This is a genomic window from Acidovorax sp. SUPP1855 (assembly GCF_030158955.1).
GTDB lineage: Bacteria > Pseudomonadota > Gammaproteobacteria > Burkholderiales > Burkholderiaceae_C > Paracidovorax.
On sequence record NZ_BQXI01000008.1, the window covers coordinates 56,718 to 170,991 of the forward strand.

Genomic DNA, 114,274 nt, shown 5'->3' on the forward strand with positions numbered 1-114,274 from the left:
GAACCGGATGGTGTTGTAGCCGACGCCGATGGTGCCGGGCAGCGCCAGCTCGGCCTCGATGCGCGCCGCGAACGCATGCTCCGGCAGGCCACGCTCCAATGCGACCTGCGGCGTGATGCCCGTGATCAGGCACGACACCGGGTCAGGCAGGTAATCGGGCGCGGGCTGGCAATAGACCATCAGCGGTTCGCCGATTTCGTTCAGGTCCGCATCGGTGCGGATGCCCGCGAACTGCGCGGGGCGGTCACGGCGCGTGTTGGCGCCAAAGGTTTCGTAGTCGTGCCAGAAAAAGGTATGCATGAAATCGTGCAGCCGGTAACACCGAAGCCCGCAAGTATGCCGGGGCGCGGGACAATAAGGCATGCAACGACGCCTTGCCCCCCCATCGCCCCTCCGCCCTTCCACCAGAACCCGCGCAGCCCACTGGCTGGTTCCCCTGGCCGCTGCGGCGACCCTCGCAGGCTGTGCATCGGCGCCGCGCGCCCAGCCTCCGGAAGCGGCCCCGGCCCACGCCGCTCCCGCCGTGCCGCCTCCGCAGCCCGCAGTGCCCCCACCGGCTGCGATCTCCTCTGCCCCGCCTCCTCCCCTGGTCCAGGACACCGCGGCGCCCGCGGTCAGCCCGGAAGAAGCCGCTGCGGCCGAACAAGCCGGTTTCACGGCCTGGATCGCGGCATTCACCCAGGACGCATTGGAGGCGGGCATCCGGCCCGACACCGTGCAGACGGCCCTGGCCGGCGCGCAGTTGCAACAGCGGGTGATCGAGCTGGACCGCGCGCAGCCCGAGTTCACGCGCACCCCATGGGCCTACCTGGACAGTGCTGTTTCTGCCCAGCGCATCGCCCAGGGCCAGGCCAAGCGGGCCGAATACGCGGTGCCCCTGGAAGCCGCCGCCGCGCGGTACGGCGTGCCGGCCTCGATCGTCACCGCCATCTGGGGCATGGAGAGCAACTACGGCGGCAATTTCGGCACCTTCCGTGCCGTCGATGCGCTGGCCACGCTGGGGTTCGAGGGCCGCCGCGCCCAATGGGCCCGCAACGAACTGCTGGCGGCACTGCGCATCCTGGACCAGGGCGACATCGCGGCCGACCGCATGATCGGATCGTGGGCCGGGGCCATGGGCCACACGCAGTTCCTGCCGTCCGTGTTCCTCGCCTACGCGGTCGACGCCGACGGAGACGGCCGCCGCGACATCTGGGGCAGCATCCCCGATGTGGCGTCGTCCACCGCCAACTACCTGGCCAGCTCCGGCTGGCGCAACGGGCAGCCCTGGGGCGTCGAGGTGCAGCTGCCACCGGGCTTCGATCACGCCCGCGCCGAGAACACCGTGCGCCAGTCGTCCGCCCAGTGGGCCGCGGAAGGGGTGGTGGCCATCGACCGGCAACCCCTGCCCGACCTGGGTGCGGCGTATGTCATCGCCCCCGCGGGTGCGCGCGGACCAGCCTTCCTGGTGGGCGACAACTTCCGCAGCATCCTGCGCTACAACAACTCGGTGAACTACGCCCTGGCGGTGGGCCTGCTGGCGCGGCAGATCGAGGGCGGCACAGGCGTCGTGGCCCCCTGGCCGCGGGACCTGCAGCCCCTGTCGCGCAGCCAGGTGAAAGACCTGCAGACAGCACTGAACCAGCGGGGGTTTTCCGCCGGCACGGCGGACGGCGTGATGGGCCCCGCCACGCGCGCCGGCCTGCGCCAGTTCCAGCAGAGCATCGGCGTGGTGGCCGACGGCTATCCCACCTTGGAGTTGCTGCAGCGGCTGATGGCGCCGTGATGCGGGCCGGCGCCGCCTGACCACGTCCTGAGCGACCTGCAAGCCAGCCAGGTCACGACTTGAAATGAAAAAGCCCGCGGCGAACGCGGGCTTTTTCACATCAGACGGCCACCATGGGCGGCCGGGCGATCTATCCGCCGATCAGTCTGCCGTGGCCTCTTCCGGCTCGGCCGGCTCGGATTTCGCCGAGCGCTCCCGCTTGGGCAGCGGCTGGATGTCCAGCAGCACCTCGGGCGTCTCGACGCCTTTTTCGTCCGTCTTCACTTCGATGTCCACCGTGAGGCGGCCACCTTCGGTCAGGCGGCCGAAGAGCAGTTCGTCGGCCAGGGCACGGCGGATGGTGTCCTGGATCAGGCGCTGCATCGGGCGGGCGCCCATCAGCGGATCGAAGCCCTTCTTGGCCAGGTGCTTGCGCAGCGTGTCGGTGAAGGTCACCTCCACCTTCTTCTCGCTCAGCTGGGTTTCGAGTTGCAGCAGGAACTTGTCCACCACGCGCAGGATGATCTGCTCGTCCAGCGCCTTGAAGTTCACGATGGCATCCAGCCGGTTGCGGAACTCGGGCGTGAACAGGCGCTTGATGTCGCCCATTTCGTCGCCCGCCTGCCGCGGGTTCGTGAACCCGATGGTGGCCTTGTTCATGGTCTCGGCACCCGCGTTCGTCGTCATGATGATGATGACGTTGCGGAAGTCGGCCTTGCGCCCGTTGTTGTCGGTCAGCGTGCCGTGGTCCATCACCTGCAGCAGCACGTTGAAGATGTCCGGATGCGCCTTTTCGATCTCGTCGAGCAGCAGCACGGAGTGCGGCTTCTTCGTGACCGCCTCGGTCAGCAACCCGCCCTGGTCGAACCCGACATAGCCCGGAGGCGCACCGATCAGGCGGCTCACCGCATGGCGCTCCATGTACTCGGACATGTCGAAGCGGATCAGCTCGATGCCCATGATGTAGGCGAGCTGCTTGGCCGCTTCGGTCTTGCCGACGCCGGTGGGGCCGCTGAACAGGAACGAGCCGATCGGCTTGTCGCCCTTGCCCAGGCCCGAACGCGCCATCTTCACAGCGGAAGCGAGCACCTCCAGCGCCTTGTCCTGGCCGAACACCACGCTCTTGAGGTCGCGCTCGATGGTCTGCAGCTTGCTGCGGTCGTCGTTGGACACGTTCGCGGGCGGAATGCGCGCGATCTTCGCCACGATTTCCTCGATCTCGGCCTTGCCGATGGTCTTCTTGCGCTTGCTGGCGACCTGGATGCGTTGCGCCGCACCGGCTTCGTCGATCACGTCGATCGCCTTGTCGGGCAGGTGACGGTCGTTGATGTACTTGGCCGACAGCTCGGCCGCCGCTTGCAGTGCCGCCGCAGCGTACTTCACGCTGTGGTGCTCTTCGAAACGCGACTTGAGGCCCTTGAGGATGTCCACCGTCTCCTGCACGGTCGGCTCCACCACATCGACCTTCTGGAAACGGCGCGACAGGGCCGCGTCTTTTTCGAAGATGCCGCGGTATTCGGTGAACGTGGTCGCGCCAATGCATTTGAGCTGGCCGCTGGAGAGCGCCGGCTTGAGCAGGTTGGACGCGTCCAGCGTGCCGCCCGAGGCCGCACCGGCGCCGATCAGCGTGTGGATTTCGTCGATGAACAGCACCGCGTTGGGCTTGTCCTTGAGCGACTTGAGCACACCCTTCAGGCGCTGCTCGAAATCACCACGGTACTTGGTGCCCGCCAGCAAGGCGCCCATGTCGAGCGAATAAACGACCGCCTCGGCCAGGATTTCCGGCACGTCGTTCTGCGTGATGCGCCAAGCCAGGCCCTCGGCGATGGCCGTCTTGCCCACGCCGGCTTCGCCCACCAGCAGCGGGTTGTTCTTGCGGCGCCGGCACAGGATCTGGATCGTGCGCTCGACTTCGTAGTGGCGGCCGATCAGCGGGTCGATCTTGCCGTCCTTGGCCGCCTGGTTGAGGTTCTGGGTGTACTGCTCGAGCGGCGAGGCTTTCTCGTTGCGCTCGCCACCGCCACCGCCCTCTTCGCCTTCGGCCTGGTTCTCAGGCTTGGCGGGTTCCGGCGGCTCGCCTTTCTTGATGCCGTGGGCAATGAAATTGACCACGTCCAGGCGCGTGACGCCCTGCTGGTGCAGGTAGTACACGGCGTGCGAATCCTTCTCGCCGAAGATGGCCACGAGCACGTTGGCGCCCGTGACTTCCTTCTTGCCGTTGCCCGTGGACTGCACGTGCATGATGGCGCGCTGGATCACGCGCTGGAAACCCAGCGTGGGCTGCGTGTCCACCTCGTCGGTGCCGGCGACCTGGGGGGTGTTGTCTTTGATGAAATTGGCCAGCGATGAACGCAGATCATCGATATTGGCCGAACATGCGCGCAGCACCTCGGCTGCGCTGGGGTTATCTAGCAGTGCAAGCAGCAGATGCTCCACGGTAATGAACTCGTGGCGCTGCTGGCGGGCCTCGACAAAGGCCATGTGCAAGCTGACTTCCAGTTCCTGGGCAATCATGTGAACTCCTTTGTGCTTGCGTGGAAGGGATTACTGTAGATCGGGACCAAAGGCCGTTTATTCAACAGGCTCGCTGAGGCATTGCAGCGGATGCCCCGCCTTGTGGGCCGCCTCGCGGACCTGCTCCACTTTGGTGGCGGCGACGTCGCGGGAATACACCCCACATACGCCTTTGCCGTCCAAATGGATTTTCAGCATGATCTGCGTGGCGGCTTCCCGGTCTTTGCTGAAGAATTCCTGCAGCACGACGATGACGAATTCCATCGGCGTGAAGTCATCATTGAGCATGACCACCTGAAACATTTGCGGCGGCTGGGTCTTTTGCGTGCGACGTTCGAGCACGACCGAACCGCCATCGTCCCGCGCTGGCGTCCTGGTGGGCGGAGCGGGGGTGGGGGAAGGTGGTTTAGTTGCCATGGATTTCATTCTAGCGAGCCACGGCGGTCGACGCAGCCTCTCCCATGTAGTGATCACCCAACGGTGTTTCAAGCCTCACTCCGCGCTCCGTCTAGCCCGCGTCGTACACCACATTGACCGAACCGGTGCCGGCCTGGGCGCTCCACGCCGCCAAAGCGGCATCGGAAGGGAAGAAACGGCTGCCCTCGCCCAGTTGCAACTCCGCCACGGCCTGGCCCTGGCCGGCCTTGCAGCGGATGCCCATGCGCACCCGAAGGCCGTGCACCAGCACCTCGCCCTGCTCTGTTTCCTGCCGGCGGGGTGGGAATTCACGCACCAGGCGCTGCACGTCCGGCGCGGTATCGCCGATGGCAACCTGAAGGTAGCGCCCGAACTTGGCCCGCGCCGCCGCCAGGTCCCACACCTGCTGCACCTTCACCCGCAGCCCGCCGCTGAAATGGTCGAGCTGCAGGCGGCCGCTCATGACCACGAATTCGTCGTCCTTCAGCATGTCCCGGTGGGCATTGACCACGTTCTCGTCGGCCGAGGCTTCGATGGTGGCGGACTTGTCGTCCAGCTTGAACAGGGCCAGCCGGCCCCGCTGCCCGTTGATGACCCGGAAATCGCTGATGATGCCGGCCAGGATCTGGGGTTCTCGGCTGTCGAGCAGTTCCTCGATCTGCGTGCGCACGAAACGGCGCACCTCGCTGGCCACCTCGTCGAACAGGTGGCCCGACAGGTAGAAGCCCACGGCCGTCTTTTCCTGGGTGAGGCGTTCCTTCACGCCCCAGGGCAACATCTCGACGAGTTCGGGCTCTTGCGTGCTGGAGCCGTGGGCATCCTCGCCCATCATGTCGAACAGGCCGCCCTGGTTGGCGTTGGCCAGCGTCGCGTTCGCGAAGTCGAACGCCCGGTCGATCGAGGCAACGAGCGAGGCCCGGTTCATGTTCATGGCATCGAAGGCGCCCGCCTTGATGAGCGCCTCCAACGTGCGCTTGTTCAGGCGCGTGCGGTCCACGCGCACGCAGAAGTCGAACAGGCTGGTGAAAGGGCCTTTGGTATCGCCGCGCGGTCCCGCCCCGCGCCCGTCCCGGGCAGCGATGATGGCCTCGATCGCCTGCTGTCCGGTGCCCTTGATGGCGCCCAGGCCGTAGCGAATGACCTTGTCCGTGACCGGCTCGAACCGGTACATGCCCCGGTTCACGTCCGGCGGCTCGAACGTCAGCCCGAACTTCTTCATGGCGTCTTCGAACAGCACCTTGAGCTTGTCGGTGTCGTCCATTTCCACCGTCATGTTGGCGCAGAAGAATTCGGCCGTGTAGTGCACCTTGAGCCAGCCGGTCTGGTAGGCCAGCAGCGAGTAAGCGGCCGCGTGCGACTTGTTGAAGCCGTACCCCGCGAACTTCTCCATCAGGTCGAACACCTCGTCGGCCTTTTCCTGGCTGATGTTCTGCTTGGCCGCACCCGCGCGGAAGATCTCGCGGTGCTCAGCCATCTCCTCGGCCTTCTTCTTGCCCATCGCCCGGCGCAGCATGTCGGCGCCGCCGAGCGAGTAGCCGCCCAGCACCTGGGCGGTCTGCATCACCTGCTCCTGATACACCATGATCCCGTAGGTTTCCGACAGCACCTTCTCGACCAGCGGATGGGGGTACTCCACCACCTCCTTGCCGTGCTTGCGGTTCACGAAACTGGGGATCAGGTCCATCGGGCCCGGCCGGTACAGCGCGTTCAGGGCGATCAGGTCTTCCAGCCGGCTGGGACGTGCTTCCTTGAGCATGCCCTGCATGCCGCGGCTTTCAAACTGGAACACGGCTTCGGTCTTGCCATCGGAGAACAGCTGGTAGGTGCGCGCATCGTCCAGCGGAATGTTCTCGAACGTGAAGTTCTCCTGGCCCTTGTGGCGCTTGACGATGAACTCCTTGGCGATCTCCAGGATGGTCAGCGTGGCCAGGCCCAAGAAGTCGAACTTCACCAGGCCGATGGCTTCCACATCGTCCTTGTCGTACTGGCTCACGGCGGAATCGCTGCCCGGCTGCTGGTAGAGCGGGCAAAAATCGGTGAGCTTGCCCGGGGCGATGAGCACGCCCCCGGCGTGCATGCCGATGTTGCGGGTCATGCCCTCGAGCTTTTGCGCCATCTCGATGATGGTCTTGACGTCTTCTTCCTTCTGCACGCGCTCGGCCAGCAGCGGCTCCAGTTCGAGTGCGTAGTTGTTCTTGTCGCCTTCCTTCTTGGGGTTGGGCGGGTACTGCAGCGTGTACGACATGCCGGGCTTGCCCGGCACGAGCTTGGAAATGCCGTCGCAGAAGGTGTAGCTCATGTCCATGACCCGGCCCACGTCGCGGATGGCGGCCTTGGCGGCCATGGTGCCGAACGTGGCGATCTGGCTCACGGCATCCTTGCCGTACTTGTCCTTCACGTAGTCGATCACGCGGTCGCGGTTGGACTGGCAGAAATCGATGTCGAAGTCGGGCATCGACACCCGCTCGGGGTTCAGGAACCGCTCGAACAGCAGGTTGTACTGCAGCGGGTCCAGGTCGGTGATCTTGAGCGCATAGGCCACCAGCGAGCCCGCGCCTGAGCCCCGGCCCGGCCCCACCGGGCAGCCGTTGTTCTTGGCCCACTGGATGAAATCCCCCACGATCAGGAAGTAGCCCGGGAACCCCATCTTCAGGATGGTGTTGATCTCGAACTCCAGCCGCTCCAGGTAGCGCGGGCGCTCCTTGTCGCGCTCGGCCTCCTTCGGGTACAGGTGCGCCAGGCGCTCTTCCAGCCCCGCCAGCGAAGCCACCCGGAAATACTCGTCGATGGGCATGCCACCCGGGGTGGGAAAGTCCGGCAGCTGCGGCTTGCCCAGCACCAGGGTCAGGTTGCAGCGCTTGGCGATCTCCAGCGTGTTGGCGATCGCGGACGGCACGTCGGCGAACAGCGCCTCCATCTGCGCGCTCGATTTGAAGTATTGCTCGCGCGTGAACTTGCGCACGCGCCGCTGGTTGCCCAGGATTTCGCCTTCGGAGATGCACACACGCGCTTCATGGGCCTCGTAATCGTCGGCCGTGGCGAACTGCACTGGATGGGTCGCGACGACGGGCAGGTTCAGCCGGGCGGCCAGTTGCACGGCCGACACCACGTGGGCCTCGTCGTCGGGCCGGCCGGCACGCTGGATCTCCAGGTAGAAGCGATGCGGGAACAACCCGGCCAACCGCAGTGCCAGGCGCGCGGCCCCCGCGTCGTCGCCCTTCACGATCGCCTGTCCCACGGGTCCGGCCTGGGCACCCGCCAGTGCGATGAGGCCCTCGCCCAATTCCTCCAGCCAGGCCCAGGTGCAAAGGGGCTGGTTCTTCACCACGTTGCGCGTCCAGGCGCGCGCGAGCAGTTCCGACAGGTTCAGGTACCCCTGCTTGCCCTGTACCAGCAGGATCATGCGGGAAGGTGGATTGCCCGGCTCCTCGGGCTCGACGAACACTTCGGCGCCCAGCACGGGCTTGACGCCCTTGCCCCTCGCTTCCTTGTAGAACTTGATGGCGCCGAAAAGATTGCCGAGGTCGGTGATCGCCAGGGCGGGCTGGCCGTCCTTGGCGGCCGCCTTGGCCACTTCATCGATGCGGTTGGTGCCGTCGACGACGGAAAATTCGGTGTGCAGGCGCAAATGGACAAACATGGCGGGTATTGTAGGAACGCCGCTTCCCTACCTCCCACCAGAGCCCCAGCGTTTCGTTCAGGCCGCCGGCTGGCACGCCGGTACAATCCGGCTCCTGCCCGATCGCCGCGGCCAGCCCCCTGTGGCCGTCCCGGCCCCTGATCGGAAGCGGGAACCGATGCCCTTCTTTTGCCTGAAAGCTGCCTCCATGCCGCGTTTTCCCCTGCCCCTGTTGTCCGCCCTGCTGGCCGCCGGCCTGATGGCGGGCTGCTCCAGCACCCCCGAAGACAAGACCGCCGGCTGGAGCCCCAATCGCATCTACTCCGAAGCCCGCGACGAACTCAACAGCGGTGGCTACGACAAGGCCGTGCCCCTGCTGGAGAAGCTCGAAGGCCGCGCAGCCGGCACGCCGCTGGCACAGCAGGCCCAACTGGAAAAGGCCTACGCCCAGTACAAGGCCGGCGAAAAAGCCCAGGCCATCGCCACGCTGGACCGCTTCATGAAGCTGCACCCCGCCAGCCCCGCCTACGACTACGCGCTGTACCTGAAGGGCCTCGTCAACTTCAACGACAACCTGGGGCTGTTCTCCTGGCTGTCGCGGCAGGACCTGTCCGAGCGCGACCAGAAGGCGGCCAAGGATTCGTTCGAGTCCTTCCGCGAGCTGACCACGCGGTTCCCGGAATCGCGCTATGCCCAGGACTCACGCCAGCGCATGACCTACATCGTCAATTCCCTGGCGCAGTACGAAGTGCACGTGGCCCGCTACTACTACGAGCGCGGCGCCTATGTGGCAGCCATCAGCCGGGCCCAGATCGCCCTGGCCGACTACAAGGAAGTGCCTGCGCTGGAAGAGGCCCTGTACATCCTGGTGAAGTCCTACGATGCGCTGGGCATGACCCAGTTGCGCGACGATGCGCAACGTGTGATGGCGAGTTCCTACCCGCAGAGCGAATTGAACCGCGATGGCCTCAAGGCCAAGTCGGAGCCGTGGTGGAAGGTGTGGTGAGCGCGCGCAGCGCCGCATCGAATTCCTGCGCCGTGTGAAGGCGCCGCATGGGTGGCAAGGCTGACAGCAGGCGCTTGCCGTAGCCCATCTCGACCAGGCGGGTGTCGGCCACCACCAGCACGCCCCGGTCGCTCTCACTGCGAATCAACCGCCCCGCACCCTGCTTGAGGGCGATCGCGGCCTCCGGCAGCGAAAAGTACCGGAAGGCACTGCGTTTGGCCTGTTCCAGCCGCTGGGAGCGCGCCTCTACCAACGGATCGCCCGGTGGCGGAAATGGCAGCTTGTCGATCACCACCAGTTGCAAGGCCTCACCCGGCACGTCGAACCCTTCCCAGAACGTGGCGGACGCGACCAGCACGCACCCTGCCCGCCCCTCGGACGCGCCTTCGCGGAACCGCTCCATCAAACGCCGTTTCGGCCACTGGCCCTGCATCAGCACCTCGATGCCGGAATCCGCGGCGAACCGGGCCTGCAGCGCATCGCCGATGGTCCGCAGGGCCTTGAGCGTGGTGGTGAGCACCAGGGTGCGCCCTCCGAGCACCACCACCGCGCCGCCCACCCAGGCTGCCAATGCCGCGCTGTGGGCGGGGTCGGAAGGCTTGGGCAGTTCCAGGGGCACATGGAAGGCCGCCTGCGATGCATAGTCGAACGGGCTCTCCACCCGCAGGATGCGCGCGTCCTGTAAACCGCAAGGCTCGGTGAACCAGCGCAGGCTCGCATCGTCCCCCAGGGTGGCCGAGGTGAAGATCCATGCACGGGGCTTGCCCTGCGACAGCACTGCGGACGCTTCCGGCTCGTCCCAGGCCGATGCCTCGGTTTCGGGCTCACCGGCAGGCAGCTGCCACAGGGACCGCATCGGGCCCGCGATGTCGAGCGGCGCTTCCACGAGCCGCAATGCGCCCGCCACATCCACCCATCGGACCGCATCCGCGCCGCAGGGCTGGGAAAAGCCGTCCATGCGCTCCATGAGCTGGACCGCACGGCCATGCAGGCGCACGAAGTCCGGGGCGATCTCGCTCACGGTGTCCAGGGCCGCCAGAGCGGCGCGGCAGGCACCCACCACCTGGTGCATGGCCGCATGCCATTCGCCGGGATCCACCCCGTCGGGCACCTCGCCGGTCCAGCGCAACCGCGAACCCGCCGGGGCACGACCTGCGGCCAGGCGCAGGTCGCGGCCGGCGCGGTCCAGCGCGGCGGCCACCCCCAACCAATCGGCCAGCCCGCGGGCGAACTGCAGGCCCGCCGCCATCACGTCGCGCGAAAAGTCCAGCAACTGCGCGGTGGAGGCTTGCCGGCCCATGAATTGCACGCCGGTTTCGTTCAGTTGGTGCGCCTCGTCGAAGACGACGACGCGCACGGAAGGCAGTAGTTCAGCCATGCCGGAATCGCGAACAGCCTGGTCCGCAAAAAAGAGGTGGTGGTTGATCACCACCACATCGGCGGCCAGCGCCTCGCGCCGGGCACGGTGAACATGGCACGCCCGAAAGCGCGGGCACGGCGAACCCAGGCAGTTCTCGCGGGTGGACGTGACCAGCGGAATCACCGGGGACCGCTCATCCAGCCCCGGCAGCTCGGCCAGGTCGCCGCTCACCGTGCCCTGCGACCAGGTTTCCACCCGGGCCAGCACCCGCGCCACGGCCGCATCGTGCGCGGCGCCGTCCTGGCGCGCCAACTCCATGCGGTGCAGGCAAAGGTAGCTGGCCCGCCCCTTGAGCAGCGCGGTGCGCACCGGCAAAGCCAGCGCCTGAACGAGGCGGGGCAGGTCGCGTGCGAACAGCTGGTCCTGCAGCGCCTTGGTGGCGGTGGACACCAGCACCCGCTCGCCGCTGAGCAGCGCCGGCACCAGATAGGAAAACGTCTTGCCGACGCCCGTGCCCGCCTCCACCACCAGGGCGCCGCCCTGCTCGATGGTCTCGGCCACCGCCAGCGCCATCTCGGTCTGGCCGGCGCGGGGCGAGAAATGCGCCTGGGCCAGCGACAGCACGCCGCCCTCTTCGAACGCGGCCCGCACGCCATGGACGAGCGATTCGATGCGAGGCAGTTCCATGCCGCTCATCCCCGCCTGCGTTCGCGGGCGACCGGACCGGACCGCATGGTGGGACCGGGAGCAGACGGACAGGAAAAAAGGCGGTGCAAGGAAAGAAGGAAGGAGAGGCGTCGCATGGCAAAACCGCCAAAGGGCGCCCGATAATACGTGCTTCGCCCGGCCCTTCGGCCGGCCCGCGCCTTCCACCATTTCTGCCATGACCAAACCGTTTCGCCTCACTGCGTCAACCGGCATCCACAAAGGCGATCGTGAATACCAGCAGGACCAGGTCGCGTTGATCGCCCACCCCCGCTACAACGGCTGCGTGCTCGGGGTCGTGGCAGACGGCATGGGGGGGCGCAGCGGAGGGCGCAAGGCGTCCGACCAGGTGATGCTCACGGCCCGGCAATGGTTCGAGCGGTATTCGCCGGACACCGACGACACCGCGACGATGCTCAAGCACATGGTGGAAGAGGCGCACATCGTGATCCGCCTCACCGCCATCTCGGCCGAGCAGGAGCCCCACAGCACGGTGGCGGCCTTCATCATCAATCCCCGGGGCGACTGCCACTGGGCGCATGCCGGCGATTCGCGCATCTACCACTTCCAGGGCGCGCGGCTGGCCCATCGCACCAGCGACCACTCGTATGTGCAGGCCTTGGTCGACCGCGGCGAAATCACCGAGGCCGAGGCCAACACCCATCCGCACTCCAATATCCTGGTGGGCTGCCTTGGCACCGAGAGCGATCCGCCGGTGGCCCAGCACATGATTCCGCAACTGCTGCCGGGCGACGTGCTCCTGGCGTGCAGCGACGGCGTGTGGCACTATTTTTCGCCGACGGAACTGGCCTCGGTGGTGGACTCGCTGTCGCCGCGCGAGGCCACGGAATTCCTCATTGAGAAAGCGCGGTCACGGGCCCGTGGCGGCGGAGACAACCTCTCGCTCGCCATCGTGAAGATCGAGGCGCTGGCCGAAGAGAAGAAGCCGGCCCGGCTCGTCCGCTGAGCCGAGCGCCCGGAGCCACCCGCTCCAAGGGCCGGGCCAACCATGGCGGGGCAACGTGCCTGGTGCGAGACGCGGTTCGCCGCCGCCCTCAGGGGGCAGCGCTGGCCGATGGAACCGGCGGTGGCGGTGGCAGCGCCGCTGCCGGCTTGCGGCCCTGGGCTTCGGCATCGGCCCGCGCCTTCTCGTGCTTTTCGCGCCGCTCCTGGGCGGCCTTTTGCTTGGCCTCGTAGCGGGCGCGCGCCTCGGAAATCTGGCCGGGTTGCGCCGCCGCGCGCTCGGCCTTGGCGGCGTCGTGCGACTGCTCCCGCGAATGCTGCTGTGCGGCGCGCTGCTGCGCGTCGTGCTCGCGCTCCGCACGGCCCTGCGCTTGCGCCTGGGCGCGGGATGCGGCCTGCATGGGCGCCGGGCGTTCGCCGGCTTCGAGCTTCTCGCGCTGCTCCTGCTGCTTTTGCTCGATCGACTGCACGCGCAAGGCCGCCTTTTCGCGGCGATCGGCGTCGTTCAAGGCCACTTCGCGCTGCCGCAGGGCGCTTTCCTGGTCCCGCACCTGCGCCCGCACGCCGATCAGGCAGTCTTCGACGGAAAAGCGCTGATAGCAGACAGCCTCTTCCTTGATGCGCCGCGCCTCCAGCGCGCGGCGGTCGCGCTGGATCTGGTCCCGCTCGGCGCGGCGCTCGGCCTGCGCGGCATCGGCAGCGGCGCGCGATGCAGCCAGCGGTGACTGGGCCACCGCCAGCGTCGAGGCGAGCGCCAGTGCGGTGGCAAAGAAAAAGCGTTGGAAGGATGGCATGGTGAGAAAAGAGGTTACGTCAGTCCGGTGTCCACCACGCGCCGCTCGAGGTCCAGGAACTCCTTGGACTGCATTTCATTGAGCCGGGAGACGGTGCGCGGAAATTCATGGGCCAGAGGGCCCTCGGTGTACAGCGCTTCGGGCGGCACGGCGGCGGACAGGATGAGTTTGACGCGCCGGTCGTACAGCACGTCCACCAGCCACGTGAAGCGCCGGGCCGGCGACGCCATCGACACGGGCATGTGGGGCACGTCCGACAGCAGCACGGTGTGGAACTGCGCGGCGATTTCCAGGTAGTCGTTCTGCGAGCGGGGCCCGCCGCACAGCACGCTGAAATCGAACCAGACGACACCGCCGGCCTTGCGGCGCGCACGGATCTCGCGTGCCTCGATGTGCAGCACCGGGTCTTCGTCGCGCACTTCGGCCAGCTGGTCGAACGCCTCGGACATCTCCGCATCGGCCTGGGGCCCGAGCGGCGTGTGGTACAGCCGCACCATCTCCAGCGTGCGGCGGCGGTAGTCGGTGCCGTTGTCCACATTGACCACTTCCATCCGCTGGTTCAGCAGCTCGATGGCCGGCAGGATGCGGTCGCGGTGCAGCCCGCCGGGGTACAGCCCGTCGGGCTCGAAATTGGAGGTGGTGACGAAACCCACGCCGTTGTCGAACAGCGCCGCCAGCAGGCGGTGCAGGATCATCGCGTCGGTGATGTCCGCCACATGGAACTCGTCGAAGCAGATGAGCTTGTAGCGCTTGGAGATGCGCTCGCCCAGCACATCCAGCGGATTGACGGTGCCCTGCAGGCCCGCCAGTTCGCGGTGCACTTCGCGCATGAACTCGTGGAAATGCAGCCGCACCTTGCGGCGGATGGGCACGGCGTTGAAAAAGCAGTCCATGAGAAAGCTCTTGCCCCGCCCCACGCCGCCGTACATGTACACGCCACGCGGCACCTCGGGCCGGTTGATGAGCTTCTTCAAGGCGTTGGAGCGGCGCTCCTTGTACAGCGCCCAATCGTCGGCACACCGCTGCAACGCCTCGACGGCGCGCAGCTGGGCCGGATCGCTTTGATAGCCCTTGCTGGCCAGCTCCGCCTCATACGCCTGCTTCACATTCACACGCACACTCCAAACGCTATAAAAAATATAGCTGCCTGCGCTAGTGTTTCAAGCGCAGGCAGCCATTTTTACCCAAAGTCCCGGGATCAGAAGTTCAGCGTGCGCTTGTCCACGGCCAGGGCCGCTTCCTTGGTGGCTTCGCTCAAGCTCGGATGGGCGTGGCAGATGCGCGCGATGTCTTCGGCGCTGGCCTTGAACTCCATGGCGACCACGGCTTCGGCGATCAGTTCGCTGGCCATGGGGCCGACGATGTGCACGCCCAGGATCTCATCCGTGGCCGCGTCGGCCAGGAACTTGACCATGCCGGTCGTGTCGCCCAGCGCGCGGGCGCGGCCGTTGGCCAGGAATGGGAACGTGCCGGCCTTGTACTTCACGCCGTCCGCCTTGAGCTGCTGCTCGGTGCGGCCCACCCATGCGATCTCGGGGTTGGTGTAGATCACCCAGGGGATGGTGTTGAAGTTCACATGGCCATGCTGGCCCGCGATGCGTTCGGCGACGGCCACGCCCTCTTCCTCGGCCTTGTGCGCCAGCATCGGGCCACGCACCACGTCGCCCACCGCCCACACGCCCGGCAGGTTGGTCTTGCAATCGGCATCGACCACAATCGCGCCGCGCTCGTCCAGTTGCAGGCCCACGGCTTCGCCGTTGAGACCGATGGTGTTGGGCACGCGGCCGATGGACACGATGAGCTTGTCCACTTCCAGCGTCTGGGCTTCGCCCTTGGCGTTGGTGTAGGCCACGCTCACGCTCTTCTTGCCGGTCTTGATCTCGCCGATCTTCACGCCCAGCTCGATCTTGAGGTTCTGCTTGTCGAATGCCTTCTTGGCTTCCTTGGCGATCTGCTCGTCCACCGCGCCCAGGAACGTGGGCAGTCCTTCCAGCACCGTCACTTCGGCACCCAGGCGGCGCCAGACCGAGCCCATTTCAAGGCCGATCACGCCGGCGCCGATCAGGCCCAGCTTCTTGGGTGTCTCTCCAATGCGCAGGGCACCGTCGTTGGAGAGGATGTGCTCTTCGTCGAACGGCACGCCAGGCAGCGCGCGGGCGTTGGAGCCCGTGGCCAGGATGATCTGCTTGCCGGTGATGGACTCTTCGGCATCGCCGGCCACGCGGATTTCATAGCCACCGTCGGCGGCTTTCACGAACGAGCCACGGCCGTGGAAGAACGTGATCTTGTTCTTCTTGAACAGGTACAGGATGCCGTCGTTGTTCTGCTTCACCACGCTGTCCTTGCGGGCGATCATCTTGGCCACGTCCATGCGCACGTCCTTGACCTCGATGCCATGGTCGGCGAAGTGGTGGTTGGCCTGGTCGAAATGCTCGGACGACTGCAGCAGCGCCTTGGAGGGAATGCAGCCCACGTTGGTGCAGGTGCCGCCCGGTGCGGGGCCGCCCTTGCCGTTCTTCCACTCGTCGATGCAGGCCACGTTGAAGCCCAGTTGCGCGGCTCGGATGGCAGCGATATAGCCGCCGGGGCCGCCGCCGATCACGATCACGTCGAATTGTTTGCTCATGTCAATCTCACTCAATCAGTTGAAGAAAGACCCACCGGCGGGCGCGGCCAACGGCCGGGCCACGCGGGCGGGTCCATCCAGGGGGATCAGATGTCGAACAGCAGGCGCGAGGGGTCTTCCAGCGCTTCCTTCATGGCCACCAAGCCCAGCACGGCTTCACGGCCGTCGATGATGCGGTGGTCGTACGACATGGCCAGGTAGTTCATCGGGCGGATGACGATCTGGCCGTTTTCCACCACGGCACGGTCCTTGGTGGCGTGCACGCCCAGGATGGCCGACTGCGGCGGGTTGATGATGGGGGTGGACAGCATGGAGCCGAACGTGCCGCCATTGGAGATCGAGAACGTGCCACCGGTCATCTCTTCGATGCCCAGCTTGCCGTCCTTGGCCTTCTGGCCGAACTCGGCGATCTTCTTTTCGATGTCGGCGAACGTCATCTGGTCGGCATTGCGCAGGATGGGCACCACCAGCCCGCGGGGCGAGCCCACGGCGATGCCGATGTCGAAGTAGCCGTGGTAGACGATGTCGTTGCCGTCGACCGAGGCGTTGAGCACCGGGTACTTCTTCAGGGCATGCACGGCCGCCTTCACGAAGAAGCTCATGAAGCCGATCTTCACGCCGTGTTCCTTGGTGAAAGCGTCCTGGAACTTCTTGCGCATGTCCATCACCGGGGCCATGTTCACTTCGTTGAACGTGGTCAGGATGGCGTTGGTCGATTGCGACTGCAGCAGGCGCTCGGCCACGCGGGCGCGCAGGCGGCTCATGGGCACGCGCTGCTCGGGGCGGCCGCTCAGGTCTTCCTTGGCGGTGGGCGCAGCCACCTGCGGCAGCGCCTTGGTGGGCACACCGGTGGGGATCGCGCTCGGTGCGGCCGCAGCGGCCTTGCCCGTGCCCGATGCCACGGCACCCAGCACGTCACCCTTGGTCACGCGGCCATCCTTGCCCGTGCCGGCCACGGCCGAAACGGACAGGTTGTTGTCGGCCAGCAGCTTGGCGGCGGCGGGCATGGCCACATCGCCCTTGGAGCCGCCTGCGGCAGCGGGGGCTGCAGCGGCTGGTGCGGGCGCCGCAGCTGCGGGCGCGGCGGCAGGGGCAGCTGCAGCGGCAGGGGCGGCTGCGCCGGCCTTGCCTTCGGTGTCGATCTTGGCGATCAGCTGGTCGGCCACCACGGTGGCGCCGTCGCCTTGCACGATTTCCGCCAGCACGCCGGCCGAGGGAGCAGGCACTTCGAGCACGACCTTGTCGGTCTCGATTTCGATCAGGATCTCATCGACGGCGACAGCCTCGCCGGCCTTCTTCTTCCACGTGAGCATCGTGGCTTCCGCCACGGATTCGGACAGTTGGGGGACTTTGACTTCAACGATAGCCATGGGAATTCTTTCGGGGTTTGTTTCTGCTTTTTGTGTGTTCGGGTTTCCGGCCTTACTTGGTCAGGACAAACCCCTTGAGCTTGGCGAACGCGCCGTCCACCAGGGCCTTTTGCTGCTCCTGGTGCAGGTGCGAATAGCCCACCGCGGGCGATGCCGAGGCGGCACGGCCGGAGTAACCCAGCTTCTGGCCTTCGAGCATGTTCTCGTGGATGTAGTGCTGCACGAAGAACCAGGCGCCCTGGTTCTGCGGCTCGTCCTGGCACCACACGATGTCGGTGGCGTTCGGGTACTTCTTCAGCTCGGCGGCGAAGGCCTTGTGCGGGAAAGGATAGAGCTGTTCCACGCGCAGGATGACGACGTCGTCGGCTTCCTTCTCTTCGCGCTTCTTGACCAGGTCGTAGTAGACCTTGCCCGAGCAGGCGATCACGCGCTTGACCTTCTCGGCCTTCTTCTCGATGGCTTCGTTCTGCTCCGGGATCACCGTCTGGAAGCTGCCCTTGGTGAACTCGGACAGCGGCGAGGTCGCGTCCTTGTTACGCAGCAGCGACTTCGGCGTCATGATGATCAGCGGCTTGCGCAGGTGGCGGACCATCTGGCGGCGCAGCACGTGGAAGATCTGGCTGGCGGTGGTGGGCTGCACCACCTGCATGTTGGCGTCGGCCGACAACTGCATGAAGCGCTCCAGGCGGGCCGAGCTGTGCTCGGGACCCTGGCCTTCGTAGCCGTGCGGCAGCATCAGCGTGATGCCGTTCACGCGGCCCCACTTCACTTCGCCGGAGGCGATGAACTGGTCGATCACGACCTGCGCACCGTTGGCGAAGTCGCCGAACTGCGCTTCCCAGATCACGAGCGTGTTGGGGTCGTTGGAGGCATAGCCGTATTCGAAGCCCAGCACCGCCTCTTCGGACAGGATGGAGTCGATCACGACGAACGGAGCCTGGTTCTCGCTCACGTTCTGCAGCGGCACGTAGGTGCCCGTGTCCCACTTCTCGCGCTTTTGGTCATGGATGACCGAATGGCGGTGGGTGAACGTGCCGCGGCCGCAGTCTTCGCCGGACAGGCGCACGGGGAAGCCGCTGGCCACCAGCGAGGCGAAGGCCATGTGCTCGCCCATGCCCCAGTCCACCGGAATGTCGCCACGGCCCATGGCGGCGCGGTCGTCGTACACCTTCTTGACCAGTTGGTGCGGCGTCACGCCTTCAGGGATGGTGGTGATCTTTTCGGACAGGCGCTTCCACTCGGCCAGCGGGATGGCGGTGTCGCCGGCATCGGTCCACTTCTTGCCCAGGAAGGGGCTCCAGTCCACCGCGTACTTGCTCTTGAAGTTGGTCAGCACCGGATCGACGGTGTGCTTGCCCGCATCCATGGCGGCGCGGTAGGCCTTGGACATGTCGTCGCCCAGGGTCTCGCCCAGGCCCTGCGTGGCCAGCTTGTCGGCGTACAGCTTGCGGGTGCCGGGGTGCGCGCCGATCTTCTTGTACATCAGCGGCTGGGTGAGCGCGGGCGTGTCCTGCTCGTTGTGGCCCAGCTTGCGGAAGCAGATGATGTCCACCACCACGTCCTTCTGGAACTCCATGCGGAATTCGAGGGCGAGCTGCGTGGCGAACACGACCGCTTCGGGATCGTCGCCGTTCACGTGCAGCACGGGCGACTCGATCATCTTGACCACGTCCGTGCAATACAGCGTGGAGCGGCTATCGCGCGGATCGGAGGTGGTGAAGCCGATCTGGTTGTTGATCACGATGTGCACCGTGCCGCCCGTGGAGTAGCCACGGGTCTGGGCCAGCGCCAGCGTTTCCTGGATGACGCCCTGGCCGGCGAAGGCCGCGTCGCCGTGCACCAGCACGGGCAGCACCTGCTTGCCATGCGGGTCGGCGCGGCGGTCCATGCGGGCGCGCACCGAACCTTCCACGACGGGGTTCACGATTTCCAGGTGGGAGGGGTTGAAGGCCAGCGACAGGTGCACCGGGCCGCCAGGGGTGCTGACGTCGGAACTGAAGCCCTGGTGGTACTTCACGTCGCCTGCCGGCAGGTCTTCCGGAGCGGTGTGGTCGAACTCGGCGAACAGGTCCTTGGGCATCTTGCCCAGCGTGTTCACCAAAACGTTCAGGCGGCCGCGGTGGGCCATGCCGATCACGATTTCCTGCACGCCCTTGGTGCCGGCGGCCTGGATGAGTTCATCCATGGCGGCGATGAAGCTTTCGCCGCCTTCGAGCGAGAAGCGCTTTTGGCCGACGTACTTGGTGTGCAGGAAGCGCTCCAGGCCTTCAGCGGCCGTGAGGCGGTCCAGGATGTGCTTTTTCTTGTCGGGACCGAAGCTGGGCTTGCTGCGGATGGTCTCGAGCTTTTCCTGCCACCAGCGCTTCTGGTTCTGGTCGGTGGCATACATGTATTCGACCCCGATCGAGCCGCAGTACGTTTCGCGCAGCGCGTTGATCAGCTCGCGCAGCGGCATGGCTTCCTTGCCGAAGAAGGTGTTGCTCGTGTTGAACACCGTTTCCTGATCGGCGTCGCTGAAGCCGTAGAAGGAGGCTTCGAGTTCCGGAATCTCAGGGCGCTCGGTGCGCTTCAGGGGGTCCAGATCGGCCCAGCGCTGGCCGACATTGCGGTAGGCCGAGATCAGTTGCTGGACGGCGGTGCGCTTGCGGCCCATTTCGGAGTCGGCGCCGGTGGCACCGACGACCTTCGTGCCGCCTTGCTTGGCGCGCTCGGCGAAGGCATTGACCACGGGCAGGTGGGGCACGTCCTTGGCGTTCGAGCCATCGACGGCAGGCACGTGCTGCAGGGCATCGAAGTATTCGCGCCACGTTTCGGGCACGCTGCCGGGGTTGACGAGATAGTTCTCGTACATCTCTTCGACATAGGGCGCATTGCCGCCGAAAAGATAGGTGTTGCCTTGGTAGGCTTGGTATACGGATGTCGTATCGCTCATATTCCGCTGACCTCCGCTTCCCTGAGGGAAGCATTAGCTGGTGGGTGAAACCTTCCGCGACACGGCTGAACCGATTGGCGGATGCGACTGTGGCTGGGGAAGGGCCGGGGGTGCGGGCGCCATTGTGCCACCGAACGCCCAGGAGCGAGCCCTACACGGCGTAAGCGCGTGTTCCTTCGCCGCCGTGTCATGGCGGTCGCTTACATTTCGTCATTATCCGTACCCCGCCTCTATGAACTCACCCACCCTTCAGAGCCGCACGCTGTTGCTTCTTCTCATCGCGGTCACTGTCGCGTTCTTCGCCATCCTGTGGCCGTTCCACGGAGCGGTTTTCTGGGGCGTCATCCTGGCGATCCTGTTCACGCCGCTGCACCGGCGGCTGCTGCGGCGCATGCGCGGGCGGCGCAACCTGGCGGCCCTGTGCACCCTGGGACTGTGTCTCGTGATCGTGATCCTGCCCATGACCTTCATCAGCATTTCGCTGGTCCAGGAGGCCGGGCTCATCTACGAACGCATGAAATCGGGACAGCTCAACTTCGGCGCCTACGTGCAGCAGGTGCTGAGTGCCCTGCCCTCCTGGCTGCTGGGCTTGCTGGACCGCTTCAACCTCACCTCGGCCGCCGAGGTGGAGGCCAAGCTCTCGTCCGTGTCCGTGCAGGCCGGCCAGTTCCTGGCCACCAAGGCGCTGGACGTGGGCCAGAACACGCTGCAGTTCATCGTGAGCTTCGGCATCATGCTGTACCTGCTGTTCTTTCTGGTGCGTGACGGCAGTTCGCTGGTCAACCGCATCCGCCAGGCGGTGCCCCTCGACGAAGAGCACAAGCGCCAACTGGCCAGCAAGTTCACCACGGTGATCCGCGCCACCGTCAAGGGCAACATCGTGGTGGCCGCCGTGCAGGGTGCGCTGGGCGGGGGGATCTTCTGGATCCTGGGCATCCAGGGCCCCATCCTCTGGGGCGTGCTGATGGCCTTCCTGTCGCTGCTGCCGGCCATCGGTGCCGGCCTGATCTGGGGCCCGGTGGCCATCTATTTCTTCGCGACCGGCGCCATCTGGCAGGGATCGGTGCTGGTGGCTTTTTGCGTCTGCGTCATCGGACTGGTGGACAACGCCCTGCGCCCGGTGCTGGTGGGCAAGGACACGAAGATGCCAGACTACATCGTCCTCATCTCCACCCTGGGCGGCATGGCCCTGTTCGGGCTGACCGGTTTCGTGATCGGCCCGGTGATCGCAGCGCTCTTCATCGCCACCTGGGACTTGTTCTCGCAACCCGCCGATTCCCCGATAAAGTAACAGCGCAGCACCCGCCGGCCTCCGTGCCGGCCGCCATGCGCCATGCCCCAGATTTCGCCCCGTCGCCTCGTCCTGCTGGCCCTCGTGCTGTCGGCAGGCATCGGTGCGCTCTTCGTGCGGGCGATCCTCACGATCCGCGACGACGCCTGGTCGTACGCGCTGCACACCAACAGCAGCCTGGCACGCACCATCGAGCAGAACATCCAGCGCACCCTGAACGGCTTCGACTACTCGCTGGTCGGGGTGGCCAAGAGCCTGTCGGACCCCGGCCTGCCGAGCCTGAGCCTGCAGATGCGCAACACCTTCCTGTTCGACCATTCCCTGCACACGCCCGGCCTGGGTGCGGTCGCGGTGCTGGACGACAAGGGCAACGTGGTGATGCGGTCCACCAGCCTGGAGCCTCTGAAGCTCAACCTGGCCGACCGGGATTATTTCCAGGTGCACCAGACCAGCCAGCGCGAGGGGCTGTACATCGGCAACCCCATCCGGGGCCGGGTGTCGGGCTCGTACAGCCTGCCCATCAGCCGCGCGTATTTCCGCGACGACGGCAGCTTCGGCGGCGTCGTGGTGGGCACCGTGCGAATCGATTATTTCAAGGAGCTGTTCGCCTCCATCGATGTCGGGCCGATGAGCCGGGTCGAGCTGTGGAGCACCCGCGACGGCACCACCGTCGCGCGCTTTCCCTATGCCGAAAAGGATGTCGGGCAGCCCATGGACGACGCCAGCTTGCTCACGCGGCTGCAGACGGTCGACAGCGGCAGCTACACGGCGCAGGACCCGCAGGACCGCACCGAGCGGCTGCACACCTTCCGCCGCATCGGCAACTACCCGCTGGCGGTGAGCGTCGGGCAGTCGGCGGACACCATCCTGGCCAAGTGGCGCGCCAGCGCCAAGGTGCTGGGCGCTTTCGCCGTGCTGCTGATGGCCGCCTGCCTGGGCCTGTCCGCCCTCTTCGCGCGGGAGTTGCAGCGCCGCCAGGCCATCGCGGCGCAGCTCAAACAGGCCGAGCACGACACGCGCACCATCCTGGACAACCTGCCTTCGATGGTGAGCTACTGGGACAAGGACCAGCACAACCGCTTCGCCAATCAGGCGTACATGGACTGGCTGGGCGTCTCGCGCGACCGCATGCCCAACGTGAAGCTGCTGGACGTGCTCGACCGGGGAACCTACGAACACGCGTTGACGCACATCCGGCAGGCGCTCAAGGGCCACAAGCAGGTCTTCGAGCGGACGATGCCGCTGCCCTCCGGCGAGGTGCGCCACACGCTGGTGTCGTACATCCCGGACAAGGAAGGCGACGAGGTGCAGGGCATCTTCGTGCAGATCGACGACCTGACCGACCGCAAGCGCATGGAAGACCTGCTGTTCGAGGAAAAGGAGCTGATCCGGCTGACGCTGCAGTCCATCGGCGATGCGGTCATCTGCACCGATGCCGAGGGCTGCGTCACCTACATCAACCCGGTGGCCGAGAAGATGACCGGCTGGCAGGCCTTTCATGCCGCCGGATCGGACATTGACGACGTCGTACCGCTGCAGGAAGCCGGCAGCGACAGCGGCTTGAGCCCCACCCGCCAGGCGCTGGCCGAGGGCCGGGCCCAGCCCTCGAAACGCGGCGTGGTGCTCCAGTGCCGCGACGGACGGCGCATCGACATCGAGAAATCGGTCAGCCCCATCACCGACCGGCACGGGCACGTCACCGGTACGGTGATGGTGCTGCGCGACGTGACCGAGGCCATGGAGATGTCGCGCCGCATGGCCCACCTCGCGCAGTACGACGTGCTGACCGACCTGCCCAACCGCGTGCTGCTGCAGGACCGCGCCCAGCAGGCCATCGCGCACGCGCTGCGGGACGACCGCAGCCTGGCGCTGATTTACATCGACCTGGACGGGTTCAAGCAGGTGAACGACACCCTCGGCCACGATGCCGGCGACCTGCTGCTCGTGCAGGTCGCCCGCCGCTTCAAGGGCGCGGTGCGGCATTCCGACACGGTGTGCCGCCAGGGGGCGACGAGTTCGTCGTGCTGCTGCCCAAGCTGGACAACGCCGACCAGGCCTGCCTGGTGTCGCAAAAGATCATGGCCGCGTGCGAACCGCCGTTCGATCTGCAGGGCGAGGTCCGGCAAATCGGCCTGAGCGGCGGCATCGCGCTGTTTCCGCAGCATGGCCGCAATTTCGAGGAGCTGTCGCGCAGCGCCGACATGGCGATGTACGCGGCCAAGCGCGCGGGGCGGGGGCATTTCCGGCTGTATGCCGGGCCCGACCAGGAGCCCACCATCGTGCCGGCGGACAAGAAATGACGGAATAAACGCCGGCAAGGCCTACAGTTCCATCCCCAATCAGCCGATACCTCCTTCATGTCCCTTTCCATCTCCTCCGCCTCCAGCACTTCCTCCACCAGCGTTTCGGGGAGCCGCTCTTCGGGCCAATCGAGCGGCGACATCGCGGCGCTTCAAAAGCAGCTCAAGGACCTCACGGCCGATCTCAAGCAGGCGTCGGCAGAAGCCAGCCAGGCGTCCGACCCCAACGACGCCAAAGCCAAGCAGCAGAAGCTGCAGGCGCTGCAGAACCAGATCCAGCTCGTGCAGCAGCAGATCGCAGCCATCCAGCAGGCCCAGCAACAGGAGCAGCAGCAAAAGGCCATGGAAAAGGCCATGGAGCAGCAGCAGTCGGCCGACCAGAAGAAGACCCCGCCCGCCGCCTCCACCACGCTGGGCACGCAGGTCGATACCTTCGCCTGATCGCAGTGCACGGCGCCCAGCAGACCGCACGAACGCGCGGCGCGCCCCAACGCCTCAAACCGGTGTTTTGCTACTTAATTGATAGCAATCAGGACAATCAATACCCCGGCATGGGGCCGAAAACACCCCAAATCCGGCTCAATCCACCCCATCCAGCCCGGCCGCGGACACCAGCCGCTGGGTATAGGGATGCCGGGGTACATCCAGCACCGTCTGCACCGGGCCCGACTCCAGCACCTCGCCGTCCTTCATCACGATCACGTCGTGCGCCATCGCACGGATGACCGCCACGTCGTGCGTGATGAGCAGGTAACTCAGCGAGCGCTCCTTCTGCAGGCGCTGCAGCAACGCCAGCACCTGCTGCTGGATGGTGACGTCGAGCGCGCTGGTGGGCTCGTCCAGCACCAGCAGCCGGGGGCTCAGGATGAGCGCACGGGCAATCGCCAGCCGCTGGCGCTGCCCTCCGGAAAACTCGTGCGGATAGCGCGCCAGCAGGCCCGGGAACTGCGCGTCGGTCAGTCCCACGTCCTGCAGCGCCGAATCCACGCGCGCGCGGCGGTCGGCGGGCGACAGGCCGGGCTCGTGCACCTGCAGTCCCTCGCCCACGATCTCCTCGACCGTCAGGCGCGGCGACAGCGACGAAAACGGGTCCTGGAACACCACCTGCACCTGCCGGCGCAAGGCCTGATTGGCCGGGGTGTTGCGCTGGGCCGGCAACTGCCAGCCCTGCCCTGCGATCCGCAGGTCGCCCTGGTACGGCAGCAGCCCCAGCAGCGCCTGCGCCAGCGTGGACTTGCCCGAACCCGATTCGCCCACCACCCCGAGCGTGCGGGCCGGCGCGATGGAAAAGTCGGCCCCGTTCACCGCCACGAACTCCCCGCGGCGGAACCAGCCGCGGATGCCGGGCAGCGGCGTGGCATAGGCCACGCGCAGCGCGTGCGCCTGCGCGGCGGGCACCGCGGTGGCCGAGGCCTCCGGCTCCAGCACGTCGCGGCGCGGCACGCTGCCGATGAGACGCTGCGTGTACGCATGCTGCGGCGCGCGGAACACGTCCGACACCGCGCCGGCCTCCACCAGCACGCCGTGCTCCATGACCGCCACGCGGTCGGCGAACTTGCGCACCAGGTGCAGGTCGTGGGTGATGAGCAGCACGGCCATGCCGGTCTGGCGCTGCAGGTCGGACAGCAGGTCGAGGATCTGGCCGCGCAGCGTCACGTCCAGCGCGGTGGTGGGCTCGTCGGCCAGCAGCAGGCGCGGGCGGCTGGCCAGGGCCATGGCGATCATCGCGCGCTGGCGCTGCCCGCCCGACAGCTGGTGCGGGAACGCGTCCGCACGCCGGGCCGGCTCGGGAATGCCGGTGCTGGCCAGCAGTTCGACGGCCGCCTGGCGGGCCTGGGCGCGCGAGAGCGCCTGTTTGAGCTGCAGCACCTCGGCCACCTGGTCCCCCACCGCCATGAGCGGGTTGAGCGCCGTCATGGGCTCCTGGAACACCATGGCGATGTCGCCGCCGCGCACACCGCGCATCTCGCGCTCGGACAGGGCCAGCAGGTCCTGCCCGTCCATCAGCGCCCGGCCGGTGATGTGTGCATCGCCTGCCAGCCGCAGGATTGACAGCGCGGTGATGGTCTTGCCCGAGCCCGATTCGCCCACCAGCGCAAGCTTCTCGCCCGCCGCGATGTCGAAGCCGACCCCGCGCACCACTTCTTTGTCGCCAAAGCGCACGTGCAGGTCCTGCACCTGCAGCAGCGGCGCCGACGAGGCGGCAGGCGATGTGCCGGCCGAAGACGATGAAGCAGAAGAGTCTGGAATCGGCGCGGTGCCGCGCATGCGTGCGTCGCTCATGAATGGTCTGCCTTGCGGGGGTCGAGCGCATCGCGCAGCGCGTCGCCCATGAAGGTGAGCAGCAGCAGCGTGACCACCAGCGCCGCGAACGTGAACAGCGAAATCCACCAGGCGTCGATGTTGTTCTTGCCCTGGTTGAGCAGCTCGCCCAGCGACGGGGTGCCGGGCGGCACGCCCAGGCCCAGGAAATCGAGCGAGGCGAGCGCCAGGATGGCCGCGCTCATGCGAAACGGCAGAAAGGTCACCACCGGCGTCATGCTGTTGGGCAGGATGTGGCGCCAGATGATCTGCCCGTTGGGCACGCCCAGTGCGCGGGCGGCCTTCACGTAGTCGAGCTGCCGGTTGCGCAGGAACTCCGCACGCACGTAGTCCGACAGGCCCATCCAGCCGAACAGCGACAGCAGCACCAGCAGCAGCCCCACGCTGGGGGCGAACACGGCGCTGAAGATGATGAGCAGGTACAGCTCGGGCATCGAACCCCAGATCTCGATGAAGCGCTGGAACGCCAGGTCGGTCTTGCCGCCGAAAAAGCCCTGGATCGCCCCGGTGATGACGCCCAGCAGCACGCCCACCACCGTGAGCGCGATGCCGAACAGCACGCTCACGCGAAAGCCGTAGATCAGTTGCGCGAGCAGGTCGCGGCCCCGGTCGTCCGTGCCCAGCCAGTTCTGCGCCGTGGGGCCCGACGGGTTGGCCGACTTCGCGAAATAGTTCAGCGTGTCCGGACCGTAGGGGTTCAGCGTGTACAGCGCCCAGTTGCTGCCTTGCTGCAGCCGCTCGCGGATGAACGGGTCCAGGTAGTCGGTGGGGGTGTCGAAATCGCCGCCGAAAGTCTTCTCGGGGTAGTCGTGCAGCATGGGCAGGTAGGTCTGCCCTTCGTAGCGCACGATCAGGGGGCGGTCGTTGCTGATCAGTTCCGCCACCAGGCTCAGGGCCACCAGCGCGCTGAACAGGATCAGGCTCCAGTAGCCCAGCCGATTGCGCTTGAAGCGGCGCCACGCACGGCGGCCAGGCGAGAGCGACGGGGCCACGGGCGCCGCGCCGCTCAGGGGACGGCCACCGGCCGGCTCGGGGGGGTTAGTCAAACTTGACACGCGGGTCCACCCATACGTAGCAAAGATCGCTCACCAGCTTGGTCACCAGTCCGATCAGCGTGAAGAGATACAGCGTGCCCAGCACCACGGGGTAGTCGCGCCGGATCACGCTTTCGTAGCTCAGCAGGCCCAGGCCGTCGAGCGAGAACAGCGTCTCGATCAGCAACGAGCCGGCGAAGAAGGCGCCGATGAACGCCGCCGGAAACCCCGTGATGATGGGAATGAGGGCATTGCGGAACACGTGCTTCCACAGCACCTGCCGCTCCGACAACCCCTTGGCGCGGGCCGTGAGCACGTATTGCTTGCGGATCTCTTCGAGGAAGGCGTTCTTGGTCAGCATGGCCGTCACCGCGAAGCTGCCCAGCACCATGGCCGTGACCGGCAGCGTGATGTGCCACAGGTAGTCCACGATGCGCGCCCCCCAGGTCATCTCGTCCCAGTTCGCCGAGGTAAGCCCCCGCAGCGGGAACCACTGCAGCTGCCCGCCGAAGATCACCAGCAGCGCCACACCCAGCACGAACCCCGGGATGGCGTAGCCTACCAACACGATGAGCGTGGTGACGAAGTCGAAGCGCGAGCCCGCTCGCACCGCCTTGGCCACGCCGAGCGGCACGGCCACGAGATAACTGATGAAGAAGGTCCACAGGCCCAGGCTGATCGACACGGGCAGCTTTTCCTTCACGAGCTGCCACACGTCCTTGTTCTGAAAGAAGCTGCGGCCCAGGTCGAATCGCGCGAACTGCCCGAGCATCTGGAAGAAGCGCTCGTGCGCCGGCTTGTCGAAGCCGTAGAGCGCCTTGATCTGCTCCAGCCGCTTCGGGTCCACGCCCTGCGCCCCCCGGTAGGCCAGGCCGCCGCCTTCGGCCCCGCCGCCACCGCGTCCCATCCCGGCCTTGGACTCGGCCAGGTACTGCTCGACGGGGCCGCCCGGTACGAACTGGATCACCACGAAGGTCAGCAGCAGCACGCCCAGCAGGGTGGGCAGCATCAGCAGCACGCGCTTGAGGATGTAGGCGAACATGGCGGCGGTGGTGGGTCGGAAAATTGGGCGGGTCTGGACGGTGCTGGGGGTGCGAGGCGGATCAGCGCCGCGCGGGGTCCGGCGCCGTCTGGGGCGGCATGCGCGCCCACCAGGTGTCGATGGCCCAGGCCTCGCCCGTGGAATACGGCGGCAGCGTGGCCGGCCGCTCCAGGCGCCAGGCGTTGTAGACCATGCGGTGCGAAGGCGCGGTGTACTGGGGAATCAGGTAGTGCCCGTGCGCGATGACGCGTTCCAGGGCATGGCAGGCGGGCAGCAGCTCGTCCAGCGTCTTGGCCGACACGATGCTGCGGATCATCGCGTCCACGGCCTTGCTCTTCACGCCGGGGAAATTGCCTGAGTCTTCCGTGTCCGCCGCCTGCGAGCCGAACATGTCGGCCAGTTCCTGCCCCGGGTTGTTGGTGCCCTGGTACGCGATGGTGGTGATGTCGAAGTCGAACTTGCTCAGGCGCTGCTGGTAGAGCGCGAAATCCACCGCCCGGAAGTTCAGCGTGATGCCGAGCTTTTGCAGGTTGCGGATCCACGACGACAGCGACCGCACGCCGCCCTCGCTGCTGTCCAGGTACTCCAGCACCATGGCCTGGCCCTGCGCGTTGCGCAGCGCGCCGTCCTTCACCTCCCAGCCCGCCTCTCTCAAAAGGGCCTGGGCACGGCGCAGGTTGTCGCGCAGCGTGGTGCCGCCCTCGGTGCGCGGCGGCGTGGTCATGGGGCCGAAGGCGCTGGCGGGAAGGCTCTGGCGCCAGGGCTCCATCAGCGCCAGCTCCCCGGGCGTGGGTGTGCCGCGGGTCTCGCACAGGGTGTTGCCGAACAGGCCGTTGATGCGCTGGTAGGCGCCGTAGAAGAGCTGGCGGCTCATCCACTCGAAGTCGTAGGCCAGCCCCAGCGCCTCGCGCACGCGGGCATCCTGCAGCAGCGGCCGGCGCGTGTTGAGCACGTAGCTCTGGAAGCCCGAAGGCAGCTTGTGCTCGAAGTTGCCCTTGACCAGCTCGCCGGTATCGAACTTGCGCCCCGTGACGCGGCGTGCCCAGTCACCCGCGCTGAAAAAGCGCATGAGGTCGAACTCGCCCGCCTTGAGCGCCTCCAGCCGCGCGGTGTTGTCGCGGTAGATCTTCACCAGGATGCGGTCGAAATTGGCGGTGCCCTTGCGCACGTTGAGATCGCGCGCCCAGTAGCCGGGGTCACGCACGTAGGTGATGTCCTTGCCGAAGCGCACCGGACCGATCTTGTAGGGGCCGCTGCCGATCGGGATGTCCATCACCACCTGATCGAAGCGCTTGGCCTTGCCGTTCTCCACACCCCAGTCGCGGCTGAAGACCGGCAGCCCGCCCACGGTGAGCGGCAGTTCGCGGTTGGGGTGCTTGAAGCGGTAGCGCACCGTGCGGTCGTCGATCACGTCGATGCCCGCCACGTCGAACAGCGCCGTCTTGTAGGCCGGCGAGGTGTAGGGGCCCATCAGCGTGTCGTAGCTGAACTTCACGTCCTGCGCCAGCACCGGCTTGCCGTTGTGAAAGCGCGCTTCGGGCCGCAGGCGGAACACCACCGAAAGGCCATCGGCGGCCACCTCCACGTCATGCGCCAGCAGGCCGTAGCCCGTGGCGGTCTCGTCCAGCGAGCCGGTGAGCAACGTATCGAACATCAGGTCCGACAGGTAGGCCGGGGAATTGCCCTTGATGGTGAACGGGTTGTATTTGTCGAAGGTGGAGACGCGCAGGTTGCTCACCAGCCGCAACTCGCCGCCCTTGGGCGCATCGGGGTTGACGTACCCGAAGTGGTCGAAGCCCGCAGGCATCCGGGGCTCGCCCCACAGCGCATAGGCGTGTCCCGCCCACACGGGCATCGCACTCCCCCACAGCAACAAGATCGGCCAAAGACGCATGCGACAATTGTGCACTACGCTGGCGGCGCCCCGACGGGTCGCATGTCACATGCCCCGGTGGGCCATCAGCGGCGCACGCGCCGCCGCCACGCCCCCAATCCCCCGCATTCCACAGGAGAAGAAACATGGGTTTTCTGACCGGCAAGAAGCTGCTTATCACCGGCGTGTTGTCCAACCGCTCGATCGCCTACGGCATCGCCCGCGCCTGCCATGCGCAAGGCGCAGAACTTGCCTTCAGTTACGTCGGCGAGCGCTTCAAGGACCGCATCACCGACTTCGCCGCCGAGTTCGACTCCAAGCTCATCTTCGATTGCGACGTGGGCAGCGACGAGCAGATCGACCGCATGTTCGCCGACCTGTCGCAGGCCTGGCCGAAGTTCGACGGCTTCGTGCACAGCATCGGCTTCGCGCCGCGCGAGGCGATCGCCGGCGATTTCCTCGAAGGGCTGTCGCGCGAATCGTTCCGCATCGCGCACGACATCAGCGCCTACAGCTTTCCCGCCATGGCCAAGGCCGCCCTGCCCTACCTCAACGAAAAATCGTCCGTGGTCACCCTGAGCTACCTGGGCGCGCTGCGCACGGTGCCCAACTACAACACCATGGGCTTGGCCAAGGCCAGCCTGGAGGCCAGCGTGCGCTACCTGGCCGAATCGCTGGGCCCGCGCGGCATGCGCGCCAACGGCATCAGCGCCGGCCCCATCAAGACCCTGGCGGCCAGCGGCATCAAGGACTTCGGCAAGCTGCTGGGCGTGGTCGCCGGCGCCTCGCCCCTGCGCCGCAACGTGACGATCGAAGACGTGGGCAATGCCGCCGCCTTCCTGCTGTCGGACCTGGCCAGCGGCGTGACGGCCGAGATCATGTACGTGGACGGCGGCTTCAGCCAGACGGGCGGCATCAGCCGGGAAAGCGCCGAGCTGTCCTGAGATTCAAGCCGAATCGGCCGCCAGTGCATATTCCCCTAGGGCATACCGCTATTAAAACAATAGCAAAATAGTCCCATGCTTCGCCGCATCGCCATCACCGTCCTGCTGGTCTGCGGCGCGCTGCCGGCCTGGGCGCAACCCCCAGCGCCGGTATCGCCCGCCTCGCCGCCGCCCCTGCTGCTGGCCAACGTCTACCGCGCCGGGCTGCCGCTGGCGGACTACTGGGTGAGCGAAAAGTACGACGGGGTGCGCGGCTACTGGGACGGCCAGCAGCTGCACACGCGCGGTGGCGAGCGGGTGAATGCGCCTGCCTGGTTCACGCAGGGCTGGCCCGCGATTCCGATGGATGGCGAGCTGTGGGCCGGCCGGGGCCGCTTCGCCCAGGCGCAGTCCACCGTGCGGCAGCAGCGGCCCGACGATGCGGCTTGGCGCCACCTGCAGTTCATGGTGTTCGACCTGCCCGCGCAGGGCGGCCCGTTCGACGAGCGCCTGCCGGCATTGAAGGCCGCCGTGGCCGGCATCGGCCAGCCCTGGGTGCAGGCCGTGCCCCAGCAGCGCATCGCCACCGATGCCCGGTTGCAGGCCCTGCTGCACCGCACGGTGCGCGACGGGGGCGAAGGGTTGATGCTGCACCGTGGGGCGTCGCTCTACCAGGCCGGCCGCAGCGACGATCTCATCAAGCTCAAGACCCATGAAGACACCGAGGCGCGGGTCGTGGGCTATGTGCCCGGCAAAGGCCGGCATCGCGGCCGCATGGGCGCCTTGCTGGTGGAGATGCCCAGCGGCCAGCGCTTTCGGCTGGGCGCCGGCTTCACCGATGCGGACCGGGCGCATCCGCCGCCCCTGGGCAGCTGGGTGACCTACCGCTTTCGCGGCACGCACGAGGGCGGCCTGCCGCGCTTCGCCAGCTTCCTTCGCGTGCGCGAAGACATGCACGCCGCTGCGCCCTAGCGGGACCGGGGCCGGGCTCCCACGAAAAAGCCGCAAGGCGCCCTCCCCGGGTGCCGTGCGGCTTCGTTGCATCGAGGTCTGACCCGCAACGGCTGGCGGCCATACGAGGGCCAGCGATGCGAACGGCCTGGCAGCCTTACTTGGGCAGCAGCACCTTGTCCACGACGTGGATCACGCCGTTGGACTGGTACACGTCGGCGATGGTCACCTTGGACGTGCCGCCCTTTTCATCCGTCAGCGCAATCGAGGAGCCGCTGGCCTTGGCCGTCAGCGTGCCGCCGGCCACGGTCTTCAGGCTGGCCGAGCCCTTGCCGTCGGCAATCATCTTGGACAGCGCGGCCGCATCGACCTTGCCCGCCACCACGTGGTAGGTCAGCACCTTGGTCAGCGTGGCCTTGTTCTCGGGCTTGAGCAGCGTGTCCACCGTGCCGGCAGGCAGTGCTGCGAAGGCGGCGTTGGTGGGAGCGAACACCGTGAACGGACCGGGGCCCTTGAGCGTGTCCACCAGGCCTGCGGCCTTCACGGCGGCGACCAGCGTGGTGTGGTCCTTGGAGTTCACCGCGTTGTCGATGATGTCCTTGGTCGGATACATCGGCGCGCCACCGACGGTCACTTGCGCGAAGGCGGGCATCGCGGCGGCAGACAGGGCGAGCGTGAGGCTGGCGGCGGTCAGGCGGGCATTCAGGCGAAAGGTCATGGATATCTCCGTTGGGTCAGTGGGTGGAATGCCGCCCGAAGATTCGCGCGGCTGAACACTGATACGGGGCAGGACGCCGCCTGGATTCAGACCCGTGACATTCCCATACAAAAAGCCCGGAGGCGCTTTCGCACCGCCGGGCTTTCAGGGTCAAGGCCCACGGCCTCGCGCAGCGATCAGACCTTGCGGCCGAACGGTCCGTCGCTGCCCACCTGCACGATGTCCTCGGCGGCGGGCGCGTTCTTGCGACTCTTGCGCGCGGACGGCGGCTGCGGCGCGGCGGCCACGCAATCGGCGTAGTAGCGCACGTTGCCGTTGTCGTCCTCGATTTCCACCAGGCCGTGGATGTCGGTCTCGAAGCCCGGGCACAGCTTGGAGAACTCGCGCGAGAACTTGAGGTAGTCCACGATCTTCTTGTTGAAGACCTCGCCCGGAATGAGCAGCGGAATGCCGGGCGGGTACGGCGTGATCAGGCTGGTCGTGATGCGGCCTTCCAGCGCATCGATCTCCACGCGCTCGGTCTTGCGGTGCGCGATGTGCGCATAGGCGTCGCTGGGCTTCATCGACGGCGTCAGGTCCGACAGGTACATCTCGGTGGTCAGGCGCGCGATGTCGTACTTGGCATAGAGCTGGTGCACGTGCTGGCACAGATCGCGCAGGCCCATGCGCTCGTAGCGCTTGTGCTGCTGGCAGAACTCCGGAAGGATGCGCCACATCGGCTGGTTCTTCTCGTAGTCGTCCTTGAACTGCTGCAGCGCCGTCAGCAGCGTGTTCCAGCGGCCCTTGGTGATGCCGATGGTGAACATGATGAAGAAGCTGTAGAGCCCCGTCTTCTCCACCACCACGCCGTGCTCGGCCAGGTACTTGGTCACGATGGATGCGGGAATGCCGTTCTCGTCGAACTTGCCGTCCAGGTTCAGGCCCGGCGTGACGATGGTGGACTTGATCGGGTCCAGCATGTTGAAGCCGTCGGCCAGCTGGCCGAAGCCGTGCCACTTGCTGGCGTGGTTCTTCTTGCCCTTGCCGTCGCTGCGGATGACCCAGTCCTCGGCGCGGCCCAGGCCCTCGTCCACGAGCTTGTCCGGACCCCACACCTTGAACCACCAGTCGTCCTTGCCAAACTCCTCTTCCACCTTGCGCATCGCGCGGCGGAAGTCCAGGGCTTCGAGGAGGCTTTCCTCCACCAGCGCCGTTCCGCCGGGCGGCTCCATCATCGCGGCGGCCACGTCGCAGCTGGCGATGATGCTGTACTGCGGCGAGGTCGAGGTGTGCATCAGGTACGCCTCGTTGAACAGCGGCCGGTCGAGCTTCACCGTCTGCGAGTCCTGCACCAGCACGTGGCTGGCCTGGCTGATGCCGGCCAGCAGCTTGTGGATGGACTGCGTGGCATACACCACCGAGTGCTTTGGCCGCGCGCGCTTCTTGCCCATCGCGTGGTAGCTGCCGTAGAACGGGTGGAAAGCCGCGTGCGGCAGCCAGGCCTCGTCGAAATGCAGGTTGTCCACGTAGCCGTCGAGCATGCCCTTGATGGTTTCGGTGTTGTAGAGCACGCCGTCGTAGGTGGATTGCGTGAGCGTGAGAACGCGCGGCTTCACGGCCTTGGCATCCACGCCCTTGAGCAGCGGATTGGCGCGGATCTTGGCCTGGATCGCCTCGGGCTCGAACTCCGACTGGGGGATCGGGCCGATGATGCCGAAGTGGTTGCGCGTGGGCTTCATGAACACCGGAATGGCGCCCGTCATGATGATGCTGTGCAGGATGGACTTGTGGCAGTTGCGGTCCACCACCACCACATCGCCGGGCGCCACCGTGTGGTGCCACACCATCTTGTTGGACGTGCTGGTGCCGTTGGTCACGAAGAAGCAGTGGTCCGCATTGAAGATGCGCGCGGCATTGCGCTCGCTCTCGCCGATGGCGCCGTTGTGGTCCAGCAGCTGGCCCAATTCCTCGACCGCATTGCACACGTCGGCGCGCAGCATGTTCTCGCCGAAGAACTGGTGGAACATCTGTCCCACGGGGCTTTTGAGAAACGCCACGCCGCCGGAGTGGCCGGGGCAGTGCCAGCTGTACGAGCCGTCTTCGGCATAGTCCAGCAGCGCCTTGAAGAACGGCGGCTGCACGCTCTCCAGGTAGCTCTTGGCTTCGCGGATGATGTGGCGGGCCACGAACTCCGGCGTATCCTCGAACATGTGGATGAAGCCGTGCAACTCCCGCAGGATGTCGTTGGGCAGGTGGCGGCTGGTCTTGGTCTCGCCATGCACGTAGATCGGCACGTCGGAGTTCTTGCGGCGCACCTCGGCGATGAAGGTGCGCAGGCTCAGCACGATGGGGTCCAGGCCCGAGCCGAGGGTGAACTCCTCATCGTCGATCGACAGGATGAACGCGCTCGCGCGGCTTTGCTGCTGCGCGAACTGCGACAGGTCGCCGTAGCTCGTGACGCCCAGCACCTCGAAGCCCTCCGACTCGATGGCCTGCGCCAGCGCGCGGATGCCCAGGCCCGACGTGTTTTCGGAACGATAGTCCTCGTCGATGATGACGATGGGAAAGCGGAATTTCATGCGCAGCCTCCGAGCGAGCGGGCCCAAAAAACGAAACAGGCGCGAAGTGTAAGGAATAACGTTGTCACGCCTTTGACGGTCCGGTCTTTTGACCCAGAATGTGGTGCACTAAACACAACGAGGAGCGCGCAGTGATAGAGCAATCCACCCTCTGGTGGCTGATGGCGGGAGGGGCCGTTGCCGTGGAGCTGTTCACGGGCACGTTCTACCTGCTCATGCTGGCCATCGGCCTGGCCGCCGGCGCCCTCGCGGCCCACGCGGGCGGCTCGGTCGCGGCGCAGCTGCTGGCGGCGGCCGCGGTCGGTTCCGCGGGCGTGGTGGGCTGCTATGTGTTCCGTAAAAAGAACCCGGGCGCCCAGCCCGCATCGAGCAACCGCGATGTGAACATGGACGTGGGCGAGTCCGTGAACGTGGAGATCTGGAACTCCGACGGCACCGCGCAGGTGCGTTACCGCGGCGCCCAATGGACGGTGGTCCTGCGCCCCGGCAATGCGCCTTCCTCCGGCATGCACCGCGTGGCGGAAGTGATCGGCAACCGGCTGCTGGTCGACAAGCTCTGAGGCCGGCCTCCTGCCCCCTCACGCGCCGCCACAACGCAACGCAAGGCAACGCGCCCACCCGAATCTTCACCATCGCAAAGGACCCCATGGAAATCATTGCCCTCGTCATCGTCGTCATCGCCGGCATCTTCATCGCTCGCTCGGTGAAGGTGGTTCCCCAACAGAACGCCTGGGTCAAGGAGCGGCTGGGCAAATATGCCGGCACCCTCACGCCGGGGCTGAACTTCCTCGTGCCATTCGTCGACCGCGTGGCCTACAAGCACAGCCTCAAGGAAATACCGCTCGACGTGCCCAGCCAGGTCTGCATCACGCGCGACAACACCCAGCTGCAGGTGGACGGCATCCTCTACTTCCAGGTGACCGACCCCATGCGCGCCAGCTACGGCTCCAGCAACTACATCATGGCCGTCACCCAACTGGCCCAAACGTCGCTGCGCAGCGTGATCGGCAAGCTCGAACTCGACAAGACCTTCGAAGAGCGCGACATCATCAACGCCCAGGTGGTCCAGGCGATCGACGAGGCCGCGTTGAACTGGGGCGTGAAGGTGCTGCGCTACGAAATCAAGGACCTTACGCCGCCGGCCGAAATCCTGCGCTCCATGCAGGCGCAGATCACGGCCGAGCGCGAAAAGCGCGCCCTGATCGCCGCTTCGGAAGGCCGCCGCCAGGAGCAGATCAACATCGCCACCGGCGAGCGCGAAGCGTTCATCGCGCGGTCGGAGGGCGAAAAGCAGGCGCAGATCAACAACGCCCAGGGCGAGGCCGCCTCCATCACGGCCGTGGCCGAAGCCACCGCACAGGCCATCGAGCGAGTCGCCGCGGCCATCCGGCAGCCGGGCGGCGAACAGGCCGTGCAGCTGAAGGTGGCCGAGCGCGCCGTGGACGCGTACGGCAAGGTGGCCGCGGATGCGACCACCACACTGATCGTGCCCAGCAACATGAGCGAAGTGTCCGCCCTGATCGGCTCCGCCATGAAGATGGTTCAAACGACCCAACGCGCGCCTTGAACGGCGCTTCAACGGTTTTTCCAAAAACAGGCCAAAACCACTGCTACAATCGCGGGCTTCGGAGAGGTGGATGAGCGGTTTAAGTCGCACGCCTGGAAAGCGTGTGTGGGCTAATCCCCACCGCGGGTTCGAATCCCGCCCTCTCCGCCAAAGACAGTCCTGATTCCAAGTCGGGAACAAAAAAGCCACCCTCGGGTGGCTTTTTTTATTGCGTGCCGCAACGCAGCGTTGACGCCCCTTTGCCCTACATGACCAAGGTGGCGAGATTCGCAGCCGCGACGCCAAGCACTTCCACCGCACGGCGGTTGGCCGCCTCCAGCGAGGCGCGGGCCCCATGCCCCGAAAACCAGTGGAAGGCAAACGCCGACGCATAGGCGTCCCCTGCACCCAGTGTGGACACGACGGTGGTGCGCTCTGCAGGGTGGTGGTGGCCCTGCAGCCCATCGAAGAACACCGCACCGCCAGCGCCGAGGGTGACCAGCACCCCTTGCCCCTGGCGGCGTGCCAATGCAGCGGCAAGCGCCACGGCCTCGTGGGCATCCATCTCCGTGGCGCAGGTCACAAATCTGTGGGCGGCCAGCCACTGCGCTTCGATCGCGTTCAGGCAGACCAGGTCTGCCACCTGCAGCAACCGTTCCAAGGAGTCGGGCGATTGGCGCAGTGAACGTGCGCCCGGATTGACCACCAGTTGGAAAGACCGGGACGGCAGGCCCGCCAACGCGTGGTTCAGCTCGTCGTTGGCGGCATCGGCCAACGCGGACACATAGACAAGCTCGGCTTGCATGAGCATGGCAGAGGCATCCGCCAACGACAGCCGGGTACTGGCACCGCGCTGCGCAAACACGGTGGCATCGCCCTGCGGGTCCAGGTGGATCACGGCCTTTCCCGTGGGGCATCCGGGGATGGTCTGCACACGTTCCACCGCGATGCCTTGCCGGTCCAACGTGTCGCTCAGCCATCGCCCTTCCACATCCGCGCCGACAGCGCAGCAGGCCGTGACCTGTGCGTGAAAGGCCGCAAATCCCAGCGCAGCGTTCACCGCACCGCCCCCGCTGGACCATTGCACGCTGGCCACGTCGTGTTTGGCTCCGGGGCCACGCATCGCGCCCAACCCTGCAACCACGATGTCGAGCGTGGCACCGCCAATCGTCAGGACACGCACTTCAAACCCCGACCATGGCAGCGCCGATCACACCCGCTGAATTGCCCAGCCTGTTGCGCAGCACGGGGGTGTGGAAGTCATCGTTGAAGACCATACGCTGCAGCCGAAGAGCCCCCTCTTCATACAGTTCATCCATGCTGGCAAGCCCACCGCCGATGACGATCACATCCGGGTCCAGCACGGCGACCACGTTGGCGACCGCGCCAGCAAATTGGCTGAGAAATCGGTCCAGCAATTCGACGGCTGCGCCATCGCCATGGCGCGCCATTTCAACGACGCGGGCGACATCGGCAGACTGGCCGGTGGACTGCCGGTAGCTGGCCTCCAGCGCAGTTCCGCTCAGATAGCGCTCGACGCATCCTTGGCGGCCGCAATAGCAGGCAGGCCCGTCCGGATCGATGGACATATGGCCCCATTCTCCGGCGATGCCATGGCGCCCGCTCCACACGCGCCCATCGACCACGATGCCCGCCCCAACCCCTGTGCCGAGCACTAGCCCGAGCACGCAGCCGTGCTCACTGCCTGCGCCTTGACGGGCTTCCGCGATCGCAAAGCAGTTGGCATCGTTTTCCATGGCGAATGGGCGGCCCAGCCGCTGGCGCAGATCCGCCTGCAGAGGATGGCCGTTCAACTCGGTTGCATTGCAATTTTTCAGCAAGCCGGTGGTTTTCGAAATGGACCCCGGGGTGCAGATTCCCAATGTCGCTTCTTCACCCAAAACCACAGCAGCCAGTTGGGAATGCATTTCGATAATGCGCTGCAAAACTGGAAGATAGCCGTCGCTGGCCCGGGTCTCCATTCGGATTCGCCGGCATTCTCGATATTGATGGTCGAGTACGATGCCTTCGATTTTCGTCCCGCCCAGATCGATCCCGATATGGAATCTTTCCTTCGAATTTTCCTTATCCGCGTCCATGCGAAAGATACCCCCCATCCATTTGATTCTTGCGTTCGACGCTGTGGCACGCATGCGCAGCTTCAACAAAGCGGCAGACGAGCTGAATATTTCCCACAGTTCCGTCAGCCACCGGATTCGTGAACTGGAACGACTGCTGGGCAATAGCCTGTTCACACGGACGACCCGTTCGGTCGCGATGACCCCCGAAGGCGAGCATTTGCACCAGCAGATGAAAGACGCATTGGACACGCTGGAAGGGGCCTTCTCCAGCTTCACGCAGGAGCGCAGCGTGATCCGAATCAGCGTGTTGCCTTCTTTTGCACGCTTTCGGCTGGTTCCAGCGCTCACCGAATTCCAGCGCCTGCACCCTGCCGTCTCCATCGAGGTGTCGCCGACGACATGCAAGGTGGACGTCGATCAGGGAGAGGCAGACATTGCCATCCGGTTCGCCAAAGCACGGCCCCAGGCCCACCATTGCGAACCGCTGCTGGAGGACGAGTGGTTTCCAGTGGCTGCACCGGCCTATCTGAAACATTGCGATGCGCCCAGTGTCCAGGACCTGTTCAAACGCGCGGTGTTCCTGTCCCATAGCAGGCAGCCCTGGGAACCCTGGCTCAAGAAGGCCGGCATACAGATCTCGCCGGCGCAGCGCACGCTGACCTATTCCGACACGGGCTTCATGCTGGATGCAGCCCTCAATCTGCAAGGGATCGCACTGGGTCGGCGTTCTCTGGTGAAAGGCCTTCTTCAAAACGGCAGTCTGGTGCGGGTTTCCGACATCGCCATTCCGGCGGAGCAAGCTTATTTCTTGCTCGCATCGGAGCGGGCCCTGATCTCTCGCCACGGCAGCACGGTGATCCATTGGATCCGCGCATTGGTGCAAGATGGCTAATGAACGATGGTCAGCACGATGCCGACCAACACGCCTGAAATTGCCAGCATTTTTTGCCGAATGAATCGCTCGGCGAAGAACAGGGCGCTCAACGCGAACACCATGACGAGATTGGTTCGCCGAAGCACCGATATCACCGAGATCAGAGCGCCCTCGGTCTGCACGGCCGTGAGATAAATGAACTCGGCCAATATGTACGCGGCAGCAATCGCAGGGACGGCCCAATTTCGGGACAACAGGCTTCGGCATTCCATGGCCCCGATAACCCAGGGCAATAGCAGCAGCGCCATGCCGCCCCGCTGAATGGCCGAATACGCCTGGACGGCGGCCAAGTCCAATTGCAGGGTTGCCAGAATGTGCTTGTCGTAAAGCGCGTTGGCCGAAGACAGCAACGTGGCCGCGAGCATGCACAGCACCCACCCGTTGCGCTGAAACCGGATGCCCTCTTTTTGCCCGATCAAGGAGAACAGGTAGTAGGACCCCATGGAGACTGCGAGCCCCATCCATTGCCACCAGTTGAGTTGCTCGGACAGAAAAACGATGGCACCCAACGCCGTCCAGAGCGGCCCCGAAGCGCGCACGCCCGCGGAGATCGACAACGGCAAGGACTTGACCGAGTAGTACGAAAGAATCCACGTGACGACCATCATTGCGGATTTGGGCAGCAAGGCCAACTGCTCGGCCCGGGTCAACGCGGCAGGGTACAACCCCATGGGTTGCAGCGTGCCTGCCCAAGCGGCCGGCAGGAAAAAGAACGGAGCCCAGATCAGCGCGCCGAGAACGGACGACCACAGCACCACCTCCAGGACCGTTTTTTCCTTGAGGGCGAGTTTGGTCAAAAAGTCGTAGGTTCCCAGCACCAACCCGGCCAGCAGGCCCAAAGCAATCCATGTCATGTTCGGGCATCAAAGTGCGAGAAAGCCGCCGTCCACGGGCACCACCGCGCCCGTCAAAAAAGAGGCCTGGGGACTGCTGAGCCAAAGCACGGCTTGCGCCACGTCATTCGGCTCACCCACGCGCTTCATGGGCAGCCGCTCGGCCCATCCCTCCAGACCGCCGGAGACAGCACTGGAGCGGGCCAGCATCTCCGTGGAAATCGGCCCGGGGGACACGGCATTCACGCGCACGCCATAAGGCGCCGCCTCGACTGCGGCAGCCTTCGTCAGCGCAAGCGCTGCATGCTTGGAAGCGGTGTACGCGCCCGTGCCTTCCAGGATCGTGCGATGGGCGTGTACGGAAAGGTTGTTGACGATGCAGCCCGAACGCCGCTCGTACATCGGTCTGAGCAGATGTTTCATGCACAGCATGAGCCCTGTGCAATTGGTGCGCATGACCGCTTCAAACGCGTCGATGTCTTGGTCGACGATGGCCGAGGCTGTTCCAACGCCCGCATTGAGGAATGCGATGTCCACGACACCAAGGCGGCGCTCGACATCGTCCATCAGGTTCATCACGTCGTTCTCGCTGCCGACATCGCAGGCCACCGCGAAGCCGATGCCGCCGGCGTCCAGAATCATCTTGGCGGTCTCAGCGCAAAAAGACACCGTGCGGCCGGCGATGGCCACGTGGGCGCCTTGCTTGGCGAAAGCAAGCGCCGTCGCCCTCCCGATGCCCGTCCCTCCGCCAGTGACCAGCACCACCCTGTCCTTGAAAGCGTTCATGTGGTCCGACCTGACAACGAGTTCAGCAACGATGCGATGGCCCGGGCCAGCACTCCATCGTGGGCAGATGCGGCACCGCTGATTCCGAGTCCGCCCACCAAGGTTCCTCCCACCAGCAGCGGAACGCCGCCTTCCAGGGGCAGGACGTCGGCCAGGGCGAGATAGGCGGTCTTGCCCTGTTCCAGCGCCTGCTGCATCGCGGCGGTGTCCCTGCGGAAATAAACCGCTGTTCGCGCCTTCGCAATCGACGCGTCGATCGATCCCAGAAAGGCATCGTCCGCACGGGCAAACGCCAGAAGGTGTCCGGAACTGTCCACCGCCGCCGCCGAGACGGCCAGGCCTTCGTCCAGGCCTGTGATCAGCGCGCTCTGCACCAATTGCTGCGCCTGACTGGCGCTCAGCCGCGAAAGACCGGTTTCAGGCATCTGCATGCGCCATCTCCTCGGCAGCAATGCGGATGGCATTGGCGTCCACATCATTCACAAAGCGGCATGCGCCGATCCCGTCGGGCAGTGGCAGTCGCTGCCGGCCATCGCGATGACGCATCGTGTCGGCCAGCGCCTCCTGCAGCAGGCCGGGCTGCTCGAAAAAGCGATGCCGCAAAGGCAATTGCATGGATTTCATGACACGCACGACCCGACGCACATCCTGGTCTGCGAGGAGCCCTCTCGCCCGCGCCAGGCGGCAAGAAAACAGCACATCCAAAGCGACCGCCTCGCCATGCAGCAATTCGGGCAGCGCCTTCATCTCGACCAACGGAGCAAACGAGTGTCCGAAATCGACGCATCGGTCCAGCGTGAGCTCCCACAGGTTGGGAGCCAACTCTTCCAGCATGCCCTCCACCGCCAGACCGATGACCTCCGGAGCGACGATCCCGTCCTGGAAGCGGGTCAGCAGCAGCATCTCGGAGTGCCGCTCCAGCAGGTCGAACAACCGAGGGCTCTTGATCACCGCGAGTTTGAGCAACTCTCCCATTCCATTGGAGAGTTCGCGGGACTCCACCGTCGACAAGAAGCTGCGATCCAGCAGGGCAACGGTGGGCGCGTGGTAGGAGCCCAGGCGGTTGCGACGATCCAGCGCATTCACGGCCGTCTTGATACCCACCGCGGCATCCCACAGCGCCATGGCGTTGGTGGGAACCTTGACGTAAGGAATCCCCCGCCGATAGAGCCCTGCTGCAAAACCGACGAGGTCGAGCAACACGCCACCTCCGATGGCAACCACGGGCTCCGAACGGCGCAGCACCCCTGCCGATTCGAGGTGGCGGGCGATCGTCATGGCCGCATCCAAATCTTTCGTTTCTTCCGAAACGGAAAGACTCAGGATGGAAACCTCGACTCCATGGTGACCATAGTACGCACGCATTTCTTCGCCGTAGAGCTGATCCACGCGTGCATCGATCACGATGGCTTGGCGCAAACAAGGCTGGGCCCTGCCGCAGGCGATCAATTCGAGGGAGTCGAGACCGAAGATGCCATCGATCTGGCGCACTTCATATGAAACCTCCTGGGTCGCATGCACCCTCCAGCCATGCGCCTCAAAACGGGTCAGCGCTCCCATGCTTGCCGGCCATATCACCCGATCGTTCATCCATGCCCTCCCTTTTTTGTAGGGGGCCAAGCGTATTGCGAAGCGATGTCGGCATTGCTGAACGTTTCGCGAGCTTTCTACGGCTTGGTTGATGAATCCCTCACAAGCGCAGGCAAGCGGGCCAAAGCCGGGTCCCGGTTTATCTGGAGCGCCTCTAGCGAGCACGGGGTCGTAGATCGCCTTGATGCCGACTGACCGAGCAACGATCAATGCGGGTGCAGGGAGGAATGGAGAAATCGACCCTGCACTGTGGGAACCGCAAAGCCCAGAGGGCAAGAGAATGCGGTAAGACAAAGAAAAAACGGGCTACCGCTTTTGGCGATAGCCCGTTGATTTTTTATAAATGGTCGGCGTGGCGGGATTCGAACTCGCGACCCCTTGCACCCCATGCAAGTGCGCTACCAGGCTGCGCTACACGCCGACAAGACTTAGATTATATGCACAAAAAACTCAGTTCAAGGAAAGCAGCGCACGAATTTCAAATAATTCCCGCCGCAGGACCTGAGCATCCAGGAGGGCAATCGAGGGCAACGCTGTTGTCGGGCTCGACAAGTCGGTCCCATGTGCTGCCTGCAGGGCAAAAGAGGAGTTGCCATCCATTTCCGGCGGCAGGGAGTCGACCTCCTGAAGGCGATTGCGCGCGCCGCTGATCGTGAAGCCTTGCTCGTACAGCAGATCCCGGATGCGACGGATCATGAGCACCTCGTGGTGCTGGTAATAGCGGCGGTTTCCCCTGCGCTTCATAGGCCGAAGCTGCGTGAACTCCTGCTCCCAATAGCGCAGTACGTGCGGTTTGACGCCACAGAGCGCGGCCACCTCTCCAATGGTGAAATACCGTTTGGCCGGGATGGGAGGAAGCGGTGTGCCCATGGGACGCGGTTTCTAGCGAATAAACAAGCAGCGTACTGCAGCCGGAACAAAGGCGCCAGCCACTTCCGTTCAATGGCAGGCGGGAAAGAGACAGCGCTTCAGCCAGCAGCGCCCGCGTTCTGGATCTGCTCCTTGAGCTTGCTGCTGGCATGGAAAGTCACGACACGGCGAGCTTGAATCGGAATCGCCTCGCCCGTGCGGGGATTTCGCCCCGGCCTCGGGGCTTTGGTACGGATCTGAAAGTTACCGAAGCCCGACAGCTTCACGTCTTGACCGTCCACCAAGCGCTGCGCAATCAGATCGAAAAAAGCATCGATCATGTCTTTCGATTCGCGTTTATTCAGACCAATGTGATCGAACAGAAGGTCCGCCAGCTGCGCCTTCGTCAACGCAGGGGTTTCCAGGCTTTCTACCGCAAATTCCATCACGTCAGCGCTCCCGTTCAGCATCGTCATCACCGCAACCTCGCACCGGTACGGCTCGACAGTTGTTCGACCACCGACTGAATCGTCGCTTCGATTTCAGCATCCGTCAGCGTGGCGCCATCAGCCCCCAGCGTCAGGCGCACGGCCAAGCTCTTTTCACCGCTGGCAAGACCACCAACAGCGGCTTCGCCATCACGCAAAGGCTTGGGCCGGAACACATCAAACAGCACCGCCGCGCGAAGCCGTGTAGGAGGCACGGCAGCCTGAATGGCTGCCATCACATCGGCGTGCGTGATCCGCTCGGCAACCACCACGGCCAAATCCCGCTCCACAGCCTGGTGCTTGGCCACTGCATGAAAACGAGGGACCTGCCGCTGCATGACCGTATCGAGTTCCAGTTCGAACATGACTGGGGCTTGGGGAAGCTCCCAGGACTGGCGCCACCGAGGGTGCAACTCCCCGATGAACCCAATGGCCTGGCCATCCAACAGCACGCGGGCACACCGGCCAGGGTGCATGGCCGGGTGCGTTGCAGGCTCGAAAACGGGCTTCAGGGGAGCAAGCAGCGCCTCGACATCGCCTTTGGCATCGAAGAAATCCACGCCCTGCTCTCTGCGGCCCCACTGAAGAAGGTCGGCTGCGCCGTACGCGAGACCAGCCACGCGCATGGGCTGATGAAAACCTTCTACCGTGGTATCAGACCCCACAACGGACGCATCGCGCAGAAAGACCCGGCCCAACTCGAAAACCCGCACGCGCGACGCCTTGCGATCCAGGTTGAACTTCAAGACCTGCAGCAAGGAGCCCAACAGCGACGAGCGCATTACGCTCATCTGGCTGGCAATGGGGTTCAACAAACGGATGGGCTGTGGATTGCCCGCCAGCTCGTGCTCCCAATGCTCCTCCACGAAGCTGAAGTTGATGGTTTCCTGGTATCCAAGCCCCGCCAGTGCACGACGCACGGCAAAAGGCCCCCGACGCTTTTCGGCCCGCAGCTTGGGCGTGATGGGCGCCAATGGAGGCGTGGTAGGCAATTGCTGGTAGCCCACCATGCGAGCCACTTCTTCGATGAGATCTTCCTCGATCGCGAGATCGAACCGATAGGCAGGCGGCAGCACCGTCAACGTGCCCTCGCCAGAGGTCACTGGCAGTCCCAGGCGCTTCAGCGCATCGGCACACTGCTCTTGCGTCAATGGCATGCCGATCACCTTGACGGCTCTGGCAACGCGGAGCGTGACGGGCTTGGCTTCAGGCAAGTTCGGACACTGGTCGTCCATCGGCCCGCAAACGGTTTCAGGCGTGCCGCAGATGTCGATCACCAACTGCGTTATGCGCTCAATGTGTTCCACGGTCTGGCTCGGATCCACGCCACGTTCGAAACGATGTCCGGCATCGGTCGAGAAGTTATAGCGGCGCGAGCGGCCAGCCACGGCCTTGGGCCACCAGAAAGCCGCTTCGATGTAGATATGGCGGGTGTCGTTCGACACGGCCGTCGCATCGCCCCCCATGATGCCCGCCAGCGATTCGACCTGGCTTGCATCCGCAATGACGCCCACCTTTTCGTCGAGGGCGACGGTGTTGCCATTCAGCAATTTGAGCTCTTCGCCCGCACGCGCCCAACGCACATCCAGGGCGCCGTGAATTTTGTCCAGATCGAAAATGTGCGAGGGGCGACCCAGCTCGAACATCACATAGTTGGAAATATCGACCAACGGGGAGACGCTTCGCTGCCCGCAACGTGCAAGCCGGTCCAGCATCCACTGCGGAGTCGCAGCCTGCGTGTTGATGTTGCGAACGATACGTCCCGAGAATCGCCCACACAGATCCGAGGCGCTGATCTTGACTGGCAAAACGTCGCCATGACCCACCGGTACCGCCGGAAACTGCAGCGGCTTCAGCGGCGCTCCAGTCAGGGCAGAGACTTCACGCGCGATGCCGTAAACGCTCAAGGCATGTGCCAGATTGGGCGTGAGCTTGAGGGTGAACAGCGTGTCGTCCAGGTTCAGATGAGTCCGAATGTCCTGCCCGAGCGGAGCATCGGCCGCCAGTTCCAAAAGGCCTCCATGGTCTTCCGAGAGCTTCAACTCCCTGGCAGAGCACAGCATGCCCTGGCTTTCCACACCGCGAAGCTTGCCCACCTTGATCAAGAACGGTTTGCCATCCTCCCCGGGAGGCAACTCCGCACCGACAAGCGCGCAAGGCACTTTGATACCGACGCGTGCATTGGGCGCACCACAAACGATGTTGAGCAAAGCACCCTGCGCCGTATCGACCTGGCAAACGCGCAGGCGATCAGCATTTGGATGCTGCACCGCCTCCTTGATTTCTCCCACCACGATCTTCGTGAAAGGAGGCGCCACAGGCTGCAGCTCTTCCACTTCGAGCCCTGCCATGGTCAGTGTCTCGGCCAATTCTGTGGTCGAAAGTGGAGGATTGCAGAACTCGCGCAGCCAGGATTCTGGAAATTGCATATTCAGTCTTCAGTGATTCTTAAGCGCAGCAGCCCTCGTTAGGTGGGCCGCCTGTATGGAATGCGGCGTGCGGTTTACTGGAACTGCGAAAGAAAACGAATGTCGCCATCAAAGAAGAGGCGCAAATCATTGACCCCATAGCGCAGCATCGTCAGCCGGTCAGGACCCATGCCGAACGCAAAGCCGATGTATTTTTCTGGATCGAGGCCCATGTTTCGCACGACGTTCGGATGCACCTGCCCGGAGCCCGCCACTTCGAGCCAGCGTCTGGCCAAAGGGCCCGTCTGGAACTGGATGTCTATTTCGGCACTGGGCTCGGTGAAAGGGAAAAAGCTGGGCCGAAAGCGCAAGACCAAATCATCGCTTTCAAAGAAAGTACGGCAGAAGTCGGTGAAGACGACCTTCAGATCCTTGAAGCTCACGTTCTCGCCGATCCACAGGCCTTCGCACTGATGGAACATGGGTGAGTGCGTGGCATCGCTGTCCACGCGGTACGTACGGCCCGGAGCAATGACGCGAATCTCCGGCATGGCCTGGCCCGAGTCGATCAAAGCGCGGTGTTTTTTGACATGCTGAACGGCATGGCGGATCTGCATGGGGCTGGTATGCGTGCGCAACAGGTTCGGAGCGGTGGCCGTGCCGCCCTCGACATAGAACGTGTCGTGCATGGAGCGCGCCGGATGGTCTTCAGGCGTATTCAACGCCGTGAAATTGAACCAGTCGGATTCAATCTCGGGCCCCTCGGCCACGTCAAAACCCATCGAGCCGAAAATGCCCTCGATGCGCTCCAGGGTCAAGGACACGGGATGCAGTCCACCTTGCCCCCGTTGGCGCCCAGGCAAGGTGACATCCAACGATTCCGCCTGCAGTTGTGCTTCCAGTTCGGCATCCGCCAACGCTTTTCGGCTTGCGTTCAGGGATGCTTCAATGGCCTGCTTGGCGACATTGATGGCGGCACCGCGAGATTTCTTTTCCTCAACGGACAGCTGGGCCATGCCCTTCATGAGCTCGGTCACTCGCCCCGACTTGCCCAGGAACTGCGCCTTGGCATTTTCCAGATCGGCAGGGGTGACGGCTTGCGCGAACAGGTTCCGCGCGCTTTCGACCAGGGAGTCCAACTCGTTCATACCAGCTCTCATCGTCTCTTGGAAATGAACAAGGGCTAGTGCCTTTTCAAGCCCTAGCCCTTGCGTTTATTGCGCAAGCAGCTATCAATAAGATAGCTACCAGTCGTGAACTCAAGCAGCAGCCAGCTTGGCCTTGACTTGCTCCACGATGCTGCCGAAAGCAGCCTTGTCGTGCACCGCGAGGTCGGCCAGCATCTTGCGGTCGATCTCAATGGCAGCCTTCTTCAGGCCGTTCGTGAATTGGCTGTAGGTCAGGCCCAATTCGCGCGAAGCGGCGTTGATACGGGCGATCCACAGTTGGCGGAACACGCGCTTCTTGGTGCGGCGGTCACGGTAGGCATACTGCCCAGCCTTCATTACCGCCTGTTTGGCGATACGGAAAACATTACCGCGGCGACCACGGAAACCCTTAGCAAGGGCCAGAACTTTCTTGTGACGGGCACGGGCCGTTACACCACGTTTGACGCGAGGCATGTGAGTACTCCTTGTTCGTCGTTGTTAAAGGCCAGCACCAGGCAGCATTTGCGCAATGGAGCCCATATTGGTCTCATGCACAGAAACTGCACCACGCAGATGGCGCTTATTCTTGGTGGTCTTCTTCGTCAAGATGTGACGCTTGAAGGCTTGACCGCGCTTGACGGTGCCACCGGGACGAACGCGGAAACGCTTTTTCGCGCTGCTCTTGGTCTTCATTTTGGGCATGTGAATGCTCCTTTTGTTTGTGCTCGAGAGGCGTTTGCGAACCGATCCGCAACCTTGTTGGCCCCGAGTCACTTTTTGATGGCAAGCTTTGGCCTGCCGTTCGGTGCCGCTTTCACGGCCCCTATGCCCAAGCCAGCCTTGAGGCTGACCCGGTCAATTCACTTAACCACTTGGCTCACCGGCCACATCAAGCAGCGGTGGTGGCGCCTTCCGCTGCAGGTTTGCCAGCGGGCTTCTTCTTGCCGGGCGCGATCATCATGATCATTTGCCGGCCTTCGAGCTTGGGAAACTGCTCGATCAGGATGGTGTCGCCCAAATCATCGCGAATGCGATTGAGCAAGGCCAAGCCCAATTCCTGATGGGTGATTTCCCGGCCGCGAAAGCGCAGGGTGATCTTGCATTTGTCACCCTCCGCCAGGAAGCGGCGAATGTTGCGCATTTTGATGTTGTAGTCACCATCATCCGTACCGGGACGGAATTTGATTTCCTTGATCTCGATGACCGTCTGCTTGGCCTTGGCCTCTGCCGCGCGTTTTTGCTCCTGATACTTGAACTTGCCATAGTCCATCAGGCGACACACGGGAGGGTTGGCCGTGGCGGCAATCTCCACCAAGTCCACATCCAGCTCGCCCGCCATGCGGAGGGCTTCCATGAGGCTCACGACCCCGAGCGGCTCGTTCTCAGGGCCGGAGAGGCGAACCTCAGGGGCCATGATTTCACGGTTCAGGCGGTGCTTGCGCTCTTCGCGCTGGCGACGATCACGAAATTCAGTAGCGATGGCTATTTTCCTTCAATCAAAATGCTACGAATAACGTAGCGAGTACCGCACAGCTCACGCGGGCTAAAGCCAAGTTTGACATCAAATCAAGCTTTAGAAGCGATGTCCTGGGCGATCAGCGCTACGAACGCGTCGAGGGACATCACACCGAGGTCTCGATTGCCCCGGGCGCGCACTGCGACAGCTCCTGCTGCCTTTTCTTTCTCACCGGCGACGATGATGTAAGGCAGCTTTTGCAACGAATGCTCTCGTATTTTATACGTAATCTTTTCGTTACGCAGGTCAAGCGCCACCCTAAGGTCTTGATTCGGCAGTGCTTTTTGAAGCTTTGCGGCGATTTCACGACAGTAATCGTCCTGTGCACCCGTGATGTTCAGCACGGCCACCTGCACTGGCGCCAACCAGACCGGCAACGCGCCTGCGTGCTGTTCGATCAGAATTCCGATGAAACGCTCCAGGCTGCCAACGATGGCACGGTGAAGAACGATGGGGCGATGGCGGGCACCATCTTCCCCAACGTACTCGGCACCCAGCCGCTCAGGCATGGAAGGATCGACCTGAATGGTGCCGCATTGCCAGTGACGGCCAATGGCATCGCGCAGCGTGTATTCCAGCTTGGGGCCGTAGAAAGCGCCGTCACCGACGGCGATTTGGTAGTCGCAGCCAGAGGCTTTCAGGCTTTCAATCAATGCATTCTCTGCCTTGTCCCAGCTTTCTTCGGAGCCGATGCGCTTTTCAGGCCGGGTGGCGACTTTGTAGATGATGTCCGTGAAGCCGAAGTCTTTATAGACCTTTTGCAGCAGCGTCGTGAAGTTGATGCATTCCTGCTGGATCTGCTCTTCGGTGCAGAAGATGTGTCCGTCGTCCTGGGTGAACGCACGCACCCGCATGATTCCATGCAGGCCGCCCGTCGGCTCATTGCGATGGCACTGACCGAACTCGCCGAAGCGCAAAGGCAGATCGCGATAGCTCTTCACGCCTTGGTTGAAGATCAGGATGTGCCCGGGGCAGTTCATCGGCTTGAGCGCATAGTCGTGCTTTTCGCTCTCCGTCGTGAACATGTTCTCGCGGTACTTGTCCCAGTGCCCCGTTTTTTCCCACAGGTGCTTGTCCAGGATTTGCGGGCCTTTCACCTCTTGGTAGCCGTTGTCGCGATACACCTGACGCATGTACTGTTCGACGCCCTGCCAGATCGTCCACCCTTTGGGGTGCCAGAAAACGGTACCGGGCGAGTGCTCGTCGATGTGGAACAGGTCCAGCTCTCTGCCGAGGCGACGGTGATCGCGCTTTTCGGCCTCTTCGATGCGCTTGACGTACGCGTCCAAGTCTTTCTTGTCGGCCCACGCGGTACCGTAGACGCGTTGCAATTGCTCGTTCTTGGCATCGCCACGCCAGTACGCACCGGACACCCGGGTCAGCTTGAAGACTTTCAGGAATCGCGTGTTGGGTACGTGGGGGCCACGGCACATGTCCACGTACTCCTGGTGGTAGTACAGGCCCATTGCTTTCTCTTCGGGCATATCCTCCACAAGGCGCAGCTTGTAGTCTTCCCCACGCGCCTTGAACACCTCGATCACCTCGTCCCGCGGGGTCATCTTCTTGATCACGTCGTAGTCCTGCGCAATCAGCTCCTTCATGCGCTGCTCGATGGCAGCGATGTCGTCGGGCGTGAAAGGCCGCTCATAGGCGATGTCGTAGTAAAAGCCTTCGTCGATGACGGGGCCGATGACCATCCGGGCCGTCGGATAGAGTTGCTTCACGGCGTGGCCGACCAAGTGAGCGCAGGAGTGGCGGATGATCTCCACGCCTTCCTCATCGCGCGGCGTGATGATTTGCAGGCGGGCATCGTGGTCGATCACATCGCTGGCATCCACCAGGCGCCCATCCACTTTGCCTGCCACCGTCATCTTGGCCAGCCCTGGACCGATGGACTGGGCCACCTCTGCCACCGTCACCGGGCCAGGATATTCGCGTTGGGAATTGTCGGGGAGCGTGATCTGAATCATTGAAGAATCCTTGTCGAGGGGGTGGCGCGCGTTGCCACAAAGCAAAAAGCGCGGAACGAAGTCCGCGCTTTTGGAAGAAGAGTGCAAATCTGTGCAGGCGCGAACAGGCAGCCTTAAAGGCCGGTCAACATCTCCGTTGTAGTTCGCGGTGTCATAACCAGATGTGCCTTTCTCGCTCTTGTGCTGATGGGATGGTCGCGGGATTCTAACCTGCCCCCAATGGAAAAAGCCTGGGGCCTCGAAGCCCCAGGCCCATCGACAGCGCAAGGTCAGTGGAACTGCTCTTCTTCGGTCGAACCCGTAAGTGCCGTCACGCTGGATTTGCCGCCCTGGATCACCGTGGTCACATCGTCGAAATAACCGGTGCCCACTTCTTGCTGGTGCGAGACGAAGGTGTAGCCACGCTCGCGTGCTGCGAATTCAGGCTCCTGCACTTTCTCGACATAGGCCGACATACCGCGCTTCACATAATCCTGCGCCAGATCGAACATGTTGAACCACATGCTGTGGATGCCGGCCAGCGTGATGAACTGGTACTTGTAGCCCATGGCGCCCAACTCGCGCTGGAACTTGGCGATGGTGGCATCGTCGAGGTTCTTCTTCCAGTTGAATGATGGCGAGCAGTTGTACGCCAGCAGCTTGCCGGGGTGCTTGGCATGCACGGCATCCGCAAACTTCTTTGCGAACTCCAGGTCCGGCGTGCCTGTCTCGCACCACACCAGATCCGCGTAATCCGCGTATGCAACGGCGCGGCTGATGGCCTGATCCAAGCCCTTCTTGGTCTTGTAGAAACCTTCGGCCGTGCGCTCACCCGTCAGGAACGGCTTGTCATTGGCGTCGTAATCGCTGGTGATCAGGTCGGCGGCTTCCGCATCGGTCCGGGCGATCACCAGGGTCGGCACGCCGTAGACGTCTGCAGCCATGCGTGCGGCGATCAACTTCTGCACCGCCTCCTGGGTGGGAACCAGCACCTTGCCGCCCATGTGGCCACACTTCTTCACAGACGCCAACTGGTCTTCGAAATGCACGCCGCCGGCCCCCGCGCGGATCATGGCCTTCATCAACTCGTAGGCGTTCAGCACGCCACCGAAGCCAGCCTCCGCGTCGGCCACGATGGGCGCGTAATAGTCGACAAAGCCTGCTTCGCCAGGATTGGCCCCTTTGGACCATTGAATTTCATCGGCGCGAGTGAAAGCGTTGTTGATGCGCTCCACCACCTTCGGCACCGAATCGACGGGATACAGCGACTGGTCGGGGTACATCGCCGCATATTCATTGTTGTCCGCCGCGACCTGCCAGCCCGACAGGTAAATCGCCTTGATGCCGGCCTTGACTTGCTGCATGGCCTGGCCTCCCGTGAGTGCGCCCAGGCAGTTCACATAAGGCTCGTTGTTGACCAACCCCCACAGTTTTTCGGCGCCGCGCCGCGCCAGCGTGTGTTCCACCTGGAAGGAGCCCCGAAGACGCACGACATCCGCAGCGCTGTAGCCGCGCTTGATGCCCTTCCAACGCGGGTTCTGTGCCCAGTCTTTTTCAAGGGCGGCAATTTGCTGTTCGCGGCTGAGCTGTTCATTGAAGGATTGCGGCATGAGTCACTCCGTGGGTTGGTTGATAAGCCGGGCTGCAAGAGGCCGCCCTTGGAGATCACTTTAAGTCTTGTACAAGACTTGATCAAGCTCTTATGTCTTATATAAGAGATAAAATTTATCTTTCTAAATCAATGAGTTACCCAAACGATTTCTTTTGGTGAAATTTAATTTCTCATATCAAGAAATTTTTCCGCAGCGCAACATCGTGCAATTTTGCAATATGAAAAGCAAATTCTGCGATGCAAAAAATCACGGCCGTCGACCACTCATCCAGTCGCCATGCACGATCCGCGTTGCGTTCTGCAAGTATGCGGAGTTGATTTCATACACAAGGCACTCCAGCTGCTGCCCCCCCACGGACACCGAAATCTCCCGTTTCTCGTACTCGCCATTGGGCTCGGGCAGCAGCCCCTCGATTTCGTCCAGCCGGGTCTCCAGTTCGGGCGAAATCGCATACACCTCCCCGTGCACCGAAAAATCACCCTGCTCCGACGCGTCTGCCAAATGCAGCGCAATGCCGGGATAGGCACCTAGGTCGTAAAGCGTTCCGCAGACGATGGCCTCCCCCAGAAAGGCCGCGCGGGGCGTCAGCCGGGTGATGTCATTGCTGCCGCCGCGGCGCAAGGTGCCATAGACAAAAACGCAGCGTGAAAAGGGATGAAGGATTTCGTCGGGCATGATGGCGCGCTCCAGGGTACTACCCGCAAAGTCTAGCCAACACCCGAACATGCCAAGCCGCCCCATCGCCTATCTCTGCCTTGCATTGAGCATGTCGCTCGTGGGCAGCTATGTCGCCTTGTCCAAGCCACTGGCGGCCGCGCTGCCGGTCTTCCTGCTGGCCTGGATGCGGTTCGGCATTGGGGGATTGGGAATGCTCCACTGGCTCAAGAAACCGGCGGATGAAGGCCCGATGACACCGCAAGTCCGGCGCCTGCTCTTTCTCGAGTCCTTTCTGGGCAACTTCCTCTTCACCCTTTGCATGATCTCGGGCGTGAGTCTCACCAGCGCCGTATCGGCTGGGGTGACGATGGCAGGAATACCTGCCGCAGTGGCGGTGATGAGCTGGTTCTTCCTGAAGGAAAAGGTTTCTGCACGGACCTGGATCGCGGTCGGGTGCGCCGTCGTCGGCATCGCGCTCTTTTCGCTATCAAATTCAGAGCATCACACCCAATTAAATTCCCGGCATGAGGGCGAAAATGCTCCTAATCTGGTTTGGCTTGGGCAATTGCTCTTGCTGGGTGCCGTTCTGTGCGAGGTGGCCTATTCGGTCATCGGCAAGAAACTCACCGGCACGCTGGGGCCGCGCCGAATCACTTCGTTGATCAACCTGTGGGGATTCGCGCTGGCCACCCCCATGGGGCTGTACGCAGCATGGCATTTTGACTTTTCCACGATGACGCCCGGGCTGTGGACGCTGCTCGTCTTCTACGCGCTGGCCGCGAGCATGTGGACCGTGTGGCTGTGGATGACGGGGCTCAAGGCGGTGCCTGCCGCACAAGGCGGCGTTTTTACCGTGATGTTGCCCATCAGCGCGGCGTTGGTGGGGGTGCTGGTGCTCGGAGAGCGCCTTGCCGCGGTTCAACTGCTCGCATTTGGCATTGCGATCGCCAGCGTCGTCCTGGCCACGCTGCCCGAAAAAAACGGTACGCGCCGCCAGCCCCAAAAAGCAGATGGCGAAGCGATGCACTCGCAATCGCATCGGCATTGATGCCGCCTTCTGCTCCAGGGGCTAACGCCCCGTCACTTTGCGGATGGGGGGCTTGATGCTGTCGCGCCGCGCCGGCAACACCTGCGCATGCTCGCGAGGGGCGTTGAGCACGATGCACGTGGAGGTTTCCGCCAATAGGCAGAACCCCGTCACCACGGCATCCAGATGGCTGACATCGATCACTGCGATTTCAAGGACCCAACTGTCTTCCCCCGTGACGTTGTAGGCATTCAAGACCTCGGGCGTTTCTTCGATCAGTCGAACCACCCGGGCATATTCCGCCCGTCCCACGCGGATGATGGCGCGAATGCCATAGCCCAGGCGGGCGTAATCCAGACGAACGCCATAGCCCCGGATCACGCCCGAAGCTTCCAGTTTGCGAACCCGCTCGGTCACCGCGGGCTGACTGAGATGCACCCGCCGGCCCAGTTCTGCCATCGAAATGCGCGCATCCTGCTGCAATTCGGCCAAAATTCTGCCGTCATGGGCATCTAGTTGAGAAACTTCGGTCATGGCATTATTTAACCATTGAAACAAAGGTGATCCATATCTGCAGCCTTGCAAATGCCATGGAAGAGCACGCCCAGCCTGCATAGCATCTGCAGCATGACTTCACTTTCCACATCCCCAGCCAGCCCCGCTGCACGCGGCCTCCCCACGGTGCTGCTCCTGGCCCTTTTGGCCTGCTATCTCATCTGGGGCTCCACCTATCTCGCCATCCAGGTGGCTCTCAAAAGCTTTCCACCGTTCTTCCAGATGGGAACCCGCTTTCTCGCTGCAGGTGCACTGCTGATGGCATGGGTGGCATGGCGCAAGCCCCAAAGCGGCAACCCACCGAAGTTCCCGACGAAGCGGCAATGGCTCCATGCGCTCATCGTCGGTGCGCTGATGTTGGGCGGCGGGATGGGGCTGACGGCCACCGCCAGCGTACACGTCGGCTCCGGCCTCATCGCGGCCTGCGTGGCCGTGGTGCCGATGATGATCGCCGCATGGGGGCTCTTGTGGGGAAGGCGGCCGACACGCGGCGAGACGATGGGCATGCTGCTGGGCGCCCTGGGTGTTTTGGTACTGATGCAAGGCGCCAGCTTTTCTGCATCCCCTATCAGCATGGTCTGCATCCTCGCGGCGACCTTGTCGTGGTCTCTGGGATCTGTGCTGTCCACCACGCGCTTCCCGCTGGCCGACGGGGCCAGTGGTTTCGCCAGCGAGATGCTGTGCGGAGGCGCCGTGCTGATGGCCGTGTCCCTGGCGCTGGGCGAGCAGCCTGCGTGGCCGCCGCGACCCGAAGCCGTGCTGGCATGGCTCTACCTGGTGACGCTGGGCTCGCTGGTGGGATTCAGCGCCTACCTTTATCTGTTGCGCCACGCGACGCCGGCACTGGCATCGAGTTATGCCTTCGTCAACCCGCTCATCGCCTTGCTGCTCGGCAGCGCCATCGCTGGCGAGCACCTGACCGCCGGCGAATGGGTCGCCTGCGCGTTGATCCTGTCCGCGGTCGTGGCCATTTTCGTTTCGCGTCGATCGCGATGAGATCGCTGCCGATGCGCCACCGGAGAGCATGCGCATCCCATTGCAGTGGCCATGACGGGCGCCAGCACCGTGGCGCTTGCGCGGTACCCAAGCAACAAATGGAGGCAAAAAAAGCCATGCCTCGCTTGGAAACGCGTTTTTTCCCAGTAGCATCTGCGGGCCAGTGGAGAAGCAGGTTTTCGCTGGTGACGATATTTCACTTCCAACAAGGAAAACCCAACATGGCAACTGCAAAGAAAGCGCCGGCCTCCGAAGCCAAGGCCGGAGCCCCCGCGAAGAAGCGCACCCCGAACGCCGCTTTCATGAAAGCCCTTACGCCCAGCCCTGCCCTGGCTGCCGTCGTGGGCTCCACGCCCTTGCCCCGTACCGAGATCATCAGCAAGCTGTGGGTCTACATCAAGGCCAACGACCTGCAAGACGCCAGCAACAAGCGCATGATCAATGCCGACGCCAAGCTCAAGGAAGTGTTCGGCAAGCCCCAGGTTTCCATGTTCGAAATGGCTGGCCTGATCGGCAAGCACGTGAAGTAAGCATTCCATCGTCTGCACGTTCAGCAGGCGGCGAATGAAAAACAAAGCCGGCACCACTGCCGGCTTTTTTTCGCCTGCACCACCGGGAACCCATGCGCGGCCGGTGTGTCAATCCACTGCTTTTCAACAAGCAAGAAACCAAAGGATTGCAAATGCGATGAATTCGCATTTATAATACCCCATTGTCAACAGCCAGCCAACACTGCCTGCACCATGATCGTTTGTGTCTGCCGCCGGGTTTCTGACCGCGAAATTGCACGCCATGCACATGCTGGCATGAGTTTCGACGAGATCCAGTTCGAGCTGGGCGTGGCCACCCAATGCGGCCGTTGCGAAAGCTGCGCACGGGATGTCGTGGCCCAATGCAGCGTTTCGCATCCGGTCGCCGCGCTGCACAAAGAGATCGCCTCGCAGACGATCCAGCTTGCCAACTCCATCTTGGAAAGCAAAGCATGGAACTGCTCTCAACCCTCGCAGGCAGCCTGATTCTCGTCATCGGCTCCGTGTGGTGGATCTTCCGTAAGTAACTTGGCCTTCTAGGCCTCTGGCGCTTGTCCTGTGGGCGTTGGCAGCTATCATTTTTATGTCCCAATTTGATCGATATGGCTCCTCACGGGGTGTGAGCCGCAACGCCGTGATCGCAGGTTCCGTCGTGCTGTTGCATGTGGCCGGATTGTGGGCACTGCAGTCGGGCCTGCTGCGCAAGGCCGCAGAGGTCATCGTGCCTGCCGAAGTGCTGAGCGAGTTCATCACGCCGCCAGCGCCCCTTGCCCCGCCCGTTCCACCGCCCCCCAAGCCAGCGCCACCGCCTCCGCCGAAACCGGCCCCCAAAGCGCCCGCCCCCCGTCCGGCGCCCATGCCGGTGGCCATTCCCGACCGCACGCCCGCGCCCAATGCGCCCACCGGGATCACAGAACCCCAACCGCCTGCACCGCCCATCGCAGCACCGATGGCGCCCCCTGCGCCGCCGCCCGCTCCTCCAGCGCCGCCAGCGCCTCCGAAGATCGAATTGCCTTCCAGCGATGCGGCCTACCTGAACAACCCCAGGCCGACCTACCCCGCCATCAGCAAGCGGCTGGGTGAACAAGGCAAGGTCGTGCTGCGCGTGCTCATCGGCACGGACGGGCTTCCGCAGAAGGTGGAGATCAACAAGTCCAGCGGCTTCGATCGGCTGGATCGCCAGGCCCAGGACGCCGTGATGCGCTGGCGCTTCGTGCCGGGCAAACGCAACGGCGAGCCCGAGACCATGTGGAACCTGGTCCCCGTAAATTTTGTTCTCGAATAATTTTCAGGAGTTTTCATGGAATCGCATTTCGGCATTGCCAACGTTTGGATCCAGGGTGACTTTGTCACCCGCGCTGTTGCCGTGCTGCTGCTCGGCATGTCTCTGGCCTCCTGGATCGTCATCCTGATCAAGGCAATGGACATCTTCCGCTTCAAGAAACATGCGCGTGGCGCACGTGATTTCTGGCACAGCGAAGACTTCGCCGCCGGCCTGAGCAAGCTCGGCGACGACCCTGCCAACCCCTTCCGCCATCTGGCCCTGGAAGGGCGCGAAGCCACCGCGCACCACCGCAATACCAAGGCGCATCTGCATGACAGCCTGGATGTGAGCGACTGGGTTACGCGCAGCCTTCGCAACTGCATCGACGAGTTCACGGCCCGCGTGCAATCGGGCCTGGCCGTGCTGGCCTCGGTCGGCTCGACCGCCCCGTTCATCGGCCTGTTCGGCACCGTCTGGGGCATCTACCACGCGCTGGTGGCGATCGGCACTTCGGGCCAATCGACCATCGACAAGGTGGCCGGCCCGATCGGCGAGGCACTGATCATGACGGCCCTCGGACTGGTCGTGGCGATTCCTGCCGTGCTGGGCTACAACGCGCTGGTGCGGGGAAACAAGTCCATCCTGAACAACCTGAACAGCTTCGCGCATGACCTGCACGCCTACTTCGTGACGGGCGCACGCGTCAGCGCCCCTGGCGAGCAAGCCAAGGTGCTGCCGATCAAGAAGGGCTGAAAACCATGTCTTTCGGAACCCAGGACGACTCCGACGAGGTGATGAACGAAATCAACATGACGCCGCTGGTGGACGTCATGCTGGTGCTGCTCATCATCTTCATCATCACGGTGCCGGTGATGAAGCATGCCGTGCCAGTGGATCTGCCACGCGCTTCCAATCAGCGCGAAGACGTCAAGCCCGAGACCATTCGTCTCAGTGTCACCGCCGATGGCAAATACCACTGGAATGAACTGACGATTGGCGACGACGAACTCGAACCCCGCCTGAAAGCCGAAGCGGTGAAGGATCCGCAACCCGATCTGCACATCCGTGGCGATAAGGAAGTCCGCTATGAGCGCGTGGCCCAGGCCATGTCTGCCGCCCAACGGGCCGGTGTACGCAAGATCGGGTTCGTGACCGAGCCTCAGTGATAAATATTTACAAGATAGGCAGGCGCTTCACTTGACGAACAATTGAGAATGGTTATCATTAACTCAATCGCAAAGCACAGAGGATTTCTCATGCACGCCAGTCTCAACGCCCTGCCTTCTTCGTCTTTTTTTGGCTCCGCCGTTTTTCAGGAGCGCGAGCCGTCCGGCGCCGCGCACCTGGCAAGCTCCGCACCGGCTGTCGATAGCCGGGAGTTGCTCAAAGGCCAGAAGACCGTGGCCATCTGCCACAACGGTTCGGTCTACCGCCTGCAGGCCACCAAACTGGGCAAACTGATTCTGACCAAATAGGTTTCATCGTGGGGCGACTCCAGGGCACCTCAGTGCCTGAAGGGTCGTATTTGCCAGCCAACGGGTTGCCCGCGTAGCCAGGCTTTTTTTCTCACCCCACCCAAAACAAAACCGGCCCTATAGGCCGGTTTTTTCATGTGCCATGCGGATCCGGCGTCTGCCGCGCGTAATGCCCGACACGGCATTAGCTCGGTATCCCGACCACCGTCGATTCAAAGGCCCAATGCGGCGATGCCCGCCTTGGCGATCTGCGCGTCTTCCGTCGATTTCACGCCGCTCACCCCCACTGCGCCCAGGCACTGACCGTCCTTCATGATCGGCACGCCGCCTTCCAGCAGGCCGTCGATGAATGGGGCGCTCAGGAAGGCCGTGCGGCCCCCGTTGACGATGTCTTCGTAGACCTTGCTTTCACGGCGCCCCAGTGCGGCCGTGCGGGCCTTCCCGGGAGCGATGTGGGACGACACCGGAGCGGCCCCATCCAGGCGCTGAAGGGACAGCAGATGCCCACCATCGTCCACGATGGCAATCGTGACCGCCCATTGGTTCTTGAGGGCTTCGGCCTCGGCCGCCGCAGCGATCTTCTTGACGTCGGCGGCTTCGAGTTCGGGTTTGGTTTTCATGGCGGTAGCAGTCCAGTCCAGTTCAAATCATGGAAGGCAGGGCCGATGGCCCAACGAAGTCCACGAGCATACCGGCTCCCCATGGCGGCGCTCTGCGGGCCCAAGGCAAAAGACTGCATCCTTAAAGTACGGGATCGAGAGAGGGTATTTGAAAGCGCCGGGATCGGCACCACCTAGAATTTGTACGTCTGCGCTGTGCAGGCCTCAAAGGAGAGATAGAAGATGAACGACCAAGTCACCACCCTGGGCTCAGCGGGATATGGGGTCTCGCAGGAGCAGCGGCAGAAAGTGCTTCGCAATACCTATTGGCTGCTTGCGCTGAGCATGCTGCCGACGGTGCTGGGCGCGTGGGTCGGCGTCGCAACCGGCATCACCCAGTCGCTGCGTGGCGGCGTCGGGCTGATCGTGTTCCTGGGCGGCGCTTTCGCCTTCATGTATGCGATCGAGAAGACCAAGCACTCTGCTGCGGGCGTTCCCGTGCTGCTGGCCTTCACGTTCTTCATGGGTCTGATGCTGTCTCGCCTGATCGGCATGGTGCTGGGCTTCAAAAACGGTACCGATCTGATCATGACCGCTTTTGCCGGCACGGCAGGCGTGTTCTTCGTGATGGCCACCCTGGCCAGCGTGATCAAGCGCGATCTGTCGGGCATGGGCAAATGGCTGTTCGTGGGTGCGATGGTGCTCATGGTCGGCGCCATCATTAATGTGTTCGTCGGCTCTTCGGCCGGCATGATGGCGATCTCGGTCGCCGCCATCGGCATCTTCAGCGCCTACATGCTGTATGACCTCAAGCAGATCCTGGATGGCGGCGAGACCAACTACATCAGTGCCACGCTGGCCCTGTACCTGGACATCTTCAACGTGTTCCAAAGCCTGCTGGCCCTGCTGGGCATCGCGGGTGGCGAGCGCGATTGATGCGCTGCTCTGATTGAACGTTCACGCAAAAAAGGCCTCGCAAGAGGCCTTTTTCCATGGTGCAGGGGGGGGGGTGCATCAATGCGTTCGGGAATATTCCACGGAAAAGCAGGGCCTCGCCCTCAATCCTCCAGGCGCCGTGCCGATAATCAAGCCACATGGCTCATCTTCCAGCCCCCCTCCTCCGTCCGCGCTACGCCGCTGCATCCCTGGCATTGGTGCTTTTGTCCGGCTGCGAGATCCCGGGCCTGGGGCCCGACCCCCGATTGGTTCAGAAGGAGGCCGAAGCCAAGGCGATCGGCGGCGCCTGCCGGCATGCGCTGCGCGGCCTGGAGGATTGCTTCACGCTGAACCCCAAGGCCGCCAAGGCCTCGGTCTTTGCCGGCTGGAAAGACATGGATCAGTACATGCGTGACAACAAGCTCGAGGGCTCGCCCTCGGTGCTGGGCAAGCTGGAGGCCAAGCCCGATCGCGCCAGCCGCGGCGGTGAGGCCGGGGAGTCTGGCGAGTCCGGCGTCGCCTCCCGCAACCGCAGCTGACCGCCACACTGGTCAGCCAGCGTCGACGGCGCCGTCAGGCACGCTCGAACACTGCCATGCTTTCCACGTGCGCCGTGTGGGGAAACATGTTGACCACGCCCGCGGCCACGCACCGATAACCCGCCTGGTGCACCAGCAGCCCCGCATCGCGTGCCAGCGTGGCCGGATTGCAGCTCACGTACACGATGCGCTGGGGCGGCACCCACCCTTCGGCCCCTGCCGGCAGCGCAGGCGCCTCTTCGGCACCCAGGCGTGCCTGGTGGATGTCCGCCAGGGCTTTGGCGAGGGCAAAGGCCCCTTCGCGGGGTGGATCGACCAGCCACTTGTCCGCCACGCCATCGGCCACCAGCATCTCCGGGGTCATTTCGAACAGATTCCGCGCGACGAAGTCCGTCGGGGCCAGGGGCTGCCCTTCGGCGGCCAAGGCCTGGTTGTACCGGTAGTTCTCGCGCGAACGGGCCACGAGGGCCTCACTGCCTTCGATGCCCAGCACTTCGCGCGCCTGGGTGGCGATGGGCAGCGTGAAGTTGCCCAGGCCGCAGAACCAGTCGATCACCCGCTCCTGCCTGCGCGCGTCCAGCAGGCGCAAGGCACGCGACACCAAGACGCGGTTGATGTGCGGATTCACCTGGGTGAAATCCGTGGGCTTGAACGGCATGGTGATGCCGAAGTCAGGCAGTGCATAGGACAGCTGCTCGCCCTCGGCATCCAGCAGCTTCACGGTATCGGGCCCCTTGGGCTGCAGCCACCACTGCACGCCCTGCTCGGCCGCAAAGGCACGCAGCTTGGCCAGGTCGTCCTCGCTCAGGGGTTCCAGGTGCCGCAGGACGAGGGCGGTGACGTGGTCGCCGCAGGCCAGCTCGATCTGGGGGCAGGTGTCGCGGGCCTCCATGGAGGCGATCAGGGCGCGCAACGGCACCAGCATGGCGCTCACATGGGGCGGCAGCACGGGGCAGACCTCCATGTCGGCGACGTAGCGGCTCTTGCGCTCGTGGAAGCCGACGAGCACCTGGCCTTTCTTGATCACGTAGCGGACCGAAAGGCGCGCACGGTAGCGGTATCCCCAGGCCGGGCCTTCGATGGGCCGCATGATGGTCTCGGCCTTGACCTTGCCCAGGTGCCAGAGGTTGTCCTCCAGCACCCGCTGCTTCACGGCCACCTGGGCGGCCACGTGCAGGTGCTGCATCTTGCAGCCGCCGCAGGCCCCGGCATGCAGGCCGAAATGCGGGCAGCCCGGGCGCACGCGTTGCGACGATTCGCGGTGGATTGCCGTGAGGCTGGCCTGCTCCCAGTTGTTCTTCTTGCGGTGGGTATTGGCCGTGACGAGTTCCAGGGGCAAGGCGCCGTCGATGAAGACGACCTTGCCGTCGGGCTTGCGGGCCACGCCCTGGGCGTCCATGTCCATGGACGTGACTTCCAGCCAGCCTTGCGGCCATTCGTTCGTGGGGATCGGTGTTTCTGTGGGGTCGCTCATCCCCCGATTGTCTCAGGCCGGGCCGCCCTTACCGGCGCGAGGCGTCAGCTGCGGTCGGCGCGTGCGCGGCGCGGGGTGGTAGGCAACGCTTGCACCGAAGCGCCGCCCATGGATGCAGACACGGGAAGCCGGTTGATCTCCAATTCGCAGCCGTAGTTGTCCAGCGTGAACACCAGCGTGCCTCCGGGAACCACGCGGGGAAGCGTTTCGTGCACCTGGCGGACCAGGTCCACTGGAGGCCGTTGCGAGCGGTAGAGCACCTGCTGGTCGGCGCCATAGACGAGGTAGCAGGCGGCAGACGCGCCCTGGGAGAAAAAGCCGGCCAGAAGCGCGGCGGCGGCATAGCGGATGGCTGGCATGGTGGGATCCCTTCCTCGGTGCGTTATCACAGGTGAATGGCGCCGATTATTGCGGACTTCATGCGACGGCGGATCAGCGATGGGAGCCCCGGTGGGACAGACGGCGCCCCGTTCAGCCCAGATTCAGATGGGTGGAGTGCTTGACCTCCTCCATGACGGCGTAGGTTCGCGTCTCGCGCACGCCGGGCAGTTGCCAGAGCACATGGCCGGCAAATTCGCGGTAGGCCGTCATGTCGGCCGAGCGGGTTTTGAGCAGGTAGTCGAACCCGCCCGCCACCATGTGGCACTCAAGGATCTCGGGGTGCACCTGCACCGCCGCCTTGAATTGGTCGAACACATTGGGGGTCGTGCGGTCCAGCAGCACCTCCACGAACACCAGCAGCCCGGCCCCGAGCTTGAGCGGATTGAGCCGCGCCTCGTAACCCAAGATGTATCCGTCGCGGGTGAGGCGCTGCACCCTGGACAGCACGGCCGTGGGCGACAGCGCTACGCGTTCCGCCAGTTTGAGGTTCGCGATGCGTCCGTCTTCCTGCAGCGTTTTGAGGATGCGGCGATCGATGCGATCCAGGGAGGGTTCGGCGTCTTGCATCTTTGGATTTTTATTCTGTTCTATCGGGTTTTTTTGGAAAGTAATTCAAATTAATCGCTTGCATGATGCACAGACCTCCAGCTCACTGGTCTTCCTACGCCGCCATGTCCCTCTCCGCCGACTCTGCCGCACCCGCAACCGACGATTTCGCCTTCGCGCCCCGCCCCGTGGACAGCCATCCGTTGCGCCACGCCATCACCGCCGCCTACCGGCGGCCCGAGCCGCAGGCGATGGCCCCCTTGCTGGATCTGGCGCGCCTGCCGGCCAGTGTCTCCGGAGACATCCAGAAGCTGGCCCTGCGTCTGGCCGATACCTTGCGTCACCGCAAGAGCGCTGGCGGACGGGCGGGCATCGTGCAGGGCTTGCTGCAGGAGTTCGCCCTGTCGTCCCAGGAAGGGGTTGCGCTCATGTGCCTGGCCGAGGCCTTGCTGCGCATTCCCGACAGTGCGACGCGCGACGCGTTGATCCGCGACAAGATCCGCTCGGGCGAATGGGAGCCCCATCTGGGCAAGAGCCCCTCGCTGTTCGTGAACGCCGCCACCTGGGGGTTGCTGCTCACCGGCAAGCTGGTGGCCACGCACAGCGAGCGCGGCCTGACCTCCGCGCTGCGGCGCCTGACCGCCAAGGGCGGCGAGCCCCTCATCCGCAAGGGCGTGGACATGGCGATGCGCATGATGGGCGAGCAGTTCGTCACCGGTGAAACGATCGAACAGGCGCTGTCCAACGCCCGCGCGATGGAAGCACAGGGCTTTCGCTACTCCTATGACATGCTGGGCGAAGCCGCGCTGACCGCCGACGATGCGGCGCGATATCTGCGTTCCTATGTGGAGGCGATCCATGCCATCGGCAAGGCATCCGCCGGCCGCGGCGTGTACGAGGGGCCCGGCATCTCGATCAAGCTGTCGGCGCTGCATCCGCGCTACAGCCGGGCGCAATATGCCCGCGTGATGGACGAGCTGTACCCCAAGGTGCTGCAACTGGTCGAGCTGGCCCGCCAGTACGACATCGGACTGAACATCGACGCCGAAGAGGCCGACCGGCTGGAGCTGTCGCTCGACCTGCTGGAGCGGCTGTGCCGCGCCCCGTCGCTGGCGGGCTGGAACGGCATCGGCTTCGTCATCCAGGCCTACCAGAAGCGCTGTCCGCACGTGATCGACTGGGTGATCGACCTCGCGCGCAACACCGGGCACCGACTGATGATCCGCCTGGTCAAGGGCGCCTACTGGGACAGCGAGATCAAGCGCGCTCAGCTGGACGGCCTGTCCGACTACCCGGTGTACACCCGCAAGGCGCACACCGACGTCTCCTACATCGCCTGCGCACGCAAGCTGCTCGCCGCCACCGACGTGGTGTACCCCCAGTTCGCCACGCACAACGCGCAGACGCTGGCCACCATTTACCAACTCGCAGGCTCCGGGTACCAGCCCGGCCAGTACGAGTTCCAGTGCCTGCACGGCATGGGCGAGCCGCTGTACGAGCAGGTGGTGGGCGCACCCTCGGACGGCAAGCTGGGCCGCCCCTGCCGCATCTATGCACCGGTGGGCACGCACGAAACCTTGCTCGCCTACCTGGTGCGCCGGTTGCTGGAAAACGGTGCCAACACCTCGTTCGTGAACCGCGTGGCCGACACCACGCTGGCGCTGGAATCGCTCGTGAGCGACCCCGTCGCCACGGTGGATGCCGCCGCCGCGGCGGAAGGCACCACGGCCCTGCCCCATCCCCGCATTCCGCTGCCCAAGGACCTGTACGGGACCCGCCGCGCCAATTCGGCGGGAGTCGACCTGTCCAACGAATCCGTGCTGGCCCGGCTGTCGAATGCACTGGCCGCTGAAAGGCAACAGTTCTGGCAGGCCGAACCCCTCATCGACGGGCCGGTGGCCGATGCAGGCACGACGCTGGCCGTGCGCAACCCCGCGGACCCCACCGATGTCGTGGGCCATGTGCAGGAGGCGACCGAGGCCGACGTGGACTGCGCGCTGCAGGCCGCCTGCGGTGCCGGCCCCGGCTGGGCCGCCACGGCGCCCGGCGCACGGGCTGCTGCGCTGCAGCGCACCGCCAGCCTGCTGGAGGCGGGCCTGCCCCAGCTGATGAGCCTGCTGATGCGCGAGGCCGGCAAGACCTGCGCCAACGCGGTGGCCGAAGTGCGCGAGGCGGTGGACTTCCTGCGCTACTACGCCGTGCAGACCGAGGGCTATTTCGACAACGAAACACACCGCCCGCTCGGCCCGGTGGTCTGCATCAGCCCGTGGAATTTTCCGCTCGCCATCTTCATGGGACAGGTGGCCGCCGCCCTGGCCGCCGGCAACACCGTGCTGGCCAAGCCGGCCGAGCAAACCCCGCTGATCGCGGCCGAAGCCGTGCGCCTGCTGCATGAAGCGGGCGTGCCGCACGGTGCGGTGCAACTGCTGCCGGGGCATGGGGAGACGGTCGGCGCCCACCTGGTGGGCGACGCCCGCGTGATGGGCGTGATGTTCACCGGCTCCACCGAAGTCGCGCGCATCCTGCAGCGTAGTGTGGCCGGACGGCTCGACGCGCAGGGCCGCCCGATTCCGCTGATTGCCGAAACCGGCGGGCAGAACGCGATGATCGTGGACTCCTCCGCGCTGGTGGAGCAGGTGGTGGGCGATGTGGTGGCCTCGGCCTTCGACAGCGCCGGCCAGCGCTGCTCCGCCCTGCGCGTGCTGTGCGTGCAGGCCGATGCGGCCGACCGCGTGATCACCATGCTCAAGGGCGCCATGGCCGAGCTGACCGTGGGCGACCCCGGCCTGCTGGCAGTGGACGTAGGCCCGGTGATCGACGAAGAGGCCCGCGCCGGCATCGAAGAGCACGTGGTCACGCTGCGCGCCCAAGGCCGCGCCGTGTTCCGCCCAACGGTGGATGCCGAAGTGCTGGCGCGCGGCACCTTCGTCGCCCCCACGCTGATCGAGCTGTCCAGCATCGGCGAGCTCAAGCGCGAAGTGTTCGGCCCCGTGCTGCACGTGGTGCGCTACGCCAGCGATGGGCTGGACACCCTGATCGACCAGATCAACGCGACGGGCTACGGCCTCACGCAGGGACTGCACACGCGCATCGACGAGACGGTGGAGCGCGTGGTGCGCCGCGCGCACGCGGGCAATGTCTATGTGAACCGCAACATGGTGGGCGCCGTCGTGGGCGTGCAGCCTTTCGGTGGCGAGGGCCTGTCGGGCACGGGCCCCAAGGCCGGCGGGCCGCTGTACCTGCTGCGCCTGCTCTCCCGGCATCCGGCCGACGCCGCGCGTGCCGCGATCGACAGCACGGCCGCTGCCCCACCGGACGCCGCTGCGCGCGCCGTGCTGCAGGCCCCGCTGCAGGCCCTGGCCGACTGGGCACCGGGCGCAGGCCATGGCACGCTCGCAGCCACCTGCAAGGCCTTGGCCGATGCCGCGGTGGCCGGCCTGGCCTGCACCCTGCAGGGCCCCACGGGCGAGCGCAACCAGTACACGCTGGCGCCCCGCGCCCGCACGCTCTGCCTGGCCGACAACGACAGCGATCGCCTGACCCAGTTGGCGGCGGTGCTGGCCGTCGGGGGCAGCGCGGTGTGGCCGGTGGCCGAAGCCAGCGCCCTGCATGCCCGGCTGCCCGCCAGCGTGCAGGCACGCGTGGCCTTGGCGAACGACTGGCGCAGCCCCGCCATGGCGCTGGACGCCGTGCTGCACCAGGGGAGCGCCGAGGCACTGGCGGTGCTGTGCCATCAGATGGCGCAGCGGCCGGGTCCCATCGTGGGCATCACCACGTTGGCGGCGGGGGGAACCGTGGTGCCGCTGGAGCGGCTGGTGATCGAACGCGCCCTGAGCGTGAACACCGCAGCGGCCGGCGGCAACGCCAGCCTGATGACCATGGCCTGATGACTGATGCGTGACAAGAGGCTGATAGTCAAAATGGCCTCCAGCACATGATCGACTAGGGCATATAGCTATAAATTTCATAGCAACCGATCATCAGCCGCTACCGGTCGCGCCCGTCCGAAGCCCGCGCGTGGGCTACTGGCCTACCGCTGCAGCACGGGCTCGTCCCGGGGATGCGCCAGCCCGCGCATGATCTGAACGACCTGGGGCTGATCCACCAGCACGCACGGTTTGCCCGTGCGCTTGCAGTGGTCCTGCACCCGCCAGTAGTCGTCATGGCCGACGCAGCCGGTCTGGCAGATGACGAAGTCGGCGGCGATCAGGCTGGCTTCCAGCGCCGCATTTCCGCCGGGCAATGCGGCGGCGATTTCTTCCACCGCCGCTTCCGGCTTGCGGCCCACCGGCTGCGCGATCAGGCTGCCCGCGGCATCCTGCGCAATGCAAACCACGGAACGCATGCGTCCTGGCCGGGCCGACAGGCCCTCGGTCGCCACCGCCCGCAACGCCATGGCAGGCAATGGCATGGTGTGATGGGAACGCGCGGCCCGCCACTGCCAGTGGAGCACCTCGCGCATCAGCTCATGAATGCGCTGCCCCAGGGCTTCGATCTGCCGGCCCATGGCACGCCGCCGCGCCGGGCCCTGGAGCGCAGCGGCATTCCCTTCGGCGGCTTCCTCCCGGGCGAATGCCAGCGCCGTCTCGGCCACGATGGCCCGTGCCCGCAGGCGGATGGACTGGGCCTGCAGGCGCTCGATCTCTGCAGCCTGCATGGCCAGTAAACGGCTGCAGCGAATCTGCGCCCGCCCATACCCGTCCAGAAGGACCCGGTGTTCCTCGATGAGATCTTCCAACGGCGTGTCGGTCATCTGCGCTCCCTTTTTCAAAAACCGATGCGGGACGAGCCCGATGTCCAGCGCGGCGCATCGGGCTGCGCCCCTGCTCGACCCGCAGTGAACTGCTGAGGTGCCGCTGCGATCGCGGCATATTTGATTGATAACCATTCTCATTTAATGATACACTGGTCAATCGTTGACCAGGGCCTTCGGTGACTTCTTCTCAGAATCCACCGCCAAGCCCGGTAAGCCCCCAACCGGTTTCATCGTGGGGCGACTCCCGGACTCTCCGTCCGACGGGTCGTTTTTTGCCAGCCAACGGGCGTGCTCGCGTAGCCAGGCTTTTTTTTGCGATGAATGCATCCGTTCGAACGAATGAACGGCGTCCTTTCCAGACTGCAAATGCCGCGCGGCCTTCACCGGCGTGCGAGCGCCTGCCGCCAGCACCATTCCCTCTTCCTTGCTGGTCGTCCTGGGGCTGGCGCCAGCCTCCATGGCCCCTGCGCCGGGGGCCATGGAGCATCGGCATCAACCGAACACGATCTCGAAATCGCTGTCCGATGCGCTGAGCTGGATCTGGCGGATCACGTGCGCGTCCACGGACGATTGCAGGAACTGCATGGCCAGGCGCGGCAGCAGGTTCTGCGTGATGATGCCGTCCACCATGCGCGCGCCGGATTCGACCTCGCTGCAGCGCTGGCGGATCAGCTGCACCGCGGCCTCGTCGAACGTGAACTGCGCGTTGTGCCGCTCCAGGATGCGGGTCTGGATGCGCTGCAACTGCAGGCGGATGATCTGGTCCAGCATCGCGTCGGAGATGGGGAAATACGGCACCACCACCAGCCGGCCCAGCAACGCAGCCGGAAACTTTTCGAGCAACGGCTGGCGCACGGCCTTGGCCAGGGCCTCGGGCGGCGGCACCAGATCGGGGTCGCGGCACATGCCGGCGATCAGCTCCGAACCCACGTTGGAGGTCAGGATGATCACCGTGTTCTTGAAATCGATGTAACGCCCTTCCCCGTCTTCCATCCAACCCTTGTCGAAAACCTGGAAGAACAGCTCGTGCACGTCGGGGTGGGCCTTCTCGATCTCATCGAGCAGCACCACGCTGTAGGGCCGACGGCGCACGGCTTCGGTCAGCACACCGCCTTCGCCGTAGCCCACGTAGCCGGGCGGCGCGCCCTTCAGGGTCGAGACCGTGTGCGCTTCCTGGAACTCGCTCATGTTGATGGTGATGAGGTTCTGTTCGCCACCGTACAGCGCCTCGGCGAGCGACAGCGCGGTCTCGGTCTTGCCTACGCCCGACGGGCCCGCCAGCAGGAACACGCCGATGGGCTTGCCCGGGTTGTCCAGTTGCGCGCGGGCGGTCTGGATGCGCCGCGTGATGGCCTCCAGGCCGTGCCGCTGACCGATCACCCGCTTTTCCAGCGTGTCCGCCAGCGTGAGCACCGATTTGACTTCGTCGCGCACCATGCGGCCCACCGGAATGCCGGTCCACTCCGCCACCACGGCGGCCACCACGCTGGCATCGACCACGGGCTGCAGCAACGGGTCCTCGCCCTGCATGCGCAGCAGTTCACCGCGCAGGCCGCTCAACTGGTGGACGGCCGCGGGGTCCGCACCATCGCCCTGCGCTGGCGCAGGTGCCGAGTCGGCCGGGCCCTGCGCATCGGCGGGTGCCACGGTGCCGCCCTGCGCGGCGCTTTCGGCGGGCGGCGCAGCTTGGGCCGCGGCTTCCTTGGCCACGCGGCGGGACAGCACGGCTGCCTCCGCGTCAACGATCTGCTGCACCATGGCCTTTTCGCTTTCGAAGCGGGCCTTGAGCACCTCATGCTCCGCCTCCAGCCGCGCCAGCGACGCATTGATTTCGTCGAAGCGCTCGGTCTCCCCCACGCCCAGGTCCAGTTCGCGCTGCACGATGTCCTTTTCGACCGCCAGCGACTCCAGTTGCCGGATCACGGCCTCCAGGCGCGCCGGAGTGGCATGCAGGCCCATCGCCACGCGCGAGCAGGCGGTGTCCAGCAGGCTCACCGCCTTGTCGGGCAGTTGCCGCGAGGGGATGTAGCGGTGCGACAGACTGACGGCAGCAGCCACCGCATCGTCACCGATGCGCACGCGGTGGTGGCCTTCCAGCTTGGCGGCCACGCCACGCAGCATGAGCACGGCCTTGGCTTCGTCCGGCTCGTGGATCTGCACGAGCTGGAAGCGCCGGGTGAGCGCCGGGTCTTTCTCGATGTACTTCTTGTACTCGGCCCAGGTGGTGGCGCCGATGGTGCGCAGTACGCCGCGCGCGAGCGCGGGCTTGAGCAGGTTGGCCGCATCGCCCGTGCCGGCCTGCCCGCCCGCGCCGATCAGCGTATGGACCTCGTCGATGAAGAGCACGATGGGCGCCGTGCTGGCCTGCACCTCGTCCAGCAGGGCCCGCAGGCGGTTCTCGAACTCGCCCTTCATGCTGGCGCCGGCCTGCAGCAGGCCGATGTCCACGACGCGCAGCTGCACGTCCTTGAGTGGCGGCGGCACGTCGCCCGCCGCGATGCGCAGCGCCAGGCCTTCGACCACGGCCGTCTTGCCCACGCCAGCCTCGCCGACGAGGATGGGGTTGTTCTGGCGGCGGCGCATCAGGATGTCGACCATCTGGCGGACTTCCTCGTCGCGCCCGGTGACGGGGTCCAGCTCTTGCTGGCGCGCGCGCTCGGTCAGATCGACCGTGTATTTCTGCAGCGCCTCGCCACGCCCCGTGCCGGCCGGGCCTGTGGCACCACTGGCCTCGCCGGGCACGCCCGAGAGGCCGGAACCGTCTGCCGCGCCCAGGCGCGATTCCGGCGAATCGGGCAGCAGCCGCGCGAACGCGTCGCTCAAGGCCGGCTCCGTCAAGCGGCCCAGTTCGCTGGAGATGGCCCGCAATTCATTGGCCAGCGCACGCGTGCGCACCATGCCGGAGAGCCAGTAGGCACTGCGGATCTGGGACTCGCCGAACATCAGTGTGGCATAGACCCAGCCGCGCTCGATGGCGGTCTCGATCTGCGCCGAGAAATCGCTGATCGAAGTGGCCCCGCGCGGAAGGCGGTCCAGGCTCTGCAGCACGTCGGCCGCGAGCTTTTCGACATCGATCTCGAAGTGCCGGAACACGCGCACCAGATCGGAATCGGTTTCCTGCAGCAACTGGTGCAGCCAGTGCACCAGCTCCACATAAGGATTGCCACGCAGCTTGCAGAACACCGTAGCGCTTTCCAGCGACTTGAACAGCAGGGGATTCAATTTTCCGAAAAGGGCTTGCCGGCTAATTTCAGACATGGGACCTCGGTGAGTCAGTTTTTAAAAAGGGAGCGCATCAGGCGTGCGCGGATGTGGGTGGCGAGGTGGCGCGGCGGGCAGCGCCCTTGCGCAGGGTCAGCCAGTGCTCGGGGTCCAGGCGGAAGTCGTCCGGATCGCGGGTGGCGGGCGCCGACAGGGACCAGGTCGTCCAACCCAGCCTCGTGGCGCCGCCGAGCTGGCAGGGGGGCACGTCTTCGCGGCGCAGCACCAGTTCGAAGTCCCACGCGAACTCGATGCCCAGATAGTTGCGCACCCAGTCCACCAGCGCCTGGAAGTCTTCGCCCGAAGGCAGGAAACGTTCGTACTGCGCCAGCGTGAGCGGCCCGATCCGCAGCCGGAACTTGCTCTGTGCATCGGGCACCCGGCTTCCGACCACGGTATCCACGCCCAACTGTGAATTGCAGGCATTGCGCGACAGCCGCGTCTGCTGGCGGGGTTCGAGTTCCAGGTAGTGCAGTGCGTATTCGATCAACTCCACCGGCACGCCGAAATACAGGCGAATGGCCGCCGTCAGGCCTTCCGGGTTGCGCGTCCAGCGGGTGAGGTGGCCCGCCATGTACTGCTTGGCGTGGTCCGGCACCGCGTCGCGGGATCGCTGTGTGGGCTCGCCCAGCCCCACCAGGCTGCGCACGTGCCGGCCGAAGGAATCGTCGCCCGCCCGGTCCAGCGAGGTGGTCGGCTGCGGGTCCGACCAGGCCCGAAAGAACAGCAGCAAGAGCCGGTGGTGGAAGATGTCCGAAAAGCGCGCCAGCGTCGGGTCGTCGTACTGCCGCAGGCGCTCGCGCACGTACTCCGTGAGGTGCGTGGGCATCGGCCCGTTGGGCCCGTAGAGCCCGAAATTCCACACCATCAGCCGCTCTGGCTGGCCCGCCACAGCGGGCAGGACCTCCGCGAGGGTCGCAGGGGCAAAGGCCAGCGACGGGTCCTGGCCCAGGCGAAGGGACTCGCCCTGGGGCCGCAGGGCCCGGCCGAACCGGGGAAACTCAGGCTGGCGGGCCTGCAGCAGCCGCAGCGTGAAGAACAGATCGAATTCGTGCGGGTTGTCCTTCAGCTTTTGCCAAAAGAGCGCCACCCCGGCATCACTCGGTGGCCGTGCAATCCGCGCCTGCCGGGCGTCGCCCGCGTCGAGCGTGGGCAAACGGCTCATGTGCAGGGCCTCTGGCCGGGCCGCACCCGCCACTGCGCGATGCGGCCGCGCTGGCGCGAATCGAGGGCCAGTTCGGTGTAGCTGTTCATCCCCACGTGCCGCGCGAAGAAGCGCTCCAGCACGGCCATCAGCGGCCAGGGGCTGACACCGGCCAGGGAGCTTTCGTCCACACCGACCGAGACCCCCACGCCGCGGCCATAGACCAGTTGCCCATGCTGCGGCAGGCGGCGGGTGATGGCGGAAATGCCCACGCCCTTGATGCTGGAGACCTGGCCGGACAGGTCCTTGTCGCCCAGGTCGAGGTACAGCCGCAGCAGATCGCGCAGCGTGGCCGCGCCCTCTTCTTCCGACAGGTCCGTCATCGCCAGGTAGTTCAAGGACAGGTGCGAGATGAGGCGCCAAGTGATCTCGTTCTCAGCCACGCTGGACGTGGGGCGCGTGGGGCCCGCCACGGTGCGAACGCGGTCCACCGGCACGGATTCCACCGTGGTGAAGTCGCCCTCGCTGCTGCGCCCGCCCATCAGCAACGGCAGGTCGCGGTTGGTGCACAGGGTGCGCACGCTCAGCTGTTTGAGATCGTCCGAGAACGGGGCTTCCCGCTGATCCACGAGGGAGATGAACACCTCGCTGCCCAGGTACTGCGTGCGGGGGCCGAAACGCGCCGCATGCTCCGAAAACAGGCGAGGCTCTCTGCGCGCAGCAAAGTAGGCCTGGTCGCTGGACCGGATGCCATGGATGGAAGAAAACAGCGGCACGAACTCGCGGTCGTTGAGCTGCCCCTCGCGATGGCCCGTCACGCCCAGAACGCTGTAGACCTCGAAATCCCGAGGGCGGGTGCGGTCGGGCACCACGTGGTATTCGTTGACGTTCAGCGCCACATGGATGCGGTCGGCCGGGCGTTCGAACAGGTTGATCGCGGGCACGCAGTGCAGCAGGAACTTGTGCCGATCCACCTGGGCTTCCAGCGCAGGCTGGGCACGGCGCAGCAGCAAGGTGATCGCAACGGCCTTGGTCTCGGCCTTGGCCAGAGCGGTCTGCAGCCCGCGAATCGAGAAGAACCGGAAGCGCGCCGGGAACGCGAAATACTCATGGAGCAGCCGGTGCCCCTGGAAGCTGCGGTGCGAGTACGGCAGCAGGGCCTGTGACTGCTCGTAGCCTTCCGCCTGCAAGGCATCGGCCGGCAGGTGGGCCCAGACCCGCGAGGGGTCCTGCGCATCGTGCACCACGATGCCGATCAGCGACTCGTGGATCAGCTCCTGCAGGTGCGATGCCACCGCATCGCCTGCCGAGATGTGCACCTCCAGCCGGTCCATGCGCAGGTCGCAAAACCGCAGCGCTCCACGGGTGGACAGGTCGATGCGCAGGTGTGCCGCCGGCTCTTCGGGCAGGCGCAGCCGCGACAGCGGCAGGTCCAGCGGCGGGCCGCCAAGACGGGCCTGCGTGAGATCGATCGGCCACAACGTGAGCTCGTGCCCGGTGCGGAAATCGCACGGCGTCTGCTCCTCCGCCGTCTTGCGCGCCCTCAGCACGCTGCCCACCGGCAGCGTGTAGCCATCGGCCAGGCTGCCTTCGCTAGCGCTGGGGTCCATCTGCACCACCACCATCGACGGCGTGGGGGCCAGATAGTGCGGACAGACCATTTCCAGAATGCGCTGGGAGAGCCGCGGAAACTCCGCGTCCATCTTCATCTGGATGCGGGCGGTCAGGAAGCTGAACCCTTCCAGCAGGCGCTCTACGTAGGGGTCGGCCACCTCCAGCTCGCGCAGCGACAGGCGGCCGGCCACCTTGGGAAAGGCGGCCGCGAATTCGGCGCCCAGCTCCCGCAGATAGCTGAGCTCCCGGTTGTAGTACTCGACCAGGCGAGGATTCATCGGGACATGCCCTCCGGCACATCGAGGACCGGTCGGATGGCGCAAATATGCATGGCCTGGATCACTTCACCGTAAATCAGAGACGACCACCTGCCCGGTTTCCAGGTCCAGGCTGGTCTTGAGCAGCAATTCCATCGGATAAGGCGCGGACCAGAACTGGCAACGGATTTCGAACTGCAGCGTGTTGTGGTGGCTGAACAGTTTGCTGGAGGGGGCCAGGGCCACCGTCAGCGTGTCGCGAAGGATGCGGGGCTCGTGGGCCAGGATGGACTTGCGGATGGCTTTCTCGATGTCCTTCCAGTCCAGCTCGGACAGCAACTGGCCTGCCAGTGGCGTCATGCCGAAGTTGATCACCGACCGTTCGGCTTCGGGAAGGCCTTCGAAATCGATGTGCGAGGTCGCATCCGAGGCGTTGAGCAACCAGTTCAGATCCCGCAACAGGGCCTGGCGCAGGCGGGCCTCGGTGACATAGACGGCATCGGCACGCTCGGTGCGTTTGCTGGGCTCGTGGTCCGTCAGGCGGTCCAGCAGGGCCGGCTGCAGGCGGTCCTTTCCGTTGCCGAAGTTGTCATTGGGGCGCGTGGTCGCCATGGATCGGGTCAGCCCTGGGTCGATTCGGCCGAGAACTTGATGCGGCGCACGTCGAGCAGTGCATGGTCTGCCCGCTCGGAAATCCACACGCGCTGACCGAGGCCAGCCACCTGCTCCTGCCCCAGATCGCTCCACTCGGTGGTGCGCGACAGGCGCACGCCATCGGATGCCACGCTTTCCGAGCCCGGGTACCGGGTGGGAATGAATCCGAGCATCTGCCCGCCGTTGACCAGCGTCACCTCGCAGGCCGACCAGACCAGATCGCGCAAGTCCTGCGGTTTTTCGAAGTTGATCTGCTGGATCGCGGTGAAAGGAACCCAGTAGTACCCGCCGTTGGCATACAACTCGCAGACCGGGCCCAGCCGTGCATCGGAATCCGCCAGCCACTCGAACGGGCTGCCGTCCAGTTCACCCGGCGAAGCGGGTGCCTCATCGAAGGCACTGCTGCGCAGTTCGGCGGCTTTTTCGGCCTGGCCGTCCGCCGCGCACTGGAGCGCCTCGACCATCCAGCCCAGCCAGGCCGGTGGGTCCCCGAGAATCTGCGGCGTGCGCCGGCCAGCGAACACGTCCCGCCGAGCCACTTCGCAAAGAATCACCTCGCGGTAGGCCTTGGCCATCGGCGCCGTCTTGCTGTCCAGTTGCGCGCAGATCTGCAACTGGTCGAGCGCCTTCTGCCACTCGCCGAACAGCACCAGCATCTGAAAGTAGTAAACGCGCAGAGACGCATCCGCCGGATCCTTGCGAATGGCCTCCTTCAACGAAGTCAGCTGCGTATCCAACGGAAGCTTGGAATCAAAGATCATGGGACGGATGGGACCTTGAACGAAAGGGCATGAAGACAGCGCCGCCGATGCATCCTCCCGGCGGGAAGCCGGCGCGAGACCAGGGCCGATGCCATGTCAGGCACCCCGTGGTCTGCGCCCATCGAAAGTCAGCGCTGTGGTGAATCCAAAGGCGTAGGAGTCATGACCCCCGACGCCTGTCGCAAGAGCGCTGGATCAGTTGCCGGCTTGCTTGACCGACGGCAGCTTCGAAACCAGGCGCAGCGAAACAGTCAGGCCTTCGAGTTGGTAGTGCGGACGCAGGAAGAACTTGGAGGTGTAGTAACCCGGGTTGCCCTCGACCTCTTCCACTTGCACTTCGGCAGCCGCCAGCGGCTTGCGGGCCTTGGTTTCCTGCGACGAGTTGGCTGGATCGCCATCGACGTAATTCATGATCCAGTCGTTCAGCCACAGCTCCATGTCGGAGCGCTCCTTGAACGAGCCGATCTTGTCGCGCACGATGCACTTGAGGTAGTGCGCAAAGCGGCAGCAGGCGAACATGTAAGGCAGGCGCGCGGACAGATTGGCGTTGGCCGTGGCGTCGGCGTCATAGTACTCGGCCGGCTTGTTCAGCGACTGCGCACCGATGAATGCGGCCACATCGGAGTTCTTGCGGTGCACCAGGGGCATGAAGCCGTTCTTGGCGAGCTCCGCTTCGCGGCGGTCGCTGATGGCGATTTCGGTCGGGCACTTCATGTCCACGCCACCATCGTCCGTCGGGAAGGTGTGGGCAGGCAGGTTGTCCACCGCACCGCCGGACTCGACGCCGCGGATGGACGTGCACCAGCCGTAGTACTTGAACGAGCGGTTGATGTTCACGGCCATCGCATAGGCCGAGTTGGCCCAGCAATACTTGCTGTGATCGCCGCTGGCGGTTTCCTCTTCGAAATCGAATTCGTCCACCGGGTTGGTCTTGGCGCCGTAGGGAAGGCGCGCCAGGAAACGCGGCATGGCCAGGCCGATGTACTTCGAATCATCGGACTCGCGCAGGCTGCGCCAGGCGGCGTACTCGGTGTTGGTGAAGATCTTCGTCAGGTCGCGGGGATTGGCCAGTTCCTGCCAGGATTCCATCTGCATCATGGCGGGCGAGGCGCCGGAAATGAAGGGGCAATGCGCCGCGGCGGACACCTTGGCCAGTTCGCCCAGCAATTCCACATCGGTCGGGCTGTGGTCGAAGTGGTAGTCGCCGACCAGGCAGCCGAAGGGCTCGCCACCGAACTGACCGTATTCCTCTTCGTACACCTTCTTGAAGATGGGGCTCTGATCCCAGCCCACTCCCTTGTAGCGCCGCATGTTGCGATGCAGTTCCTTCTTGGAGATGTTCATCACGCGGATCTTGAGCATCTCGTCCACTTCGGTGTTGTGGACCAGATGGTGCAGACCGCGCCATGCGCCTTCCAGTTGCTGGAATTCGCTGTGGTGAATGATCTGGTTCACCTGCTCGGACAGCTTGCGGTCGATTTCCGCAATGATGGCCTGCACCGTTTGATAGGCGTCATCTGACAGCGTCGCGGAGGCCGCCAGGGCCTGCTGCGCCAAGGTCTGTACCGCGGCTTCGACGGCCTCGCGTGCCTGATCGGTCTTGGGCTTGAATTCTTTTTGCAGCAGCGAAGCGAATTCGTTGCCTTCGAGTGTCTGGGCGGCTGGTGCCGCTTCCATTTGGCGTGCGTTCATGGTCGGGTCACTCCTCGCTTATTTCACGTCCGTCGATGGTTCAGCGCTGTCGGCCGGCTTGGGCATGGCGGCGAGCGATTTGAGCAATGCCGGATCCTTCAAGACCTTGCTGATCAATTCTTCGGCCCCTTGCTTGCCGTCCATGTACGACAGCAGGTTGTGCAACTGCGTGCGTGCCTCGAGCATGGAATTGAGCGCACCGACCTTGCGGGCGATGGCCGCGGGGGAAAAATCCTCCATGCTGTCGAACGTGAGTTCGATGTGCAGGCGACCATCGCCGGTCAGGGTATTGGGCACGTTGAAAGAGACGCGGGGCTTGATGGACTTCATCCGCGCATCGAAATTATCGATGTCGATTTCCAGGAATTTGCGGTCGGCAATCTCCGGCAACGCTTCGACAGGCTTGCCGGACAAGTCGGCCATCACGCCCATCACAAACGGGATCTGCACTTTCTTTTCAGAGCCGTAGATTTCCACGTCGTATTCGATCTGGACCCGGGGCGCGCGATTGCGAGCGATGAATTTCTGACCACTCTTGCCCGTTTTGCTCAGTGTCATGATGTAACTTCTCTTTTCCTAGGATTTATAAAACGTGAGCGTAGGGTCTTGTGAAGGCATCGCAATTACAACGACTTCGCAACAACACCAACTTACAAATTCATAACAAAATGGAACACCCATTTGTTTGGGCGCGCCGTCTCACCGTTCTTGGTCGGCTGGATTACTACCCTGCTACTGGAACATACCGCAGAGAGGGTCCGCGGATCCAGGCTCAAACCCATGAATGGAACTTTGGACAGGCTGCAGTATCCGCACTGCGCTCCGTCCCGCAAGTATCTCCAGCCCTTCGCGACTAAATGCTACAAAACGTTTACAGAGGGCTCTTCACCCCAGTGATATTTTCCACTTGGGCCACGCTGTCTGGAGACAGTTCGCGAAGAATGTCCAGAAAATCCAGGCCCATCAGCCGCACGGCCCTTCGGATCAGCAAGGGAGCAGGATTGGTAGGCTCGGTGCGTTCCAGAAATTCAGCAATCTCCATCAGGCGCGACACGGCATCGGACCGCGTGCGCAGCGCAAATCCCTGGTTGGCTGCGACAGCCACAAGCGTTTCAGCAGGTACGGCTCCCGCCTCTTCCACCGTGTCCGACACCGGCGCGGCAGCATCGGCATCCTTGGGAATCAGATCGCGAAGCACGCTGAACACGCCGCGAATCTGCTCCAGATCGGGTCGTTGGTCCGCGTCGAGCCGATCGCGGAAGATGGCTTGCATCGAATCGAAAGCCTCGCTGGCCACGACCCATGCGCGGAGCGTCTCGTTGCCCTGCCGCCAGGCGTCGAACACGGCACCACGCAATTGATCCAGCGACATCTTGATGGTGCCATCGGCTGCCGTGCCGCGCGCCAGGGCCTCCGCATCCCGGACATTGATCGCACCCGCAGCAGACCGCAAGAAATCCTGTTGGCGAAGATCCCGCAGTTGCCCGGTGACGTCGTTCAGCGAAGCCACCGCATTCATCCGCATGAAGTGATCGCCGTCTTCCGGCAGCGGATGGAGGTGATCCCAATGCTGGCTGAACATGGCAGACATCAGCTGTACACCCTGGGACATGCCGCGCACGCCCTGCGTGTTGGTCAGGGCTTGGGACAGCTTCGCTACCACCCGGATGTCTTTGGTGCGAGACAGGAGCGCCGTGGAGCGCTTTTCCACGTCACGCCAGTCCGGCGGCTCCGCCGGGATCACGGTCTCGCCGAACTGCTGCTCCGGCTTGCCATTCGCGGCGTTTTCCAGGGCAAGAAACTCGGCGTCGTACGTCAGGTCCTCACCGCAAGGTGGGGCATCGCTGGTGGGCGCCAGCAGGGCGTCAAGATCGATCATTCAAATACCTGTCAGTTCGCATCGAAGATGATCGCTCGGGCTCAATAAAAGAAGAAAGAAGGGCACCGACATGGCTAGGGAGCCTTTTTGAAAAGCCGAGAGAACAGATGGCCATCGAAGGCACCTCCGTGCTCCACCATTTCGCTGCCCCCCGCCGCATCGGACCACCAGACGCTGCGCGCCTGTTGCGAGCGCAAGATATCGCGCCCGGCGCTCCAGGGCCGGCCATTGACGGTGCCGCCACCGGACGATGGGCTCAGCCCCAGGTCCGCCAGGATGCCCGCCATCGAAGGCGCAGCCGCTGGTGCAGGCTTGTCTGCGTGAAACGGCCATGGCAACAAAGAAAGCCGTGCATCCAGTTCTTCCGCAGGCAGGGCCAGCCTGCGGGCCTCGATGATGGCGTCCCGCGTGCCAGAGAAGAACCGCTCCAGCGTCGGGTCGGATACCAAAGCGCTGGTCCGATCGGTGGCGATGGCCACCGCCGTGATGGGATAGCACCGCCCGATGCGGTCCGCACTCGGGGCCAGCACGCCGCACACTGGCAAGGTCTTCCCGCCCAGGCTGGCAATGAAGAACCACAGTGGCGACTGAATAAAGCCAGGCTCCCATTGCCCGGGTCCCTGCGCACGCAGTTGGTCCAGCCCACGGCTCACCCAAGCGTCCCATTCGTCACCGATGGCGCGGGGCATCCTGCGTCCCACGAAATCGCCCTGCCCCGGCAGCTTTCCAAACCAGGAGATGCGGGACTGCACTTGTGGCGATGCTTGACTCACAGGTTGCCAGGACACTCGAACTCCTCCATGGCTTTGAGACGGAAAGGATTCAGCACACTGCCTGTGGTGATTTCGAATCGCAGGCGCCGTCCGTCGATGTTGAAAGCGGCAATGAAGCGCTCGGGTGCGTTGCCGGGAAGAATCTGCGCCCGGTCGAAGAACCGGTGCAATGCCCAGGGCCCCTCGGTGACCAAGCCAGTGTTTTCAGCCCCCGATCCGGTCAATTGCAACCGGACCTGCCCCGTGCCACGAGCTCCCGGCCAGTTCACCGACTTCGGAATCTGAGGTCCATGCTGGTAGCGCAGGACTTCGCCATCAACATCCAGCACCATTTGCGTGATGGCAGCATCCATCTCCAAGGGCTTGATGTCCAGCCGGATCGACGGCGCCTTGCCCCCGGCCCGGAAATAGACATCCCGAATGACGGAGGCACGCTGGAACGAAGCCAGCGCAGCAGAGCCGCCCACGGGCGAACCGTCCACACCCTGCTTGAAGCTCCAGGGATTGGTGGAGATATCGACCATTGGCTGCAGCGTAGTCCGGAAAAATTCATCCATGGTGCCGCCCACGGAGAACAGGCGGGCGAAGTCATCCGTCGTCACATCGCGGCCTGCGCTGCGCGTGAAGGGATAGCGACCCAGGATCGCGCGCCGGCAAAAGGCGCCGATCGTGGCGTTGAGATTTCCGCCCACAGCGGCCCGCACGTCGCGCCCCACGAAAGCCGAAGTGGCTCCCGCCAGATCTTCGTACATGACGTTCAGGGGCGGCGGCACGCGCTTGGCTTCCGTGCGCACCCGCTCCAGCGTGGCGGACAGCGAAGGCGGCACCGTTCCACCGGCACTGACCTGCTGCCGTGCCGATGCGATCACTGCGGCCGCCTCGTTCAGCACCTGCAGGCTGGCAGTCATGGGAGAAGGGCCCGAACCGTTCGAGGTGGCCAGCCGCCGATATTCGCGGAAGCGGAAATCGACCAGATCCGCCTCCAGCGTACCGCTGGAGGTGAGCCCCCCCACATTCACCTGCTTGCCCGTCAGGCGGCTCAACTGCTCCTGCTCTTCCTTGATGCGGTTGATTTTCTCTCCCAGCCAACTGCTGGTTCCTCCCCCTGCAGACGGACGCTGGCCAAGGGTGGTTTCCTTAGCGACGGCGCGAATGAACTGCTCCAGGCTGGAATTGGCGGCAGAGTACAGGCGAGCCTGCTCTCCCGCCTGATCGAGGGAGGCGATGCGCACCGGTCGCACATCGGCCAGGAAGTCCTCCCATAGCTTGGCGTACTCCATCAGGTAAAGCCGCTTGACCTCGAGCGCCAGCTGGCCGGTCAGCACTTCGTTGGCCGTGCTGCGCCGCCCATCGGCCTTGCCCAGCACCCAGCTCTCCTCCTGGGACAACAAGGCCGTGACCTTGGGCAGTTCCTGCGCGAACGCCCCGTAGTACCCGTCATAGGTGAACAGGCCGGAAATACCCTGGGTCAGCGGACGGCCACTGCGGCGGGAGAATACCTGCGGCGCCTCGGGCCCGCTGGCGCGAACCACCGTGAATTCAGGCGGCAAGGAATTGCCCGTCAGCAGCAGTTGCTTGAGCCGGCTGTAGGCCCGTTGGGCTGGTGACATCTGGGCCAGCCGCTGGCGCACTTCGGCCACCAGTTGCTGATCCATCGGCACCGGTGCCACCAGCGCGCGGTCCTGCATCAGATTGTCGAGGTGGTGGGCCAACTGGTTGACCACGCCAGATTGCACCAAGCCAGGCGGAAGAGACGTTTCCCAATCGTTGACCATCCATGCGCGGATGGCCTTGGGATTGAAGCGCTCGGGCTCGTACAGCATCAGGTAGACCTTCAGCGCTTCGAAGCTCGCCTCCGGGTTGCTGGTGGACGTCTGCTGCAGTGACCGGCGCAAATGCCGGGACAGGCGCGGAAGCCAGGCATCTTCGAGCAGGCGCATGTAGGTGGCGTCCGCAGCCGTCTGGACCTTGGGCACCTGCAGCAGGCCCTGGCGCCAGCTCAACGGGGCAGAGTCGCCCTCGTAGCGCTGGCTCACGGCCAGGGTCTCCGCATTGTTCAACAGCGGCAGCAAGCTCACCATGTCTTCCGGGTCGGCGTCGCGGGCGTCGTTGACCGCCTGCTTGAGTGCCGGAACCCGGTCTTTCACTTCTCCGATGTAGGCGACGTTGTTGTCGTGGCTGACGGTCCATGCGACGGTCACGCCGACCAGGGCCAGAACCAGGGCAATCAGCCCTCCGGCCTGGGCAAGGCGCAACTGACGTTCTTTCTTGGCATTGCGGCCGGTCAAACCCGCTTCATTGAACATCACGCCTTTGAGCAGCGTTTCAATGAAATAGCTTTTCCCGCTCTTGGCTCCTACCGAAGCCCCTGCGGGCGAGGGAACCGCGAACCGGCGCGAGAGTGCTGAAAGCACCCGGTCGAACGGCATGCCCTCTTGCGTTCCGCTGGTGAAATACACGCCGCGGAAAAGCGGCTTTTCCTTGAAACGGGACGATGCGAAGATGGTGGAAAGCGTTTCCTGCAACACATCGCGCAAACCGACGAATTGCTGAGGAAGGCCGTAGATCAGCCCCCGTCGCGACAAGTCAGGCTCGGAAAGCAGGCGCTGCGGCAAGAGGCGGTTGATCTGCCCCGCCAGTTCGTCGAACTCAGCACGGAAGCGGGCTGCCGGTTCCTCTTGCACACCCCCTTCGTTGTACGGGCTGGTGAAGCCCCAGACCTGGGCCCGCTCCTCGCGGGTCATGTTGCCGAAGAACTCGTTGAACCCCGCCAGCAAGTCGGTCTTGGTGACCAGCACATACACGGGGAACTTGATGGCGAGCTCTTCGCACAGCTCGCCCAGGCGCATACCAATCAGCCGCGCAAGGCGTTCACGCTCCGCGTCGGTGCTGCTCAGCAACTCCTGAACACTCAACGTGACCAGCACGCCATTGACAGGCTGCCGCCCCCGGAATCGGCGCAGCAAAGACAAGAATCCGCCCCAGGCGGCCTTGTCTTGCGTCTCATCGCTTTCCTGGGTCGTGTAACGTCCTGCGGTGTCCAGAAGCACCGCCTGATCGGTGAACCACCAGTCGCAATTGCGAGTGCCACCCACGCCCCGAATCGAAGCCTTTCCGAACTGCGCCTCCAGCGGAAAATCCAGACCGGAATTGACCAGCGCCGTGGTCTTGCCGGAGCCGGGCGAGCCGATGATCAGATACCAGGGCAACTGGTAGATGTAGCGGCGATTCAGCCGTCCGAACCAGCCTTGTTCCGTTTGTCCAAAGCGCGTCTTGCTCAAAACGCTGATCGCTTCCTTGAAGCGGGTTTCGAGTTCGGCGACTTCTTCTTCCCCTGGACCGGCTTTTTCAGCCGGCCGGTCACCCGTGCCGAACCGGGCCAGTTGGGACAGCAGGCGAGCGTTCATCTGCTTCGCACGCCACCACTGGACCAAAAGCTTCAAGAACCAGAACGCGAAGATCGCAAAGATCAACCAGCCACGGACCTGAGGGCTTTCCAGGGGTTGGTATGGCTTGATGTAGATGAGCGGTCCGATGAACCAGATGACCAAGCTCAAGAGCACCAGCCCCAGCAGGACCAGCGTGAACCGGTTGAACAGGAAATCGAATATCTTGCGGAACATGCTTATTTTTGATTGGTGGCGCCGCCCTGGGGATTTGCACCCGGGGTGAGTTGCAGCTCGCTGTCACGGGTCTGCGGGGCAACATGCAAAACGATCTCCACGCGGCGGTTGAGCGCCCTGCCTTCCGGCGTGGTGTTCGGCGCTACCGGATCGCTTTCTGCACGGCCTTCGGCATGCAACCTGCGCCCGTCGGAGACGCTCTTCATCAGCATCGTGGTGACAGCCTGCGCACGCTCCTGGGACAAATGCCAGTTGGAAGGAAACCGGGCGGTGCGGATGGGAGAGTTGTCGGTGTAGCCATTGACCACGACCTTCCCGGACACCTCGTTCAACGCAGCCGCAATGCGCTCGATCACGCCGACGTACCGAGGCTTGACCACCGTGGCCCCGGCATCGAACAACCCATCGCCGCGCAGGATGATGATGCTTCGATCCGCCAGGTCGTTCACCTCCACCAGACCCTCTCGAATTTCGGGCTCCAGGAACTGGCGCAATCTGGGCTTGGGCGCAGCGGCGATGACGGCAGGGGCCTGCGGAAGCCGGATACCGTTGATTGATGCGAACAGATCGTCGGATCGCGATGCGAGGCGGTAGTTGAACCAGAGAAAGATCAGAAACGCGATCAGCAAGGCCATTGCGGCCGCCACCCAAAAGGGAATCAAGGTCCACGGCGGCACCGCCGCGCGCTGAACGCCACGCCAATGCAGCGACAAGGCGCCGCTGCGGTCCCCCCTCGCCCCTTCGATGACTTGAAGCAGACGGGCCTTGAGGCTCTCCAACTGGCTCTTGCCGTTTTCGACGACGTGGTACCGGCCTTCGAAACCCAGCATCAGGCAGAAATACATCAACTCGATGAGGTCGATGTGCTGGTTGGGCGTCTGCACCAGCTTGGAGAGCAACTGGAAAAACTTCTCGCCTCCCCAGGTTTCGTTGTGCAACGCGACCAGCAGGCTGTATTTGGGCCAGACACCCGAGCCACCCCAAGGGGTCTGCGCCGCCGCTTCGTCGATCGCCGTGCAGATGCAGTACCGGGCACCGATGATGGTCTCCATTGGCACGCCGGTGTTGCCGGCCCGGCTTTCGAATTGCCGGATGTTTTCCAGCAGAAACTGCTGAAATCCACCAGGGTCGCCATTGGTGGCCATGGCCCGGATCTGCGGGATCAGATTGAGCAGCGTGTTGGAGGCAGCCACCAGCGGATTACCGCCGCTGACCACATCTGGAAGCGCTGTTTCGCGCACCGCGCCGCCAGAGGCTTGGGGTGCCGAGGCCCCAGCCCGAGGCGCGGCAGTTCCGGTGCCGGTATCGAAGGCAAATACATTGCCAGAGGTTTGAATGGACATATCGGTTCTTAACGGCGAATGGCCCACATCTCAAGCTGCAGTTCAGGAAACTCGCCGGAGACGTGCAAGGCCAGGCCGCCGGAGTTTTGAAGTTGGCGCCACAGGTCGTGCGCCGTATCCAACTCGAAATACGAGTAACCGGCGTGGTAGGGAATTTCGCGGGGAGCGACCGGCAGGGACCGCAGAGTGACGCCAGGCAAATGCAGATTGACCAAGTCCCGAATGCGCTCCACCGGGCCCAGTTTGATCTGGGTCGGAAAGTGCGCCCGCAGAAACTCCACCGTCGCCTGCGAATGCACCGCCAACACGAAGTCGCAACTGGTCAAGAGCTCGGTGCTCGGGATCAGTGCAACATGCACGCCATACTGGCGTTCCTGCAGTTCGATCTGGATGGCGTTTTGCTCCAGCACCGAAGACAGGCCACGCCGCAGCTCCAGCATCAATGGCAGGAAAGAGCTTCGCAAATCGTCATGGTCATAGGCAGGCATGGGCGCAGGACGCCGCTGGTCGCGCGTGAAAGTGGCCAGTTCGCCCGCCATTTTGAGAAGGTCATCGAACAGCCGCTCCGGATGGATGGCGCGGATCCGAACCCAGTGTTCCACCGCCGGCTCCCAGCGGTTCAGGAACTGGAGCATCAGGAAGTCGCCGACCTCCCCCACGCCGCCACGACCCGGCTGGGTCAAGCGCTCTTCCAACGCTGCGCCACGCTGGCGCAGCAGGCCAAACAGCTCACGGCAGAACACTGCGAGGTTGGACATGTCGGCATTGGTGACGACCGTGGGTATGAAGGTGGGGTCCAACAGCAGCGAGCCATCTGCGCGGCGCTCCACCACCTGCACCAACGGCAGGCTGACCCAGCCATCGGCAATGTCCTGCGATGCACGCAGTGCGAGCTTGATCTGTCCGACCTGCACCTCGGCCGCCTGCGCGCCGACGTCGTTGGAATCCGCCACTTCGATCACTTCTGCGGCATAGCGCACGAGCGCGCTCGGCTCTGACCCCAGGGACACCTCAGCAGCCATGCGCCGGCGCATCGGCAAAGCCAGGTGAATGACCGTGTCTTTGACGTCTTTGCCGATGCTCAATGCGGGCGGAGGCTCGTCGTGATGGGGAAAGCTGAAAGGCGTGCCGTCCGGCAACACCCCTTCGGCAGAGATCAAGCCGATCTTGCCCAGCGCGAGAAGCTCCGTATCCAGGACGAGGCTCGAAAACCCCCAGAAGAAGAACTGCGTGGGCAGCGTGCGTGCCTGCACCAGAAAATCGGTGAATCGATCTTGCTGCTGAAAATGCTGAGGGCGCAAGAACATGCCCTCCGCCCATACGACCTTGCGCTGCCAGACCATGATAGTTACTGCGTTTTTTCTTGGATTTGAACTTTGACGGCGTCCTGGGAGACGGTGACCAGATATCGCACGGGCTTCAGGCGTTCGGTCTCACCCAGCCCCCACCAGCGCCGGCGCATCTCCACCGAATTGGGTGCCGGCGCAGTGGCGCGCCAAGTGCTTTTCTCCAGGTCACGGTAGCCCGCGAAAAATGCAAAGGCACGGACCTCGGCACTTCCCTTGCGCTCGAAGACGCGCCGCTCTCCGGGCACCACCAGAAACTCTTCGCGTCGCACGAAGTCGCTTGCCAGTTGCGCTTCGTCCTTTTCTTGCAGGTCTAGAAAACTGGCCTTGTCGAACGCCGCGGTGGCACGCAATTCGTACATCCGAAGCAAGATAGGCTTGGGAGCGCCATGCACATCGGGATTGAGCTTGGCATCGGCGACCACTTCGAAAATGGCCGGCGGAACGGCAGTAGGGGCTTCCTGGGGGCGATTCATCGAACTGATGACACCGCATCCGGCAAGGCCCAGTACACCGACACCCACGGCCCCTCCGAGCAAAGCACGGCGCAATCCATAAACCCGATCAAGCATCGTCGATTCCTTTGTTGGTAGAACTGTTTTCACAGCCCGTCTTCACTGGGTGACACCCAAATGGCGAATGCGCTGAAGTTGTCCTGATGCGGCTTCCCCTGCGCACGCAGCGTGGCCTCCATGTGCTCCAGCCAATCTTCCGGGTTCTGGCTGAGCCGCAATGCCTCTTCCATATCGTCTTCATGAATGCCTTCCCAAAGCCCATCCGAGCACAGCAGGAAGGCATCTCCTGCAACCAGATCGACGGCCTTGGAAAGCACTGTGGGAGGAATCTGCGACTCGGCCCCGATGGCGCCCGCAAGAACGCTTCGGTTCGGAAGATCCCGAGGGTCCTCGTTGCGATAGACCCCCGCGTGCAGCAGCTGCTGCACCACGCTGTGGTCTTCCGTCATGCGATGCACTCGCTGGTCCCTGAACCAATACAGGCGTGAATCGCCCCAATGCGCCCAGAGCGCACGGCCTTTGGCCAAGTCCAGGCACAGCAGGACCACCGTGGCACTCATGTGTCGGCGAGAAACCGACAACGGTTGCTCCACCGCGACCGTATGCTCGGCCAGCGAAATCAACGAGGCCAGGCCTGCGGGCGCGAACAGCGGGTTGTGGCGAAAGCCATCCAGAACCGCGTTGACCGTCAGCCGCGCAGCCAATCCGCCGTGGCCGTGGCCGCCAGCCCCATCGGCCAATGCGCAGCAAAACCCGCGGCCTCCCACATCCACCATTCCCAGGAAATCGTCATTGGTCGCGCGCGAGCCCCTGTCCGAGAGCGACGCTGCGGTGAGACGGAACCGATACTGATCGCCAACAACATGTGCAATCACAACTTGGCCTTTGCAGCGGCTTCCGCGTTCTCATAGGCTTCCAGGAAAGCCTGGCCAGAAAAGGCGGTGAGATCGTCCTCCGCATCCCGGCGGATGGCATCAAAGTTTTTCTTGTATTCGTCCCACAAAGCCGCCTTGCGGCCGATGGAGGAAACCTTTCCAAGCACCCCGCCGATGGAAGCAGCCTGCTTTTCCAGCTCGACCGGATCAAAGCGCGCCAGCGCCTCGGCATAGGCCGCCCGAATACCGGCCATCAATGCCAACTGGTGCACACACAGGTCCTGGTAGGCGTCCTTCATGGCCGGAACTGGCTGCATGAACCCCGGAAAATTCTGTCCAATCATCTGCATGATGACGCCATCCGGCGTGGGCAAGAACTTCAAGGGGTTGTTGGCACCGGAGGCGATCACCGTGACGCCCGCGCGAAACTCCCGCTTGATCTCGGAGCGGGCTGCCAGCAAGTCAATGGTTCCCTGCACTGCGACACGGAACGCCTCGCCAAAAGATCGCATGAACTCCGGCGTGAGCGTGGGCTCCAGTTTCTTCGGCAACACCCCGGCGCCATCCAGAAAAGCGGTGACCAACGCGCTCAACTCCGCGGGAGGCATGGCCGCCAGTCCTGGCAAGGTAGCCGGTGCAGGAAAGTCGGAAGAAGGCGAAGGCGAAGGCGAGAGTGCAGGTGCAGGTGCAGGTGCAGGTGCAGGTGCAGGTGCAGGCAAATTGGATGGCGGAAGCGGCTCCACAGGTGCCGCAAAGGACATGATTTCTTCCCGGTATTGCCGTGGCCGATCTTCCAAGAAGGCCGGCGGGACTGAACCTTTTTCCAAGACTGGCGACAACGGCTCGATGGGAGGCAGCCAATCGGAATCCGCTGCAAGCACTCCGCCTCCGAAGCTGTCCAGGTTCAGCCCTTCCACCTTGCGAAGGCCTGGCAAAGGCGCTACCACAGGCTCGTTCGGTACCGGTATCGCCAGATCGACAGGCGCGACCTTGGCCTTCGTGGAGGACACCGCCGCATCGACGCTGATGGCCTCGATTCCCAACGCCCCCACAGGAAGACGCTCGTCCATACCGCTTCCAGCAATCGCGCTCTTCGGCATGCTGAAAGCCTGCGATAGATCACATCCAGGCACTGCGAGTGAATTGTCTTGAAGGGCTGGCGTTTCGCGGTCCTGCTGGAACAGACGCAACGGGTCCAACTCGTTGCGGGGTTCAAGCGCCTTGGGCAGGCCTGTATGGGCAGGATTGTCCATCTGATGCTCGAAGCGTCCGGAGACCGGCAACGCTTTCAGCAACTCGTCATGGCGAAGATTGGCGACGTCCGTCAGACTCTTCGTCTGCAAGCCTCCGGCCCAAGGGTCGCCCTTTTGCGCCTGCTTCTTCGGGTCCTGTGCAAACAGATCGAAATCGTCCGGGATGACCAGTGCACGATGCGCAACTGCTGGCGCGCTCCGAGGCAATGGGGTGTCGTCCCATCCGGAAGGCAGCGGCGCAGTGGCAACCCCGGCGGTCGGAGATAGGTCTGCCGGCACTAGAGGCACTTGCAAACCGGCATCCCGAGACGCATCGGAGACCAGAGGCTCGGCTTCCACACCTGAAGGCAGCTCGGCAGTGGCCGCCTCTTCTTGCGGCATCGCCATGAACGCAGGCACGGCCGGCCGTTCTGCATCGGCGGATGCATCTATGGGATTTGAAACCAGGCCCAGGATGGCAAAAGGATTGCTGTCGCCCGCATCCGCCGGGGCTTGCAACTCCTCCAGCAGGCCGCTTGCAGGCGCCTGCGGAGCGGCAGCGGGGGCCTGCAGTGGTGCGACCGGCGCAACGTCTGCTTTGACGGTTGGCGCGAGAGCTTGCGCCGCTGGTGCAGGCAAGGCTTGCCCTGGCAGCAACGCGTACAAGCGATAAGGGCCAATGACCACTTCATCACCGATTGCCAGCGGCACCTCTTCACCAGAGCGTACCTCTTGTCCAGCCACAGTGATGGAGCGGCGCTCGCACAGGTTGGCGATGAAAGCCGCCTCGGACTCCATGCGGACCATCGCATGCACGCGGGCCACACTGGCATCGGAGTCGGGCAGCACCAACTTGTTCTGCCCTCCTCGGCCGATGGTGCCTCCGGCAACGCCGAAAACTGCAGACCAAGTCCGATCTACTGCAAGATCGGCCTGTTGAACGACTCTGAGTTCGACTTTATCCATGGACGGTGCCTGACTGATCCGCTTTGCTTAAGGGGCTTTTCGATTGCTGCGCTGCTTTGCACGGGCTGCCGCAGCGCGCGCCGCATTGAACTCCCGGCCCCAAACGGGGTGCCCCTTTTCCGCCTCGGTCAGTTGAAAGGTGGGATCTTGTTCGAGCGCCAGATCGAAATGCTGGCGGCATTGCCTGAGCCTGCCCATCGCACAGTGGCTGAAAGCGATGAACTTGAGTACTTTCACCTGGGAGGCCAGTGGCAGTTCAGGAGCGCCGATCAAAGGGGTCAACGCAGCAATCGCATCGTCGTAACGACCATCTGCGTACACATCCAAAGCACGCGCCAGCGCTTGTTCCTTGGCTGCCACCGGATCTTGCTTGGCAGGTTCAGGCACTGCAGGCTGCTGGGTTGCGGCATCCGCTCCCGGCGTCGCCGCGCCCTGAGGGGGCGTCTGGCAGGCAGTCAGCAACAGGCCGAGCATGCACTGGCCAACAATCAAAGGAAATCTATATTTCATGCTACCTCGCATCAAAATCATGTTCGATGGTGAACGTTTCACCATCGATGACCGTGATCACTTTCTTAACGGTTTCAAAGCCTGGATTAGACAACTCCAGCGAATGGGAGCCAGCCGGCAACTTCAACTGTGTCAACGGAGGACTCACCCCCATCGCCTTGCCATCGACTTGCACTTGGCCCCAGGGCGACAGCCGAATGCGGACATTGAATGCGGCGTCTTTCTCTGCGGTCTTGAACAGCGAGCTGACCGGCACGGAATTCGATGTCTGAGCGGCAGTCACCCGGGATGCGGGAACCGCGGCTGCGGCGACCGCATCCGCGGCACGGGCAGTGCCCGGTGTTGTCCCAGGGTCTGCAGAGGCATCCAGCACCGGTTTACCGCAGCGGGTGGCCCATCGTGCCTGCGAACGGAAATAAGCGCTGCGCCAGGGCGTGTTGTTGAGTTCATAACCATCGATCTTGAAGGAAGGGCGTACCGCGAACGCCGCGTCGAATTCCGATTCGCAGCGCTTGCCCTCTCCGTTCGTGCAATAGATGAATGCCAAATACTTATGCGCTGACGCGCGCTCCTGTCCATCCGGAAGGCCGGCAAACAGGGCCGATTGAAAAGCTCGCTCGGCGGTCTGAAAGTCTTTGGCGTCAAACAGCGCAATGCCTTGACCCAAATATTGCCGCCCGGTGTTGACCGGGGCCGTTTCAGCCCTGCTTGGTGCAGCCTTTTCGTCGCAATCTGCAGCGGCGTGGAGCAACGGCGCGTGAATCAGCGCCACCAGACAAGCAACGCGTCCAAGCGCAATGAATGGCCTGAAATGCATCATTCGAACTTGTGCGTTAAAACGACCGACTCGCCCTTTTTCACCAACACCATCTGTGTCACGGTGGGTGCCACCGGGTTGGAGATGTCGATGCGGTGAAGCCCCTCGGACAGGGTCAACTGGGTCAATGGTGGAGTCGTTCCTGCAGGAACCCTGTCGACGGACACGTTCCCCCATGGCATGACACGCAAAATAATCTTGCCTTTGTTCTCGGCATCTGCCGTGCGGGTCGCCTGCGCAGGCACACGCGCCGCCTCTTCAGGCGTGGGCAGAGCACTCGGCGCTGCCGGGGCCGAAGCAGCCGGCGTCGGCACGGATGCGGGAGGCACCTTCGCGGGCGCAACATCCGCCACCACCATGGGTGCCGATGCGGCGACCACGGGCGCCGAAGCCGGGGCCTGCTGCGCCACGGGAGTGGAGGCCGGCGCCACGGCCGACGTCAGCGCAGCGATTCGCTCTTCGGCTTCAGCACGGTGCGCACCATTGGGAAAAAGACTCAAATAGGTCCGCAACGAATCGGGCGTATTGATGCGGGCGGCCAGCAGCCACTGGTCCGATTCCTGGGCATCCTGGGCCACGGCCGCTGTCTTTGCGGCGTCATCACCGCTGGTGATCCACCATGCGCCGCCTGCCACAACAACCAACGCAGCGAAGCCCAATGCAGGAATCAGCCACACGGGGCGCTTGGTGGGCGGGGTGTGCCCGGCACCTTGCTGGCTGGCTGCAGGCTTGGTTTTCCGGGAATGCGCTTTGGCAGATGACTCTGCAGAGGGCGATGGCGGCGCATGCACCGGCGCACTGGCAGCCTTGGAGGGCCGAACTTCGGTGGATGGGCGGTGCTGGTTCGTGGTATCCAAGCCGGACACAACGGGGGCATGTGCCTCGCTAGGGACGGCGCCATGCCGCGCATCGGCGTGATGAGCGACCGGCGCAACGGCCTCTGCAGGAAGCTGCGGTGCGGTAAATGCCGCCGGAGCCGCGACCGCCGATGGGACGTGCACGGGCGCATCCATCGAAGGATCACTTTCCTCGGCCGCACTGAGACCCATCAAACCGGAGCTGGGCCACGACAAGGTGACCGTCTTCAAACCCAGGAGGTGCCGCAGATCGCCGATGGACTGCGGGCGGTCCTGGGGTTTGATCGCCAAAGCGTGGTGCACGCCACTGAGGAATCTGGCACTGAAACCTGGACAGTTTTCAGGCACGAGGGTGGACACCGGATCGTTGATCATCCGAGCCACCGACGTCGCGGGCGGGCGACCGGTGATCGAGAGATAAAGCAACGCGCCCAACTGGTAGATATCCGTCCAGGCGCCTTGAGGCATGGCGCCGTCATCGACGTACTGTTCGATGGGCGCAAAGCCCGGCTTCAAGACCATGGTCAGGGCCTGGGTCATGTCCCCGATAATTCGACGCGCTGCACCGAAATCCAGCAGCACCGGCATGCCGGAAGATTGCAGGAAGATGTTGTCCGGCGCGATGTCCCGGTGATAGCAGTCCGCAGCGTGCAACATCTCCAGCACATCGAGGATGGGGGCGATGATGGTCGACAGCCATTGTTCGTCCATGGCCTTCGGCTGCTGGTTCAAAAACGTCCGGAAAGTCTGGCCTTCGTAATACTGCATGACCATGTATGCAGTACCGTTCGCCTCAAAGAAGCGATAGACATGCACCAGCGCAGGATGCGAGAACTTCGCCAACAGACGCGCTTCGTTGATGAAACTGCGCAGCCCCGCATCGAAAGCACCGCGGTGCTGGGAGCGGACGTGGATCTGATTGGACTCCTTGCGGCCCGCCAACGTCGATGGCATGTACTCCTTGATCGCCACGATGCGATCAAGACTCAAGTCTCTGGCCCGGTAGACGATGCCAAAGCCGCCCTCTCCAATGACATCGCTCAGTCGGTATTCACCAACCTGGACACCGGGAGCCAGGCAGTTCGCCGAACCACTTATTTCCTTGTGCATGTTTTCACGCTTTTGCGCATCTATGTCGTGGAAGTTGAAGAACGAATCAAGTCAACTCTGAGTGCCCTGCGCACCGAGCCCCAAGGCAGAGATGAAAAGCAGGGGCACTTGCCGCCAAACAGGCCAAGCGGGATTGTGGACGGGGTTCCTGCACGCACGACCCGGGTCTAGCCCTGGCGTGCTGCCGCAGCATCATAGAACAGCGATAGGCCCGGGACGCTGTAGACCCCTCAGATCGCAGCATCCAAAACAAGACCCCTTGCCATCACGCCCATTTTTTGGAAGTGGCGAGTCTACCTTCACATGCGGTAAACCCGTTACCTATTGAAGCCAATTCAAACCACAAAACAAATTGTTTCTTCTGTTTCTTTGGGGCGCCAATTAGTCCGAACTTGTATCACCGAAATGACACGCTGCACTCTTATGATCGCCGGCAGATAAACAGATCACGGATCGGCATCGCAATCGCGGTCCAGAGGGAGATCGCCCGCACAGGCATTTATCTTCTCCTCTTGCTGCCTTTCTACACAGTGACTGTTTCTTCAGGTCAGCGCGTCCCGTCTGTTGAAGGGCCCGCAGACTTTTCATTGACTTTGCGTACCAAACATCGCAACTACAGGAGAAGCAATAATGTCAGTCGATATGTTCATGAAGGTCGAAGGCGCCAGCGGTGAGTCGCAAGACTCCAACCACAAGGGCTGGACTGACATCAACTCGTTCACCTGGGGTGCCACCCAGCCGAACTCCATGGCCAGCGGCGGTGGTGCCGGCGCCGGCAAGGTCACCTTCCATGACCTGAATATCGTGGCCTCCATCGACAAGTGCTATCCGGCCGTGCTCAAGCACTGCTCCACCGGCAAGCACTTGGGCCAAGTGGAAATCTCTCTTTGCAAGGCCGGCGGCACGCAAATCGAATTCGGCAAGATCACCCTGACCGATGTGATGGTGACCAGCGTGACCGTCAGCGGCACCGACGGCAGCGACTCTGTCCTGGTGAACTATGCCTTCCAGGCAGCCAAGGTCAAGACCCAGTACTGGGAACAAACCAACCAAGGCGGCAAGGGTGCGGAAAGCCAAATGGGCTTCAACATCAAGGAAAACAAGGAAGCCTAATACGCTTCTTGACCAACAAAAAAAGCCACATTCGTGTGGCTTTTTTTATGGCTTGCTTTTTTCTTCGACGATCCATTATTCGGAGTCGAACCCAACTTATCGTAGGCTATATCCATACACGCCTGACCGTTATAAATTGCGCCCCGAATGAAAGTCAAAGACGCAAATCAGAACCAACCGCCAGCGGTTTAGATGCCCCTGGCAATGGGACATTCGCTCCATATGTCATCGAGGGGCCGCCAGTTCACTCCCACTCCATCATCAACAGGCCATCCAAACCCGCATGGTTAAAGGACTTGGCTGTGATCGACATAGGTCTTTACCGTCGTTTTTACCGTCAGAAGCGCATATCTTTTGCTGGCGCGGGAGATGGAGCGATTCTTGAGGAAGCGACGTTTTCAAAGCCATCATCAATCAGGTAGAAGGATACCTAAAGATGGCCCTGTTCCCAAGAGCATCATGTCGGAGATCGGTGCCACGACTGCGTCCGACCTGTATTGACGGCGGGCAGCATTGGCCATCGAAGCTTCGTGAACAGAGACAGATCAGAGCATGACAGACTCAGCCACAAACGCGATTGCCTGCCTCGGGTGGGGCTCCCTCGTCTGGGACCCTCGCGACTTGCCCTGTCGTGGAGGCTGGCACAACGACGGCCCCTCACTGCCGGTCGAGTTTGCGCGCGAGTCCGGCGCGAAAAAGAATCAGCGAGGCGACAAGATTACGCTGGTCATCTGTCCCGAGTCCGCGCGTGTACGGACCTACTGGATCTTGCTTGATGTACCAGATCTCACAGCTGCACGAAAATGCCTTGCCACGCGCGAAGGCATTCCCAAAAACTGGGAAACCGACATCGGCTTTGCCGATTGTGTCAGCGGCCAGACGCAGGGGCTGGAAGCCGACACGATCACAACTTGGGGGTCCACCATTGGTCTAGCCGGCGTTGTCTGGACAAACCTACCCTGCAAGTTCAATGGTCAGCCGGTGATGCCCAGCGAAGCCGAGGTCATTGCATTCCTGCGGGCTTTGGATGGCACCAATCGCGCACCTGCGGAGCGATATGTCCGCCAAGCCCCTACCCAGATCGACACGCTTTATAGGCAAGCGATCGAACGGGAACTCGGGTGGCTCCGTCACTGCTGAGCATGACCACCATGCGCACCCGTCAACGGCATGCGCACCCCCTCCCCTGCCACTGCCAAGTACGGTGCTCCCGCTAGTTTTGTGCGGTCGAGCAGATTCACGACTCCAGGTTGCGCTTCGCCACTTCTTCCTTAGAAGCTATCGCATGGCGCTTGAAAGCGAGAGTACGCGCTACTTCCGTTGCTGAATCAGCCGAAACAGTTCGGCTTGATACTGTGCATCGTGGAGAGCGTCGTGATCTCCCTTGAGTGTTGGATGCAACGCTGCAGCGATTTGACTGGATCGCGTTTGAGCCCAGCTGCTACGCGCAGCCCCCATGTACATCGACTTGATGTCAAGCGCGGCAAATCCGAAGGGGTTTTCGCCCAAGTAGCGATGGAAGTAGTAGTTCACGAAAGACCAGTCAAACGGTGCGTTGAATCCAACGAAGACCGGCGTGGCATCAGGTCCTGCGGTGCTGATCACCCAGTCTCTGAACTTCTGCATGCCCGCTGCAGGATCAAGTCCATCGCGCTCCAGTCTGTCCAAAGACAGGCCCGTGACTTCCAGTGCTTTTGGATCGGCATTGCGCGTGGTTGGCTTCAGCTCGCATGAAAACGTCTGCTGCGGATCGAAGACATCGCAGGCGCCAATCGTGAGGAGACTGAATTCGCCCGGGATGGGACCTGACGTTTCAACATCGACCGACAAAAAGACTTCGCGATTGCTTGTCATGGGATAAGGGGCTCCGTGGGCACGAGGGGTGGACGGCTCTTGATAGCATTCCAATGCGTACGAAATTCGCGGCGCCGGTCCTCCGCACTACCAGTTGTCTTCCAGTGGTGACCCGATAGCGAATAGATGTCGAAAGGATGTTCCGTTCCGGCCTTCGCTAGCACCATGGTCGGCAGCCCTCGGCCCAGCGCATAGCCCAGCTCCAAGAAGCAATTGGGGCGTAGGCCGGTGATGTCAGCAAGCACGACGCGACTGCGATGCAGCTTCGTGAAGATCTCCTGATCGATACGGGCATGGTCGTACGCTTGGTTTCCGTCAACGACCGTCAGCTTGTACCCCAACTCGCCCTCCATAACCGGCTGCACAACGGTGTCGAAGAATTCCTGAACATCGTTGTAGTCGGCGTGCGTCGGATTAAGCAACCGCACGACGAATGCCTTGGGCGCAACCAGCGCCTCGAGCAGATCCGACAGGTCACGCACGCTATCTGCCACATCTTTTCGCGCGGGCATCTCGATACGATTGAGCCAACTATGCGCAGAAGTACCACCTTCCGTCTGAAACAGGCGCTGCGCATTGCTGCCGGTGAGGCCGTACTCAAACAACCGAAGCGCGCCGGTGTTCGCGGGTCCCAGCTTCAGGTTCAACGGGATCACTGGCTTGCCGGCGTCGTGGTAGAGATTGGCCAGGAACAACACCCCTTCTCCACCGCCAAGTGCGATGAGGATGTCGCCGTGCCGAGCCTGCGCTTCCATCCGCTTGCTATTCATGTTCCAGTGCGCAGCACTTTCGATCTGGACCAGTGCCGAACCGCGCAGCGCGCCCCAGACTCCGGCGAACTGTTCGGGAATCTGATCTTCGTTCTTGTGGTGCTTGACCGCGACCACCAACGGATTTGGAGCACCCTCAGGACGTGTGTGCAGATTCTTTTGAATCGTGTCCCAGATCAGCCAGTCGAAGCAGATGGGCAAGCCATCCGATCGCGTCTTCTCGGCATCGACCGGGATAACGAAGCTGGCCCCCTTCCGGAGCAGATCTTTGACTAGCACTTGCACAACCTCACGTGCACGGGCCACTTCCTCCGTGGTCGCCGCTGAGGCGTCGGCCGCAATGCTGCCGGTGATATGGATACGACGCCCAAACAGTGATGACCGCGCCATTACTTGTCCTACATAACAGGTGATGGACGCAGTGCCGCTACCGCGTCGTGGAGATGTTTAAAGGTCAGCGGATGATCGGGAAACGCCTGCGCCATGGCGGCTGGATAAAGCCTGGTTCGAATGTCCGAGAAGGTCCACCCCGGGCGCTTGCTGTGCGCGCCGGTGGTCGCGACGAGTTCGTCGATCTGGCGCTCGGTGAGCGCGAGGCCGTCCAGGTCCATCTTGAACAATGCGCGCCTCTCTTCGTCACTTGGGCGCTGGAACTCTTCCACGACTGCGGCCCGACGCTGCAGGGCGGCATCCAGCACCGACAGACGATTGGTGCACAGGAACACGACCACCCTGCCCCCAAAATGCCGTAGGTCATCTATGCATTGGATCAAAGTGTTGACCGCAACCTTATCCTCATGGTGGCTGTGCTCTTGCGAGCGGGACGCTGCAAGTGAGTCACCCTCATCGATCACAAGGACAGCGCGACGCGTCTTGCCTGCCGACTGCGTGACTTCATGGAACGCTTGGGTCAACAAGGTTCCCATTTCTCCGACTTTGCCACTGCCGCGCACACGGTTGCTGAGCTTGAACAGCAAGGAATCTTCGGTGCGTGATTCTTTCGCCAGGCGATTGGCGATGCACTCGGCCGTCGCCGTCTTGCCGGTACCGACATCCCCGTGAAAGATCACAAGTGGATACTGCTCGGCCACCAAATCACAGATTGCAAGCTTCTGACGATGGTGCTTCTTGCTCCATGTCGCGAGCTCGCCGAGATTGAGCAGCAGCCGCAACTGATCATGAATCTTCTGATAGCGCGCGTCGAAACCCAGCAACGTCTTCTCACGCGCCGCTAGGCGAGCGTCCGGCAGTGGAATCTTGCCGTCGAAAATATTCTGCTGGCTCATTAGCTGAAGTCCCTTCGCTGCATGCCGTAGCCATTGCTGACGTAATCACGGCTGGCGCTGGATGTCAGCGTGGCGTGGCTGGTATCAGCACTGGTCGGCACCCAACCGATGCGCAGCTTGCTGCCCATCTTCTCTTTTGCCGCCGCGTCGTACGCAGCGGTGTAGTACAGAACAATTCGCAAGTCTGGATTTGGTACCTTCGGCCACAGCACCCCACCAGGACGACTCATGGTGAAGTCGCCCGCCTCCGTGTTCACCTCGAAGCGGGTGGCCTTTTGCTCGATGCCATTGCTCATCAGCGTGAGGTCAACCATCCGCAGGTAGCCATTCTTGGCCAACGCTTCGATGTCATGGCCCCAATCACGCGCCTTGTCCTCCGTTACGGCACCAGAGCTGCTGGCAATCATCACCAGATCCGCCGTCACGCGACGCATGACGACTTCGACATCGGCGACGGAGTAGGTTTCAGTGGCGCTATAGGTTTGACTCATGCTTCCTCCTTGACTTTGAATCGTGGTCCAAAAAGTTCCTTCCAGATCTCGATGTCGTCCTCGGTCGAAGCAAAGTTGGCTGTCTCCCAAGCCTCCGTGGCAGCCGCGACGATTTCCAGGCGCTCGTCTTCGGAGATGCGGCTGGTCACGTTGTTGGTATTGCAAACCGGATCGAGGATCACGACTGGATCGATGAACGCAGGAGAAATCTTGCCGTTCTCCGGGAACGTGATGACCTCCTTGAGCCCTGACTGCGCGATGTACAGCAGGAAATCGCGGAAGCGCTTCTCGATCGATCCGTCCTTGCCATTGTTGGCCAGGAGATGCGCCATGATCAGCTCGATGGCGAACGATTTCAGCGGCTTCAGCTCAACTCGATTGCGCCACTTCTTGGCAATCCGAACGAGGGTGCGAAAGTCGCCGTCTACATCCTTGCGATCGCGAACGAACTTGATCTGGCAAGGCGCGCAGGTCTGTACCTTGGTATTGTCGTGAATATCGAACTGCCAGCCGTAGCCCGGTCGCGCGGGGTCTTCGATGACCGGCACGATGTCCACACTCAGCCCCGAACCAACGAAGGTCACGGTTGCGGCCTTGCGCTGGATCTCAAAGTCTTCGACGGCCTTGTTCGGATACAGCTTGATCAATGCGTCGTAGATCAGCTGACTCAGGCTCGCGAAAGTTTCCTTGTCAACGCTGCGTCCGGAGATATAGAACACCACGTCGACGTCCACCGGATCTTCTGAGGTCTTGCGCAAGATCGTGTACTTCGCGAACGAACCAGCCTTGACCACCTTCGTGATCTTGATCTCGCTCTGATCCTTCAGGCGCTTGCTGAGTTCGGTCACGAGCCTGTCTACCTGCTCGTGGTACTCCTTGCGTTTGTCGGCAGGCAAACGCAGAACGTTGCTGTCGTAGTATCGAATTTCCGTGTTGTTCAGGGACATTTTCTTCTCCGGCTTCCAAGCTCACAAGTTACTGAGTGATTGCGCTTCGACGTTGCCTGGCTTGGAGGCTAGACGCGGATCGGCAGCGATACCTGCGGCTGGATCGGCACCAGCGTTTTCGCGTAGGCACGCAAGATTTCGTTGTAGAGGTCGACATGCTTCGGCGCTTCAACGGTGATGATCAGCGCGTAGCGAATCTTCTCGGCGCCCGTGGCGCGACCACCTGCTTCACGGGCGTTGTAGTGGATGTCGAAGACCGGATTCTTGAGACTGCTGCCACGCATGCTTTTTGCGCCGTGCAACACGGTTTCCCACTTGCCCATGTCGGAACGCCGTTCTTCCTCGGTCGCGTACTTCTTCATGTCGAAGAAGCCTTTCGTGTCGGCGTTGGCCTTGCCGTCCTTGATCTTCTCGTCGTTGGGACGAAACACCGTCTCCAACCCGGCGCGGGTGTAAGCGGCAGCATCCTGCGGATCGGTCGGCGAGGCGTAGCAAAAGGTCGCCTTGAGGCGGATGTTGCCGTTGAGACCGCCAGCCGGCAGCGGCAGCGAGGCGCGCAGGTATTTGCCGGGCTTCAGCTCCCCTTGATAGACCACGCGCGCTACCCCTTCCGGACAGGTGATGATGCTCATCAGGTCTTCAGGCACCTTGCCCCAACCCACCTCCAGCTTGTCGTGCTCCAGGGGCTCGGCGGCATGGACCAAGAGCGCCTTGATCGCCAGCGGGGTCAGCTCCGTGCCCAGGATGGCGCGAATGCCGACTGCGCTGCGCAGCAGGTACGGTGATGCGAAGCTGGTCCCGAGTTGCGGCACAAGCGCGGGCTTCTTGCCTGATGCCAGCACATGGAAATACTTGGCCGCATCGCCACCGAAGGCCATCAAATCCGGCTTGACAACGCCAGGGCTGCGACCCGGACCGATCGCGCTATAGGGGGCACGGGTCCAGCCCGCTTCTGTATCGTTCGAGGCGCCGACAGCTAAGGCATTAACGCAGTCCGCAGGCACCTGCACACGGGCGTTTCCTGACAGTCGGTCTCTTTCGCCGTTGTTGCCGATCGCAACTGTCATCAACGTGTCGCCGTCGCTCAGCAGATCGTCGATGACCGAAGTCCAGGCATGAACATCGGTGTCCTCGATCGGCAAGTCCGGGCCGAGGCTGAGATTCACGAATTGGTACTGACGCGACAGCAAGACTTGCTCGACGAAGCCCAGCGTTCGATACAGTTCCAACGGATCTTCCGTCTCGGCATCCTTGTCGAGCACGCGCAGATGGTCGACGTAGGCGAACGGGCGGGCAGCGGCACCATTCGGCTGGATCGGGCCGAACAAGAATGCCGAAGTGACCGCCAAGCCATGCTCGAGACCTTCGGGATCGTCGCCCGCGTCTTCGTCGAGAACGCGGTACGAGCGAAGCCACGGGCTGATCGCATGCTGCTTCGGCAAACCGCCATCGAGAATGGCGACCTTCGGTTCTGAGGACAGTGGTTGCTCCGTCGGGAGGCTGCAGCCGACCGAAACCCCTCCGGTGCGATGCACCGGCCGCATGCCGCGGAGCTTAGGCACGGGTCGGATGACGCGCACGAACACGAACTCGGCGAGTCTCTCGACATCACCATGCGTGCCTTCGACCGGGACAAACCAGAGGTTGCCGGCCGTGAAGCCGAGATCGCTATAAACTTTGACATCCACGTCCTTGGCGTAACGCACGAAGGCCCGCTGGACGAACAAGCGATCTTCATCGGGCAGCAAATGGATGCCCACCTCGAAAAAGCGATCTTTCTTGCTGCCGTAGTTGGCGATACGCTCTTCAGGCGCGAACACAGAAAACTTCTCGATATGCGCAAGGTCCAACGCCTCATCAGATTCAACTTCTATCTCGCGCGTCCAGCCCTTGAGGTTGCGGAAGGCCTGACGCTTGCCGGCGACGAACAGTTCGGTGGTTGTGCATTCCTGTGGCACCCCCTTCTTGGTCCACCCGTCAGGGGTCACCTTCACCGTTCGACTGCCGACCGACTCCAGACCCACGGTGCGCAGCATTGCAACCGGGAAAAAAGACCGCGCGATGTAGCTCGGATTCATCGTCAGCCGCGCAACGCCGAAGTCGCCAGGACAAGCCTCTGGTGGCAAGGCGTCCAGTGCTGTCGCGGTTGCGGAGAACTGCGGCGTGAGGCGTCCCGCGGCTTCTTGGAAGGAGTAAACCTCAGCCTTGCCGGGCTTGCGCTTTGGTCCCTTGATATCGTGGGTCAGCAGCTCGCCGCGCCCGATAAGGAAATTGGTTTGGCTCATGCGTCAGGTTTCCCCTTCGAGGTCTTTTTCGCTGCGGACGGTTGCTCGTTCGTGTACTTCCGAATGGTGTCGCGGCTCACTCCGGTGATATCGGAGACGGTGTGCTGCGACAGACGGGTCTGCTTCGCCAGCAGCACCGCCAGATCGATGCGGGCCTGTCGATCCAGGACAAGCGCACGCGATTTGATGAATTCTTCAATGAGATCGGCATCTGAGGCCGTGCCCAGCGCCACCGCACGGCGGAAACGCTGAAGGTCCCGTTCGATGTCGCTGAACGACTCGCCGTTGAATGCAAAAGTCAGGATGTCGATCCAGCGACCGAACAGCGCGTAGTCCGGACCGAGAAAGCGCTTGATCGCTGCCTTGACAGCCGACATCTCCGGCGCCTTGAACGTAATCACCAAATCGAAGCGACGCCACAATGCAGGGTCGATGAGTTCAGAGTGGTTGGTGGCGGCAAGCAACAGTCCGGTGGCTGGCCATTCGTCGACTTCTTGCAGGATGACGGTGACCAGGCGCTTCAGTTCGCCGATATCGGTATCGTCACTGCGGCGCTTGGCGATGGCATCGATCTCATCCAGCAGCAACACGCACGGACTACGTTTCGCGAAGTCGAGTGCGGCGCGCAGATTGGTCCCGCTCCGGCCCAGCAGGCTGCTCATGACAGCGGTCAGATCCAGCACGTAAAGCGGCATACCCAGTTGTGAGGCGAGCCAGCGCGCAGTCAATGTCTTACCGACGCCGGGTGGCCCCACAAAGATGGCGGAGCGCGTCGGGCTCAATCCCATCGACGCCAGGCGTTCCGTCTGGCGTCGCTCCTGGATCAATTGGCTCAACGTCTCCTCAAGGTCAACCGACAGCAAGGGCTGCTCTCGATCGGGCGTGTCCTTGAAAACCTTCAGCAGGGACAGTCGCGATTCGTCGTCCACCGGCAAAGCATGCGCGGGCGTCGCAGGCGGCGTGACCTTGCGCATGGGCGCGCTCGTTCGAGGCATCTTCGCGCGCAGATAAAGGTCCATCTGCTCCGCCAGCTCGGGGTCGGTGTTGCGGTACTTCCGAACGAGTCTCGCCACAAACAGACGCACGTCCTCGGTTTGCTCGGCGAGTGCCAGCCGAACTACTTGGGCTAAATCAGACTGTGATTCGTTCATTTCGTCCAACATTCACATAACTCATTGATTTTCAACGTTTCTTTTCATACTTCAAGTGGACGAACATATTGTATAGCGTTTTTATCAGGTTGTGAAGGCAGTGGGTTGAAGGAAGAGCGCCGATGCCCGCAACAGCTGATGCACCGCGCTGTCTGGTCCTCGGTTCGGTGGGTAAGCGTCCCGGCATACCGCCATCGGGCTCGCGGGCGCTGCCCCGTGCTTCGTGCCGAATCGCGGCCATCACGTTTTGATCCCTGACGCCTTCGGCCCTGGCGGGCCTGCGCGCTGCGCTTGCCTCCAGGGGATCGGCTAGCAGCCCATCCCCGTCGCACTTTGCTTGGCGCCCCTGAAAAGCCACCGAACACGCTACGCCTGATCGGCCCGAAACGAAGTCACCGAAGGGCTCGTCGGAAGCTACTTGGCTCCATCGCGTTCACGCTGACGGAGCCGCTTCACGTAAGGGCCATCGACCAGGTCTTCAGCGGACAGGTCCAACACGCAGTTCGCCAAGGAAGCGAGAGTGCTGTCGGTGGCTTTGAAGTCGCTTGGCAGTTGGCCGTAGTTGCGCCCACTGTTCTCGTCGATGGCTGCGAGCAGCGCCTTGATGAAATCGGCGCGGGACGGACGCGAAGCCATGGTTGCAGCCGCGGTCAGGGGGTCTATGGCTTCCATGACTGCGTCCTCGGCATCGGAGGCCAGTTCTTGCAGGAAGTCGCTCAACGATGGCCAATACTTCAGATCGAACTGCCCGTGAAGGGCATCGAGGCGCTCCTTGACGTACGACGTGAAAAGGTAATTGCTCTCGGCCGCCGCCTCGATCACATCGCATACGTGGTAGTGGGTGTCGGTGCTGAAGCCCGAGGTGTTGTGCAGATCGGAGCGTTGCTGCAGCAGACCAGCCAACTCTGCCGCCCTCCTCGCAATCTGCTGGTTGACGTTGCCGAGATCGCCGCGTGCGGTACGCGCTTGCGCGATCTTCTCCGGGTTCCAGAACGCGGCGGTGCTGAGGACAAGCCCTAGAAAGACCTGCAGCGCGTGCGGATGCGCGTGGAGCTTGCCGTGCAGTTCATCATAGGCCTCGGTCAGCTCAATGCCGCGAGCGAGCAGCCGATCGGCAACAGCGTGCTGGGCAGGATGCGGTGCTCGATGTTGTAGCGCTTCCCCTCGATGAGGATGTTTTCGCAGATCTGCTTCGGGTTATCGGATTGGGGTGCACTAATGGCCTGTCTTTGATGGTGAAGATGCCTGGTAGCGTATTTGACCAAGCCAGTTCTGTCGGGACCCCGGAGCCCGCCATCGAACGGGTGCTCAGGTACCCGAATGCCAATTCAGGTCTGGGCGTCCCCGGCCAAAAAGCACGGCCGGTCGCGCTGTCGTGCTGCGCATCGAGCCTCGCTGCGCGAGTCTCGCCCCCTTCGGGCTTCCATCGTTCCCTCGCGCCGCTCGGCTGACGCCTCCGGCCCGGCTTCCAGCTTCGGGCCTGCGCGCTTCGCTTGCGTGCGGTCGGCACAAAGGGATGGCCGTTGCCTGTCCAGCCGTCTTCCCTGAACTCATCAACTTGACGCGACTGTAGCCCGCGGCCGTGTGCCGTCAAGGCGCGCAGGGCCGTGTCCTCGGCTGCGCCTGCGGGCCGCACCAACCCTACGCTTGTCTCCTTGACGGCCCCCGTCCACGGTCTCCCTTTCGTCGCGGGCGATGAACTCAGGAAAGACGGTGGCAACGAGGCCAACCGGGTTCTTCGTGCCGACCGCACCGCACAGCCGAAAGGCTGGGCTCCGAATCTAGGAATCCGGTGTGCGGTTTCTTCAACAGCCAACTTTGTCAGGAGAAAGATCATGCAACTCGCATCCCGTTTCGCTTCCCGCTCCCCGTCACTGCGCAGCGATTACCCGCTGTCCGATGACCAGATTCGCAGGGTGGCCCCGTCCATCTTCGCGGACGCCCCGCACCAAAGCCGCTCCGAACGGTACGCCTACATCCCCACCGCCGCCGTGCTGGTGGAACTGCGCAAGGAAGGGTTTCAGCCCTTCATGGTGAAGCAAACCCGCGTGCGCGACGAAGGCAAGCGCGAGCACACCAAACACATGCTGCGCCTGCGCCATGCCAGCCAGATCAACGGCGCGGAAGCCAATGAAATCGTGCTGCTGAATTCGCATGACGGCACGAGCAGCTATCAGATGCTGGCCGGGATGTTTCGGTTCGTTTGCAGCAATGGCCTTGTCTGCGGCGACACGGTGGCGGACGTGCGCGTGCCGCATAAAGGCGACGTGGCCGGACACGTCATTGAAGGCGCTTACGAAGTGTTGAGCGGCTTCGACCGGGTGAAGGAATCCCGCGATGCCATGCACGCCATCACCTTGAACGATGGCGAATCCGAAGTGTTCGCCCGTGCCGCGCTGGCCCTCAAGTACGACGACCCCAACAAGCCAGCGCCCATCACGGAATCGCAAATCCTGATGCCGCGCCGCTTCGACGACCGCCTTCCGGACTTGTGGAGCGTATTCAACCGCACGCAAGAAAACCTGACGCAAGGCGGCTTGTCCGGGCGCAGCGCCAACGGACGCCGCCAGCAGACCCGCCCGGTGCAGGGCATCGACCAAAACATCCGACTGAATCGCGCGCTTTGGCTGCTAGCCGATGGCATGCGCCAGTTGAAAGCCTGAATCCCCACGCGGCAGGGGCAGGCAGCAGCCCTTGTCGCTTCTTTCGTTGCTGCATCCCCAATCGCAAGGAGTTATCACCATGAACGCCGTTACCAAAACCGAAATCCGCGCCATCGAAACTGCCGCCCCGCTGGAAGTGGCCGACCCGACTAAGAACTTGATTCCGGTTCCGCTCTCGCAGTTGCTTGCGCGCCGTTCCAAGCGCAATGCACGCACGACGCCGCGCCTGTCCATTCCCGAACTGGCCGCGAGCATTTCCCGCATCGGCCTGCTGCAAAACCTCGTTGTCATCCTCGCCGCTGACGGCGAGCAATACGAAGTGGTGGCAGGTGATCGCCGTCTTACCGCGTTGAAGCTGCTGGCGAAGAAAAAGCGCATTGCCGCCGACTACGAGGTGCCGTGCTTGCTGGTGCCCGATGCCTCGGCGCGCACCGTGAGCCTTGCCGAAAACCTGCTGCGCGAGCAGATGCACCCCGCCGACCAGTTCGAGGCGTTCGCCGCGTTGGTCAAGGAGGGTCGCCCCATCGAAGACATTGCCGCAGACTTCGGCGTGTCCCCGCTGGTGGTGCAGCGCCGCTTGAAGTTGGCCAATGTCTCGCCGCGCCTGATGGCTGACTATCGGGCCGGTGGCGTGACCCTGGAACAGTTGATGGCCCTAACCATCACCGACGACCACGCCGCGCAGGAAGCCGCGTTCTACGGTGCGCCGGAATGGCAACGCGGCGCATCCGCGCTGCGCGAACGCCTGACGGAGCGTGAAATCGACGCCACGCATCCGCTGGTGCGCTTCGCCGGGCTTGACGCCTACACCACGGCAGGCGGCGGCATCCGCCGCGACCTGTTCGCGGAAGGCGATGCCGGAACCTACCTGACCGACGCCGCGCTGCTGGAAACGCTGGTGCGCGGCAAGCTGGACGCGCAGGCCGAGGACGTGCGTGCCGAGGGTTGGGCATGGGTGGAAGCCGTGCCGCACATGAGCTACGCCGAGCGGCAGGCGTTCCAGAACGCGCCGCGCCAGCGCCGCGAACCGAGCGCCCGCGAAGCCCGCCGCATTGCCTCGCTTCAAAACCGCCTCGAGAAGATCGACGCCGAACTGGAAGAAGCCTACGACGCCGAAGACGAGGACAAGACCGAGGCGCTGGAACCGCGTCGCGAACAGGTCGCCGGCGAACTGCAAGCCGTGGAGGAAGCCTTGCAGGGCTACGTCCCGGACGTGCGCGCCGTCGCCGGGGCCATCGTCACCCTCGACCGCGAGGGCGAAGCCGTGATTCATCGCGGGCTGCTGCGCGAAGCCGAAGCCAAGGCGCTGCGCATGCTGGAACGTTTGCGGCAGGGCTTCAGCAGCGCAGAAGGCGAAGCCGGGAACGACGACAGCGAGAACGCCGAGCAGCCCAAGGCCTCGAGCCTGTCCGACCGGCTAGCGCAGCGATTGAGCGTGCACCGCACCGCCGCGCTGCAAATCGAAGTCGCCCGGCATCCGCACGTCGCGCTGGCTGCGCTGGTGCATGGCATGGTGCAGACCATCTTGCAGGACAACCACTACGGCCACGATTTGCCGCTGGGCGTGCGTTTGACCGTGCAAGACCGGCTGGAAGGCATGGCCCCGGACTGGCCCGATTCGCCCGCCGCCGTGGCCCTGCGCAAGCTGCAGCACGTCGCGGGCGAAGCCTTGCCGCAGGACAGCGCCGAACTGTTCACCGCGCTGCTGGCGATGGAGCAAGGCGAACTGGTGCGGTTGCTGGCGGTATGCGTGGCGGCGACCGTGGACGTTGTGACGCCCCGCACCACGGCGCACCAACCGGGCGCGGAACTGGCGCAGGCCGTGGGGCTGGATATGGCCGCATGGTGGAAGCCCACCGCAGACGGGTATTTCCAGCATGTGCCGAAGGCCGCGATTCTGGAAGCCGTGGGCGAGTTCGCGCCGTCGCACGCTACCCGGCTGGCGAAGTTGAAGAAGGCCGACATTGCCAGTGAGGCGGACCGGCTGGCCGATGGTACGGGCTGGATGCCCGCCGTGTTCAAGAGCGGACACGACACGGAGCCGCAGGAAAGCGCGGAGGCAGCGGAGGCAGCGGCGGACGATGCGGATGCGCAGGAAGATGCCGCCAACGAAGTGGAGGGCCACGCGCTCGCCGCGTGACATAGCAGCATAGCCCCGGCGCACAGCGCCGGGGCTTAACCTCAACCGGGCGCGGCAGGTCTGCCGCACCCGGTTTCACCGCCCAAAGCAAAATCGCCACGTCGCCGCCTTTGACCAGGCGGCGACGTGGCGAGCGCACAAGTGCCTTGCGCGCGGTACGGCGATCGGTGCCCGCTGACGCGGGCGAGGTTTCGATGGCACCCCGCCGCAATGGGCGGGGCTTGTGGAGCTACGCCCCGGCTTGCTGCGGCAGGTTGTGCGAAAGCGTGCTGTCCTCGACGCTGGCAATTCATCGCCTGTACGTCACGAAGGATGGATCACCGACACGCCGTCCCCGCCTCGCTTATGGAACTTCCACTCCACGCTTCAAGCACGTCGCCGCGATCTGCGGTAAGGGGCGTTCTTGCCTGTCGTTGGGGTGTTGGCCTTGCCCGTGTCAGGGCACAAGCCGGAGAAACCGTCATGCGGGGATGCCGAGTTGGCCATGCCTCCCTTCGGGACAGGCGGCATGTGCGTCCTTGGCTTGTCGTGAATCCTGGCGGGGGCGCGGCTGCGCCTTGGGCTTCATGGCCGCAACCTTCCAGCGCAAACAATTTCCCCGCCGCTGCGCGGCTTCCTCGCAGGACAAATTCTTTGCGCTTTCAGGCCCTTCACGTTGTTGCGGCCGCTGCGCGGTGCAGCCAGCCCATCCCCCGCCGGCCGGATCACAACAAGGACGCGATGGGCGCGACCTTGGTTAACCCGAAAGGAAACTTCATCATGGCCAACATCGGCACCTTCACCGCAGACAAAGACGGCTTCACCGGCACGCTTCGCACCCTGACGCTCAACGTCAAGGTCAAGCTGGTTCCCAACGACAAGGGCAGCAACGACAACGCCCCCGACTTCCGCCTTCAGGCGGCCAGCCACGACATCGGCGCGGCGTGGAAGAAAACCAGCGAAGCCGGGCGCGAGTACCTGTCCGTGAGCTTGGACGATCCTTCGTTCCCGGCGACGGTCTACGCCCGCCTGATCGAAGGCGAGGACGGCTCGCACGACCTGATCTGGTCGCGCAACAAGCCACAGGCGGCCTGACGGCCGCCCCGGCGTCCCGCCCATTGCGGCGGGGCGCTGGCTTGCTGGCCAGGCTCATCAAGTCAGCGCCTTCGGCGCATGGCGCATCACGGCACCGGCGGCAGCTCGACGCTGTACTTTCGCTGCGCGAGCCAGGCCGCGAACTGTTGCGGCGTGAGGTGATAGCCCATCAGGACGATGTCGCTCTTGCCGACGAAGGCTTCGGCGTTTTCCTGCAACTCTTTCGAGCTGGGCGCGCCCTCGAATGTGATACCCACGAACGCGAACCTGTCATCGGTGGCATGCGCCACGAGAACAGGGCCACCGCTCATTCCGCTGAAGCCCCAGCCATGGTCAGCGTCCAACAGAGAAGAGAGAATGTATGTCGGCTTCTCGACAGACGGGAGGGACGACTCCAGTCTCGCCGCCACCCGCGGCATCGACGCAGCCACCTTGTCGCCAGTCCGATGCTTGTGCTCATCAGGAAAGCCGTAGGCCATCCACACGGGTTGAGCGGTTGACCAATCCGGCTCGGTCCACTCGTCAAGGTTGATTGCTTCCGCACCACGCACTGCGCGAAACACAGGCCATACCTCGGTCAGGTCGGCGATGGCAATATCCGGCTTACTGGCGTTCGCCCGGTCCAAGTCAGCCAGCGCGGCTTCGTCGTCGATGGCAGTGGCGGCGGGAAAGGCGCGGCAGCTATGAAAGCTCCAAATGTATTGGCCCTGTGCATCGAAGCCACCGAATTGGTGGATCGCCATGCCCGAGTGAATGGTGGGAACAATGCGGTGCCCTGTTCTGACCGCTTCACTAAAGAACGCCGAGATGACATGGTGGCAAGTGACGGCGTACACGCGCGACTCGTATTGCACGAACGTCACCGTCGCGCTCGTCGCCGATTCGTCATGTCCCCCTTTCAGCAGCAACCTGGTTGCGAACAGTGGCGCGCAGAACTGCTTTACGAGCGCATCAAGGGTGTCGTCCGTGGCAGAGATATGGGTCATCCGCTCTCAGCTCTTATCGGATAAGGCTTTCAGTTCCTGCCGCACCTGCGCCAGGAGCTCGTCGGCCTTGAGTGAGCCGCCGCCGGCATATGCCAGCGTCAACAGCGTGAGCGGATGGATATCCATGACCTCGCACAGCTCGGCCAGCTTGTTCAGTGTCGGGCTTTTCAGGTCGCGCTCCAGCGAACTCATGTAGGTGCGGCTGGATACGTCGGAGAACGCTTCCTGGCTCAAGCCACGCGCTTTCCTGACCGTCTTCAATGCCGTTGCCAATGAGTTCTTCGCCGCCATCCAAATGGTTTCCTTGAAACCATAGATGACAATCGATTGCGCTCTATAGGGCTACAATCTATAGTATTCATTCCTGATTGAGCAGTCCGCTTTCGTGCTTTTAAGGAAATCCGCATGTGCGGATAATTCCAAAGCCGGGGAGTCGCATCCGTGCCTTTCCTAACTTCCACAAAACCTCATTCGCGCTTCCATGCCTCTGCGGATTCGTGGGTTTGTGCTTTCGTGTTTCCGCATGAAAGCACGCAGCCGGGTTGGCGGTTCTGTGTTTGGGCGTACAAGCGCATCCATGCATCGTCGGTTTCGTGGGGATATCAGCCATGACTCAGCCGCTCCTTGGCACCGACCAGCGCGCGCAATTGCTGGCGCACGGCCAGGCCCGCGCCGCCGGCCAGAACATCGACCCACTGCCCGTGGTGCGGCTGTTCGCGCTTGATGCGCATGCCACCTGGCTGCTGGCTTCGCTCGATCCCGCCGATGGCGATACGGCCTACGGCCTCATCGACTTGGGGCTGGGCATGCCGGACCTTGGCACCGTGAAGCTGTCCGAGCTGGCATCCATCGTCGGACCACTCAAGCGGCCCATCGAGCGTGACCTGTATTTCACGGCGACGCGCACACTGTCAGACTACGCGCGGCTGGCACGCATCAACGGCTCGATCATCGACTGATCGATCCGCACGGCCCGCCGCAGCGGGCTATCCAGACACAGGCGGCTGCGGCGCATTGTGTCTTTTTCGGCCTTACTCAAGACCGTGCCGGTCTCAATCGACACTCGTGCACCTGAGCGGTGCGTGTCGGACGCAAACAGTCATGATCTTTCGTTCGGGCTGCGGCACCGTGCCCTTGCCGCGCACCATTTTCGTATTGCGCAGCCGTCGCATTCGGACGATTCCAGCAACGCTTCGGAGCCCATCAATCTTGACACTGCCAGTGTGCCGCATTACCCATGACGTGATGGCAACAATTCCGTAGCTCCGCATTTCGATTCCCGTGGCGACGTTCCTGCAATTCAACAGGGAGGTTGCGTCATGGCAGATCGAAGCACCGAACACTGGTACCCGACCGCCGCGTATCTGTACGCGTTGCACCTTGATGGCTCGGCCTTGGCCTGGGAATACCTGCGCCGTCATCCCGACTACCGGCGCGACTGGCTGCGCCGTCGCCGACACCCGGATGCGGCGCAGTGCTGGGGCCTGCGTCTGCTGGAAGATCCCGGTCTGGATGCGCGCGACGCGCACCCGGCCTGGTTCCCCGATCACGATGCAGTGGTGCAGCTCTATCCGGATGCCGACCCACCGCCCGATGCGGTGGCGTTCGAATTCTGGCGCATCCCTGGGCACAAGCACCTGATCCACGATGGTCGGCGCTTGGTGCTGATCACGCGCTGGCCAGGCTGCTGCCTGCGCCTGGCCTTCGCGCCTGGGCTGGACGATGGCATGGCCTACGCCTATGCCATCCGTGCCTGCGCCACGCCTTGCGCCCGCTATCGCGCGCTTGCCGCCGAGCTGGAGAAGCTGGCCGCCAGTGCCGTGCCAGCGACGGCCCGACCACGACCCTCTCCAGCCGCACTGTTGGAATTGCACACCTTGCAGGCGCTCGATGCCGCCCTGGCGGGGGCGTCGTTGCGCGAGGCAGCCGAAGGGCTGTTCGGTGCCGATGCAGTGGCCGATGGCTGGTACACCGATGGCGGCCTGCGCTCCAAGGTTCGCCGTTTGGTACAGCGTGGCAAGGCGCTGATGCGCGGCGGCTACCGCCGCCTGGCACAGCTCGAACCACCTGGGAAGGGTCGTTCTGCATTCCCTGCAAAACGACCCTGAGCAGGACGCGCTGCCTTCTTGAGACTGGCTCCATCCGGTCGCGCTGTGTGGCCGGGCGTTTCCGACCGATGGAGGTTCTCACCATGCGACCTGCCCCCTTGCGACCTGCAGCCGCTGCTGTCGCTGCGCCTGCGCAGCCCCAACGCTATCTGACCAACGACGAAGCCGCCGACTACCTGCGGCTGTCGCCACGCACGCTGGAGAAGCAGCGCGTGATCGGAGGTGGTCCGCGCTTCCGCAAGTTCGGCCGCCGCGTCATGTACGCCATCGCCGACCTCGACGCCTGGGCCGATAGCCGCAGCTTCGAGGCCACTTCCGACCCCGAGTACGCCGAGCATCATTCGGCCGACAGCCGTGCGCGCTGATCGGCGGCGTGCCGGTAGCCATCGCCATGCCCAGCTCGCCAGGGCAAGCCTTGCGGCCCCGCGAACAGCTCGACCTGTTCCGCGCATTGCCGGGCGACATGGCACCGCGCGACAGCCAGGACTTGATGGCCTATCCGTTCTTCTCGCTGGCGAAATCGCGGCGCGTGGCGCCGATCGACTTCCGCAGCGGCAACGTCACGATCCGCGTGGAGGGAACGGTCGAGCACGGCATCGCCACGATCTGGGATGCCGACATCCTGATCTGGGCGGCCAGCCAGATCGTCGAAGCCAAGGACGCGGGGCTGCGCACTTCGCGGCTGATGCAGGCGACGCCCTACGAGATCCTGCGCTTCATCGGGCGCGGCAAGTCGCTGCGCGACTACCAGCGCCTCAAGGCCGCGCTGGATCGCCTGCAATCGACCACGATTGCCACGTCGATCCGCGAGACGACCGGCAGGCGTCTGCATCGCTTCTCGTGGATCAACGAATGGAAAGAACTGGCCGACGCCAATGGCGTGCCGCTGGGAATCGAGTTGATCCTGCCGGACTGGTTCTATGCGGGCGTGCTGGATGCGGCACTGGTGCTCACCATCGACCCTGCGTATTTCAAACTCACGGGTGGCATCGAGCGTTGGCTGTACCGCCTGGTGCGCAAGCACGGCGGCATGCAGCCGGGCGGATGGCAGTTCGACTTTCGGCATCTGCACCGCAAGTCGGGCAGCACGGCCAAGCCATACGACTTCGCTTGCGATCTTCGCGCTCTGGTAGCACGCCAGTCGCTGCCCGGCTACATCCTGGGCATCGAGCGCATGCCGGACGACGGAGCGGAGTTGCTGACCTTCAGGCGCGTGCCGCGAACGACACGGGGATAACTCCGGTACAGCCTGTGAATGGCGTCGTGCTATCAGACGTGCGGGATATCGTGCTATCGGGCGTGTCCCTATCGTGCTATCAGGCGTGCGAAATCGTCGGAAAGCCAATAACGGCGCGGGTTTGCCGCCCTTCTAACTTCCCTAACTTAAATTCACTAACTTTTAGTAGAGCCGCGACGTTTCGGTGGACAACTGCTGAAAGCCGAAAGCAACGGCAAACCCGAAGCCAAAACCAAAGACGTTCTGCAAAGCAGAAACGGGCCAGTTTCCCATTAGGGAGGGCCGCGCCATGATCGTCGCCTTGCTCAATCAGAAAGGCGGCGTCGGCAAGACCACGCTCGCCACCCACATCGCTGGCGAACTGGCGATGCGAGGGCAATCAGTGATCCTGCTGGATGCCGA

100 protein-coding genes, 2 tRNA genes and 1 pseudogene (2 of these 103 only partly in view) are annotated in these 114,274 nt (G+C 63.6%); 34 read left to right on the top strand and 69 right to left on the bottom strand.

Annotated features, from left to right (window positions below; genetic code table 11):
- Positions 1–300: the start of an exodeoxyribonuclease I gene (sbcB, locus tag AVMA1855_RS09125; RefSeq protein ID WP_284425468.1), read on the bottom strand. 1,137 nt of this gene lie to the left of the window's left edge; 300 of the gene's 1,437 nt are visible here — the first part of the coding sequence; the start codon lies at positions 298–300; the stop codon falls past the left edge of the window.
- 61 nt (positions 301–361) lie between these two features.
- Here sbcB and AVMA1855_RS09130 point away from each other — a divergent pair, with 61 nt between their 5' ends.
- Entirely contained in the window at positions 362–1,765 is a 1,404-nt protein-coding gene (locus tag AVMA1855_RS09130; RefSeq protein ID WP_284425469.1) for a lytic murein transglycosylase, read from the top strand.
- A 141-nt stretch (positions 1,766–1,906) separates the two neighbouring features.
- Here AVMA1855_RS09130 and clpA read toward each other — a convergent pair whose 3' ends face one another.
- The 3 genes from clpA to dnaE form a co-directional block, all read right to left on the bottom strand.
- Positions 1,907–4,258 (bottom strand): ATP-dependent Clp protease ATP-binding subunit ClpA, encoded by a 2,352-nt coding sequence (gene clpA / locus AVMA1855_RS09135; protein ID WP_272563802.1) that lies wholly within the window; start codon positions 4,256–4,258, stop codon positions 1,907–1,909.
- A gap of 57 nt (positions 4,259–4,315) precedes the next feature.
- Positions 4,316–4,684, bottom strand: a complete 369-nt coding sequence (clpS, locus tag AVMA1855_RS09140) for an ATP-dependent Clp protease adapter ClpS (RefSeq protein WP_272563803.1) — start codon at positions 4,682–4,684, stop codon at positions 4,316–4,318.
- Positions 4,685–4,766: 82 nt separating this feature from the next.
- Positions 4,767–8,315, bottom strand: coding sequence for a DNA polymerase III subunit alpha (dnaE, locus tag AVMA1855_RS09145; RefSeq protein ID WP_284425470.1), 3,549 nt, complete (start codon positions 8,313–8,315; stop codon positions 4,767–4,769).
- A gap of 187 nt (positions 8,316–8,502) precedes the next feature.
- On the opposite strand from dnaE, the gene AVMA1855_RS09150 reads away from it, so the two are divergent.
- Positions 8,503–9,300, top strand: coding sequence for an outer membrane protein assembly factor BamD (locus AVMA1855_RS09150; RefSeq protein ID WP_272563805.1), 798 nt, complete (start codon positions 8,503–8,505; stop codon positions 9,298–9,300).
- Here the strand turns inward: AVMA1855_RS09150 and yoaA are convergent.
- Entirely contained in the window at positions 9,263–11,347 is a 2,085-nt protein-coding gene (gene yoaA, locus AVMA1855_RS09155) for a DNA repair helicase YoaA (protein ID WP_284425471.1), read from the bottom strand. The genes AVMA1855_RS09150 and yoaA overlap by 38 nt on opposite strands.
- A gap of 196 nt (positions 11,348–11,543) precedes the next feature.
- Between yoaA and AVMA1855_RS09160 the strand changes: the two genes are divergently transcribed.
- Positions 11,544–12,332 (top strand): PP2C family protein-serine/threonine phosphatase, encoded by a 789-nt coding sequence (locus AVMA1855_RS09160; protein ID WP_272563807.1) that lies wholly within the window; start codon positions 11,544–11,546, stop codon positions 12,330–12,332.
- Between the two features lie 88 nt (positions 12,333–12,420).
- Here AVMA1855_RS09160 and AVMA1855_RS09165 read toward each other — a convergent pair whose 3' ends face one another.
- The 5 genes from AVMA1855_RS09165 to AVMA1855_RS09185 all read right to left on the bottom strand — a co-directional run bounded on the left by AVMA1855_RS09165 (position 12,421) and on the right by AVMA1855_RS09185 (position 20,050).
- Entirely contained in the window at positions 12,421–13,122 is a 702-nt protein-coding gene (locus AVMA1855_RS09165) for a hypothetical protein (RefSeq protein WP_272563808.1), read from the bottom strand.
- Positions 13,123–13,136: 14 nt separating this feature from the next.
- Positions 13,137–14,234 (bottom strand): cell division protein ZapE, encoded by a 1,098-nt coding sequence (zapE, locus tag AVMA1855_RS09170; protein WP_284425472.1) that lies wholly within the window; start codon positions 14,232–14,234, stop codon positions 13,137–13,139.
- 86 nt (positions 14,235–14,320) lie between these two features.
- A complete protein-coding gene (gene lpdA, locus AVMA1855_RS09175; RefSeq protein ID WP_284425473.1) occupies positions 14,321–15,748 on the bottom strand; it encodes a dihydrolipoyl dehydrogenase in 1,428 nt (475 codons plus the stop codon).
- A gap of 86 nt (positions 15,749–15,834) precedes the next feature.
- Entirely contained in the window at positions 15,835–17,118 is a 1,284-nt protein-coding gene (odhB, locus tag AVMA1855_RS09180) for a 2-oxoglutarate dehydrogenase complex dihydrolipoyllysine-residue succinyltransferase (protein ID WP_284425474.1), read from the bottom strand.
- Between the two features lie 52 nt (positions 17,119–17,170).
- Entirely contained in the window at positions 17,171–20,050 is a 2,880-nt protein-coding gene (locus tag AVMA1855_RS09185; protein ID WP_284425475.1) for a 2-oxoglutarate dehydrogenase E1 component, read from the bottom strand.
- A 232-nt stretch (positions 20,051–20,282) separates the two neighbouring features.
- On the opposite strand from AVMA1855_RS09185, the gene AVMA1855_RS09190 reads away from it, so the two are divergent.
- The 3 genes and pseudogenes from AVMA1855_RS09190 to AVMA1855_RS09200 all read left to right on the top strand — a co-directional run bounded on the left by AVMA1855_RS09190 (position 20,283) and on the right by AVMA1855_RS09200 (position 24,082).
- Positions 20,283–21,341 (top strand): AI-2E family transporter, encoded by a 1,059-nt coding sequence (locus AVMA1855_RS09190; protein ID WP_284400427.1) that lies wholly within the window; start codon positions 20,283–20,285, stop codon positions 21,339–21,341.
- A gap of 42 nt (positions 21,342–21,383) precedes the next feature.
- Positions 21,384–23,641, top strand: a pseudogene (locus tag AVMA1855_RS09195) (diguanylate cyclase domain-containing protein).
- Positions 23,642–23,698: 57 nt separating this feature from the next.
- A complete protein-coding gene (locus AVMA1855_RS09200) occupies positions 23,699–24,082 on the top strand; it encodes a FlxA-like family protein (protein WP_272563815.1) in 384 nt (127 codons plus the stop codon).
- Between the two features lie 138 nt (positions 24,083–24,220).
- On the opposite strand, the gene AVMA1855_RS09205 is transcribed toward AVMA1855_RS09200, so the two are convergent.
- The 4 genes from AVMA1855_RS09205 to AVMA1855_RS09220 all read right to left on the bottom strand — a co-directional run bounded on the left by AVMA1855_RS09205 (position 24,221) and on the right by AVMA1855_RS09220 (position 29,933).
- A complete protein-coding gene (locus AVMA1855_RS09205; RefSeq protein ID WP_502870301.1) occupies positions 24,221–25,924 on the bottom strand; it encodes an ABC transporter ATP-binding protein in 1,704 nt (567 codons plus the stop codon).
- Positions 25,921–26,973: an ABC transporter permease gene (locus tag AVMA1855_RS09210; protein WP_502870303.1), complete on the bottom strand. Its 1,053-nt coding sequence runs from the start codon at positions 26,971–26,973 to the stop codon at positions 25,921–25,923. Before AVMA1855_RS09210 ends, AVMA1855_RS09205 begins: the two co-directional genes overlap by 4 nt.
- Positions 26,974–27,001: 28 nt before the next feature.
- A complete protein-coding gene (locus tag AVMA1855_RS09215) occupies positions 27,002–28,039 on the bottom strand; it encodes a microcin C ABC transporter permease YejB (protein WP_272563817.1) in 1,038 nt (345 codons plus the stop codon).
- A gap of 61 nt (positions 28,040–28,100) precedes the next feature.
- Positions 28,101–29,933: an extracellular solute-binding protein gene (locus AVMA1855_RS09220; RefSeq protein WP_284425477.1), complete on the bottom strand. Its 1,833-nt coding sequence runs from the start codon at positions 29,931–29,933 to the stop codon at positions 28,101–28,103.
- Between the two features lie 125 nt (positions 29,934–30,058).
- Between AVMA1855_RS09220 and fabI the strand changes: the two genes are divergently transcribed.
- Together fabI and AVMA1855_RS09230 are read left to right on the top strand one after the other, a co-directional pair.
- Positions 30,059–30,856, top strand: coding sequence for an enoyl-ACP reductase FabI (gene fabI / locus AVMA1855_RS09225; protein WP_272563819.1), 798 nt, complete (start codon positions 30,059–30,061; stop codon positions 30,854–30,856).
- A 75-nt stretch (positions 30,857–30,931) separates the two neighbouring features.
- Entirely contained in the window at positions 30,932–31,807 is an 876-nt protein-coding gene (locus tag AVMA1855_RS09230; protein ID WP_284425478.1) for a DNA ligase, read from the top strand.
- A gap of 136 nt (positions 31,808–31,943) precedes the next feature.
- On the opposite strand, the gene AVMA1855_RS09235 is transcribed toward AVMA1855_RS09230, so the two are convergent.
- The gene (locus AVMA1855_RS09235) at positions 31,944–32,504 is read right to left on the bottom strand and encodes a fasciclin domain-containing protein (protein ID WP_272563821.1); all 561 of its coding nucleotides are present in this window, start codon (positions 32,502–32,504) and stop codon (positions 31,944–31,946) included.
- 176 nt (positions 32,505–32,680) lie between these two features.
- On the bottom strand, positions 32,681–35,062 hold the full coding sequence (locus AVMA1855_RS09240; RefSeq protein ID WP_272563822.1) for an arginine/lysine/ornithine decarboxylase: 2,382 nt from the start codon (positions 35,060–35,062) through the stop codon (positions 32,681–32,683).
- Between the two features lie 134 nt (positions 35,063–35,196).
- Here AVMA1855_RS09240 and AVMA1855_RS09245 point away from each other — a divergent pair, with 134 nt between their 5' ends.
- The 3 genes from AVMA1855_RS09245 (at position 35,197) to AVMA1855_RS09255 (ending at position 36,779) form a co-directional block, all read left to right on the top strand.
- Entirely contained in the window at positions 35,197–35,622 is a 426-nt protein-coding gene (locus AVMA1855_RS09245; RefSeq protein WP_284400507.1) for an NfeD family protein, read from the top strand.
- A gap of 86 nt (positions 35,623–35,708) precedes the next feature.
- Positions 35,709–36,629 (top strand): SPFH domain-containing protein, encoded by a 921-nt coding sequence (locus AVMA1855_RS09250; RefSeq protein WP_272563823.1) that lies wholly within the window; start codon positions 35,709–35,711, stop codon positions 36,627–36,629.
- A 60-nt stretch (positions 36,630–36,689) separates the two neighbouring features.
- Positions 36,690–36,779, top strand: a tRNA-Ser gene (locus tag AVMA1855_RS09255).
- A gap of 94 nt (positions 36,780–36,873) precedes the next feature.
- Here the strand turns inward: AVMA1855_RS09255 and AVMA1855_RS09260 are convergent.
- Together AVMA1855_RS09260 and AVMA1855_RS09265 are read right to left on the bottom strand one after the other, a co-directional pair.
- Positions 36,874–37,791 carry a carbohydrate kinase family protein gene (locus AVMA1855_RS09260; RefSeq protein ID WP_284425479.1) on the bottom strand — a complete coding sequence of 306 codons (918 nt, stop codon included), beginning with the start codon at positions 37,789–37,791 and terminating at the stop codon, positions 36,874–36,876.
- A 1-nt stretch (position 37,792) separates the two neighbouring features.
- Positions 37,793–38,761 (bottom strand): ROK family protein, encoded by a 969-nt coding sequence (locus AVMA1855_RS09265; RefSeq protein WP_284425480.1) that lies wholly within the window; start codon positions 38,759–38,761, stop codon positions 37,793–37,795.
- On the opposite strand from AVMA1855_RS09265, the gene AVMA1855_RS09270 reads away from it, so the two are divergent.
- Complete coding sequence (locus AVMA1855_RS09270) at positions 38,760–39,581, top strand: LysR substrate-binding domain-containing protein (RefSeq protein WP_284425481.1); 822 nt, start codon at positions 38,760–38,762, stop codon at positions 39,579–39,581. The two genes, AVMA1855_RS09265 and AVMA1855_RS09270, sit on opposite strands and share 2 nt — an antisense overlap.
- On the opposite strand, the gene AVMA1855_RS09275 is transcribed toward AVMA1855_RS09270, so the two are convergent.
- The 15 genes from AVMA1855_RS09275 to AVMA1855_RS09345 all read right to left on the bottom strand — a co-directional run bounded on the left by AVMA1855_RS09275 (position 39,578) and on the right by AVMA1855_RS09345 (position 53,478).
- On the bottom strand, positions 39,578–40,477 hold the full coding sequence (locus AVMA1855_RS09275; protein ID WP_284425482.1) for a DMT family transporter: 900 nt from the start codon (positions 40,475–40,477) through the stop codon (positions 39,578–39,580). The genes AVMA1855_RS09270 and AVMA1855_RS09275 overlap by 4 nt on opposite strands.
- A gap of 9 nt (positions 40,478–40,486) precedes the next feature.
- A complete protein-coding gene (locus AVMA1855_RS09280) occupies positions 40,487–41,242 on the bottom strand; it encodes an SDR family NAD(P)-dependent oxidoreductase (protein WP_272563830.1) in 756 nt (251 codons plus the stop codon).
- Entirely contained in the window at positions 41,239–41,673 is a 435-nt protein-coding gene (locus tag AVMA1855_RS09285) for a GlcG/HbpS family heme-binding protein (RefSeq protein ID WP_284425483.1), read from the bottom strand. Before AVMA1855_RS09285 ends, AVMA1855_RS09280 begins: the two co-directional genes overlap by 4 nt.
- On the bottom strand, positions 41,660–42,832 hold the full coding sequence (locus tag AVMA1855_RS09290; RefSeq protein ID WP_284425484.1) for a sedoheptulose 7-phosphate cyclase: 1,173 nt from the start codon (positions 42,830–42,832) through the stop codon (positions 41,660–41,662). The genes AVMA1855_RS09285 and AVMA1855_RS09290 overlap by 14 nt, the downstream gene beginning before the upstream one ends.
- 344 nt (positions 42,833–43,176) lie before the next feature.
- Positions 43,177–43,253 (bottom strand) — tRNA-Pro (locus AVMA1855_RS09295).
- A 29-nt stretch (positions 43,254–43,282) separates the two neighbouring features.
- Positions 43,283–43,702, bottom strand: a complete 420-nt coding sequence (locus AVMA1855_RS09300) for a MerR family transcriptional regulator (RefSeq protein WP_284425485.1) — start codon at positions 43,700–43,702, stop codon at positions 43,283–43,285.
- Between the two features lie 98 nt (positions 43,703–43,800).
- Positions 43,801–44,157 (bottom strand): integration host factor subunit alpha, encoded by a 357-nt coding sequence (locus AVMA1855_RS09305; protein ID WP_272563834.1) that lies wholly within the window; start codon positions 44,155–44,157, stop codon positions 43,801–43,803.
- Positions 44,157–46,598, bottom strand: a complete 2,442-nt coding sequence (gene pheT, locus AVMA1855_RS09310; RefSeq protein WP_284425486.1) for a phenylalanine--tRNA ligase subunit beta — start codon at positions 46,596–46,598, stop codon at positions 44,157–44,159. Before pheT ends, AVMA1855_RS09305 begins: the two co-directional genes overlap by 1 nt.
- A gap of 74 nt (positions 46,599–46,672) precedes the next feature.
- Positions 46,673–47,725, bottom strand: a complete 1,053-nt coding sequence (gene pheS / locus AVMA1855_RS09315; protein WP_284425487.1) for a phenylalanine--tRNA ligase subunit alpha — start codon at positions 47,723–47,725, stop codon at positions 46,673–46,675.
- A gap of 111 nt (positions 47,726–47,836) precedes the next feature.
- Entirely contained in the window at positions 47,837–48,199 is a 363-nt protein-coding gene (gene rplT / locus AVMA1855_RS09320; RefSeq protein ID WP_092745027.1) for a 50S ribosomal protein L20, read from the bottom strand.
- 24 nt (positions 48,200–48,223) lie between these two features.
- The gene (rpmI, locus tag AVMA1855_RS09325) at positions 48,224–48,427 is read right to left on the bottom strand and encodes a 50S ribosomal protein L35 (RefSeq protein ID WP_092745026.1); all 204 of its coding nucleotides are present in this window, start codon (positions 48,425–48,427) and stop codon (positions 48,224–48,226) included.
- 187 nt (positions 48,428–48,614) lie between these two features.
- On the bottom strand, positions 48,615–49,211 hold the full coding sequence (gene infC, locus AVMA1855_RS09330) for a translation initiation factor IF-3 (protein WP_284400508.1): 597 nt from the start codon (positions 49,209–49,211) through the stop codon (positions 48,615–48,617).
- Between the two features lie 80 nt (positions 49,212–49,291).
- Positions 49,292–51,211 carry a threonine--tRNA ligase gene (gene thrS, locus AVMA1855_RS09335; protein WP_284425488.1) on the bottom strand — a complete coding sequence of 640 codons (1,920 nt, stop codon included), beginning with the start codon at positions 51,209–51,211 and terminating at the stop codon, positions 49,292–49,294.
- A 269-nt stretch (positions 51,212–51,480) separates the two neighbouring features.
- Complete coding sequence (aceA, locus tag AVMA1855_RS09340; protein WP_284425489.1) at positions 51,481–52,800, bottom strand: isocitrate lyase; 1,320 nt, start codon at positions 52,798–52,800, stop codon at positions 51,481–51,483.
- A gap of 249 nt (positions 52,801–53,049) precedes the next feature.
- Positions 53,050–53,478 (bottom strand): gamma-glutamylcyclotransferase family protein, encoded by a 429-nt coding sequence (locus tag AVMA1855_RS09345; protein ID WP_284425490.1) that lies wholly within the window; start codon positions 53,476–53,478, stop codon positions 53,050–53,052.
- 49 nt (positions 53,479–53,527) lie between these two features.
- On the opposite strand from AVMA1855_RS09345, the gene AVMA1855_RS09350 reads away from it, so the two are divergent.
- Positions 53,528–54,508, top strand: a complete 981-nt coding sequence (locus AVMA1855_RS09350; protein WP_284425491.1) for a DMT family transporter — start codon at positions 53,528–53,530, stop codon at positions 54,506–54,508.
- A 21-nt stretch (positions 54,509–54,529) separates the two neighbouring features.
- On the opposite strand, the gene AVMA1855_RS09355 is transcribed toward AVMA1855_RS09350, so the two are convergent.
- A complete protein-coding gene (locus AVMA1855_RS09355; protein WP_272563841.1) occupies positions 54,530–55,021 on the bottom strand; it encodes an Lrp/AsnC family transcriptional regulator in 492 nt (163 codons plus the stop codon).
- A gap of 93 nt (positions 55,022–55,114) precedes the next feature.
- Here AVMA1855_RS09355 and yedA point away from each other — a divergent pair, with 93 nt between their 5' ends.
- From yedA to hemP, 7 genes are all read left to right on the top strand, one after another.
- Positions 55,115–56,038 carry a drug/metabolite exporter YedA gene (gene yedA, locus AVMA1855_RS09360; protein WP_284412509.1) on the top strand — a complete coding sequence of 308 codons (924 nt, stop codon included), beginning with the start codon at positions 55,115–55,117 and terminating at the stop codon, positions 56,036–56,038.
- 221 nt (positions 56,039–56,259) lie between these two features.
- The gene (locus tag AVMA1855_RS09365) at positions 56,260–56,568 is read left to right on the top strand and encodes an SWIB/MDM2 domain-containing protein (RefSeq protein ID WP_284425492.1); all 309 of its coding nucleotides are present in this window, start codon (positions 56,260–56,262) and stop codon (positions 56,566–56,568) included.
- Between the two features lie 213 nt (positions 56,569–56,781).
- Positions 56,782–57,054: a (2Fe-2S)-binding protein gene (locus AVMA1855_RS09370; protein WP_272552300.1), complete on the top strand. Its 273-nt coding sequence runs from the start codon at positions 56,782–56,784 to the stop codon at positions 57,052–57,054.
- Between the two features lie 97 nt (positions 57,055–57,151).
- The gene (locus tag AVMA1855_RS09375; RefSeq protein ID WP_284425493.1) at positions 57,152–57,853 is read left to right on the top strand and encodes an energy transducer TonB; all 702 of its coding nucleotides are present in this window, start codon (positions 57,152–57,154) and stop codon (positions 57,851–57,853) included.
- Between the two features lie 15 nt (positions 57,854–57,868).
- The gene (locus AVMA1855_RS09380) at positions 57,869–58,585 is read left to right on the top strand and encodes a MotA/TolQ/ExbB proton channel family protein (protein ID WP_284425494.1); all 717 of its coding nucleotides are present in this window, start codon (positions 57,869–57,871) and stop codon (positions 58,583–58,585) included.
- Between the two features lie 5 nt (positions 58,586–58,590).
- Positions 58,591–58,998: an ExbD/TolR family protein gene (locus tag AVMA1855_RS09385; protein WP_272563844.1), complete on the top strand. Its 408-nt coding sequence runs from the start codon at positions 58,591–58,593 to the stop codon at positions 58,996–58,998.
- Positions 58,999–59,088: 90 nt separating this feature from the next.
- Complete coding sequence (gene hemP, locus AVMA1855_RS09390; protein WP_092745014.1) at positions 59,089–59,307, top strand: hemin uptake protein HemP; 219 nt, start codon at positions 59,089–59,091, stop codon at positions 59,305–59,307.
- 212 nt (positions 59,308–59,519) lie between these two features.
- On the opposite strand, the gene AVMA1855_RS09395 is transcribed toward hemP, so the two are convergent.
- A complete protein-coding gene (locus AVMA1855_RS09395; RefSeq protein ID WP_272552295.1) occupies positions 59,520–59,927 on the bottom strand; it encodes a GlcG/HbpS family heme-binding protein in 408 nt (135 codons plus the stop codon).
- Between the two features lie 222 nt (positions 59,928–60,149).
- Here AVMA1855_RS09395 and AVMA1855_RS09400 point away from each other — a divergent pair, with 222 nt between their 5' ends.
- Both AVMA1855_RS09400 and AVMA1855_RS09405 read left to right on the top strand, forming a co-directional pair.
- Positions 60,150–60,842 carry a Bax inhibitor-1/YccA family protein gene (locus tag AVMA1855_RS09400; protein WP_272563846.1) on the top strand — a complete coding sequence of 231 codons (693 nt, stop codon included), beginning with the start codon at positions 60,150–60,152 and terminating at the stop codon, positions 60,840–60,842.
- A gap of 158 nt (positions 60,843–61,000) precedes the next feature.
- On the top strand, positions 61,001–61,381 hold the full coding sequence (locus AVMA1855_RS09405; protein WP_284425495.1) for a hypothetical protein: 381 nt from the start codon (positions 61,001–61,003) through the stop codon (positions 61,379–61,381).
- Between the two features lie 34 nt (positions 61,382–61,415).
- Here AVMA1855_RS09405 and rlmD read toward each other — a convergent pair whose 3' ends face one another.
- The 3 genes from rlmD to AVMA1855_RS09420 form a co-directional block, all read right to left on the bottom strand.
- Positions 61,416–62,855: a 23S rRNA (uracil(1939)-C(5))-methyltransferase RlmD gene (rlmD, locus tag AVMA1855_RS09410; RefSeq protein WP_284425496.1), complete on the bottom strand. Its 1,440-nt coding sequence runs from the start codon at positions 62,853–62,855 to the stop codon at positions 61,416–61,418.
- Positions 62,856–62,899: 44 nt separating this feature from the next.
- Positions 62,900–63,214, bottom strand: coding sequence for a hypothetical protein (locus AVMA1855_RS09415; RefSeq protein WP_284425497.1), 315 nt, complete (start codon positions 63,212–63,214; stop codon positions 62,900–62,902).
- Between the two features lie 112 nt (positions 63,215–63,326).
- Entirely contained in the window at positions 63,327–63,803 is a 477-nt protein-coding gene (locus AVMA1855_RS09420; RefSeq protein WP_272563850.1) for an Lrp/AsnC ligand binding domain-containing protein, read from the bottom strand.
- Between the two features lie 65 nt (positions 63,804–63,868).
- Between AVMA1855_RS09420 and putA the strand changes: the two genes are divergently transcribed.
- Positions 63,869–67,669, top strand: coding sequence for a trifunctional transcriptional regulator/proline dehydrogenase/L-glutamate gamma-semialdehyde dehydrogenase (gene putA / locus AVMA1855_RS09425; RefSeq protein ID WP_502870304.1), 3,801 nt, complete (start codon positions 63,869–63,871; stop codon positions 67,667–67,669).
- Between the two features lie 143 nt (positions 67,670–67,812).
- Here putA and AVMA1855_RS09430 read toward each other — a convergent pair whose 3' ends face one another.
- The 20 genes from AVMA1855_RS09430 to AVMA1855_RS09525 form a co-directional block, all read right to left on the bottom strand.
- Positions 67,813–68,535, bottom strand: coding sequence for a DUF2325 domain-containing protein (locus AVMA1855_RS09430; RefSeq protein WP_284425499.1), 723 nt, complete (start codon positions 68,533–68,535; stop codon positions 67,813–67,815).
- 156 nt (positions 68,536–68,691) lie between these two features.
- The gene (locus AVMA1855_RS09435) at positions 68,692–68,952 is read right to left on the bottom strand and encodes a hypothetical protein (protein ID WP_284425500.1); all 261 of its coding nucleotides are present in this window, start codon (positions 68,950–68,952) and stop codon (positions 68,692–68,694) included.
- A gap of 78 nt (positions 68,953–69,030) precedes the next feature.
- Positions 69,031–71,796, bottom strand: coding sequence for a type VI secretion system ATPase TssH (gene tssH, locus AVMA1855_RS09440; RefSeq protein WP_284425501.1), 2,766 nt, complete (start codon positions 71,794–71,796; stop codon positions 69,031–69,033).
- 37 nt (positions 71,797–71,833) lie between these two features.
- Positions 71,834–72,964 carry a type VI secretion system baseplate subunit TssG gene (gene tssG, locus AVMA1855_RS09445; protein ID WP_284425502.1) on the bottom strand — a complete coding sequence of 377 codons (1,131 nt, stop codon included), beginning with the start codon at positions 72,962–72,964 and terminating at the stop codon, positions 71,834–71,836.
- Entirely contained in the window at positions 72,961–74,835 is a 1,875-nt protein-coding gene (gene tssF / locus AVMA1855_RS09450; RefSeq protein ID WP_284425503.1) for a type VI secretion system baseplate subunit TssF, read from the bottom strand. The genes tssG and tssF overlap by 4 nt, the downstream gene beginning before the upstream one ends.
- Before the next feature lie 66 nt (positions 74,836–74,901).
- Positions 74,902–75,426 carry a type VI secretion system baseplate subunit TssE gene (gene tssE, locus AVMA1855_RS09455; protein WP_272552281.1) on the bottom strand — a complete coding sequence of 175 codons (525 nt, stop codon included), beginning with the start codon at positions 75,424–75,426 and terminating at the stop codon, positions 74,902–74,904.
- Between the two features lie 8 nt (positions 75,427–75,434).
- A complete protein-coding gene (locus AVMA1855_RS09460) occupies positions 75,435–76,229 on the bottom strand; it encodes a type VI secretion system accessory protein TagJ (RefSeq protein ID WP_284425504.1) in 795 nt (264 codons plus the stop codon).
- A gap of 195 nt (positions 76,230–76,424) precedes the next feature.
- On the bottom strand, positions 76,425–77,921 hold the full coding sequence (gene tssC / locus AVMA1855_RS09465) for a type VI secretion system contractile sheath large subunit (protein WP_272563858.1): 1,497 nt from the start codon (positions 77,919–77,921) through the stop codon (positions 76,425–76,427).
- A gap of 18 nt (positions 77,922–77,939) precedes the next feature.
- Positions 77,940–78,479, bottom strand: a complete 540-nt coding sequence (gene tssB / locus AVMA1855_RS09470) for a type VI secretion system contractile sheath small subunit (protein WP_272563859.1) — start codon at positions 78,477–78,479, stop codon at positions 77,940–77,942.
- A 313-nt stretch (positions 78,480–78,792) separates the two neighbouring features.
- Positions 78,793–79,800, bottom strand: a complete 1,008-nt coding sequence (gene tssA, locus AVMA1855_RS09475; RefSeq protein WP_284425505.1) for a type VI secretion system protein TssA — start codon at positions 79,798–79,800, stop codon at positions 78,793–78,795.
- Positions 79,801–79,874: 74 nt separating this feature from the next.
- Entirely contained in the window at positions 79,875–80,588 is a 714-nt protein-coding gene (tagF, locus tag AVMA1855_RS09480; protein WP_349817098.1) for a type VI secretion system-associated protein TagF, read from the bottom strand.
- Positions 80,570–84,196 carry a type VI secretion system membrane subunit TssM gene (gene tssM, locus AVMA1855_RS09485; protein ID WP_284425506.1) on the bottom strand — a complete coding sequence of 1,209 codons (3,627 nt, stop codon included), beginning with the start codon at positions 84,194–84,196 and terminating at the stop codon, positions 80,570–80,572. Before tssM ends, tagF begins: the two co-directional genes overlap by 19 nt.
- Before the next feature lie 2 nt (positions 84,197–84,198).
- Positions 84,199–85,539 (bottom strand): DotU family type VI secretion system protein, encoded by a 1,341-nt coding sequence (locus tag AVMA1855_RS09490; RefSeq protein ID WP_284425507.1) that lies wholly within the window; start codon positions 85,537–85,539, stop codon positions 84,199–84,201.
- Between the two features lie 8 nt (positions 85,540–85,547).
- A complete protein-coding gene (gene tssK, locus AVMA1855_RS09495; protein ID WP_284402176.1) occupies positions 85,548–86,882 on the bottom strand; it encodes a type VI secretion system baseplate subunit TssK in 1,335 nt (444 codons plus the stop codon).
- Positions 86,883–86,887: 5 nt separating this feature from the next.
- On the bottom strand, positions 86,888–87,457 hold the full coding sequence (tssJ, locus tag AVMA1855_RS09500) for a type VI secretion system lipoprotein TssJ (protein ID WP_284402179.1): 570 nt from the start codon (positions 87,455–87,457) through the stop codon (positions 86,888–86,890).
- Positions 87,458–87,486: 29 nt separating this feature from the next.
- A complete protein-coding gene (locus AVMA1855_RS09505; RefSeq protein WP_272563866.1) occupies positions 87,487–88,275 on the bottom strand; it encodes a PP2C family protein-serine/threonine phosphatase in 789 nt (262 codons plus the stop codon).
- Positions 88,272–90,473, bottom strand: a complete 2,202-nt coding sequence (gene tagH / locus AVMA1855_RS09510; RefSeq protein ID WP_284425508.1) for a type VI secretion system-associated FHA domain protein TagH — start codon at positions 90,471–90,473, stop codon at positions 88,272–88,274. The genes AVMA1855_RS09505 and tagH overlap by 4 nt, the downstream gene beginning before the upstream one ends.
- A 27-nt stretch (positions 90,474–90,500) precedes the next feature.
- On the bottom strand, positions 90,501–90,983 hold the full coding sequence (locus AVMA1855_RS09515; RefSeq protein ID WP_284406363.1) for a TssQ family T6SS-associated lipoprotein: 483 nt from the start codon (positions 90,981–90,983) through the stop codon (positions 90,501–90,503).
- Between the two features lies 1 nt (position 90,984).
- The gene (locus AVMA1855_RS09520; protein ID WP_284425509.1) at positions 90,985–91,803 is read right to left on the bottom strand and encodes a PEGA domain-containing protein; all 819 of its coding nucleotides are present in this window, start codon (positions 91,801–91,803) and stop codon (positions 90,985–90,987) included.
- Positions 91,800–93,767, bottom strand: a complete 1,968-nt coding sequence (locus tag AVMA1855_RS09525) for a serine/threonine protein kinase (protein WP_284425510.1) — start codon at positions 93,765–93,767, stop codon at positions 91,800–91,802. The genes AVMA1855_RS09520 and AVMA1855_RS09525 overlap by 4 nt, the downstream gene beginning before the upstream one ends.
- 630 nt (positions 93,768–94,397) lie before the next feature.
- On the opposite strand from AVMA1855_RS09525, the gene AVMA1855_RS09530 reads away from it, so the two are divergent.
- The 3 genes from AVMA1855_RS09530 to AVMA1855_RS09540 all read left to right on the top strand — a co-directional run bounded on the left by AVMA1855_RS09530 (position 94,398) and on the right by AVMA1855_RS09540 (position 96,020).
- Entirely contained in the window at positions 94,398–94,880 is a 483-nt protein-coding gene (locus AVMA1855_RS09530; RefSeq protein WP_272563871.1) for an Hcp family type VI secretion system effector, read from the top strand.
- An 8-nt stretch (positions 94,881–94,888) separates the two neighbouring features.
- Positions 94,889–95,302 (top strand): hypothetical protein, encoded by a 414-nt coding sequence (locus AVMA1855_RS09535; protein WP_284425511.1) that lies wholly within the window; start codon positions 94,889–94,891, stop codon positions 95,300–95,302.
- A gap of 130 nt (positions 95,303–95,432) precedes the next feature.
- Positions 95,433–96,020, top strand: coding sequence for a hypothetical protein (locus AVMA1855_RS09540; RefSeq protein WP_284425512.1), 588 nt, complete (start codon positions 95,433–95,435; stop codon positions 96,018–96,020).
- Between the two features lie 171 nt (positions 96,021–96,191).
- On the opposite strand, the gene AVMA1855_RS09545 is transcribed toward AVMA1855_RS09540, so the two are convergent.
- From AVMA1855_RS09545 to AVMA1855_RS09585, 9 genes are all read right to left on the bottom strand, one after another.
- Positions 96,192–96,734, bottom strand: a complete 543-nt coding sequence (locus tag AVMA1855_RS09545; RefSeq protein WP_284425513.1) for a 3'-5' exonuclease — start codon at positions 96,732–96,734, stop codon at positions 96,192–96,194.
- Positions 96,731–97,894 carry a hypothetical protein gene (locus AVMA1855_RS09550; protein WP_284425514.1) on the bottom strand — a complete coding sequence of 388 codons (1,164 nt, stop codon included), beginning with the start codon at positions 97,892–97,894 and terminating at the stop codon, positions 96,731–96,733. The genes AVMA1855_RS09545 and AVMA1855_RS09550 overlap by 4 nt, the downstream gene beginning before the upstream one ends.
- A gap of 8 nt (positions 97,895–97,902) precedes the next feature.
- Positions 97,903–98,790 carry an AAA family ATPase gene (locus AVMA1855_RS09555; protein WP_284425515.1) on the bottom strand — a complete coding sequence of 296 codons (888 nt, stop codon included), beginning with the start codon at positions 98,788–98,790 and terminating at the stop codon, positions 97,903–97,905.
- A complete protein-coding gene (locus AVMA1855_RS09560) occupies positions 98,790–99,281 on the bottom strand; it encodes an HORMA-1 domain-containing protein (protein WP_284425516.1) in 492 nt (163 codons plus the stop codon). The genes AVMA1855_RS09555 and AVMA1855_RS09560 overlap by 1 nt, the downstream gene beginning before the upstream one ends.
- Positions 99,278–100,228: a CBASS oligonucleotide cyclase gene (locus AVMA1855_RS09565; RefSeq protein ID WP_284425517.1), complete on the bottom strand. Its 951-nt coding sequence runs from the start codon at positions 100,226–100,228 to the stop codon at positions 99,278–99,280. The genes AVMA1855_RS09560 and AVMA1855_RS09565 overlap by 4 nt, the downstream gene beginning before the upstream one ends.
- Positions 100,229–100,296: 68 nt before the next feature.
- Positions 100,297–102,513, bottom strand: coding sequence for a S8 family peptidase (locus tag AVMA1855_RS09570; protein ID WP_284425518.1), 2,217 nt, complete (start codon positions 102,511–102,513; stop codon positions 100,297–100,299).
- The gene (locus AVMA1855_RS09575) at positions 102,510–103,676 is read right to left on the bottom strand and encodes an AAA family ATPase (RefSeq protein ID WP_284425519.1); all 1,167 of its coding nucleotides are present in this window, start codon (positions 103,674–103,676) and stop codon (positions 102,510–102,512) included. The genes AVMA1855_RS09570 and AVMA1855_RS09575 overlap by 4 nt, the downstream gene beginning before the upstream one ends.
- Positions 103,677–104,078: 402 nt before the next feature.
- Positions 104,079–104,567 carry a hypothetical protein gene (locus AVMA1855_RS09580; protein WP_284425520.1) on the bottom strand — a complete coding sequence of 163 codons (489 nt, stop codon included), beginning with the start codon at positions 104,565–104,567 and terminating at the stop codon, positions 104,079–104,081.
- A 179-nt stretch (positions 104,568–104,746) separates the two neighbouring features.
- A complete protein-coding gene (locus tag AVMA1855_RS09585; RefSeq protein ID WP_284425521.1) occupies positions 104,747–104,929 on the bottom strand; it encodes a hypothetical protein in 183 nt (60 codons plus the stop codon).
- Between the two features lie 570 nt (positions 104,930–105,499).
- On the opposite strand from AVMA1855_RS09585, the gene AVMA1855_RS09590 reads away from it, so the two are divergent.
- The 3 genes from AVMA1855_RS09590 to AVMA1855_RS09600 all read left to right on the top strand — a co-directional run bounded on the left by AVMA1855_RS09590 (position 105,500) and on the right by AVMA1855_RS09600 (position 109,541).
- Positions 105,500–106,327: a DUF932 domain-containing protein gene (locus AVMA1855_RS09590; protein WP_284425574.1), complete on the top strand. Its 828-nt coding sequence runs from the start codon at positions 105,500–105,502 to the stop codon at positions 106,325–106,327.
- A 79-nt stretch (positions 106,328–106,406) separates the two neighbouring features.
- Positions 106,407–108,467 carry a ParB/RepB/Spo0J family partition protein gene (locus AVMA1855_RS09595; protein ID WP_284425522.1) on the top strand — a complete coding sequence of 687 codons (2,061 nt, stop codon included), beginning with the start codon at positions 106,407–106,409 and terminating at the stop codon, positions 108,465–108,467.
- Positions 108,468–109,226: 759 nt separating this feature from the next.
- A complete protein-coding gene (locus AVMA1855_RS09600; RefSeq protein ID WP_284425523.1) occupies positions 109,227–109,541 on the top strand; it encodes a DUF736 domain-containing protein in 315 nt (104 codons plus the stop codon).
- An 86-nt stretch (positions 109,542–109,627) separates the two neighbouring features.
- Here AVMA1855_RS09600 and AVMA1855_RS09605 read toward each other — a convergent pair whose 3' ends face one another.
- Positions 109,628–110,527 (bottom strand): hypothetical protein, encoded by a 900-nt coding sequence (locus AVMA1855_RS09605; RefSeq protein WP_284425524.1) that lies wholly within the window; start codon positions 110,525–110,527, stop codon positions 109,628–109,630.
- Positions 110,528–110,533: 6 nt separating this feature from the next.
- Complete coding sequence (locus AVMA1855_RS09610) at positions 110,534–110,818, bottom strand: helix-turn-helix domain-containing protein (protein ID WP_284425525.1); 285 nt, start codon at positions 110,816–110,818, stop codon at positions 110,534–110,536.
- Positions 110,819–111,135: 317 nt separating this feature from the next.
- On the opposite strand from AVMA1855_RS09610, the gene AVMA1855_RS09615 reads away from it, so the two are divergent.
- The 5 genes from AVMA1855_RS09615 to parA all read left to right on the top strand — a co-directional run.
- On the top strand, positions 111,136–111,486 hold the full coding sequence (locus tag AVMA1855_RS09615) for a DUF2958 domain-containing protein (protein WP_284425526.1): 351 nt from the start codon (positions 111,136–111,138) through the stop codon (positions 111,484–111,486).
- Between the two features lie 360 nt (positions 111,487–111,846).
- The gene (locus AVMA1855_RS09620; RefSeq protein ID WP_284425527.1) at positions 111,847–112,635 is read left to right on the top strand and encodes a DUF2285 domain-containing protein; all 789 of its coding nucleotides are present in this window, start codon (positions 111,847–111,849) and stop codon (positions 112,633–112,635) included.
- 83 nt (positions 112,636–112,718) lie between these two features.
- Positions 112,719–113,000: a helix-turn-helix transcriptional regulator gene (locus AVMA1855_RS09625; protein ID WP_284425528.1), complete on the top strand. Its 282-nt coding sequence runs from the start codon at positions 112,719–112,721 to the stop codon at positions 112,998–113,000.
- A 26-nt stretch (positions 113,001–113,026) separates the two neighbouring features.
- The gene (locus AVMA1855_RS09630; protein WP_284425529.1) at positions 113,027–113,872 is read left to right on the top strand and encodes a replication initiator protein A; all 846 of its coding nucleotides are present in this window, start codon (positions 113,027–113,029) and stop codon (positions 113,870–113,872) included.
- A 289-nt stretch (positions 113,873–114,161) separates the two neighbouring features.
- Positions 114,162–114,274: the 5' portion of a ParA family partition ATPase gene (gene parA, locus AVMA1855_RS09635; RefSeq protein WP_284425530.1), read on the top strand. Its footprint extends 526 nt past the window's final position; the window shows 113 of its 639 coding nt (coding positions 1–113); its start codon is at positions 114,162–114,164; its stop codon lies off the right edge, out of view.

Excerpts from the sequence above, each read along its gene's own strand:
- AVMA1855_RS09130 (WP_284425469.1), top strand. The coding sequence starts at position 362 with ATGCAACGACGCCTTGCCCCCCCATCGCCCCTCCGCCCTTCCACCAGA.
- clpA (WP_272563802.1), bottom strand. The coding sequence starts at position 4,258 with ATGATTGCCCAGGAACTGGAAGTCAGCTTGCACATGGCCTTTGTCGAG.
- clpS (WP_272563803.1), bottom strand. The coding sequence starts at position 4,684 with ATGAAATCCATGGCAACTAAACCACCTTCCCCCACCCCCGCTCCGCCC.
- dnaE (WP_284425470.1), bottom strand. The coding sequence starts at position 8,315 with ATGTTTGTCCATTTGCGCCTGCACACCGAATTTTCCGTCGTCGACGGC.
- AVMA1855_RS09150 (WP_272563805.1), top strand. The coding sequence starts at position 8,503 with ATGCCGCGTTTTCCCCTGCCCCTGTTGTCCGCCCTGCTGGCCGCCGGC.
- yoaA (WP_284425471.1), bottom strand. The coding sequence starts at position 11,347 with ATGGAACTGCCTCGCATCGAATCGCTCGTCCATGGCGTGCGGGCCGCG.
- AVMA1855_RS09160 (WP_272563807.1), top strand. The coding sequence starts at position 11,544 with ATGACCAAACCGTTTCGCCTCACTGCGTCAACCGGCATCCACAAAGGC.
- AVMA1855_RS09165 (WP_272563808.1), bottom strand. The coding sequence starts at position 13,122 with ATGCCATCCTTCCAACGCTTTTTCTTTGCCACCGCACTGGCGCTCGCC.
- lpdA (WP_284425473.1), bottom strand. The coding sequence starts at position 15,748 with ATGAGCAAACAATTCGACGTGATCGTGATCGGCGGCGGCCCCGGCGGC.
- odhB (WP_284425474.1), bottom strand. The coding sequence starts at position 17,118 with ATGGCTATCGTTGAAGTCAAAGTCCCCCAACTGTCCGAATCCGTGGCG.
- AVMA1855_RS09185 (WP_284425475.1), bottom strand. The coding sequence starts at position 20,050 with ATGAGCGATACGACATCCGTATACCAAGCCTACCAAGGCAACACCTAT.
- AVMA1855_RS09190 (WP_284400427.1), top strand. The coding sequence starts at position 20,283 with ATGAACTCACCCACCCTTCAGAGCCGCACGCTGTTGCTTCTTCTCATC.
- AVMA1855_RS09200 (WP_272563815.1), top strand. The coding sequence starts at position 23,699 with ATGTCCCTTTCCATCTCCTCCGCCTCCAGCACTTCCTCCACCAGCGTT.
- AVMA1855_RS09205 (WP_502870301.1), bottom strand. The coding sequence starts at position 25,924 with ATGAGCGACGCACGCATGCGCGGCACCGCGCCGATTCCAGACTCTTCT.
- AVMA1855_RS09215 (WP_272563817.1), bottom strand. The coding sequence starts at position 28,039 with ATGTTCGCCTACATCCTCAAGCGCGTGCTGCTGATGCTGCCCACCCTG.
- AVMA1855_RS09220 (WP_284425477.1), bottom strand. The coding sequence starts at position 29,933 with ATGCGTCTTTGGCCGATCTTGTTGCTGTGGGGGAGTGCGATGCCCGTG.
- fabI (WP_272563819.1), top strand. The coding sequence starts at position 30,059 with ATGGGTTTTCTGACCGGCAAGAAGCTGCTTATCACCGGCGTGTTGTCC.
- AVMA1855_RS09230 (WP_284425478.1), top strand. The coding sequence starts at position 30,932 with ATGCTTCGCCGCATCGCCATCACCGTCCTGCTGGTCTGCGGCGCGCTG.
- AVMA1855_RS09235 (WP_272563821.1), bottom strand. The coding sequence starts at position 32,504 with ATGACCTTTCGCCTGAATGCCCGCCTGACCGCCGCCAGCCTCACGCTC.
- AVMA1855_RS09240 (WP_272563822.1), bottom strand. The coding sequence starts at position 35,062 with ATGAAATTCCGCTTTCCCATCGTCATCATCGACGAGGACTATCGTTCC.
- AVMA1855_RS09250 (WP_272563823.1), top strand. The coding sequence starts at position 35,709 with ATGGAAATCATTGCCCTCGTCATCGTCGTCATCGCCGGCATCTTCATC.
- AVMA1855_RS09270 (WP_284425481.1), top strand. The coding sequence starts at position 38,760 with ATGCGCAGCTTCAACAAAGCGGCAGACGAGCTGAATATTTCCCACAGT.
- AVMA1855_RS09265 (WP_284425480.1), bottom strand. The coding sequence starts at position 38,761 with ATGCGTGCCACAGCGTCGAACGCAAGAATCAAATGGATGGGGGGTATC.
- AVMA1855_RS09275 (WP_284425482.1), bottom strand. The coding sequence starts at position 40,477 with ATGACATGGATTGCTTTGGGCCTGCTGGCCGGGTTGGTGCTGGGAACC.
- AVMA1855_RS09280 (WP_272563830.1), bottom strand. The coding sequence starts at position 41,242 with ATGAACGCTTTCAAGGACAGGGTGGTGCTGGTCACTGGCGGAGGGACG.
- AVMA1855_RS09285 (WP_284425483.1), bottom strand. The coding sequence starts at position 41,673 with ATGCAGATGCCTGAAACCGGTCTTTCGCGGCTGAGCGCCAGTCAGGCG.
- AVMA1855_RS09290 (WP_284425484.1), bottom strand. The coding sequence starts at position 42,832 with ATGAACGATCGGGTGATATGGCCGGCAAGCATGGGAGCGCTGACCCGT.
- AVMA1855_RS09300 (WP_284425485.1), bottom strand. The coding sequence starts at position 43,702 with ATGGGCACACCGCTTCCTCCCATCCCGGCCAAACGGTATTTCACCATT.
- AVMA1855_RS09305 (WP_272563834.1), bottom strand. The coding sequence starts at position 44,157 with ATGACGATGCTGAACGGGAGCGCTGACGTGATGGAATTTGCGGTAGAA.
- pheT (WP_284425486.1), bottom strand. The coding sequence starts at position 46,598 with ATGCAATTTCCAGAATCCTGGCTGCGCGAGTTCTGCAATCCTCCACTT.
- pheS (WP_284425487.1), bottom strand. The coding sequence starts at position 47,725 with ATGAACGAGTTGGACTCCCTGGTCGAAAGCGCGCGGAACCTGTTCGCG.
- rplT (WP_092745027.1), bottom strand. The coding sequence starts at position 48,199 with ATGCCTCGCGTCAAACGTGGTGTAACGGCCCGTGCCCGTCACAAGAAA.
- rpmI (WP_092745026.1), bottom strand. The coding sequence starts at position 48,427 with ATGCCCAAAATGAAGACCAAGAGCAGCGCGAAAAAGCGTTTCCGCGTT.
- thrS (WP_284425488.1), bottom strand. The coding sequence starts at position 51,211 with ATGATTCAGATCACGCTCCCCGACAATTCCCAACGCGAATATCCTGGC.
- aceA (WP_284425489.1), bottom strand. The coding sequence starts at position 52,800 with ATGCCGCAATCCTTCAATGAACAGCTCAGCCGCGAACAGCAAATTGCC.
- AVMA1855_RS09345 (WP_284425490.1), bottom strand. The coding sequence starts at position 53,478 with ATGCCCGACGAAATCCTTCATCCCTTTTCACGCTGCGTTTTTGTCTAT.
- AVMA1855_RS09350 (WP_284425491.1), top strand. The coding sequence starts at position 53,528 with ATGCCAAGCCGCCCCATCGCCTATCTCTGCCTTGCATTGAGCATGTCG.
- AVMA1855_RS09355 (WP_272563841.1), bottom strand. The coding sequence starts at position 55,021 with ATGACCGAAGTTTCTCAACTAGATGCCCATGACGGCAGAATTTTGGCC.
- yedA (WP_284412509.1), top strand. The coding sequence starts at position 55,115 with ATGACTTCACTTTCCACATCCCCAGCCAGCCCCGCTGCACGCGGCCTC.
- AVMA1855_RS09365 (WP_284425492.1), top strand. The coding sequence starts at position 56,260 with ATGGCAACTGCAAAGAAAGCGCCGGCCTCCGAAGCCAAGGCCGGAGCC.
- AVMA1855_RS09370 (WP_272552300.1), top strand. The coding sequence starts at position 56,782 with ATGATCGTTTGTGTCTGCCGCCGGGTTTCTGACCGCGAAATTGCACGC.
- AVMA1855_RS09375 (WP_284425493.1), top strand. The coding sequence starts at position 57,152 with ATGTCCCAATTTGATCGATATGGCTCCTCACGGGGTGTGAGCCGCAAC.
- AVMA1855_RS09380 (WP_284425494.1), top strand. The coding sequence starts at position 57,869 with ATGGAATCGCATTTCGGCATTGCCAACGTTTGGATCCAGGGTGACTTT.
- AVMA1855_RS09385 (WP_272563844.1), top strand. The coding sequence starts at position 58,591 with ATGTCTTTCGGAACCCAGGACGACTCCGACGAGGTGATGAACGAAATC.
- hemP (WP_092745014.1), top strand. The coding sequence starts at position 59,089 with ATGCACGCCAGTCTCAACGCCCTGCCTTCTTCGTCTTTTTTTGGCTCC.
- AVMA1855_RS09395 (WP_272552295.1), bottom strand. The coding sequence starts at position 59,927 with ATGAAAACCAAACCCGAACTCGAAGCCGCCGACGTCAAGAAGATCGCT.
- AVMA1855_RS09400 (WP_272563846.1), top strand. The coding sequence starts at position 60,150 with ATGAACGACCAAGTCACCACCCTGGGCTCAGCGGGATATGGGGTCTCG.
- AVMA1855_RS09405 (WP_284425495.1), top strand. The coding sequence starts at position 61,001 with ATGGCTCATCTTCCAGCCCCCCTCCTCCGTCCGCGCTACGCCGCTGCA.
- rlmD (WP_284425496.1), bottom strand. The coding sequence starts at position 62,855 with ATGAGCGACCCCACAGAAACACCGATCCCCACGAACGAATGGCCGCAA.
- AVMA1855_RS09415 (WP_284425497.1), bottom strand. The coding sequence starts at position 63,214 with ATGCCAGCCATCCGCTATGCCGCCGCCGCGCTTCTGGCCGGCTTTTTC.
- AVMA1855_RS09420 (WP_272563850.1), bottom strand. The coding sequence starts at position 63,803 with ATGCAAGACGCCGAACCCTCCCTGGATCGCATCGATCGCCGCATCCTC.
- putA (WP_502870304.1), top strand. The coding sequence starts at position 63,869 with ATGCACAGACCTCCAGCTCACTGGTCTTCCTACGCCGCCATGTCCCTC.
- AVMA1855_RS09430 (WP_284425499.1), bottom strand. The coding sequence starts at position 68,535 with ATGACCGACACGCCGTTGGAAGATCTCATCGAGGAACACCGGGTCCTT.
- AVMA1855_RS09435 (WP_284425500.1), bottom strand. The coding sequence starts at position 68,952 with ATGGTGCTGGCGGCAGGCGCTCGCACGCCGGTGAAGGCCGCGCGGCAT.
- tssH (WP_284425501.1), bottom strand. The coding sequence starts at position 71,796 with ATGTCTGAAATTAGCCGGCAAGCCCTTTTCGGAAAATTGAATCCCCTG.
- tssG (WP_284425502.1), bottom strand. The coding sequence starts at position 72,964 with ATGAGCCGTTTGCCCACGCTCGACGCGGGCGACGCCCGGCAGGCGCGG.
- tssF (WP_284425503.1), bottom strand. The coding sequence starts at position 74,835 with ATGAATCCTCGCCTGGTCGAGTACTACAACCGGGAGCTCAGCTATCTG.
- tssE (WP_272552281.1), bottom strand. The coding sequence starts at position 75,426 with ATGGCGACCACGCGCCCCAATGACAACTTCGGCAACGGAAAGGACCGC.
- AVMA1855_RS09460 (WP_284425504.1), bottom strand. The coding sequence starts at position 76,229 with ATGATCTTTGATTCCAAGCTTCCGTTGGATACGCAGCTGACTTCGTTG.
- tssC (WP_272563858.1), bottom strand. The coding sequence starts at position 77,921 with ATGAACGCACGCCAAATGGAAGCGGCACCAGCCGCCCAGACACTCGAA.
- tssB (WP_272563859.1), bottom strand. The coding sequence starts at position 78,479 with ATGACACTGAGCAAAACGGGCAAGAGTGGTCAGAAATTCATCGCTCGC.
- tssA (WP_284425505.1), bottom strand. The coding sequence starts at position 79,800 with ATGATCGATCTTGACGCCCTGCTGGCGCCCACCAGCGATGCCCCACCT.
- tssM (WP_284425506.1), bottom strand. The coding sequence starts at position 84,196 with ATGTTCCGCAAGATATTCGATTTCCTGTTCAACCGGTTCACGCTGGTC.
- AVMA1855_RS09490 (WP_284425507.1), bottom strand. The coding sequence starts at position 85,539 with ATGTCCATTCAAACCTCTGGCAATGTATTTGCCTTCGATACCGGCACC.
- tssK (WP_284402176.1), bottom strand. The coding sequence starts at position 86,882 with ATGGTCTGGCAGCGCAAGGTCGTATGGGCGGAGGGCATGTTCTTGCGC.
- tssJ (WP_284402179.1), bottom strand. The coding sequence starts at position 87,457 with ATGCTTGATCGGGTTTATGGATTGCGCCGTGCTTTGCTCGGAGGGGCC.
- tagH (WP_284425508.1), bottom strand. The coding sequence starts at position 90,473 with ATGGATAAAGTCGAACTCAGAGTCGTTCAACAGGCCGATCTTGCAGTA.
- AVMA1855_RS09515 (WP_284406363.1), bottom strand. The coding sequence starts at position 90,983 with ATGAAATATAGATTTCCTTTGATTGTTGGCCAGTGCATGCTCGGCCTG.
- AVMA1855_RS09520 (WP_284425509.1), bottom strand. The coding sequence starts at position 91,803 with ATGATGCATTTCAGGCCATTCATTGCGCTTGGACGCGTTGCTTGTCTG.
- AVMA1855_RS09525 (WP_284425510.1), bottom strand. The coding sequence starts at position 93,767 with ATGCACAAGGAAATAAGTGGTTCGGCGAACTGCCTGGCTCCCGGTGTC.
- AVMA1855_RS09530 (WP_272563871.1), top strand. The coding sequence starts at position 94,398 with ATGTCAGTCGATATGTTCATGAAGGTCGAAGGCGCCAGCGGTGAGTCG.
- AVMA1855_RS09540 (WP_284425512.1), top strand. The coding sequence starts at position 95,433 with ATGACAGACTCAGCCACAAACGCGATTGCCTGCCTCGGGTGGGGCTCC.
- AVMA1855_RS09545 (WP_284425513.1), bottom strand. The coding sequence starts at position 96,734 with ATGACAAGCAATCGCGAAGTCTTTTTGTCGGTCGATGTTGAAACGTCA.
- AVMA1855_RS09550 (WP_284425514.1), bottom strand. The coding sequence starts at position 97,894 with ATGGCGCGGTCATCACTGTTTGGGCGTCGTATCCATATCACCGGCAGC.
- AVMA1855_RS09555 (WP_284425515.1), bottom strand. The coding sequence starts at position 98,790 with ATGAGCCAGCAGAATATTTTCGACGGCAAGATTCCACTGCCGGACGCT.
- AVMA1855_RS09560 (WP_284425516.1), bottom strand. The coding sequence starts at position 99,281 with ATGAGTCAAACCTATAGCGCCACTGAAACCTACTCCGTCGCCGATGTC.
- AVMA1855_RS09565 (WP_284425517.1), bottom strand. The coding sequence starts at position 100,228 with ATGTCCCTGAACAACACGGAAATTCGATACTACGACAGCAACGTTCTG.
- AVMA1855_RS09570 (WP_284425518.1), bottom strand. The coding sequence starts at position 102,513 with ATGAGCCAAACCAATTTCCTTATCGGGCGCGGCGAGCTGCTGACCCAC.
- AVMA1855_RS09575 (WP_284425519.1), bottom strand. The coding sequence starts at position 103,676 with ATGTTGGACGAAATGAACGAATCACAGTCTGATTTAGCCCAAGTAGTT.
- AVMA1855_RS09590 (WP_284425574.1), top strand. The coding sequence starts at position 105,500 with ATGCAACTCGCATCCCGTTTCGCTTCCCGCTCCCCGTCACTGCGCAGC.
- AVMA1855_RS09595 (WP_284425522.1), top strand. The coding sequence starts at position 106,407 with ATGAACGCCGTTACCAAAACCGAAATCCGCGCCATCGAAACTGCCGCC.
- AVMA1855_RS09600 (WP_284425523.1), top strand. The coding sequence starts at position 109,227 with ATGGCCAACATCGGCACCTTCACCGCAGACAAAGACGGCTTCACCGGC.
- AVMA1855_RS09605 (WP_284425524.1), bottom strand. The coding sequence starts at position 110,527 with ATGACCCATATCTCTGCCACGGACGACACCCTTGATGCGCTCGTAAAG.
- AVMA1855_RS09610 (WP_284425525.1), bottom strand. The coding sequence starts at position 110,818 with ATGGCGGCGAAGAACTCATTGGCAACGGCATTGAAGACGGTCAGGAAA.
- AVMA1855_RS09615 (WP_284425526.1), top strand. The coding sequence starts at position 111,136 with ATGACTCAGCCGCTCCTTGGCACCGACCAGCGCGCGCAATTGCTGGCG.
- AVMA1855_RS09620 (WP_284425527.1), top strand. The coding sequence starts at position 111,847 with ATGGCAGATCGAAGCACCGAACACTGGTACCCGACCGCCGCGTATCTG.
- AVMA1855_RS09625 (WP_284425528.1), top strand. The coding sequence starts at position 112,719 with ATGCGACCTGCCCCCTTGCGACCTGCAGCCGCTGCTGTCGCTGCGCCT.
- AVMA1855_RS09630 (WP_284425529.1), top strand. The coding sequence starts at position 113,027 with ATGCCCAGCTCGCCAGGGCAAGCCTTGCGGCCCCGCGAACAGCTCGAC.